Below are 112507 nucleotides of genomic sequence, written 5' to 3'. Positions count from 1 at the left end.
AAGTGATCGGCGTCGGCGTCAAGAATTCGACTTCCGATTTGCTCGTCGCCAACTGCGATGAATTTATTTTCTACGATGATCTCGTGCGCGAAGCGCAGCGTGCGAGTGCCAAGCGCGAGGCGCGCACAGCGAACGTTGCACCGAATGCGGCGGCAAAGCGCGCGTCTGATGACGACAGGCAACATAAGCACGAGTTGGAAGCACGCAAGAGCGAGGCGATTGGCTTCGCTGTCGAGACCTTCGAGGCGCTGGCATCGGAGCGCGGCGAGAGCGGCAAGATTTGGGCATCGGTGCTCAAGAGTGCGATGAAGCGACGCAAGCCTGATTTCAGCGAGTCGTATTACGGCTTTCGCGCTTTCGGCAACTTGATCGAAGAAGCGCAGGCACGCGGCCTGCTTGAAGTCGGCCGCGATGAGAAATCTGGCGCGTTTGTCTACCGGGCGGCGCAACCTGTTGCGCAAGAATCGGTCGCACAGGCGGAGGCGCCCGTGCCTACCGCAGCGGCACCCGCCAAAGCACCTAGGGAAAAGCGTGCGGCCGCGCAGCGCAGCCGCAAAACGGCGAAGAAGCCGGCCAAAACGGCTGTCGACGAGGCTCAACTGGAGTTGCCCGTCGCATCGCACGAGGTTCCTGTCGAGCCGAACCCAACCCCGATTACAGCCGAAGCCGTCAAGCCGCCGCGCAAGTCGGCCGCGCGCAGCCGCCGGCCTGCCAAAGCTGCGAGCGAAAGTTGATCTCATTCGATGCCACACCACTATGGACTCCAACCCCGATGCGTCTCGCCGATCTATGATACGAGCCCTCACTCCGCTCGAAGCGCGGGTGCTCGGTGTGCTGGTCGAGAAGCAGCACACTGTGCCCGACACCTACCCGTTGAGCCTGAACGCGTTGACCGCGGGTTGCAATCAGAAATCAGCGCGGTCCCCCGTCATGAACGTGACGGAGCCCGAAATATTGACGGCGATCGATGCGCTCAAACACCTGAGCCTCGTCATCGAAAGCAGCGCTCGCGTCCCGCGCTTCGAACAGAACATCAACCGTGTGCTCGGTATTCCAAGCCAGGCGAGCGCCCTGCTTGCCACATTGTTCCTGCGTGGTCCGCAGACCGCTGCCGAGTTGCGGTTAAACAGCGCACGGTTGCATAGCTTCGCCGACATTTCATCGGTGGAAGCCTTTCTTGAAGAGCTCGCTGCAGCCGAGCCCCCGTTCGTGACGAAGTTGCGGCGCGCACCCGGCGCGCGCGAAAACCGCTGGATGCATTTGCTATGCGGTGAGGTCAGTGATGAGCCAAGTACGAATGAAATCTCAGGGCAAGACGCTATCGAACCGCGGGTGTCGCCGAGCGAGTTGGATGATCTGAGAGTCAAGCAGATGCAGTTGGAGGCGGAGGTAAGTCGTCTTCGAAAGCAGGTGGAGTATATGGCCACCCAACTCGGTATTGCCTTCGAAGACGACAGCCGTTATTCGTGAATGCTCATGCGCAGGCCGTCATGCCGCGCGAAACGGTGTGCTTTCGAGTCCTTCTATCAGTGCTTCGATAAGTACGTCTGCTTGTTCCCGTTCGATGGTAAGCGGCGGCGAGATGACGATGTGGCTGCCCACCGGCCGCACCAATGCGCCAGCTCGGCGCGCGACGGTCGCGACATCGCGCGCATATGAACTCGACGCATCGATTGGCTCGCGCGTGCGCTTATCTTTCACGAGATCGATTGCCATCATCAGCCCTTTTCCGCGAACGTCACCAACCGCTGCGCAGCGCTCCGTTAGCGGTAGCAATCGATCGAGCATATAGGCGCCCATCGTTGCGGCGCGGGCCGGCAAATCTTCATCGAGCACGATGCGAAGTGTCGCGAGAGCGGCAGCACAGGCGAGGGGATGGCCGGCGTAGGTATAGCCGTGCATCAGCGCGCCGCGAGCATCTTCATTCTGATGAAAGGCGCGTTCGATGCGGCCATTGACGAGCGTGGCGCCGAGCGGAACATACCCAGCTGAGATGCCTTTCGCCAAACACATGATGTCGGGCGCGACGCCCCAGCCGCGGCTTCCGAACATGCAGCCCGTACGGCCGAACCCGGTCACGACCTCGTCGGCGATCAACAGCACGTCATAGCGGTCACAGATATCGCGCACTTTCGGCCAGTAGCTTGCGGGAGGCACGATGACGCCGCCGGCGCCTTGAACCGGCTCGGCGATAAATGCCGCTACCGTGTCCGGCCCTTGAAAGACGATTTCGCGTTCGAGCAGCGTGGCGCAAATCGCGGCGAGTTCATCGGGGCTGTCCGTGAAGGGGTTGCGATACAGCCACGGCGTTTCGATATGGAAGCATCCTGGCATCAGCGGCTCATAGTTGCGCCGAAATACGGTATTGCCGTTTATGGATGCACAGCCGAAATGCGTGCCGTGATAGCCCTGCTTCAACGAAATGAATTTGGTGCGCGACGGCTCGCCAGCCAATTGCCAATACTGCCGCGCGAGCTTGAGCGCCGTCTCGCATGCGTCCGAGCCGCCCGAGCTGTACACCACGCGGCGCATGTCTTCCTTTTCGGCGATGTCGGTGAGCACAACCGAAAGCGCTTCGGCACGCGGATGCGAGATGCCATCGAAGAGTTGGTAATAGGCGAGTTCGTCGAGTTGATCGGTGATGGCCGCTTTTACTTCGGGGCGATTGTGGCCGACGTTGACATTCCACAGACCGGCTACGCCGTCTATCAGTTTGTGGTCGTTATCGTCATAGACATAGCAGCCGTCGCCTCTGATGATGCGAATGGGCTTTTGCGTATGCATGCCATTGGGATGGCCCATGGGGTGCCAAAAACGCGCGTCGCGATAGGTCACGGTGACTCCTTGAGCGATTGATATTCGAGTGAACGGCGGTGCGAGACCGCCGAAAACAATCGTCGCTCAGGAAATGCCCGGAAATTGCGCGCGACGCCAGAATGGGCCGTAATGAACGCTTATGCGCTTATTCGAGGCCGCCCTGGCACAGGTATTTGATCGACAGGTAATCGTCGAGGCCATATTTCGAACCTTCACGGCCATAGCCCGATTCCTTCACGCCGCCGAACGGCGCGGCCTCGCTCGCAAGCGCACCTTCGTTGATGCCGACGATGCCCGCTTCCAGCTGGCGGGAGACACGATCGATGCGGCGCAAGTCCTGGCTATAGAAGTACGATGCGAGGCCGAACAACGTGTCGTTGGCGGCGCGGATGGCTTCGGCTTCGTCATCGAAACGAAACAGCGGCACAACGGGGCCAAACGTTTCATCGCAGCATAGTTGCATGCCGGCCTTTGCGTCCGCCAAGACGGTTGGCGCATAGTAATTCGGCCCGAGCTCCGTCAAACGCTTGCCACCCGTCAGCACGCGCGCGCCGTGGCTGATGGCGTCGTCGACGTGACGCGCGATCTTGTCGATCGCGCGCGCATTGATCATCGGGCCAATCTGAGCAGCGGGATCGGTTGCAGGCGCAACTTTTAACGCGGCAACACGTGTTGTCAACAGATCGGCAAAACGCTCGTACACGCCAGATTGCACATATACGCGGTTCGGGCTCACGCAGGTTTGCCCGCCGTTGCGAAATTTCGCGGCGAGCAGGCCTGTCACGGCCGCGTCGAGATCGGCGTCATCGAACACGATGAAGGGTGCGTTGCCGCCCAATTCGAGCGACAGCTTCTTCAACGTGCCCGCCGATTCTCGGGCCAGATACTTGCCGACCAACGTCGACCCGGTGAATGTGATCTTGCGCACGCGGCTGTCAGCGAGCCAGTCGGCAACGGCGGGTGCAGCGTTCTCGCGCGATGCCGAAAGCAGATTCAGCACACCGGGCGGCACGCCGGCCTCATGTGCGAGCATGACGAGCGCGAGCGCGGTAAGCGGCGTGTCTTCGGCGGGCTTGCCAACCACCGTGCAGCCCGCCGCCAGTGCGGGCGCAATCTTGCGTGCGATCATCGCAAGCGGAAAATTCCAGGGCGTGATCGCGGCGACCACACCGATCGGCTCCTTGATCGCGCTCATGCGCTTGCCGCGCTGCTGCTGCGGGATGATGTCACCGTAGATGCGCGTCGCTTCATCCGCGAACCATGCGACGTACGACGCGCCGTACATCACCTCGCCGCGTCCTTCTGCAAACGGCTTGCCCTGTTCGAGCGAGATCAGGCGTCCAAGCGCGTCGGCGTTCTCGACCATCAGCGCATGCCAGCGAGTCAGCACGGCCGCGCGCTCTTTCGGCAATGTGTCGCGCCACGCCGGGAATGCACGGGCGGCGGCGTCGGTGGCTGCGCGTGCATCGGCGGCATCGCTGTCTGCGACTCGCGTGATGACTTCGGCCGTCGCTGGATTCGTGACGTCGAAGCGCTTGCCCGCGGCCGCGGCGACCCATCGGCCGTCGATGAAGTTGTCACTGCGGATCAAATCGCTCAGTTCGTATCGCTTCGTCATGACAACGCTCCTGTGATATCCATTAACCCAGCCGGTGCGCGATTGCCGCCCCGACTGCTGCTGTAGTCGCATTGCCGCCCAGGTCGCCCGTATGCGGACCCTCCTTGAGTACGGCTTCGATGGCAGCGAGCATCGCGTCGTGCGCTTCGTGTTCTTTGCCCTGACTTGTGCCGAGAAAATCGAGCATCATCGCTGCCGACCAGATCATCGCAATCGGATTGGCGATGCCCTTGCCGGCGATGTCGGGTGCGGAGCCATGCACGGGTTCGAACAGCGACGGGAATGTACGGTCCGGGTTCAGGTTGCCCGACGGCGCGATGCCGATCGTTCCAGTGCAGGCAGGGCCAAGGTCGGAGAGGATATCGCCGAACAGGTTGGTGGCAACGACCACATCGAAGCGGTCGGGGTGCAGCACGAAGCGCGCGCAAAGAATGTCGATGTGCTGCTTGTCCCACGTCACATCCGGATAACGTGCGGCCATTTCTGCTGCGCGCGCGTCCCACCACGGCATGCTGATTGCAATGCCGTTGCTCTTGGTCGCGACGGTGATCTTCTTCTGCCGGCGCTGCGCGAGATCGAACGCGAATTTGAGCACGCGCTCGGAACCATGACGCGTGAAGATCGACTGCTGCATCACGCATTCGCGTTCGGTGCCTTCGAACATTATTCCGCCCACTGACGAATATTCGCCTTCGGTGTTCTCGCGCACGATCATGAAGTCGATATCACCCGCCTTGCGGCCTGCGAGCGGCGAGGGCACGCCGTCGAACAGACGCGCGGGACGCAGGTTGATGTACTGGTCGAACTCGCGGCGGAATTTGAGCAGCGAACCCCATAGCGAAATGTGATCGGGCACGGTATCGGGCCAGCCGACTGCGCCGAACAAGATCGCGTCGACGTCGCCGAGTTGCGCCTTCCAGTCGTCGGGCATCATCTGACCGTGCCGCGCGTAGTAATCGCAGCTTGCCCACTCGATATGCTGATAGTCGAAACCAATGCCATAGCGCTTGCTGACCGCATCGAGCACGCGCACCGCTTCGGGCATGACCTCTTTGCCGATGCCGTCGCCGGGAATCACTGCGATGCGATAGTTGCGGGTCATGGGTGTCTCCTGGTCCGAAAGGTTCGGGAATGAATGAGTTTGCGTAACGGCAAGGCTGTCACGCAGTTGCTGTGCGTTTGAATTCGACCGAACCCTTAAGTGCTGCGCGGACGTCGGCTTGAGCGAGCACGTCATCAAGCGTTTTTTCCAGACGTTCGAACAACAGATCGAATTCGCTTTCCGTATAGCACAGCGCCGGGGCGAAGCCGAGAATGTTGTCGCCGAACGCGCGAAAAACAAGACCGTTGTCGTAGGCTGCAGTCGCGATCCGATCGGGCAGTTGCAGCGATGCATCGAAGCCTTGCTTCGTTTCTTTGTCGGACACCAACTCCAGCGCACCGAGCAGACCGCGGTGCCGCGAATCGCCCACGAGCGGGTGCGCGAGGAGCGCATCGAGACCACGCGCGAAGCGCGGCGCACGAGCCATGCCGTTTGCAAGCAGCGCGCCTTCGCCATAGAGACGAAGCACTTCGAGACCAATCGCCGCGCTGACCGGATGGGCCGAGTACGTATGCCCGTGGCCGATCACTGCCGCCATGTCACCATCGGCGATACCCTGATAGAGGGCGTCCGACATCAGCACTGCGCCCATCGGCGCATAACCGGCGGTCAGGCCTTTTGCGATCGTCATCAGATCCGGCTCGACCCCTTCGGCTTCGCACGCGAAGAGCGGGCCGGTGCGGCCGAAGCCTGTGATGACTTCGTCGGCGACGAACAAGATGTCTAGCGCGCGGCACGCATCGCGCATCGCCTTCAGCCAGCCGAAAGGCGGCACGATCACGCCGCCCGAGCCCTGGATCGGCTCGCAGAAGAACGCGGCGACGTTCTCCGCGCCGAGTGCGGCGACCTTTTCCTGCAACGCGGCGACGGAGGCGGCGATCAGCGCGGCGTCGTCGGCAAAACCGCTGCGATACGCGTAGGGCGAGGGAATGTGATGCTGCGTCGGCAGCGGCAGGTCGAAGTTGCGATGAAACGCCGGCAACGCTGTGAGGCCTGCGCCGATCGACGAGGAGCCGTGATAGCCGCGCTGCAATGCGATGATGTGCTTCTTCGACGGCCGGCCCGTCGCGTTGTAGTAATGCGTGATGAAGCGCAGTGCGGAATCGACGGCGTCCGACCCGCCCAGCGTGAAGTACACGTGCTCCAGCGACGCGGGCGACAGTTCGACCAGTTTCGCGGCGAGCTCGATTGCGGGCTCCGAGCCGAAATGGAAGTAGGCGGTTGCGTAGGGCAGACGCTCCATCTGCTTCGTCGCGGCTTCGACGATGCTTTGATGACCGTAGCCGGTGTTGACGCACCAGAGGCCGGAGAAGGCATCGAGCAGTTCCTTGCCGTGGATGTCGCGCAGGAACACGCCCTGGGCCGAGTCAAGCACTGTGACGCCGCGCGCTTCATGCGCGCGATAGCTGACGACGGGGTGAATCAGATGCCTACGGTCGGCCTCGATGAGCGATGGAATAGACATATGCGGTTCTCTTCTCGGAATGGGCTTTGGACCATTCCCATACTACGAGAGAGACACTTTGGCCGACTCGCAAAATGCGCACCGGAAAAACGCAAGTGCGGTTTTTTGCGGGGTGCGCGCAGCATATTGTGCTTGCGCGGTGGATGAGCAGGCGCGATTGCACGCTGGTCCTAGTGTAGGCCACCGCACGTAGGGTGTAGGCAGCGGAGAGAACTTTATCAAGGCCACGCCAGATGACCTTTGCGCCCGGCTCGCCGTCGCCCTTTCAGCCGAGGAATCTACCGATCTGCGCGATGAGCCGCACGACTTCGTTCATGTTCGGCGTGGTCGTTGGTATCTTCTTTTTGCTAACAGATGAGCGCCACGAATTTCATCCGAACCGAAGAAGAGGGCCAGCGCACGCTCAATCCGATCAACCGCGGCCAATTGCGGGGTTTCGACTTCGCGGCCGCTCCTGAGCACATGGAAATAGATCTCGATTTCCGATCTCGTCCGATTCAATTGATCAGATCGACAGCGTGCTCTGATGCCCCGACGGCACGATTGCTCCGCCATTCGATCGACTTGACCCCAGCGAGTGCTCCAACTTCACGAGCAATCACGGAGTGAATTTTGAGCTTGCCCTGTCGGCCGTCCGCGATCTAGACCTCGCGCGCCCACAATTGCTGGCACACCGTACAGATCTTCTGACTCTCACTGGCGCCGGTCACGAAGGTGATAATGTCTTCCCAAATGACGTCCGTATTGCACAAAAAAAGTAGGTGTGCACGAGTCTAGCCCAGCTCACAAGTCATTGGATGTAAGCGGCTTGCCGGCGCGCGCAGCGCGGACAACGGAATGCGTATAACGCTAAGGGGAAAACCACGTCGAGACGGCGAAAAGCCCTCTGGTATAGCGTTGCCTACCGATTACCCCGTGATTTCGTTTGAGTAAAAACTGCTTACGGTCGACGCTATCTCAAAAAGAGAAATGTTTTCTCCGGCACAAATGCCCGGCTTATTCATAGTGAATTTTGAGATAGTCTGAAAATTAGCGCGTCGTTGTAATTGCGCCATTTTTTAATTTATGATGCCGCTCTTTTAATTCGCCGATGCGATTGAAAAAGGGGTAATCGATATGGGTAGGCTCGCTGATACGCTCGCAATCGCTGCGGGCATCGAGCAGGTAAACACAGCGCTGATACTGGAGTCTCCTTTGGGAGCGCGGGTGCGCTTGCCGCGGCGAGTTGTCGGCGGGTCTCGTATAGATCCCACATGATTCACTACGTTATCGTCGAGCCCCTCAATGGCAAGCTTGAGCTTTCCAATGTGCCGCCAGTCTATGAGGTCGGTGAGCTCGTTCCCGAAGCGCGGCCCGAATTGGCAGGGGCGGCGCCGGTGCTCTATTGCGCCGAACATCCCGGCGAGCAATTGCCGGCCCTACGCGAGCGCGCCAAGCAAGACCGAATGTCCGGCGCCCCGCCTGTTCTATGCGCGATCCTCGAATGCGACAAAGCCAGCCATCGGCTGCAGCGGCATCTTGCTGAGCGCTTGGTATTGCCGAAGCCAACGGAAGGGACTGCAATCTTCCGCTTCTACGACCCACGCGTGTTTGCGCATCTGCAATGGATACTCAAACCCGAACAACTGGGTGCGCTGATGGGGCCTGTTGCTCGGTGGACTTATCTCGACCGGGACGCGGGATGGGTGGCCATGCAAGGCGCCCAAAGCCCGAACGACGCGTTTTTACCCACGAACAAACAGTACAAGCAACTCACCCGCATTGAGGTCATCGAGCGCTCGCTCGATACGCTGCGCGGTAACGGAATCGCAATCACGGCTGACATGCCGTCGCTGCTCGACGCCCAGTTGATGAAGGGCGAGACCTATGGCCTTTCAGGCTCGGATCTACTTGCTTTTGTGCTTCACGGCACCGTTGTCTCTCCCTATTTCGACCGGCACCCGCGCGTGCGGACCGTGTTGCAGGCGCCCGAGCACTCTTACGCCGAGACGGTCGCTCATTGGACCCAACGCGACTGGGATGCCATTGCGCGCGCGAGCATCCAATACCAATGATTTGAACGAGACAAGAATATGGCATACGACTTCGACTTCTCGACTATCAGGCAACTGACGATAGCGGCAATGCAGGCGTCCACGCGCGAGTCCGGCAGTTGCTCTATGTGCCAGAAAAAAGGGCTGCCGATTCTTCCTGTCCGGTACTCAGCCTTCGCTGATACGAAGGCGCACGGTTCGACCGGTGCGATGAGGCTGATGGGCAGTACGTTCGGCGAAGGCGTAACGAGTATTGCGCTCAAGAAGGCCAAGTACACGTTGCGTACGCTGCGCTACGGTTACGTGTATGTGTTCTACCCGAAGACCGGGCGATGGCAGGCCTATGCCGTGACCGCCGAGGGATACCTGTACGAGTTTCCGGTTGACCTGAACATTGACCGTGGCTTCGAGCGGCCGTTTAGTTGTCATCAGCCCGAACACGCGCAGTTGGCGCAGTGCATCACCATCGAGGATGCGCAAAGGGCAGGCGTGGTCTACTTGGCTTTCAGCGAGGAACGCTGGACCAAGCAGGTGCGCGACCGATACGCGACCAATTTCATGGGCTGTCGCGACAAGCGAATGCAAACATTCGACGCGGCCGGGTGGTTCAACGGCAGCACGCAGCAGCCCCACACGGAGACCGTGACACACGTCGCAGACCTGCTCAGCGAATACAAAGGCAGCCCGCCCGAGGCATTGTCAAGCGCTTGCTTCACATACCACCATCGCACCGGACAAGGGCCCGCGCTGAAGCAGGCGATGGATTCCATTACGCCCGACAAGGGGCTCATCTTCGCGCTGTGGGATCCGGTCGGCATCACGCAAGAGCTGAACTTCGAGCAGCGGCTCGCGTTCGGCGCCACGCTTGAACCGTACGAACACGGTATCTGGGCCACGAGCGCCATTGATGCGCTGCACGACGCGGTGATTGCGTCGGCGAAGGAGGATGTGGAAAGTGGCGTCCGGTTGATGCAGGCCAATACGTATCAGGGGCTGGCAGCCAGTGCGATATTCGATGGCGGCAAGCTGCTCGACAAGCAGCTCAATCGCATCGAGGCGATGAAGCAAGCGGACCTCGTCAGCGCGGGCCCCGAAGCGTGGAAGCCGTACACGATGCATTATCGGCAGCAGGCCATCGTCGACTTCAAAGAGCGCATGGCCGAGGCGCTCAAGCACGAGCAGGCGAGCACACTTGTACCGTTATCGCAGGACCATCAAGCCTGGTTGACGAGTCCCGCGTTGCTGAATGTCTTTCAATTCGATTACGAACAAGGCAACTGTCGCAGCGGCGTCAACTACACGAACACGTTCATCGGGTGCATCGAAGGCGCGGCGGACCGCAAGGAAACGGTCGATGTGCTCGTCAAATGGGCGAATGGCGATGTGACGGATACGCGCAACCCGCTGCTGCGCGCGCTCGTGCTGAACCATCCCGTTCTGGCCGAGAAGGTCAAGCAAGCGTCGAGCTATCCGTACATCGAACTTCGAGAGTTTATCGCCAAGCTCATTGAGTCCTACAGCCAGATCGAGGAAGTTGCGAAACAGGCGGACCCTCGCCTCCCAGGCGCCCTCGCCGGCTCGGTCGCTCGTCTTCTGCAACAGGCGGGCGGCCCGATTGTCGAAGCGGTGAGCGCCGGCGTGGATACAACGGTCGCCAAAATAATCTACGCGGCGATGTGCATGCGCACGAAAAAGCTGTTTGAGTTCAAAGCGCTATGGGGCTCACCCGATCAGTGGGTGAACTACATCGCGCGACAGATGCAAGAGATGATGCCGGGGCGGCAACAAATCGATGTGCGGGATTTGCAAACGAAGCTGCGCGAGAAGGCTGCGCCTGGTGACAAGGATTGGGAAGTGAAGGTCAAACAGTTCATACCCGTTCAAAGCGCTGAGCAGGAAGCCGCGAACCTGTCCAGCGTCAAGGGCACGCCTAGCGTGTCCAAGCAAATGGCCGCATCGATGCTGACGCCGGATGTCGTTGAAAATATCTACCTGCCGAAGTTTCGGCTGATGGCCAGAGGTGAGCCGGCATTTGCGGGCATCGGGGCGATTTTTAACGCGATCAATCTGCGGTTGGCGCGGGAAGAGCTAAAGAAGTCAAACCGGTTTAACGCGACCGAGAATGCCATCAAGTTCGACAATGCGGTGGCTGGGCTTACCGCAAGCGTCGCGCAGTATGGCGGCTCTGCGCTTGAGCAGTTGGAGAAAGGAGGTGTCAAGCTGTCGGAACGACTAGCAGGGTTCGGGCGATTCCTGAGAGTTGCTGGAAAGTTCGGTGGAGCCGTGGTTGGGTTCGTATCAGCGGCTATCGATTTTTATCATGCGTACGATGAAGATGCGCACGGGAATACGATATTAACTGTGCTCTATGTTGCCTCGGGTGTGGCGGGCGTTGCTTTGATAATTTCTGCATTCCTCTCACCAATTCTCACGCTGCCACTGCTTTTACTTGCCGCCCTTATAGGTGTTTTGATGAATTATCTCAAGGGGCGCGAATTGCATGAATGGTTGGAACGGTCTTATTTCGGCATAAAGGTGAGTAGCGAAAGATTTGAACGCCTGGAAGAAGACCAGAAGGCATTCGCCGCAATTTTCTCTTGACTGGAGCCAGCATGGCTTTTGATGGACTGTCTTGGTACAAGCTCAATCGACCGGTGACGGATGTGGAGGCATCGGCACAACTGCATGTGGACAAGGCATACGCGGATGGAGCCAAGAGCGTGGGCACCGTATTCGCGGCGACTGATACTTGCCTTGAGGTATGCGACGGCCTCTATCGAGAAAAGGGTTGGGGGTTGCTAGCGTTTTCGACCGCTGGCCTCATGGCGCTTGGCGCGGCAGGTATGTGTTTATGGATGATGATATCCGTCCCACCAGCTGTGCAAGCGAAGCGGGAAGCCTGGATTCTTTATTGGGGACTAACACCTCTTGTTTTGATATTGATTGGTTTTTTTTCTATAACGGTGAGCGGACTTCTGGTCGATTTCTTCAACTACACCTGCAAGCCGATACGGTTCAATAGGGCTGATCGCACGATATACGCATTCCGCCACAATGGTCCGGGGGGCGTCCTCTCAGTTCCGTGGGACAGTGCCTTCTTGTATGTTGAGCGCAAACCCAAAGCCGGCCTCGGAGGAACTGCACCGCGTGTCGTCCGCTGCCTCGTACTGAACGACAAGGGCCTGGTTATAGACACATTCTCAATCGGAAAGTATGTAGACCTAGCTTTCGACGAGAACAGCCCCGCCGGACAGAAGGTGATGGAAGCGCTATATCAAGACTTCGAATACTATCGGCGGTTTATGGAAGAAGGCCCCTCGTCGGTGCCACCCGTAACAGAGTTTTTGAGCAGCGAAGTCTCCTTCCGCAATTCTCTAAAGTTGCAGTTCGACGGGGCGTCGGAGCTAATGAATTCGGGGAACCCAGTGATGGGGCTGCTGATGATCGTCGCCGCAATGCCCACGTTCATTCTGGCAGTCGCGTATCACCTCTCGCAGTTGACCTGTCGCGAACCCGTGTGGCCCGAAGCGGTCGAGCGCGCATGCACGACGGCAGCAACGCAAACGGAAGGAACTGCATCATGAATCGACGATTCATTCGCAAAGGAGACAAGACCAACCACAACGGGGTCGTGATTGACGGCATCGCGGGGACGTCGTTTCAAGGCCAACCTTTTGCTTATCTGGGAGGCTCCGTGCAGTGTCCCGCCTGTGGCACGAAGGGCGTCATCGTAAGCGATGGCTCGCCGCGCGCGATGACGGTGATGAGCAAGCAAGTTGCCCTGGAGAATGACCTCTGTCAATGCAAATGTGACCCGCTGCCGAAGCTGGTGGCGTCACAAGCGCTCGGCTCCATCAAAACTTAGGAGGCTCAGGCGACGAGCTGCATCGAAGGCGCGGCGGACCGCAAGGAAACGGTCGATGTGTTCGTCAAATGGGCGAAGGGCGATGTGACGGATACCCGTAATCCGCCGCTGCACGCGCTCGTGCTGAACCATCCCGTTCTGGCCGAGAAGGGCAAGGAAGCTCAAGCTATCCGTACATCGATCTTTGAGAGTTTATCCCCAAGCTCATTGAGTCCTACAGCCATATGGCCGCGATACTTGGTGCGGTGATTAACTATCTAGCACACCGCCTGATTAACGATGCCGAATTGCCGAACGGATGCATCGGTGGGAAGCGTACCGTTGCGTGCCATCTTCACGACCGCGCCGACGCGCGCAAGTCCGAGTGCTTCGAGCCATTCAGAGAGCTGGCATTCGCGCGGTATGTCGATACGGACGAACGCGCCGGCCTGCAGCGCGAGCCAGTAACTGATCAATGCCTTGGCACGGCAGGCATCTTCCGAATCCGGTGCGACGACCGGGCCGATCGAGAAACCGTGTCCAAAGCGTCGAATCAGCGAAAAGCCGATCATCTCTCCATCGCGAGCGAGTGCGATGCCTTCGGAGATGTCGAGCAGCATCGGCAGCAGCGCCTCGCGATCGAGGCCGCTCGCACGCGACGCCAGATCAATCAGGCTCGCTGTATCGTTCGAGCCGAGCGGGCGCAGGCGCTCGCCTGAGGGCAGAGAAACAACGGGCGGCTGGCACGCGATTCCCTGATGCTGATCGATCGTACCAATCGCGCCGAAGCCGAGCTTCTCATACAGCGGCCGCCCTTCCTGGGTAGCGTGAAGGATGATGGTCCGCTCGCCCAGTTCGTCCAACAAAAGCTCCATGAGCTTGCGGCCAATGCCGTAGCCTTGTCGATGCGCAGCCACGATGACCATGCCAAGCGAGGCGCGCTCAGGTCCATGCTTCCAGCACAGCCCTGTCCCGATCAGTGCCCCGTTCGGATCTTCGGCGACGAACCCCGTACCCGCCTGAGCGACAAACTGCCAATCCTCCAGGCGATGAGGCCATCTCAGCGCATTCGACAGTGCGCGCGCCGCAGCGGCGTCCGAAAGCGAAAAAGAGCGATAGATGATTTCGCGACTTGCGACCTGGGCTTCATTTCCGGCGGACATGCCGTTCTCCTTGGCTGGATGCCTACGCCGCAACTCTCGCATTGCGTGGCTGCGTTGTCCATAACGTTGGCCGAGCCAACAGCAATTCAACGCAAACTGCGATGTCGAAGCGAATAAAACGCGCTGTGTCTGCTAAATCGGCCCTTCACTCAACGAGTTGTGCCGGTCGGTCGGCGGTACGATTTCAGCTAACTCAAAGCGGAAGTTCAACATCGGTCGCATGCGTCAAAAGGAGAGGAAATGAACAGCTTCGATCCCGGCAAGGTTGCCGTGCGTTCCGGGCATTTCATCGGCGGCAAATACGTCGACAATGGTGCGCAGAAGCTGGAAGTGGTTCGTCCCTCCGATGGCGTTGCGTATGCGTGTGTTCCGGTCGCCGATGCTGAAATGACGGATCAAATCGTCGAAGAAACATGGGCCGCGTGGCGTTCGAGTGGCTGGGGGCAAATTGCCCCGCGCGAACGCGCGAGGGTGCTGCGCCGTTTCGCTGACCTTGTCGCAGCCGATGTCGAGACGCTCGCTCCGCTCGAGGCGCTCGGGTCCACCCGCCCGATCGCCGAGGCGGCAGCTTGGGATATTCCCTTTACCGCGGAGGGAATCCGCTTTTACGCGGAGTTTGCCGACAAGATCGGCGGCGACGTTGCCGCGACCGATCACGACCACCTTGGCATGACGATTGCGGAACCCTACGGCGTGATCGGGGCGATTGCACCGTGGAATTTTCCGCTCGTGATGGCGTCATGGAAGCTTGCCCCCGCACTGGCGGCGGGTAATGCGGTCGTGTTGAAGCCGTCTGAGATGACGCCGTTTTCAGTGCTGCGCCTCGCAGAGCTGGCCGTCGAAGCGGGCGTGCCGCCCGGCGTCTTCAATGTGATCCAGGGCGACGGTCACACGACAGGCGATGCGCTCGTGCGTCATCCGCGTATCGCAAAGGTGACCTTCACCGGCTCCACGCGCACGGGGGCCGCGATCATGGCAGCGTGTGCTCAGTCCGGCACCAAGCCGGTCACGTTGGAGTTGGGCGGCAAGAGTCCGCAGATCGTCTTTGCGGATGCGCCGCGGCTCGACGATGTCGCCCGCCGCATCGCTGCGGCAGTCGCCGGCAATGCCGGGCAAGTCTGCGTCGCCGGGTCCCGTCTTCTGGTCGAGCGGTCGATTGCACTGGACCTCGCTAACCGGATCGAGCGAGTCTTCGCGGAACGCAAGGCGGGCGCAACATGGTGGAGTGACTCGACGCTGTCCCCCATCATCTCTAATGCGCAGGCCGCACGTATCGAAACGATTGTGCAGCGCACGGTGGCCGGCGGCGCAACGTTGCGCTGCGGCGGGCATCGTGTGGACGGGAAAGCGGGTGGAGCATTCTATTCGCCCACCCTTCTTTGCGATGTCGATGAGCACTCGGACGCTGTCCGCCAGGAGGTCTTTGGCCCGGTGCTGACGTTGCAGGCATTCGATACGGAAGCCGAGGCACTGGCGTTAGCGCAGCATCCTGACTATGGCCTGGCTGCGGGCGTGCATACCGCCGATCTGGGCCGCGCATTGCGCTTCGTACGCGGCATCGAAGCAGGCACGGTTTGGGTGAATCGCTACGGAAGAACGAGCGATTTCATGATTCCCACAGGTGGATACAAGCGCTCCGGCATCGGCAAAGATCTCGGACGGCAGGCCTATGAGGCGAACCTGCGCTTCAAAAGCGTCTTGATCGACATACGCTCTTGAACGGTTGCCGCGAACGCTGACATCAGCAAAAACGCAATGCGATGGGCGCGGCAGACTGTGCTGTTTGAACCTTTTATTAAAGCGTTGAACCGATGTTTTTTCCGCGATAACCAACGACATCTTCTTTTTTGCGATGCTTAAATTCTGTTCAACAAAGCACTGATTGTTTTCGCCACTGAACGCAGCGCGGGTTCATAACACGATAGGACTGACACCATGATTGATTTCGAACCAAAGTACATTACGTTCGACTGCTACGGCACGCTGACGAAATTCCGGATGGGCGAGATGGCCCGCGAGATCTATGGGAACCGCCTTCGTGGCGATGAACTGGAGCGATTCGTCACATTCTTCTCCGGCTATCGGCGCGACGAGGTGCTCGGCGCATGGAAACCGTATCGCGACGTGGTCGTCAATGCCGTGCGCCGCACGTGCAAGCGGATGAACGTTGAATTCAACGAAACTGAAGCGGAACAGTTTTACCTCGCCGTGCCGACGTGGGGCCCGCACCCCGACGTGCCAGAGGGCCTGTCGCGGCTGGCGAAAAAGTACAAGCTCGTGATTCTGTCGAATGCATCGGACGATCAGATTCAAAGCAATGTGGATAAGCTGGGTGCGCCGTTTCATCGCGTGTTCACCGCGCAGCAGGCTCAGTCGTACAAGCCGCGCATGCAGGGCTTCGAATACATGTTCGATCAACTTGGCTGCAATCCCGAGGACGTATTGCACGTGTCGTCGAGCCCTCGGTATGACTTGATGACGGCACATGACCTGGGCATCAAGCACAAGGCGTTCGTCAAACGCGGCCATGAGCCCGAGGCGCCGTACTACGAGTACTATGCAGTCGACACCATCGTCGATCTCGCAATACAACTCGGTTTGTGATCCGCTGCCGCCGCTCATGCAAGGACACGCGATGAAACTCGACTCCTACTGGCTCGATACAGCGCCGGCCGGGCTCCCGGTTTGCGAGGGCCCGGTCGACGGGAATGTCGACGTCGCGGTGATCGGCGGTGGTTTCACCGGGTTGTCCGCTGCGCTTGCACTGGGCCGGCGCGGCGCGTCGGTTGCCGTGCTCGATGCGGGCCGCATCGGCGCAGGCGCATCGGGACGCAATGGCGGCCAATGCAACACGGGTGTCGCGCACGACTATGCGGCGCTTCGTGAGCAACTGGGCGCCGAGCGCGCGCAAGGCTGCTATCGCGCGTATGCCGAGGCGGTGGCTACGGTCGAGCGATTGATTCGCGACGAGCGGATCGATTGCGACTATCTCGCGTCAGGCAAGCTGAAGCTCGCTGCGAAGCCGCATCATCTGGCTCATCTCGAACACACGGCCGAACTGATCCGCCGCGAAGTGGATCCCGACGTCGAGATCATTTCGCGCGAGCGCATTCGCAGCGAAGTCGAATCGGACGCTTTCTTCGGTGGGCTTTTGCAAAAGCGCGGCGGGCAGATGCATATGGGCAAGTTCGCGGTCGGGCTGGCGAATGCGGCGGCGCGCAACGGCGCGCGGCTCTTCGAGCACGCGGCCGTCACGTCGATTACGAAGGACCGCGGCGCCTATCAGATCGAGTCGGCACGCGGCACGCTGCGCGCGCCACAGGTTTTGATTGCGACAGGCCCATCGCGGCATGGACCGTTTGGCTGGTACCGGCGGCGTATGGCGCCGATCGGTTCGTTCATTATCGTGACCGAGCCGTTGCCTGCGGAGCACCTCGCCAGCCTGTTGCCAAACCGCCGCTCGTACACGACGAGCCGGCTCATGCATAACTACTTTCGCGCCACGACCGATTCGCGCATCGTCTTTGGCGGCCGCGCGCGCTTTACGGCGTCGGAGCAACCCTCTGACGAAAGAAGCGGCCGCATTCTGCAGGCGAATCTCGTGCAGTTGTTTCCGAGCCTTTCGAACGCACGCATTGACTATTGCTGGGGCGGTCTCGTCGATATCACGGCTGATCGGCTGCCGCGCGCCGGCCAACACGACGGTCTCTATTTTTCGATGGGCTACAGCGGACACGGCACGCAGATGTCCACGCACATGGGCCAGGTGATGGCGGATGTAATCGCCGGAAACGCGCAAGCGAACCCGTGGCGTGACTTCGACTGGCCCGCGATTCCGGGGCATACGGGCAAGCCGTGGTTCTTGCCGCTTGTCGGCGCGTATTTTCGGATTAAAGACGTCTTCTATTGAAGAACACTTTCCGGCGTGCCATTCCTATAAGGAGGCGTTTTTCGGATGAAAGCAAACGCGCAACGACTCATTGCCGCTCGCTTCGGTTTCGCCTTGGTCACGCTGTTACTGGTGTCGGCCATCGTATTCGCGATCACGGGACTCTTGCCCGGCGACGCGGCGCAGCAGGCGCTCGGCCAGGCGGCCACACCGGAACAGGTGGCCGCCTTGCGTCACCAGTTCGGCCTCGATCAGCCCGCGTTGCAGCGCTACGTCGAGTGGCTTTTGCACATCGTTAGCGGCAGCTTCGGCACGTCGCTGTCGAACAACATGCCGGTGCGCGAGTTGATTGCGACGCGCCTGCCGAATACGCTGATGCTTGCAGGGTTGACGGCCGCGGTATCGGTGCCCGTCGCGCTGGCGATCGGCATTCTGTCGGCGATGTATCGCGGCTCGCTGCTCGACCGCGTACTGAACGTGCTGACTTTATCGACTGTCGCGGTGCCCGAGTTTCTGATTGCGACGATCGCCGTGCTGATCTTCGCGGTAAAGCTGCGTTGGCTTCCCGCGCTGTCATATCTGTCGGAGGTCACATCGTTCAGTGCGCTGGCACGTATCTATGCGATGCCGGTGATGACGCTGTGCTGCGTGATCGTCGCGCAGATGGCGCGCATGACGCGCGCCGCTGTGCTCGATCAGCTGAACGCGTCGTATGTCGAGATGGCCTTACTCAAGGGTGCATCGCCGATGCGCATTGTGTTGCGCCATGTACTGCCCAACACGATCGGGCCGATCGCCAATGCGGTTGCGCTCAGTCTGTCGTACTTGTTCGGTGGGGTCGTGATCGTCGAATCGATCTTCAACTATCCGGGGCTTGCGAGCCTGATGGTCGATGCCGTGACGAACCGGGACATGCCGCTCGTGCAAGGCTGCGTGATGGTGTTTTGTGCTGCGTATCTGGGGCTGGTGCTGATCGCCGACCTATGTCAGATCCTCTCCAATCCGAGGCTGCGTCAACGATGAATCGACCCGACACATCCCATGCGAGCACCGTTTTGTACACGGTAGCCGATGACAAAGCGCGGCCCTGCGCCGATGGGTTCAAAGACGCGCCCACCACAGTGTCCGACGGCAAACGCGGCCCGCTGCGCCGTTTTGCGAGCCGCCTTTCGGTGCTGGGTCTGATCGGCCTCGTCATCGTATTGTTCTGGCTCTGCGTCGCGTTTATCGGGCCGCTGGTAGCGCCTTACAAGGGCGGCGCGGTGACGTCGACGGAGGTATTCGCGTCGTATAGCGCGGCGCATCTGCTCGGCACCGACTATCTGGGCCGCGACTTGTTGAGCCGCGTGCTGTATGGCACGCAATACACAGTCGGGCTCGCGCTTGCGTCGACGATACTCGCCAGTTGCATCGGCACGTTTTTCGGGCTGATTGCGGCCGTGTCCGGGCGTTGGGTCGACGAAATCATGAGCCGGTTGTTCGACGCATTGATCTCGATTCCGAGCAAGATTCTTGCGCTCGTTGTGATCGCCGCATTCGGCTCGTCGGTGCCGATGCTGATCATGGTCGCCGCGCTCGCCTACATTCCCGGCGCGTTTCGCATCTCGCGCTCGCTTGCGGTCAACCTGATGACGCTCGAATATGTGCAGGTGGCCAAGGCGCGTGGTGAAGGTCTTTTGTACATCGCGCGCGTCGAGGTGCTTCCCAACATGATTCACCCGATGCTTGCGGACTTCGGACTGCGCTTCGTGTTCATCGTGCTGCTGCTCAGCGGCCTGAGCTTTCTCGGTCTCGGTGTGCAGCCACCGAATGCTGATTGGGGCTCGCTCGTGCGCGAGAACATCGGCGGGTTGGCAGAAGGCTCGCCTGCCGTACTGATGCCCGCTATCGCCATTGCAACGCTGACTGTCGGCGTGAATCTGCTGATCGACAGCCTGCGTCGACATGGCGAGCGCGGACACGGAGGCAAAAAATGAACATGATCGAAGTCAAAGGCCTGCGCGTGGTTGCGGGCACGGCACCCGACGCGATCGTCGAGATCGTCAAAGGCGTTGATTTCACCGTGAAGCAGGGCGAGGTGCTCGCGCTGATCGGTGAATCGGGCTCGGGTAAAACGACCATTGCGCTGTCGTTGCTCGGGCATGCACGTGGCGGCTGCTCAATCGCAGGCGGCTCGGTGAAGGTCGGCGGCGTTGAAGTGCTGTCGCTCGATGCTGCGGGGCGCCGTCGATTGCGCGCGCGCACGGTCGCTTACGTTGCGCAGAGCGCGTCGGCGGGTTTCAATCCGGCCCGCACGATCATGGACCAGGTGACAGAGCCCGCGCTGTTGCACAAGCTGATGGCGCCCACCGCCGCGCGTGCGAAAGCCGTCGAATTATTCCGCGCGCTCGCGCTGCCCGCGCCGGAGACTATCGGGGCACGTTATCCGCACCAGGTGTCGGGCGGCCAATTGCAGCGGTTGATGGCCGCGATGGCGCTGATCACTGATCCCGCGGTCGTCGTGTTCGATGAACCGACGACCGCGCTCGACGTCACCACGCAGATCGAAGTGCTTGCCGCGTTCAAGAAAGTCATCCGCGAACTGGGCACCACCGCTGTCTATGTGTCGCACGATCTGGCTGTCGTCGCGCAGATGGCGGACCGCATCGTTGTGCTGAACGGCGGCACGGTGCGAGAGAATGGGGCGACGGTGCAAGTGCTCGATGCGCCGGCAGACGACTACACGCGGCAACTGCTCGCGGCGGCGCGCCGTGCGGAGCCGCAGCTCGCGATTCCGGCTGTGGATGCGGCGGCGCCGTTGCTCGAAGTCCGAAATCTGAACGCCGGGTATGGACGTATCGACGCGCGAGGTGTGCCCGCTGTCTGCGTGCTCGACGACGTCAGCTTGAAGATCATGCGCGGCCGCTCGCTCGGCGTGATCGGCGAATCGGGTTCTGGCAAGACGACGCTTGCGCGCGTGGTGGCGGGGCTCGTCGACCGCGCCCGAGGCGAGGTACTGCTCGACGGCAAGCCGTTGCCGGCGAAGCTGTCCCAACGCACGCTCGATCAATACCGGCGTGTGCAGATCGTGTTCCAGAATGCGGACACGGCGCTGAACCCGAGCCGCACGGTCGCCGACATTCTGGCGCGGCCGATGAACTTCTATCACGGCCTGCGCGGGGCGGCGGCTCACCAGCGCATGCTCAAGCTGCTCGATCTGGTGAAGCTGCCGGCGTCGATTGCCAAGCGTCAGCCGGGTGGCCTGTCGGGAGGCCAGAAGCAGCGCGTGAACCTGGCACGCGCGCTTGCGGCCGACCCCGCACTGATTCTCTGCGACGAGGTGACCTCCGCATTGGACACCGTGGTTGGCGCGGCTATTCTCGATCTGCTGGTGGAACTGCGGCGCGAACTGGGCGTGTCATATATGTTTATCAGCCACGATATTTCGACAGTGCGCGCGATCTGCGACGACGTGATGGTGCTTTATGCCGGTCAGTGCGTCGAAGCCGGCCAGCGCGCGGTACTCGCCGCGCCGCCGCATCATCCGTACACGGGGCTGCTGGTCGATTCGGTGCCGGCACTACGTCCGGGCTGGCTCGACTCGCGGCGCGCGCTGACGGACGCCGCGTTGCCGCCGATGGGTGCCGCAAGCGATTCGGTTGATTTGTGCAGTTTCCGTGCGCGTTGTCCGGTGCGCATCGACGGCCAGTGCAACGTTACGCCGCCCGCTGCGAGGAAGCTGCCCTCCGGCGCGATCATCCTTTGCCACCGCTCCGCTGCGGAACTCGAGCTCGCGCAGCACTCCAATGCAGCGGAGCCCGCATAGGATCAGGGACGCGCGGCCACCTCGTCGAGGTGAACAAGCAAATCGGCCGGGTCCTCGTAGACGCGTAGAGCACCGGCTTTCTCCAGCTCGTCAGTGCCGTAGCCGCCCGAGAGCAATCCCACACCGAGCGCACGGCACCGACGCGACGCAAGCATGTCCCAGACGCTGTCGCCCACCACTACTGCATTTTCGATCGGCACGCCAAGGCGCGCGGCTGCCGCGAGAAACAAGTCGGGGTCGGGCTTCGCGTGCTTGACTTCGTCGCGTGTGACGACCACGCTCGCACTCGGGTCCACGCCGAGCGATTGAAGATTCAGCTTGGCGGTCTCCATTCTTCCGCTGGTGGCGATGGCCCACCGGATATTGGCGCGCGTCAATGCGTCGAGCAGCGCCACAGCGCCGGGCAGCGGCCGCACTTGACCGTGCAGGCGCTGGTAAGCGGCCGTGTGCGCTACACGTAGCCGCTCGACGCGGTCTTCGTTGAATTCGTCATGGGTCTCGCGCAGCAACTGATTCACGAAAAGCCCGCCGCTCATGCCGATTTTTCGGTGAATACGCCAGACAGATAAATCGATTCCCTCCGAATCGAGTGCCTCTTTCCATGCAAGCACGTGTTGATAGACGCTATCGACGAGCGTCCCGTCGAGGTCGAACAGAAAAGACGTTTCGATCCGCATGCAAGAAGCCCTCTTCAATTCAACATATAAGCCAGATCGGATGCGCCGGTCGGATACGCGAAGATCGTGCTTGTCAACGCGTGCGCCGTGAGCCCTTGCCGGATCGCCAATGCGAACACGTTGATGACTTCTTCGGCGGCGGGGCCAACCAGATGCGCGCCCAGTATTTTATCCGTGGCCTCATCGACGAGCACCTTGAATCCGTACACAGGCTCGGCGACGTGACGCGCGGTGTACCACTCGTGTGCGTCGCGGTGCTGCATGCGAAATTTGAGTTGCCTCTCGCGTGCAGCCGCCTCGGTCAAGCCCACCGACGCAAGCGGCGGAATCGTAAACACGACGCTCGGTATGCCTTCATAGTTCGGTATGTGCTGGTTTCCGCCGATGATATTGTCGGCAACGATCTTTGCATCTTGACTGGCGACCGGTGTCAGCGGGGGCCCTTTCCCGGCGAAATCGCCTGCGGCGTACACCGCTGCATTCGATGTGCTTTGCAGATAGTCATTGAGCTTGATTCGCCCGTGCTCGGTTGCAACGCCGCCTGCGTCGAGGTTCAGGCGCCCGAGATCGGGTACCCGTCCGGCCGCGTGAACGACGAGATCGGCGGCGATGCGCTCGTCTTTGCCTGCGCTGCCCTGGCCGGTCGAGACGGTGATCGACAGTTCATCGCCTGCACGCTCGATGCGCGTCGCCGTTGCGTTGAGCCGCACGTCGATGCCGGCTTGCTCGAACGCTTTCATCAGCCATCCGACCACTTCGGCGTCGAAGCGTGGCAGCAACCTGTCGTGGCGCTGAACGATGGTCGTCTTTGCGCCCGCGCGTGCGGCGAGATGCGCAAATTCCGCGGCAATGTATCCGCCGCCGAGAAATACGATGCGTTTGGGTAGGCGATCGAGTTCGAGAAAGCGGGTGCTGTCGATCACATGCTCTGCACCGGGCAGCGTCAGCGGCTGCGGTATGGCACCTGCGGCGAGCACAATGAAGCGTGCCTCAACGATCTCGCCGCTAATTGATAAGGACTGCGAACCAATGAATTCGGCACTGCCGCGATATAAGTCGATGCCTGTTTCGGCGAGGCCATGTTCTTTGGCAGCGGGGACGGGATCAGTGAAAGAGCGCTTGAATGCCATCAATTCGCCCCAATCGATCGATGCAGCGGGCACGGCAATGCCTTTGTGTTGCATACGCCTGACGTGATCTAACGCGCCGGCCGCGCTGACGAGGACTTTCTTTGGATCGCAGCCGCGCAAGGCGCAGGTGCCGCCGAACGGCAAATAATCCGCCATTGCGACACGAAAGCGGGCGGCGTGACAACGGTTCGCGACGACCGATGCTGCGGTGCCGCTACCGACAACGACGAGATCATATTGCTTGGCCATGACGCATTCCCTTACGGCAACGAGTAAGCGACAACCGCATCCCCGGTTCGCGTGCCGAGCGAACCATGGCCGCCGGCCACGACGAGCACGTATTGCTTGCCGCTCGAATCAGCATAGGTCATCGGCGTGGCTTGTCCACCGGCCGGCAGCCGTGCCTGCCAAAGCTGCTTTCCTGTTGCGATGTCATAGGCACGCAAATAATAGTCGAGTGTGCCCGACAGAAACCCGACTCCACCGGCCGTGATGATCGTGCCGCCCAAGCTCGGCACGCCGAGCTTGAACGGAAGCGGTACCGGTGCGCTGTCGCGGATCGTACCGTTTTTGTGCTTCCAGATGGTTTTTCCGCTCGTCAGATCGACGCCTGCCACATAGCCCCAGGGCGGCGCCTGACAGGGTATGCCAAGCGGCGAAAGGAACGGCTTCAGAGCGATAGCGAATGGTATGCCTTTCGCAAACTTGATGCCGCTTGTCTCGCTGCCGTGCTCGTGTTCGAGCGACGGTACCTTATCGCGCGGAATGAGCTGGGAGATAAAGGCCATATAGTTAGGATTCCCAAACAATATCTGTCTGACCGGGTCGACGGAGATTCCTCCCCAGTCGAACGCACCGAAGTTACCCGGGAAAACCAGAGAGCCTTGCTCCGAGGGGGGCGTGAATGCGCCGTCGTAGCGCAGCGATCGAAAATCGATGCGACACCAAAGCTGATCGTAGGGCGTCGCGCCCCACATGTCGCTTTCGCGCACGCGCGGCGGATTGAAGTTCAGCGCGGACACGGGCTGCGTCGGCGCTGCGTGATCGCCCGATACGGTGCCTTGCGGCACCGGGGTTTCGGTAATAGGCATCAGCGGGGCGCCGGTACGGCGATCGAGCACGTAAATGCTCCCTTGCTTCGTTGATGCAATCAGCGTCGGCTTGACGCCGTTCGACGTTTGCAAGTCCATCAATGTGGGCTGCCCGCCAACGTCCATGTCCCACAGGTCGTGATGCGTGAATTGATACGCCCATTTCACGTGCCCAGTCGCAAGATCGAGCGCCACGACGCCTGCGCCGAAGCGCTCTGCTTGCGCGGTGCGATTACCGCCCCACTGGTCAGGCGTTTGATTGCCCATCGGCAAATAGATCATGCCAAGGCGCTCGTCGACGCTGGCTACGCTCCACATGTTCGGGGAATTGCGGGTATAGCGCTTGTCGGGAGCGATCGGTGCCGTATCGTCGGGGTGGCCTGCGTCCCAATTCCATACGAGGTGGCCATCGTGTACATCGTAGGCGCGCATCACGCCGCTGGGCTCGTTCGTCGATTCGTTGTCGGTCACATGTCCGCCGATGATTACCAGGTTGCGTGTGACCATCGGTGGAGACGTTGAATAGTAGCCGCCCGGCGTGAACGTGCCGATGTTCTCGCGCAGATCGACAGTGCCGTGGCTACCGAAGTCGTCACATGGTTTACCGGTATCGGCATCGAGTGCAATGAGCCGCGCATCGGCGGTCGGTAGGAAGATCCGATGAGTGCAGGCGTTGGCCGATGGCGGCTGGCCTGTATACGCGGCTTCATCGTAGTACGACACACCGCGGCACGTCATATGTTCGAAGTGCGAAAAACCCACGGGGCTCGTGATTTTCGGATCGAACTGCCAGCGCAGGGCGCCGGTCGCGGCATCCACTGCGAGCACTTTGCTGTGCGGGGTGCAGATGAACAGCGTGTTGCCGACTTTGACCGGCGTGTTCTCGTTGGTGGTTTCGATCGGATCGCCCGCTCCTTTTTTGTCGCCGGTGTGAATGACCCACGCCTGCTTTAGCTGCCCTGCGTTCGCCGGGGTGATTTGAGTGAGCGGTGAATAGCGGTCTCCAAGTTGATCGCGGCCGTAACTCGGCCAGTCTCCCGGTGCAACGGCCGGAATGGCGGGCGTCTGCGCGACGTTTTTCGTGAGCGAAAGCGTGCCCCGCATGTTGTATCGATCGCAAAAAAGCGATGCGATCCCGGCCATGGCGGTCAGCGCCACGACGACCGACAGCGCGATGCAAGGAAAACGACCGCGACGCTCGGACTGCTCGCTCGGCACCGTGCTTGGGGTACTCGTGCTGCTTGTGGGCTGCGCGGTGCGACCACTCCATGGCGTGAGCATCCACAACCCGAGCACCCACCAGATCGCTAGCCGTGGCACGAGTGGCCACCAGTCGAAGCCGACTTCGGCGAGTGCCCAGAGCGTCGAGCCGAGCAGGAAGAGGGCATAGAGCCCGGTCGCGAGGAACCCTCGGCGTGCGAGCAGCAGCAGCGCGATGATGACGAGCGCGATGCCGCCAATCAGGTAGTACCACGAGCCGCCCAGCGACAGCAGTCGTATGCCGCCGCCTGCCAGCGCAATGCCGAGCACGAGCAGCACAATTGCGGTGGTCCAGCGGCCGATTCGGCACTCACGCGTTGTCTGGCGAACCTCGTTTTGCATAAGACACCCCTCGCGAAACGAACTCTGGTGCTTCGCAAGTCATGTGCCCGGCGTCGTTCCAAACTTCGATACGTCAGGATAGTATTGCGGCGCTTCACGTCGATCGAACATGCCATAGTCGCGCACGATGCGAACGAGACGGTGGCGCTGCGACGCAAGCGGCAACTTCGTGTGCGGCTGCCAGTGCGACGCGCCGTCGCGCGTGCGCCACGAAGCGAGCAACGCAAGCTTTCCCTTCGTGTTGATACTCGAAAAGACGTCGTATTCGACGAGGTCTTTGTTGTCCGTATCGAGGCCAACCTGTGCGAGCAGCAGCTCGACTTGCTCGGGCAGCGATGTTCCCGGTGCGGGTAAGAACTCGGTCAGCGTGGCCCAATGCGCAGTGCCCGTTTCGGTTTCATCGTAGCGTTGCTCGCGAATAGGCGCGTTGTCGGGGGGATGGGTGTCGGCCACGACATCGCCGACGCGCAGATGGTAGTCCGCGAAGACCTCGAATCGTCCGCGTTCTTGCACCGAATGATGTTCGCTCTGCGTGCGCCAGCGCACGACCGATTTTTCGTCGCGCCATGTTGAATGCGAAAGTAGCCATCCATTGCGGCGTTTGCTCTCGAAACGTTCGTTGTCGACGAAGCCATCGATGTGTTCGAGCACGGGTTTAAGGTGCTTGGCCAGATCGAGGTAATCGTTGAAACGCTCTTCTTTGGGCAGCACTTCGAAAATGACGGAAAACATTGGCACCTCCTGGAAGAACTTGGCTGCAATCTGCGCGAATTGCAGCAATGGCTTGGCGCGCGGACTGCGGCTGTGGTTAACTCTGCCGGCGTGTTCCGCGCCTGCCTGCGTACGCGTACAGTCACGATAACCACAACGTCGAGCAAACAATGCACCGATTTTTTACGAGCCGCCCGCGTATTTTTATTGCGCTGCTACTTGGCATTGCAGCATATTTGTTGGCGCCGTGGCATTTGCGCCCCATTCAGCGCGCGTTATTCGGCTGGGATTGCGGCGTATGGTTTTATCTGATCCTGATGTGGACCAGGATGGTCAACGCGAGTTCGAAAGACGTGCAGCGCATCGCCGAGCGTGAAGACGAAGGCGCGACAGCCGTGCTCATCACCATTACAGCGGCGGCGGTTGCGAGCCTCGTTGCGATCGTCGTCGAACTGAGCGCTACCAAAGGGCTCGGCGCCCGGGCGGCCGGCCTTAACTATGCGTTGACCGCTGCCACGATGTTCGGCGCATGGCTTTTGATTCCCACTGTGTTCACGCTGCAATATGCGCGCTATTACCATCGATCGCGCGGCCGGACCTCGCTCGCATTTCCCGCGAGCGACGAGGAACTCGACTATTGGGATTTCCTTTATTTCTCGTTCACGATCGCAGTCGCGTCGCAGACCTCGGACGTGACGGTCTGTTCGCGCGAAGCGAGGCGCACGGCTCTGGCGCAATCGATCCTTTCATTTTTCTTTAACGCCGCCGTGTTGGGCCTTTCCGTGAATATTGCTGCAGGTCTGCTCGGCTCGTGAGACGATGGCGCAGCTCGAGCAAAACTCGGTGGAGGTGATCCATGTTGATCGGCGTTCCAAAAGAAATCAAGAATCAGGAATCGCGTGTCGGACTCACGCCAGCCAGCACGCGTGAATTGGCGATTCACGGCCATGAGGTATGGATCGAAAGCGGTGCGGGTGCGGCAATTGGGTTGCCCGATGACGCCTACGCTGCGGCGGGGGCAACGATATGCCGCACTGCGGAAGAAATCTTCCTGCACGCCGAAATGATCGTGAAGGTGAAAGAGCCGCAACCTGTCGAACTGGCCATGCTGCGGCCGCAGCAAATTCTCTACACGTACCTGCATCTCGCGCCCGACCCGCAACAGGCGGCGGGGCTTGTCAAATCAGGCGCCGTTTGCATTGCCTACGAAACGATCACGCGCGCCGGCGGAGGCTTGCCTTTGCTTGCGCCGATGAGCGAAGTGGCTGGACGTATGTCGATACAGGTTGCCGCTGCGCATCTTGAGATTCCGCGCGGCGGCATGGGGTTGCTGATGGGGGGCGTGCCGGGTGTTGCATCGGCGCACGTCGTGATTCTCGGTGCCGGTGTGGTGGGCACCAATGCGCTTCAAATGGCGGTTGGCCTGGGTGCACGTGTGACCGTCATCGATCGGGACGTGGACCGTCTACGCCAACTCGATCTGGTGTACGGCAATCGCATCATGACGTTGCATTCGAGTGCGCAGGCGATTGAGGAGTCGGTGCGAGAGGCGGATGTCGTGATCGGCGGCGTGCTGATTCCGGGTGCGGCTGCGCCGCGCCTTGTCACGCGGGAGATGATTTCGAGTATGCGTAAAGGCGCGGTCGTGGTCGATGTCGCCATCGATCAAGGCGGCTGCTTCGAGACATCGCACGCGACAACGCATGCTGAGCCCACTTATGTCGTTGATGGTGTCGTTCATTATTGCGTGGCGAACATGCCTGGCGCGGTGGCGAGAACATCGACGTTTGCGCTGAACAACGCGACGATTGCCTATGCGGTTGCGCTGGCCGACAAAGGATGGAAGCGGGCGTTGGCTGAGAATGCACATCTCAGGGCAGGGCTTAACGTGTGCCAGGGGCACATTACGCATAAAGCCGTGGCGAAAGCGCTTGGATTGCCTTATCGGCCGGCGGAAGAGTTTGCGGCTTGAAGCGGATCGATAGAGGCGGGGCGCTCGTGCGGTGCGATCAAAGATCGATGACAGTCGCGACACGGGCGGCCAAGCCGTGTTTGCGGCCTTCATCGTCGATCAGTTGCCATAGTGTGGCGTTTTCTATCCAGAACTGTTGGCCCGATTTCGCGATGCGTAGCCCACGATAATTCGTAGCGAAGCCGTTCTGGGTTACGCCTTCGATAAATGCATGGCGTTCGTCACGCTCGGGCGTTGCTGCCGATAGACGCGACGGCAGGCCGATCAGTTCATCCCACTCGTATTCGAACTGGCGTTGAGCGGCTTTGTTGCCATAAATGAAAACGGGATCGGGCGAAGTGTCGTGCGCAAGCACGATGAACGGTGCGGATTCATAGAGCCAACGTGCGCCGTCTTGCTCGTTCATCGACGGCGGTACGAGCGGCTCGCTGATCAGCTGCTGGTAGCTTTGCGTAAGCAGGCGGAAGAACGGGATATCGGTTTGCTTGTCCATTGAGGATTCGTTCGTGTGCGAGGCCTTCGTTAAAGCAGCGAAGGGTGTAGCGCTTTCGCCGTAGGGCGTTGCTCAAGCTCTGGCATCAGCACCGACTTGATTCCCTCGAAAACGCTTATTCGGTGCGGTGGTCGTGCTTTCGCATTCGCGCATGACTCGATGCGAACAATCCCTACAGTCTAAACATTCGTCTGAATGAATACGTAATGTCTTTTGCGAACTGGTCTGTTATTGCGCGTGCGATGAGCCGTCAGCGCGGTACAGCCACAGAGCAGACTGTCCATAAAGGAAACGGAAGATGGCTAAGTTAAAACTTGATCTTCACGATATTTTCAATCGAGGCGACAGGATCGACGAGGAACTCAACCGCCTGATCGAACAGGCCGTTGCAAAGCGGATCGCGCTCGTTGAAATCATTCCGGGCAAGGGCAGTGGGCAGCTGAAAAAACGGGTTCTACGTTTTCTGGACCAGCCCAATATCCGCTCGATTTACCATCGCGTCGAAAAGGATGATAAGAACTTCGGACGCATATTTGTTCACTTTCGACACTAGCCGTAGAGGGATGCTACGACCGTCGGCGAGCTGATCATGTATGAAGTCCATTGACCGGCATTCGTTCAGCGCCGGGGGCACGGCTAGCGGTTCCGGTTGCTCACGTACTAGCCGTTTGCGCGGCTTGATGCGCAGATTAAGAAGCTGTTGCGAAATTAAGTTTCGGGGCTGTTAACTTTTCCGACTTGGTGTTAACTTTCTGTCTTGTTTTGCCTGACAGGAAGCGATGCCTAAAGAACTGATAGACGACGAATTGTGGTCACTCATCGAACCACTGCTGCCTGCGCGAACACCACGCAATCGCCAGTTTGCCGGCCGCAAGCCGACACCCGACCGAGCGGTGCTGACGGGCATCGTGTTCGTGTTGCGCTCGGGCATTGCGTGGAACCTTCTGCCGCAAGAAATGGGATGTGGTTCAGGCACGGCTTGCTGGCGACGGCTCGTCGCGTGGCAAGAAGCAGGTGTCTGGCAACGCATCCACGAAACGCTGCTGGCCGAGCTTCGTCGCCGTGGCGAAATCGATTTCTCGCGTGCGCTCGTCGACAGCTCATCGATTCGTGCCGTGCTGGCGGGAAAAAAACCGGCCCGAATCCCACGGACCGGCGCAAGCTCGGCAGCAAACACCACCTCATCGTCGACGCGCAAGGCATCCCGCTCGCGGTCATCCTGAGCGCGGCGAACCGGCACGACATTACCCAGCTTGATGCACTGGTCGATGCCATTCCACACATCCGGGGCAAGCGGGGCCGTCCCCTGCACAAGCCGCAAATCGTTCAGGGCGACCGGGGCTACAGTTCCGAATCCCATCGGCAGCGCCTGCGCGAGCGAGGCATCACGCCAGTGCTCGCAAAAATCGGCTCGCCGCATGGCAGTGGGCTCGGCAAAACGCGTTGGCCAGTCGAGCGTTCCATTGCGTGGCTTCACTCGTTTCGACGGCTCAAGATTCGTTACGAACGCTATGCTCATGTTCACGAAGCATTCCTGTCTTTGGCTTGTGCCTTGATTTGTTGGACGCGCCTCAAGCCTCTGTTTAACTAATTTCGCAACAGCTTCTAAGTTCCAGCTCGCGTTAGATACGGTAAACACGCTTCTTCGACAGTTACTTGGGCGGCGGCGAAGGATAGAGCTTGGCTGAATCCCTGACGAGCTGATCCGTCATCGCGGCCGCGACCGGGTTCGAGCCGGTGCCTGGCTTCGAGCTACGTTGGTCCATGGCGGCGCGAGCGGCGGACATATCCGGCGGGGGCAACGATGGATCGAGCTTTGCCGATTCCCTGACCAGTTCGTCCGTTTCCGGTGTCGCGCCGTGAGTCGTTATCGCGCGGCGGTCCAGACCGTTTCGTCCACGCTGGGCGCGCCGCGCCGGAACCACCTTCGGCGCACCCGAGCTCTGCACGTTCACCGACGCGACTGCCGTCGATGGCGCCTGCTTCGATTGTGCCTCCGGTTTCGGTTGCCCGGTGACTTGTGCGGCGGCCGGACTGGATGCGGGCGCGGCCGTCGTGGGCGCAGGTGCTACTGCCAGAGCGGGAGCCGGAGCGGGAACCACCGGATGCTGCGCGATGGCAGTGCTTTTCGTGATTGCGCCGGATGGATTCGACTCGCCGATGCTGCCTTCCGTCGCGTGATCGCTGACGCGCGAATCGACGACGGGCGTGCGTGCGGATTTATCCATGGCGGCCGTGACTTGTGCCATTGCGCGGCGGTTCTCCTGAAGGAGCATCAGGTACGTGGTCCCTGCTGTAACGAGCAGGAGTCCTCCAAGAATCATCAAAATCTTTCGGGTATTCATCATACTTAATGACGGATCGTGCAAACGATGTGAGCCAGCCATGATAAACGACTGATCACGGATTTTGTTAGGCAATGACCGACGCCGAAGTCCAGATTGCCGCGGCAAGGACGGTCAAGTTCACGCCCGGCAAGGCCTTCAAGGATGCTGTCAACGGGTCATGACGAAGCCGGCGAGCGCGCCTGGTGACTGCCCCGGGGTGCACAAGAAAGCGGGCCGTGTCGTCGAGTCGGCCCGCCGCACTGCGCCACGCAATGTCAATGCCGCGATGACGGTCTGACCTGCTCCGTTTCTTAGGACCACGCCACGCTGGAAACAACGGCTGTTGTTAAACCATTGTCAATGGGCCGACGAAATTCGCCCAGCGTCTTGTAGTTCAAACTCGAATGCGGGCGCGTCTCAACGGGCAGGGGCCTGTCTTCCACGAGACAGACGCTGTAGGCACTCTAAAAACTCTTGTTCGCTGAAGCGTATTCGACGTAGATCGATTTCAGCACTATGCTCTTGCTGCCCTCGTACGAACGTTTCAGGGGGCGCGACGTCAAGCGCGAACACCTTATTCGAATAGTTAAATTTAATTGACTCAAATTCGGCCCCGTTAGCTTGGTCGAAGAATTCACAGTATATTTTCTCGCCATCACTTTCGCGTGTAAGGTCGACGTATTGACCTGCTGGCCCCCATTTGATGAAGACAGAAGAGAGGCCCTCGTCATCGTCGAGGCTCGTGTCGATAGACTGCGCTACTACCTTAATCATTTTCCCTCCCATCGAACAGGTTCACTCTAGCAACCCCTCTTCCAACCCCGCCCGCCGTTTTTCATCGTATGTAGCTCCTCTCGATTGAACGTCAGCTTGTTTCCGTTATTGTTGACAACAAGCTCATTCAAGTCGAGCGCCCGAGCCATCGTCTTAATGTCGCCCTTGCAACGATGACATGCTTCCAGCCCTTCGATGGTCAGCTCCGCTGAGCCCCCTCTCAGACCGGCATCGTGTGCCCTCATCATTGCTTCGATTTCGGCGTGCATATCAGCACGTGATGTGTTGGGGCCACGCAGTCCCGACAAGGTTGGCCCATCGCTCCGGACCGATCGATCAAGCGGGTTTGTTCCGGAAAAGACTTGTCCTGCCATCCGGAAGGTAGCATCCACAGTCGCCAGCCCCCAAGGGTCTACCCACGACAGCGGATTGGCCGCGTATTGATATAGGTTCTCTCCACCGACGAGCCCAATCGGATCATGCGTAATAAACCGCCCGATGTCCGGATCATAAAACCGGAAGGTATTGTAGTGCAGCCCCGTCTCACGATCGAGGTACTGCCCTTGGAATCGCAGATTCTGCGGCAGTGGCGTGCGCCGTTGCGGCGCCGGCACAACGCGCACCGTGCCGGGTGAGGTCCATACCACCGTCGCCTGCTCCTCCGCAACGGTCCATTCCTCGCGCACCGTACTGCCCCACACGCGATACTGCGCCTGCCAAACGACTTGGCCTTCGATGTCGGTCAGTTCCTCCGGCAAGCCCGATACGTCGTTATGGAAGTAATAGACGTTCTCGGATCGGGTGACATCGATTGACTCGTCATTCGCCGCCTGCACCGCTTGGCTATCGATCCGCGCAAGCGGCACATAACTCTCCGGCTCGTACAGATACGTCACCTCATCATCCCCCCGACTCTCCTGCAACAACCGCATCCCATCCCACAGGAAATCTGTACCCACATACCCGTTCGTCTTGCGAATGCGTCGCCCCAGCGCGTCGTATTCGAACCGAATCGTCGCGATCGTGTTGCGCTCCAGCGTCGTCACCTTCGTCAGCCGATGCGCCGCGTCATACTCGAATTTCTGCTCCTTGTACGGCCCGCGCCCGGTCAGCTTGCGCGTCAGGCGCCCATAAACGTCGTACTCGAAGCGCTTGTCCTCGAACATCTTGAGCCGGTTGTGCTCCACATACCCGCCCGGATGCGAACCCGACACCAGATTCGCCGCCTCATCCCAGCGGAACATCTGCGCCGGCAACCCCGCGCCGAACGCGTGCTCGATGCGGCCCGTCGGGTCGTAGCCGTAGCGCGTCTCGCCATACCGGTGATGGGTTTTGTTCACCACCTCGCCCACCGGATCGTATTGCCAGCGCTTATGCAGTGCCTGCGGCTCGATCTCGATGCTCGCTTGCATGCGGCCCGCTTCATGCGACACGCGCCGGCCCAGCGCGTCATAACCATAGCGGCTCACGAGCCGACCTTGCGTGCGCAGCACTTCACGGTGTAAATCGTCACGCTCGATGTCGGTCACCACCGTGCCATCGAGATTGATCTGATGCAGATGCCCCGAGCCGTAATACAGCCAATTGATCGTGCGTTCGTCGGGCAGGGTGGTAGCAATCCGGTTACCCAGTTCATCGTAGCGATGCGCCAGCCCGCCCATCGGCCCGCGTTCGACCAGCAGTTCACCGCGCGGCCCATACGTCAGCTCGATGCGGCTTTGCAGGCTCAACGACTCGCCATAGCGGGTGTACGTTTCCGCTCTCGCCAATTGGCCGGCTTTGCTGTACGCGTACTTCCAGCGCTGACCCTCGACGTCTTTCGTGACGATCCGGCCGAGCGCATCGCGTTCATAGGACGCCACCAACGCCGAGTCGGTATTGGCCGCATCGGTCACGCGCACGGCGAGTCCGCGCGCGTCATAGCCGTACGTGCGTGTGACCCCATCCAGCCCTTGCTCTTCGACGAGCCGGTCCGTCGCGCTGTACGCGAAGCGATACGTCTCACGGTTTTCATTGGTCAACGCAGCCAGCCGATGCGCCTCGTCATAGCCGTAACGCACCACACGCCCGGCCGCATCGGTGCGCGCGAGCAGCAACCCGCGTGGGTTCAACTCGTAATGCGTGCGCCGTCCGTTCGCATCGGTGAGTTCGATCAATCGTCCCGCCGCGTCATAGCGAAACGACTGACGCGCCCCATCAGCCGTAATGATCGCGCTGACTCGGCCAAGCACATCCACTTCGTACGCGGTCTCGTGTTGCGCCGCATCGACCACGCGAATCAACGCACCGCGCGCGTCATACGCAAACCGTGTCGTCTTGCCCGAGCAATCGGTATAGGCCGTGAGCTGAGCGCGTCGATTCCACTCCAGATGCTTATAGCCGCCGCGCGCATCCTTGATCGTATGCAGCAGGCCTTGCTCATCGTAGTAGTAATGCGTTTGAAAGCCATCTGGATCAATTAGGACGACTAAGTTTCCGCGTTTGTCGTATCGGTAGCCGTATCGATGATTCGCCGCATTCGTTTCCGCTACCGGCAAATCGAAGTAACCGTTCCATTCGGTTTTTTCGATGGCGCCTAACGCATCGGTTCGTTCGGTCAGCCGGCCGAGACGGTCGTAACTGAATCGGGTGACCCCGCCCGTCGGATCGGTGCAGCTGAGCAATTGCCGGAGCGCATTCCACTCGAGCCGCCACACGTGCCCCTCGGCATTGGTGAACGCGGTGGGCTGGCCGTCCTCGTTCCACTCGCAGCGTGTCACGCGTCCGAGCTGGTCGGTGACCGCGACGGTGCGTCGGTCGACATCGGCATCGAATACATACGCTTCCCCGTCATCGGTCCAGTGACGGATGACGCGCGCATCCTTGCCGGTTCCCTGCCAGGCATAGCCACACTGCAAGCCGCCGGGCAGGGTATGGGCGGTCATCAAGCCCTGTTCATAGGCGAAACGCCGCGTCGTGTGTCCTGCCCGATCCGTCACGCTTTGCAATTCACCGGCATCGGTATAGCCGTAGCTGACCAAGGTTTCCTCGGGCTCGCCTTCGACGCCGCGCACGAGCGTGATGCTCGCGATGCGCGCAGGCAGCGCTTCGGTATAGCCAAAGCGCAGCACCCGGCCACTGCCGTCGAGCAAGCGCGTCGGTCGAACCACGTCGTCGCCCGCCGCTTGCCACTGCACGTCGATCCAATTGCCGTTGCGATCTTCGAGGCGGCGCAGCTTCAATGTCTCACGGGCTGCGTCGCCATTGCGTGCGGGGCCGAAATCGCGATAGACGCCATCGACTGTTTCAACGAGATAATGTCCGCCCACCGTGCAAATCAAATACACGCCCTCGGCCACGCTCAAATGGCTTTGGCCAGCCGGCACGGGCGGAAACACGATCTCGCGGCCTTGCTCGTCCCAGTACGCAATCGATTCGATCGCACCAGCCGCGTCGCGCACCAACTTCAATTCAACGCTGATCGGCACACTCCAGCCCGGGCCGAACACACTATCGGCGCGATCATCGTGACTGCTATAAAAACGCCGCCAGACGATCGGCAACAGGCCCGGCAGCACGAAATCGGTATCGTGCTCGCCGTCGAGAATCTTGCCGCCGGTGATCAGATTGACCGGATGTCCCACTAAGGAGCATCTGATCTATTCGAGCCGTTAAGATTGATCCGTTGCCACTTGCCTCCGAGCCATGAAACAAACGACGTTCGCCTCGCTGGCGTTTGATGGAAAGAAGAAGCAGACGCGCCGGGAGCGTTTCCTGACGGAAATGGAAGCGGTGGTGCCGTGGACGGCGTTGCTGGCGGTGATCGAGCCGCACTATCCGAAGTCGGGCCGGCGTGGCCGACCGCCGATGCCGTTGGCCACGATGCTGCGGATTTACTTCATGCAGCAGTGGTACGCGTTGTCGGACCCGGCGATGGAAGACGCGCTCTACGAGATCGAATCGATGCGCCGGTTCGCGCAGCTTGAACTGTCGGACGATGCGCTGCCCGATGAGACGACGATCCTCAAGTTCCGACATCTGCTGGAGCAGCACGGGTTGACCTCGAAGATGATGAACGTCATCAACGAGACGCTGGAAGCACGGGGCATGCTGCTCAAGGGCGGCACGATGGTAGACGCGACGATCATCCATGCGCCGCCGTCGACGAAGAACGAGGGCAAGCAGCGCGACCCGGAGATGCATCAGACGAAGAAGGGGAACCAGTGGTTCTTTGGCATGAAGATCCACGTTGGGGCGGACGTCGATAGCGGCCTGGTGCATACGGTATCGGTGACGCCGGCCAACACGGCGGACGTGAGCGAGTTGCCGGTGCTGCTGCGAGAGAGCGATCGGGCGGTGTTCGGCGACAAGGGCTACGTGAACAACGCGTTCAAGCGTCTGGCGCGTGAAGCCGGTGTGTTCTGGGGTGTTGCGCTCAAGGGCAGCAAGCCGTATCCGCTGACGAGCGCAAACAAGCGCTTCAATCACCGGATGTCCTCGATCCGGGCCCGGGTCGAGCACGTGTTTCGGGTGATCAAGCGGCAATTTGGCTACGCGAAGGTGCGCTACAAAGGGCTGGCGAAGAACGCGGCGCAGGTGTTCTCGCTGATCGGCCTGACGAATCTTTATCTAGCGAGGCGAAAGCTGATGGCTTGATGGGAAAAATCCGTCCGCTGCCTCGGAAAATCGGCGCTCGGGGCCGATATGGCCTCGATTGGTAGCGTGATGGCCGGAAAAATCGATCATCGAAGCTCGCAGAAAATTGCTGGCATGAACGTCAACGTTCAAAACGTCAATAGATCAGATGTTCCCTAAGGTCCTGATCTCATGCCCGATCCACCCACCGAGCAGTCCCGCGCCGAGGTTCATTGCCAGACACGGCAGTGCGCCCTTCAATGCGCTCCAATTCATCTTGCCGCGCCCGCATAGCGCCAACGCGATGCCAATCGCCATACCGAGCATGCTGACCCATTTACGCGCGGGCTCGATCTCGCGCACGGTCAGCGTGCCGCCGCCGATAAATACGTTATTGGAGCCTTTTGCAATCGCTGCCTGACAGGTGGTCTGGTCCTTCACGCGTGCTGCGGGCTGACCATTGATGAACACGCTATCCGAGCCTTGCGCAATCATCTGCGGGCCGGAGTGGTTGTCGCAGTGGGCGGTGTCGAGGTCGGCCGGGGCCGCGGCGCGGGCTGCATGCTGGCCGTTCACAAACACATTCGGTGAGCCGTTGCTGATAAACCCTTTGACCTCGGGCGGCGCAATCGCGTTACCAAGCGCGTGCGCACCGCGATCGATCTCTTCGTTGATCCCAGAGCCTTCCATCAGCGCGGCCACGCCAATGCCAATGCCGATCACCAATGGTGTGGCCAAACCCGCAGTGCCGATCTCCAACAGCGCCAAGCCCGCGGTCACGGCCGCGGTCAACGCCCAGCCCACGGCAATGCCCCCAAGCAGGGAGCCGCCCATGCCAATCAAGTCCCCCGCCAACGAAGTGTGCTCGATCGGATCGTGCTCGCGCGCAGCGGGCTGGCTCATGAGTGGCCTGCAAAACGCATCAGCATCATTAACCCCGGCTTAACGGTATTGGCATTGGTATTGGCCTGTATGCGCCAATCAGCATTGCATGATTAAGGTCACCGCAGGAAGGCCGTCACTATATCAAAGCGCCAGTGACGAAAGAAAGGCGTGGCCGCTCTAAATTAACGATTGTTGAAAATGTAATGCCGAGGTTAATCGCGCGCTTGCCGATTTTTACTGAAATTTTTCTGGCAGATGCGCTGCTCGGGAAATTTTTCGTGTTCTTGCGGCCGTTTGCAAGCCGCGTGTATGCGAAATCAAAACTAGATATGCGCCGGCGAGCTTGTTCGACTACTTTCTCGTCGGCGCACGTATTTCATGCGACTTGCTACGGCGCGATCTTCGCGGTCCCGAGCAACCACGCCAAAGACGCGGTATACCAAGCGGGAGCGGTCACTTCCAGGTTGATGTCGTGCCCTGAATACGGCATAACGAGCGCAGTCATGCTCGGACTTGCCGGATAGTACGGACGCTCGTTGTTTTGCAGTGCGAGCGAGGACGAGCAATCGGCTGCATCGCTCGCGCAAAAGATAATGTCTTTGTCTCCGTTCACGAGCAGGATCGGCACATTGATAAGGCTGGAGTAGTACGCCGGCGTTCCGGGGCCGGTTACGAAGATTCCGCCGAGTTCTGCCTGCGTCACTGTTTGCTTTAGCGTTTCGTCAAGCTGAACCACCGCAGGGTCGGTCGTCAGCGGATAGTAGAACGCCGTAGAGCGAGTACCCGGCACTGTCGTCAAATATCCCGGGTCCGAGGCGGCCCAACTGGTGTTCTTGAACTTCGGGTCTTGCTGCGCAGGGTAGATGTCTTGCGAAAGCAGGGTGCCAACGGCCGCACTCGTCTTATGCGCAATACCGGTTACGATCACCGCGTCGACGTCATGGTACTTGCCGGCTTCCACCCACGAGGTGTACGAGCCCAGCGAATGACCAGCAAGCACCACATGCTTGAAGGCATAGCCGTTCAATTGGCCTTGACGGAGCCCTTGCACCAATTGGTGAGCCACATATCCGTCCGAGTCGATCGTGGCGTCGGCGCTAGCAGGATGGGAGCTGAGGCCAGCGCCAATTCTGTCATAAACAAAGACGGCGTAGCCTGCGGCGGTCATAAAGTTGCGATACGAATAAATTATCGACTGGTAGGGCCAATCCCAATAGTTATGATCATATGTGGCGCCGTGAACCGCCAAGATAACCGTATTGGCCTGCCCGGACGCCGGCAAGCACAACTTTCCGGAAACGGAATAGGCTTTGGACCCGCCCTCAGCTAGCGCGACGGGAACAGTGACCGGTTGACATTGGGGTGGCGACGCAAGGGTGGCTGACCTTGGAGCGACTTGCGCAAACGCATTTCCGCAAATAGCAGTTGATAGGCCGAATAAAGAAATGCACCCGAGCAGCTTCGCTGCTCGCAAAAGACCAGCTCTTGCGTTGAAGCTCGGCAACTTCATCAATCTTTTACTCATATTCCACCTCTGTATAAAAAAGATAATCGACAAGCGGCGAAATTCGGTGTTACATCGGCCCCATCCTATTTGAATGGATCGGTTTCGACTTTTCAATTGCGATTCTTTTTTATTGAATTGTATTGATCGCTGACTTACGCACTTGCGCCTTGGCAGCTTATCGAAGCACATAGTAAGCACTGGCGATTTTTCCTGATGTGTTGATTCTCGTAGACGCGATGATCGCGGCATCAGGTAACCACGGCTATCGAACAGCCCTCAACTGAGCCGTCTCAGCGGCGTTGTACCGCAACCTGTAAAGCATTGGAATCTGACGTTCTCCTTACCGTTAAAGGTCGGACGAGTCCGGCCGTTAACCCGGTGAGGGTCAAACATTCGATAAGCCATCTCCAATCCCATAAAGTGCCCGCCCAAGCCGCTCGATAGAAAAATGCTGATGCTTCGCGCAATACTCAATACGTTTTTGGCTATCGCTTGTCTGTGGACATGCGCTGCAATAGCAGCAGCACCCACTACGAACCAGGCTTCCCTCGCCGGCGCATTGCTTTCGCCCGAACAATCCGCACGCTTCGTTTCGAATCGACAACTCGACGCTTATCGCTCGGTTGTCGATGCTTACGACACCGCGCTCAAGAACAACCCGCAGAATGCCGCGCTTGCCATTGCGCGGTGTGGATTTATTCAGCGTTTTGCGTGGTCGGAGGACATGGAATGGGGCGAGGCTGCTTCGAAGGATTTCTCGGCTTGTCAGGCGATGCTCGAAAAGCAGTTCGCGGCGGATCCGGAAGCGTCACTCTTCCTTTTGGAGCACCGCTACGCTCTGCGTGGGACAGGAGTAAGTGCTAAAGCACTAACTCCTGTCGACAGGTAAGGCAGCGTTGACTTATGGCGAGCCACTCCTTGCGCCTTCGGCGCGTTGGACGCCCGCGCAACGCATTCGGCTGCATTCGGCGCTTTCCCGTGCTTACTCGGCCGTTAAAGATGAAGCGCATGCTGGCGAGCAGGCACTGTATGCAATCAAGCTTGATCCTGGCAACGAGCGCCTTGTTCAGGCGCTGCGCTATCTCGTGCAGTCAAGGCGCGCGGATCAAGCCAGGAAATTGCTGGCCGATGCGCCGGTCTCTAAAAATGCGTGGCAAGAGGCGTCGAGGATCAACGCGGCTGCGGAGCTTTTCGCAGGCAACGAGGCGCGCGACGAATTGCTGCGCGCGCGCCGCGCCGGCGTGAACGTCGACGCGTTTGCCACGGCGCGCGCACTTCAGCGCGCAGGTGACGCTGCCGGTGCTGAAGCCGCATTCGCAGCGCAGCCGCAACCGCTCAAGTTCATGACGCCGCAAAACCGGCAGTTGCGGCTCGACGTGGCTTTCGCAGCAGGTAATGCCGCTGCCGCCGCGGACATGCTGCACGACGAATACCAGAGGACGAAGCGAGCCGCGCCGCTTGTCGGGGCTTATGCGCATTTGCTCAACCTGTCCCCGCGAATGCTGATGCACGGCGAATTGCTGCCCCTTGTCGCCGCGCTGCTGCTGTATGCGGCGATGCTTGCGGCGGCGCCTGGCATGCTGCTTTTGCCCGTGCATTATCGCGGCCTCGTGCGCTTGCGCGACGGCAAGATTTCGGTGCCGCTTTTCGAGCGTATCGGCTTGCGCCACGCCTGGTGGGCGCTAGCGGCGTACTTTTGTGTGCTCTTTCTTTTTACCGCTTTTTGCGTGGGGTCCGCATCTTTCTCGCCGGCAACGAATGCGGGGCAAACGGCGGGATGGCAGCGCGCAGTTGCTACGGCCTACTTGTGGACTTTACTGGTCAGCGCGCTGTGCTTGGCGTGGATCGCGTCACGTTTGTCTTGACGCGATTGGCTCGGCACAGGCAAATGGAAAGCGGTCTGGTTCTTGTGGCCGGCGGCTTATCTCGCGTTCGCACTGTGGCAATTCTTCGTAAGCCGACACGCAACACCGACGGGCGGCCCCGGTGTTTCATGGCAACTGGCGTTGATCTCCGGCGCTCGCGCGATGGGCGGCGTGCCGCTCGCATTATTTATCTTTTGCGCGGCCGTGCCGGTGACGGAGGAGCTGATCTTTCGCGGCTGCGTGCTCGGCGGTCTGTCGCGCCATATCCGCTTTGGCTGGGCGAATGGTTTGCAAGCCGCACTCTTCGCGCTGCTGCATCAAGATATGGCGCATTTCGGCCAGCGCTTCATGATCGGCATGATTGCTGGATGGCTGACGAAAAAAACCAAAGGCCTCGCCATATCGATTGTGATGCACGCACTCATCAACCTATTGTTCGTGCTCGCCGTGGTCGGATAGCGTGCCGGTGACTATCCCTGCGGCGTCATAGTAAAAACAAATCATAACAATACCGACAATCAAATTTACCAATCGATGACCGGCCTGCATACTGCGTTCACTCCCCAACCCACCATGAGGATTCACGCAACATGTCGATCATCAACAGCCAAGTCAAACCGTTCAAGGCCACCGCTTATCACAATGGCGACTTCGTAACCGTCACGGACGAGACATTCAAGGGCAAGTGGTCCGTCGTTTTCTTCTATCCGGCCGATTTCACGTTCGTGTGCCCCACCGAGCTTGGCGATCTGGCCGACCGCTACGCGGAATTTCAGAAGCTGGGCGTCGAAATCTATAGCGTGTCGACTGATACGCATTTCACGCATAAGGCCTGGCACGACACCTCCGACACAATTGGCAAGATCAAGTACCCGATGATTGCCGACCCGACGCGTGTAATCACGCAAAACTTCGGTGTCCTAATCGAAGAAGAGGGTTTGGCGTTGCGAGGCACTTTCGTGATCAACCCGGAAGGCCAGATCAAGTTGTGCGAGATTCACGACAATGGCATCGGCCGCGATGCGGGCGAGTTGCTGCGCAAGGTGCAAGCGGCGCAATACATCGCGGCGCACCCGGGCGAGGTTTGCCCGGCCAAATGGACGCCGGGTGCGGAAACGCTCACGCCGTCGCTCGACCTCGTCGGCAAAATCTAAGTCGCTTCCCGCTTTCGCTGTATGCAGCGCCATCGTGACGGTGGCGCTGCACGTGCCCTCGTCGGCCGCGCGAAGCCTAAATGCGAAACAACGAAACATCGAATACGGAATAGCCATGCTCGACGCGAATCTCAAGACCCAGCTGAAAACCTACTTGGAAAAAGTCACGCGACCGATTGAGATCGTCGCGTTCATCGACGACTCTGCCAAATCGCAAGAACTGCTCGCGTTGTTGAACGACATCGCATTGCTGTCCGAACGGGTTGCTGTAATCGAGCGCCGCGACGATGACGCACGTAAGCCATCGTTTTCGATCGGAGAGCCCGGCAAAGTAGCCGGCATTCGGTTCGCGGGCCTCCCGATGGGACATGAGTTCACTTCGCTCGTGCTGGCATTGCTGCAGGTCGGCGGGCATCCCGTGAAGCTCGATCAGGCTGTGATCGACCAGATACGAGAGTTGGATGGCGAGTACGAGTTCGAAACATATTTCTCGCTGAGTTGCCAGAATTGCCCCGAGATCGTGCAGGCGCTGAACGTGATGGCGTTGATCAACCCGCGCATTCGTCATATTGCGATCGACGGTGCGCTCTTTCAGAACGAAGTCGAATCGCGCCAGGTCATGGCCGTGCCGACGATGTTTCTGAATGGCGCCGTCTTCGGCCAGGGCCGCAGCGGCGTGAAGGAAATTCTCGCGAAGCTCGATAGTAATGCAGGCGCCAAAGCGTCCAAGGCGCTCGAAAACAAGCCGGTATTCGACATGTTGATCGTCGGCGGCGGGCCCGCGGGCGCGGCTGCCGCGATCTATGCGGCGCGTAAGGGTATCACCACGGGCGTGGCTGCGGAGCGATTCGGTGGGCAGGTACTCGATACGCTCGCAATCGAGAATTTTGTTTCGGTGCAGGAAACCGAGGGGCCAAGGTTTGCCACCGCCCTCGAGGAGCACGTGAAGCAATATGAAGTGGATATCATGGACGCGCAGCGCGCGCAGGCGCTGATCCCTGGGGCCATCAACGCAGTGCGCCTCGCGAACGGCGCCGTGCTGCGGGCAAAAACTATCGTGCTTGCGACGGGTGCGCGCTGGCGAGAGATCGGCGTGCCCGGCGAGCGCGAGTATCGCAATCGCGGCGTAGCGTACTGCCCGCATTGCGATGGCCCGCTTTTCAAGGGCAAGCGCGTGGCGGTCATTGGCGGCGGAAATTCCGGCGTCGAAGCCGCGATCGATTTGGCGGGCATCGTCCACGAGGTGACACTGCTCGAATACGGCGAAAGCTTGCGCGCCGACGAAGTGCTGCAACGTAAATTGCGCAGCCTGCCCAACGTGACGGTGCTTACGCGGGCCGAGACGACCGAAATCGAGGGCGACGGCAAGCGGGTGATAGCAATTGCTTATCGGGATTTGCGCTCGGGCGTCGCGAAGCGTGTCGAGCTCGAAGGCGTGTTCGTGCAAATCGGCCTTGTGCCCAACACCGAATGGTTGAAAGACACAGTGGCACTTTCGGCGCACGGCGAAATCGTGGTCGACGCAAAGGGTGCGACGTCAGTGCCCGGCGTGTTTGCCGCCGGTGACGTCACGACCACACCTTTCAAACAAATCGTGATTGCGGTAGGGGACGGCGCGAAAGCATCGCTCGGTGCCTTCGATTACCTGATCCGTAGTACTCCTGAACAATCGGCGAGCGAGCAAACAGTGGCGGAGGCCGAACTCGCTCAGGCCTGAGCATTGACCGCACATGGGCGACGGAAACTCAACTCCAGTCGTCCATGTCGTGCTTGATGGTGTGGCGATTGGCGATCAGCGTCTCGACGTTGGGCTCATTGTTCATGGCTCGTTCGATTGCAAGCTTGGTCGCTTCGTAGTTGGTCCGGTACATGTCTTTCTTGTCGAGGTTCGTATCCGTGGCGCAGCGCGGATCGATCCACACGAGACTGATCATGCAAAGTTCGTTGGCCAGCGCCTTCGGCAAGATGCCGTCGGTCAGGCAATCAACGATCGCATCGGCCGTTGCCGACTGCACGACGCCACCGAATAGCTCGATCGTGGTCATGTCTTTGAGCGTAACCTTCGGCACCATGATCGTGGCCGGCCGCACCAGTTGGTTGCAAGCTCGAATGACGAACATTGCCGTGTGGCCCTTGCTCTGCGCCATCATGTTGGCGAACGCGTGCCCGACGGGCCCGTCGACGCGTCCAATCAGAATTTCCGGCATGGCATCGGTTGCCTGCCCCGGTGCGGCGAAAACCGTTGCTTCGCCGGCGCGAAACGTCAGATCGGTGGCCATATGAGTGCTCCTTCGAGATAGCGTGGCAGTGATTGTCATGAACGAAGGAGCCAGCGAATGCAAGCTTGATGCCGGCTCGGCGCGAGCCGCTGGCCGTATCGCCTGGAACGGGCAAGACGCATAGTGTTCGCGTTTCGTTACACATTGACCCATGCGCGGTGGTGTGGGTTACCGCTCGCCGCTACGTTCCGATCACGTGAAGCACGATATCGCGCGTGTGCGGATGCCTCCGATGCTCGAACACATAGATGCCCTGCCAGGTACCCAGCACGGGTTGCCCACGTTCCACCGGCACGCACAGATGCGTTTGCGTCAACGCGGTGCGTAAATGCGCGGGCATGTCATCAGGGCCTTCGGTGTCGTGCTCGTAGCGCTGCGCGTCTTCGGGGGCGAGCGTCGAGAAATAACGCTCGATGTCGCGACGCACAGATGGGTCGGCATTTTCCTGCATGAGTAACGAGGCCGACGTATGACGGCAAAAAAGCGTGAGCAGGCCCATGTCGATCGACTGCCGCTCGACAAAACGGCGAACCTGCGCGGTGATCTCGACGAGCCCGAGGCCCCGCGTATCGACGCTTAAATGTTCAAGTGCTTGACGGGTCATGGAGCCTCCCTCGAATTCGAATCGAGTATGCATTTGAAGCGTGCAGGGATACAGGATAAGACAAAGGCATAAGGCGAAGTCACACGACAAAAATCGAAAACGATCTTGCAATCGGTTCGATGCGGCGGCTTTCGTGCGGCAAGCCGCAGGTTCGCAAGGATGGCTACGAGGCAGCGACAGCGATGCGATAAAGCGCACCTTCCTTTCACGTTTGCGGGAGCGTCATGAAGCTGCCAGCTGTCAACAGAATTTTTCACCGGGACGCGCTGGAAAACGCGAGTGGTGCCGACGAGCAAGACCGTGCGCCCCGCGTCGACGGCGCAGCGCAGCCGATCAAGCGCACTCTCGCGAGTCGGCTGGAAGGTCTCAAGGCTGCTACATTGACTGCGCCGTCCGCGCATCGCTTTCGTACGGCGGACCGGGCGCCGTCGATGGAAGTACGTGTCGACGAAATATGCCGATTCGCCGCGTTGCTTCCGCTGCGCCCCGCGAACAAGCAGCGCTCCGATGTCACGATGATCCTGCGCCGTTTCGTTGTATCGCCCAAGCCCGTGACGTTAGGCCCGATCGACTTTGAGTTGCAAGCCAAGCCGCTCGCGGTCCTCGCACGTCAACTGGGCAAGTTGGCGCCTGAAATCCGCTTCGACACTTTCTCGCAGGTAGAGTATCGGTTCGTCAAGCTCGTCGAGTTTTACCTGGAGCGGGTGGAAGAACCGACTCTCAAGGCCGTTATGGGCCTATGCCATGTCCGCGACGCATTGGCGGAGCAAATACCTCAACTCCCGGAGGACACGCGAAACCTCGCCGCTCACGGCCTGATGACATCGGCGATCGCCGGCGTGATCAAAAGAATGCCCGAGTCGCCTATTAGCGAGAAAGTGGGGGCGTCTTTGCTGCTGAGAGCGGGCAACGTGCAAATCAGCCAATACGGAGGTGATGGCCAGTCGGCGGCCCGATCATTTCGAACAAGCAACGACGACCTGCAGTAGCGCGTCCTGGCCAGACGGGTTCTGAAAGAACGCCTCCATGCTCGCATGCTCGTCGTTCGTCATCTGCTGTACGCATGCGTTGTCATATGCATGCCGTTTGACAGAGGCCGCACGTGCGAGCAACACAAGCGCCAGCGCGAACGCTGCCAGCGCAACGAATAGGGCGAGCGCCCAATGTTTGGCGGCCGCCGACGACATGGATGGCGGCTTTGTCGGGCAGGCAATGCCCGATCTGTCTTGCGAGGAACGATTCATGGCAGCTCGGTCGGATGGGGGTCTTCATTCGCGCCGATACTGCGCTAACGACTACAATACGAAAAGTTGAATTTCATAACGCTGTGATTCAGTTTTTCTGAATCGGGGGAATCGCCGTGCGGGAGATCAGCCTTGACCGCTTGCGCACGCTCGTCGCTATTGCCGATTGCGGGTCTTTTGCGCAAGCGGCGCGCGATCTGCATCTCGCGCCGCCTACGGTCAGTCTGCATATTGCTGACCTCGAAGACCGGGTGGGGGCGCCGCTGTTACTACGTAAGCGCGGCGAAGTTCGTCCGTCGGCCATCGGCGAGACGCTTGTGATTCACGCGCGGCGCTTGCTCGCCGAGGCAGATCACGCACTAGACGACGTTCAGCGGCAGGCGCAGGGGCTTGGCGGACGCGTGCGCCTGGGTGCGTCGACAGGAGCGATTGCCCATTTGTTGCCGCGAGCATTGGAACGCTTGAGCCGCGATCACGCTCACATCGACGTGCAGATCGCTGTCATGACATCGCAGGCGACGCTGAATGGGCTCGCGCGCGGCACACTCGATGTCGGGCTCGTCACGTTGCCGCAGGCGTGCGCGGCACGAGGGCTGTCGATCAAGCCGTGGCGCCGCGATCCGGTGATGGCCTTCGTGCCAGCCTCATGGCCATGCCCCGCATCCGTTACCCCGAAGTGGCTTGCGGCACGGCCGCTGATTCTCAACGATGCGACGACGCGCTTGTCGCGCTTGACGGCCGAGTGGTTCGCTGCCGCGGGCGAAGCGCCTTCTGCGCGCATCAAGCTCAATTTCACCGATGCGATCAAGAACCTCGTCGCCGCCGGTTACGGGGCGGCGCTGCTGCCGCACGAGCCGAGCGCGCCTGCGCCCGATTCGCGCGTCCTGATGCGCGCGCTGCGTCCGCCGCTGTGGCGGGAACTGGGTATTGCGCACCGGTCCGGCACTATCGAGCCGGCCACGCAGATCGTGCTCGATGTGCTGTGGGGGCTTCGCATCAGCCGAAACAGTCAAAAGCCTTGAGTGGCCGATATTTCACCCCACCGGCGTTTCGCCTTCGCCGGGGTTTCGTCCTGGCTTGTCTGCTGGAGATTGCTTGCGCTGAGCGTCGCCGCGATCGGGCATGCGGCTTTTTTCGTTGTCATTGTGCTGCGCGGGCTTCGGGTGCTTGAAATCGGCTGGCTGCGAGTTATCCGTTGCTTTGTTCATGGTGGGGCTCCATTGCTCCGTTAAAGGCGGGTACTAAAAACACCCAGCAATCGCCGCGCCCGGATGTCATTCGTCCGCGAGCAGGCGCGTGTTCGTCTCCGGCATCAATGTTGCGCGTCGTGCCCTATGAAACGGGTGATATGGCGCGACGATGCTCCGTGAACGACACGGGACGGCTTTCGGGGGAAGCACATGTTGGAACCTATTGGTCAAAGCGGGGCGACGGATAGCAGCGAAACGCGGGATCGAAGCGCGCCGCTTGACCGAAAAACGGCACCTTCACCGACCCGGCAATCCTCACCGCTGCTCGAGTGGTCGCTCGACCCGGCTCGGCATATTCGCCCGCCTGCGCAGGCATTGTCGGTCGCGCTGCGTCGTCCCGCGAAGTTGACGCTCGCCGACGTGACCGACGCGCAGCACGCGGCGATTAGTGCATACGGGTCGTGTATTGCGCGAGAGAGAATACCTGCCGCGGATTGTTGGATGATTCTGCCTGGCCGCGATTTCGAGGCGCTTGCACGCGAGATGTATCGAAGATATGACGGTCCGAGCCAGCCGGAGCAGGATGTGAGCGAAATGGATGGGGCGTCGTTCCTCAGCGGTTCGCCTCTCACGGGAAGCCGGCCGCTGATTCTATTGCGCGAGACGCCGTTTAATCGTGTCACGTCGGTGCCGTTGCACGAACTGCTTCATTGCTTGGGCACGCTGGCTTTCTGGCAAGCAATTCAAGCGCTTCAGCGCTGGCTGCCCGTCGATTTGATGGAGGGCATCACTGAATATTTGAATTGGCGCGTGAGCGGCGTCGGCAAGCCGATCGGTGTCGAATTTCCGTTTCAGGAACATGCGAAGCGCAGTGGCGGATTGAACACTTATACAAAGGCTGGAATCGTTGCGGAACGCATTGCGCACGAAATTGGCGCGCCGATGCTCGCCAGTGCGTACCTCGCCGACGGTGCCGACGATGCGATCGATCGGCTACGGCAGACGGTGAATATTCTCGTGGAAGATGGAGATCTGTTCGATCTGATCGATTAGCGCTTGCAACCCGGCTCTTCTTTTTATATAGATGTCTTCGCCTCAAGGCCTTGAAGAAAATGAACGAAATACGCCGACCGAATCCAGGCTCGCCGGGGCCCGATGCCAGCGATCGCGGGTCCGAATCAACACCGCCTTCGACATCGCCTCGCGCAATGCTACCTCCGACTGCCGCGGGCGCGCTTGAGGATTTGCAACGGGCGCGCCCCGCTCACTCTGCAAAGGGTGCGCCGCCACAGGTTCGTGCTGTGGGCGCGAATTCGGGCGCCGATGGTTCGGCATTGCCCGCCGATGTCATGCGAGAGATCGACGATATCGTGCATTACTTGGCGGTCGAGTCCGTAGTGGCTGCTGAACTCGGGAAGCCGCAATCGCCGGTAAGCGATGTGTGGGAAAAGCTCGAGACGATCGACTCGATGCGCAGGAAGCTAGGCGATTCGCAGCTCGGTGCACTGAGGAAACGTCTTTCGGACGCTATCGATGGATCGTCCCATTCGCGCGAGGATGCGGAGCTGCTGCGCAAGGTCGTGTCGGCGATAACCCAACAAACCGGGGGGGCATCACTGCGCCGAGTGATGGCGGAGATCACGTTCGAACGTTTGCAGTTGCCAGATCTTGATCTGGACCCCACTGGGCGCACGGTTCCCGATTCGCGGTATTTCAATAGTGCGCTCGTTCCGCTTGCCGAAGTCGCCTACGATCACGATCCGGTGGGGCGTACGCTGCTTTGGAACGGAGCCTGCAGATTATTTCCAGGAGCCGGCCGCCCAGAGAGGCTTCGATCGGCCATGTTTTCTTTGCCGAAAGACTCGGGGCTTACCTCTGCCATGGATTTTTATTTGGCTGTGGACGCGTTGAAACTCGACGAACCGGTCACCGACGAGATGGTCGAGGACATGCGCCGAAAAGCAGACGGCTCTTGACGATGGCCGGGGTGGCAATCTGGACCGAATCAATCTGCGTATTTTGTCTCGCCGAGCGGCTGGAAGTTCGTCGGCGCCGCAGGCAGGAAAGACGTCAAAGCCTTGACGACCAAGGCCAATTAATCGATTAGCAGTACTAAGTATGCGCCGCGCACAAACCGCGCGCGCCGCCTTTCATCCCGAGATGTCATTCGACATCTCGCACGTGCGCTGCCAACCCAAAGTGCGGTCCGCCGATTCAAGGTTGCGGATCGGCGTGGTAGCCCATACGCTCCGAGATAGCGGAGCCCGCGTGCTTGAGTAGTGCAACGTAGTGCGCTTTCGTGTCGGCGCCGCAGCGCATGGTCGGAAACGAAATCGACAGCCCAGCGATGACGTGTCCAAAGCGATCGAAAACCGGCACGGCGATGCAAAACAGCCCTTCTTCCTGCTCTTCATTGTCTTCGGCATAGCCGCGCTCGCGCACGTGCGGCAAAATGCTCATCACAGCGTCGGCGGATGACAGCGTCTTCGGCGTGGACTTTTTGAACTCGACATGCGCAAGCGCTTGGCGTGCCTCCTCGCGCGGCATCCACGCCAGCAGTACCTTGCCAATGGCCGTGCTGTAAAGCGGATTACGCCGGCCGATGCGAGACTGCATCCGCAGCCCGTAGTCCGCGTCGATCTTATGGATGTAGATGATATGGTCTTCGTCGAATGCGCCGAGGTGTACCGCTTCGCGCGTCAATTGCCCGATGCGCCGCATTTCGATATCGGCCTCGCGCACGAGGTCAACGTTTTCGAGCGCCTGGGCGCCGAGTTCAAACAGGCGGATCGTCAGCCTGTAGCGGTCCGTCTCGCCTTCTTGCGAAACATAGCCAAGCGCTTTGAGGGTTTGCAGAAAGCGATGAACGGTGGTCTTCGACATACCGAGCCGCTGTGACAGCTCGCTTATCCCGATCTGCCCGCACTCGCCGAGCGCTGCGAGGATGACGAACACTTTGCCGACCGCCGAAACCGATTCCGCCTTTTCGCCCGCTGTCACTTCGTGCTCCGCATGTGTTTCTCGCCGGTCCTCGACGTTACGGTTGTTCCGAGTGGGCCTTGCTTTCATCGATGAAACGTCCATAAAGCGTTGAGTTTGCCGAGAGCATAACGCGTTCGCTTGCTGAGCAAGCTCATCGCGCCAGCCAGCCGCCATCCACCGCCAGCGTGTGACCGTGCACATAATCGGACGCCGCGGAAGCGAGAAACACGACCGGGCCTGCGAGATCCTCGGGCAATCCCCAGCGTCCGGCGGGAAGGCGCCCCAGAATTTCGTCGTTGCGTTGGGCGTCGCTGCGCAGCGGTGCTGTATTGTTCGTCGCCATATACCCTGGCGCAATGGCGTTGACGTTGACGCCGTGCGCTGCCCATTCGTTGGCGAGCAAGCGCGTGAGCCCTTGCACGCCGCTTTTCGAGGCCGTATAGGACGCCACCCGCACGCCGCCTTGAAACGAGAGCATCGACGCGATGTTGATGATCTTGCCGCGTCCGCCCTGTTTGACGAATTGGCGAGCCACCGCTTGCGACAGAAAAAATACGCTCTTGAGATTGAGATCGACGACGGCATCCCAGTCTGCCTCGGTGAACTCCAGTGCATCGCCACGACGGATGATGCCGGCGTTGTTGACGAGGACATCAATACGCCCGAACGCTTCGACGGCTGAATGCACGATATCGGCGATCGGTTCGATCGATGAAAGATCGGCTCGAATGTCGACGAAGCGCCGGCCGGCCGCTTCCACCCGACGCAGTGTGTCGGCGGGCGCCGCACGATTGACACCGACGATGTTGCAGCCCGACTCTGCCAGTGCGATTGCCATTGCCGCACCGAGGCCCGTGTTGCAACCCGTGACGATAGCGACCTTGCCGGTCAGATCGAATATCGCGCTCATCGCAGGTCGGCCACTGCGACGTGGTCCATATCTTTGAAAACCTGGTTTTCGCCGACCATGCCCCAAATGAAGGCATAAGCGCGCGTGCCGACGCCCGAGTGAATCGACCAACTGGGCGAAATCACGGCCTGTTCGTTGTGAACGAGGACGTGACGTGTCTCTTGCGGTTCGCCCAGCATATGGAAAACGGCTGCGTCGTCGGATAACCCAAAGTAGAAATACACTTCCATGCGCCGTTCATGCGTATGGCAGGGCATGGTGTTCCACAGATTGCCGGGTTCGAGCTTCGTCATGCCCATCGACAGCTGGCAAGTGGGCAGGACCTCCGGCACGATGAATTTGTAAATCGTGCGCCGGTTGCTCGTGGCAGGGTCCCCCAAAGTCTCGGGCGATGCCTGCGTCAGCGTGATCGTACGCGTCGGGTAGCGCGTATGAGCCGGTGCGCAGTTGAGATAGAACTTCGCAGGCTGCGCAACATCGACGCTACCGAACGTGACGGCCTGCGTACCTTGGCCGATGTAGATGGCCTCTTCGGTGCCGACCGGGTAGCGCTCGCCGTCCGCTTCGACCCAGCCATCGCCGCCGATATTGATCGCACCGAGTTCGCGACGCTCGAGCAGGTGGCTCACGCCCATCGCTTGGCCAATGGAGCCGGGTACCTCGACTGGCCGCGCAACGGGCCAAGCACCGCCGATGATGATGCGATCGATATGACTGTAGGTGAGCGCGAGCGCGTCGGGCATGAACACCCGATCGACGAGAAAATGCCGGCGCAGCCCCGCGGTATCGAGTGTCTTTGCGTGCTCGCTGTGAATGCCCTGCCTGACTTCCATACGATCTCTCCATTGAACGATGAAGGCGCCGTCGCGCCGCGCTGTGCCGTGCGACCTTCCGACTCTGGCCGCATTGAAACACAAATTTCGTAAATTCGGAACGGTGATCCGATAAGTGAAAGTGGCATACGCTGGCATGTTGATGCAGAAAGCTAGTCGCAAAACAGAGGTACGGGTTAACGACGACATGCATCAAATCAGAAAACGGAATATCGTTCCGATTCGAAATGTTTTCGCACGAAGACGAACACACATAACTGGACTCGCGAGTCCACGGAGGAGACGTGAAGCTTAAAAGGGCGATTGATCGTATTCCTGGCGGACTGATGTTGGTCCCGATGTTGCTGGGCGCTTGCCTTCATACTTTTGCGCCGAATTCGGGCAAATATTTTGGCTCGTTCACCAACGGCCTGATTGCGGGCACGGTGCCCATTCTTGCTGTCTGGTTCTTTTGCATGGGGGCGACGATCGACCTGCGCGCAACCGGCGTGGTGCTGCGCAAGTCGGGCACGCTCGTGCTGACGAAGATCGCCGTTGCATGGCTTGTCACCGGTATCGCGGCGCAATTCATTCCCGATGACGGCATCAAGACGGGCGTGCTCGCCGGATTGTCGCTGTTGGCCATTACCGCATCGATGGACATGACCAACGGTGGCCTCTATGCAGCCGTCATGCAGCAATACGGTACGAAGGAAGAGGCGAGTGCGTTCGTGCTGATGTCGATCGAATCGGGGCCGCTCGTCAGCATGTTCATTTTGGGCGCCACCGGGGTTGCGGTCTTCGAGCCGCGCCTTTTCGTCGGAGCGGTTCTACCGTTTCTGATCGGTTTTGTGCTGGGAAATCTCGATAGCGAACTGCGCGAATTGTTCGGTCGCTGCGTGCACCCGTTGATTCCGTTCTTCGGCTTCGCGCTTGGCAACGGCATCGATTTGCATGTCATTGCGAAGAGCGGCGTACCTGGTTTGTTGCTCGGCTTGACCGTGATTGTCGTGACCGGCATTCCGCTGATGTTGGCCGATAAGTTCATCGGTGGCGGCAATGGCGGAGCTGGTCTCGCCGCCTCGTCCACTGCGGGAGCGGCGGTGGCCAACCCCTCGATCATCGGAGAAATGGTGCCGAGCCTAAAGCCGCTCGTGCCGGCTGCGACCGCCCTCGTGGCAACGGCGTGCCTGGTCACCGCTATTCTCGTTCCGATTCTCGCGGCCATGTGGATGCGCCGTGCGGGCGGAGGTCAAGCCGCGACCAGCGGCGCAGCGGTGCCACAGCCGCAATCGCAACCGCATGCGGTGGGGCAAGACGGGCATTTCTGAACCGAATCAAAAGGAGAACGATACATGTTGGCAACGAAATTCTTTCGACACGGAATGGGCGCCTTGGCGGCAACGGCCTTCATGACGGCTTCTCTCGTCGCCCATGCTGCGTCGGAGACCGAGGAGACTGCCGCGGTGGCGAAGGCGGTCGAAACGATGCGTACGGCCATGCTCGCCAGCGACGGCGCGGCACTCGGGAAATTGGTCGAGAACGATTTGACGTACGGTCATTCGTCTGGGCGTATCCAGGATAAGGCGGCATTCCTGAAAGAGCTCGACGGTACGCATTCGTTCAAGTCGCTATCGTTATCTAATCAGACGATTAACGTGGTTGGCGATGATGCGGTCGTGCGCCATATTTTCGATTCGGAAAATAATCAACCCGATGGCAAGATAACCAACGCGCACATAGGCGTTGTGCAAGTTTGGAAAAAGCACCAGGACGGCTGGCGTTTATTGGCGCGGCAAGCCTATTCGTTGCCCAAGCAATGACGGGAAGGCGAAATATTCCGTAACCGCTTTTTGAGCCTGATCGACTATCCTTTAACCGTCCTTTCGAATGCCGCTACGCTCCATTTGGTGGGCGGCTCAAATGCGGAGGTGGTCGATCATGAATGCTTTACTTCGAACTGTCGCTATTTCATCTGCGCTTGTTGTGCCGGCTATCGTTTTGGCGCAGCCATCCAACCAGCCTGTTAGCCGCGACCAAGTTCGCACGGAACTGCGCCAACTCGAGGAAGCCGGCTATCGCCCGGGTGTCGCCGACGACGCCCAGTATCCGAACGACCTGCAGGCCGCAGAGGCGCGTGCAGCCGGCAAGAACGAAATGGGAGAGAGCACAACCGGTGTCGGCGGAACGCGCGGCGGTGCATCGCAATCGGGGCGCCCTATGCCGTCTGTTTCCGAGCCTGAGCCTGAGTCCGCACCGCAAATGATGCGCGGGCACAGCGCGCATTGAGCCCCTCTTGAGCGCACCGCGCGCGGTTTGATTGCGCGCGGTGCCAACTGCACGTAGTCACGCTACGTGATCAATACAAATACATAACAATAATCTTTCTATTTTATTTCCGATGTCGGAATGGAATACCAACGGTCAACGCGCAATCGGTTTTATTTACATCCCACTCGCTTAAGCCAAACAAGTCGTAATCCCAATCCATTGAACATTGTTTACCATTTGTTACCTTGACAAAATGAAACGCGAAATCTAGTTTCATTAACGTCTCAACTCGATAATTAGGCCTACTAACAATAGTAGTGGTAAAGAACTGAGATCAAGCGTTTTTGAATAAAACGCATGGTGGCGTGCGTGCTTTCGTTGCTGGAAACAACGGGCCCGGTATCGGCTTGTCCGTTATCGGTGCTTTTCGACCAGGAAGGATAGACATGAAACCGGACCGTAACTCGGCAGTCGGCTGCGATGGCCTTTGGGGCCGCGCAGTGTGGGTAGGCGTGTTAGTCATTGGAGCGATGACGCTCTCCGCTTGCGGGGGCGGCGATGGGGCTTCTTCGGCAACGGGCGTAGCACGGCAAGCGACACCAAACGCAAGCCAATTGGCGAATCAATCTCAAACCGTCAATCGGCCTTATACCGATCCAATTGCTTATTCGCTACGTGCAAAGGATGGTTTGGACCCATCACAAGTCGCGGAAAAAGCGGCCGTCATGCATTATCAATGGGCATCCGGCCAAACCACGCTTAATTACACGACGACGACCGGCCATTTGACGGCGTCCGATGCGAACGGCCAGCCCGAGGCAACGATGTCTTACGTTGCCTATACCGTGCCGAGCTCAACGGGCACGCCTCGCCCCGTCACGTTCTTTTACAACGGTGGTCCTGGTTCGTCCTCGATTTGGCTGCGCCTTGGGTCCTTCGCGCCGACGCGTGTCGCGACGCCCGACCCGCTGCTGACCAACTGGCCGAATTTCCCGCTCGTGAACAACGAGCAAAGCCTGCTCGATACGACGGATATGGTCTTTATCGATCCGCCCGGAACAGGCCTCTCCGAGGCCGTCCTGCCGAATACGAATCAAACGTTCTGGGGTTGCGATTCGGACGTCAGCGTCATGCGCGATTTCATCCGGCGATACCTTGCAGCGAATAACCGCAGCGATTCGCCCATCTATTTGTACGGCGAATCGTACGGCACCCCGCGGACCGACATGCTTGCGCTCGCGCTCGAATCCGCTGGTGTGCATCTGACCGGCATTGTGCTGCAGTCGTCGATTCTCAACTACTTCGCCGATTCGGTGGAAGCCGTCGCCATTACGAATTCGACCAGTGCACTTGCGCTCGATACGGACACGTTGAGCGGCTACTTGCCGGGCTATGCGCTGGTGGCGGCGTATTACAACCAGGTGCAGCCGGCACCGGTGGATCAGTCGTTGTACGCGATGCAGGTTGAAATGTTCGTGACTGCCGAATACCGACGTTTCCGAAAATACGCGCAGACGTGGGTACTCAGCCAGTTGGGCATCCCCGATGCGTTGGGTAAGCCTGTGTTGCCGAGTCAGCAAACGCTCGCGTCCTGGACCTGGGGCTCGGGCATGACGATGCAGGCGCTTAGCGGTTACTTCAACATCAATCCGTTCTTCATGACGCTCGTGCCCGGCACGACGATCGGCCGGTACGACGGACGCGTGTCGCTGCCGAACTCCGACCCGAGGCTGCAAGCGGATTCCGACCCTTCGGACATCCTGATCGCCCAGCCCTTCACGACGACGTTGCAAACACAGTTGCCGAATTACCTCGGTTATTCGGCGCCTAATGCGACGTACATGCCGCTCAACGACGAGATCATCCAGGTGTGGGATTTCTCGCACGACGGCCAACCGTTGCCCGACACAGTGCCGGACTTGCTGGCTGCGCTGACCCTCAACCCGCAACTGAAGGTGCTGGCCGAAAACGGCTTCCACGATTTGGCCACACCGTTCTTCAGTACCGAGAAGGAACTGGCGCGATTGCAGACAGTGCCCGGGCTTCATCCGAACCTGCAAGTCAATTTCTTCCAGGGTGGCCACATGACGTATCTCGACGATACCGCGCGTCCACAGATGAAGACGCAACTCGTCGACTTCTACCAAGGCCAATGGATTCCGGGCGCGCTCGGATTATGGATGTTGCCGCCTCCGTGGCGTGACGAAAGCCCGGTGGAAACGCCGAGCGCTACGGCACTTAATGCGGCACTGTAGCCCGCCACCGCGGTTACTTCGGACTCCTATTTATCGCGAGCTCAATCATGTCCTTATTCGATACATTGCGGCGTGTCTTCGCGTTGATCGTGTTTTCCACCGTGGCTGCCGAGGCTAGTGCTGCGGGCCTGCAAGCCGTGGCGCCGGTTAGGTTGCCGAACCACGGTGTGGGCGTCGACGGTCCGTTTTTCCCGCGTACGCGGGTAGCGCCTGTTGCACCGACCACGGGCACCGCGCTCCAGCAGCAGGCGCAGCTGCGTTTGGAGGTGCGCCTCGGCGCTAACACTGTGCTGAGCAACGGCGCAGCGGTTACCAAGGCGCAGGCGCAAAGCAACAATCTTGGTTTCATCGCCAAGCATTTCGACGAGATCGACAGCGCACATACGGGCCGTATCTCGATGAACGATGTCAGGCAGTATCTGCAACGCAAACAGCGCCAATAAACGACGGTGCGTCAGTCGGACGACGGACCGGGTATGCCCGGTCCGTTGCTTTCGTGTCCCAGTCGTAATCCGATCAATTGACCAAGCCGCTGTCGTTGCTGGCCGTTCGTATCGAAATTCTTGGGTGCGAGCCATGCTTGGAGGGCTGATTTGATCGCCGGCCATTCGGAGTCGATGATCGAATACCAGGCCGTGTCACGCGAGCGCTCTTTGTAGACGACGGCCTGGCGGAAAGTACCTTCATAACTGAAGCCGTACCGTTGCGCCGCTGCGCGCGACGGTGCATTGAGGCTGTCGCATTTCCATTCGAGACGCCGGTAACCGAGTTCATCGAACACGCGGCACATCAGCAAATACATGGCTTCGGTGGCGATGGTGGTGCGCTGCAGTCTGGGCGAATACGTCACGAAACCGACTTCAATCACGCCATTCGCGCAGTCGGCGCGCATCAGCGCGAAGGTGCCGACCGCCTCATTCGTGGCGCGCTCGACAATTGCATAGTGCTGCCGCTCTCCGCTTGCTGCCTCACGCACCAAATGAGCGCGCAGCGCATCTTCGTCGGCGAAAGGTCCGACGTTCAAATAAGTCCAATTGCGTCCATCGGGCGCAGCACTGAACGCAGCCCACAGCGCACCTGTATGGCGATTCGGGTCGAGCGGCTCGAGCCTGCAGGTATTCCCGCTCGTTGGCGTATGGGATGGGTAGGCACGGGCCGTCCAATCGGGCACGGCCGGACCGATCGGTTGGAAAAACTCGTTGATACGCGTGCCGCTCGGATCAGGGTTGAGGGTGTTCATTTTGTGCGCCCCGCTGCAGTTTTCCACTGACGCACATACTCGGGCGTCGCTATATGCGGCGTGCTCGCGATGGGCGGCTGTGGCGCCAATGCCATCGGCAACACGCCGGCCCATACCGGCAACGTCATGTCCGCTTCGTCATCATTCGGGCCTCCCGTGCGGACCTTGCACGATGCTTCGTCAAGCGAAATACGCAGCACCGTGGTTGCCGCCAGTTCTTTCGCATTACCGGGGCGAGCCTCGCGCGAACGTCCGGGCGCGATTGCCTCCATGAACGTATCGAGCGCGGTGATCTTGTGCGGTTCGGGCACACATTCGAAAGCGCCGTAGATGACGGCGGATCGATAGTTCATCGAATGATTGAACGCGGAGCGGGCAAGCACGAGTCCGTCCAAATGCGTGACGCTTACACATACCTGCTCACCTCGTGCGGCAAGCTTGATCAGCCGGCTGCCATTGGAGCCGTGCACGTAAAGATGATCGCCTTCGCGCCAGCAGGCCGTTGGGATACAGTGCACGCCCTCCGAGTCGGCGAAAGCGACGTGGCCGAGATAAGCGTCGTCGAGGATCGCATGCAACGTGGCGCGGTCGTACTGTCCGCGTTGCGGCACGCGGCGTACTCGGGTGCGGGTGGACGGAGGGATGGCTGCTTCATCGGTCGACATAAATGCGTCTCGGCAAGATCGAAAGTGCAAAGCATAGAAAAATCGTGGCACCATAGCTAGACCCACGATAACCCAATATGTTGGAGCCACGATGGATTACGGCTTGTTGCTCTCGGCGTTCGCGCGCGATTGGCAAAGCGCCAGCGATGCGCGCGTGTCGCAGCAGCATCGGCTTTACGCTTGTTTGCGCGCGGCGATTTTGCGCGCCGCGATTGCGCCTGGGGCACGCCTGCCTGCGTCTCGGGCGCTTGCTCAGGAACTGGGTATTGCGCGTAATTCGGTGCTCTATGCGTATGAACAACTCGCTGCCGAGGGCTTTGTGGCCAGTTCGCGGCAAGGCACCGTCGTTGCCCGTATCGGACTCTCGCAGCGCGAAGCGGCTGTTATTCCGACGAGTCAAGCGGTGCGGCTGTCGTCCCGCGCTTTCGGAATTCGGCGCTCCGCCGCCGAGGTGACGGCGGATGCCGCACCGGCCACGGCGTTTGCTCCCGGGCTGCCGGCCTTGAATGCGTTTCCGCTCGTCCAATGGCGGCGCTGCCTCGAGCGTGCGTGGCGAAAGCTCGACGCGACGCAACTCGGCTATTTGCCGAGCGACGGTAACGAGGCATTGCGGCATGCGATTGCCGAATACGTGCGTGTATCGCGTGGGGTGCGTTGCGACGCGACCCAAGTACTCATCACAGAGGGCACGCAAAGCAGCCTCGACTTGTGCGCTCGTACGTTAGCCGATGCGGGCGATACGGTGTGGATCGAAAACCCGGGGTATGGTGGCGCGCAAGCCGCGTTCCGCTGCGCGGACTTGCGTTGCGTGCCGATCGGTGTTGATGCCGATGGCCTCGCCCCGCAGCCCGCTCAATGGCGCGATGCGCCGCCGCGGTTGATCTACATCACGCCGTCGCATCAATATCCGCTCGGTGCGGTCATGAGCTTGGAGCGACGGCTCGCGCTATTGCAGCGCGCGCATGCATGTGGCGCGTGGATCATCGAAGACGACTACGACAGCGAGTTCAGACATCACGGCACGCCGCTCTCGGCATTGCAAGGGCTGACGCCCGATGCGCCGGTGGTCTATCTCGGCACCTTCAGCAAAGTCATGTTTCCGGCGCTGAGATTGGGCTTTATGGTGATGCCGGGCTCGCTTGCGCGGCAATTGTCTGACGTTGCCGACAGACTGATGCCAATGGGGCGGGCCGCCGAGCAACTCGCGCTCGCGGAATTCATCGACTCGGGACATTTCACGCGACATCTTCGAAGCATGCGCAAGCTTTACAAGGAGCGTCGTAATGCATTGCAGGCCGCATTGCAAAAGCACGTCGGCAACTTCCTGACGATATCCGAGGGGGCGGGCGGCATGCATTTATCGGCGCGGCTGGACGTGCCGGTGCAGGACACCGTTGTGAGCGAGGCGGCATCCGCTTGCGGCATCGTCATGCGGCCGTTGTCGCCGTTTTGCCTGCCTGGAACGGACCGCACGCCATACAACGGCTTCGTACTTGGGTACGGCGCTGTTCCGTGCGACGCAATGGACGAGTTGGCGCGGCGCATGCGCCGCGTCATCGACGGCGTCGTGAAGGCACAAGGTGGTCATCAACAAATGTTTGCCGCACGCGCCTGTGCACAAGACGACGGGCTACTCGCGTACGCGGACCCATGAAGGACGCCGGAAGAACATTGCAACGTTGCGCGCGCGCCGGAGCAGTGCGGCGAGGCGGGCAAGCGTGTCGGGTGCCGGTGCCAACGCTGCGGTCACCGTTTGCTCGCCCTCGGTCAGCATGTTGACGAACGTGGTGAACGGCAATATGTGTTGCTCGCCGTCGCGCAGCGTGATATCGATGCAAGGCGCCGCATCGAGCAGCCAGGTGAGCGATTCGTCACGGTAGCGCAGTCGTAAGGGGCCATCGAGCGCAATGATGGCACTTGCTCGATCAAGCCTCAACGTGTGCATCTGCCCGGGGAAACATTGCGCTTCGCTTGCTTGCATGGGTTGGGTCCTTTGTTGAAAACCATACGCGAAGATTACGTTTGCCCAAAGTAGGGCGACAGACTCAGCGCACGGGAATCTGTAGCGCAACAGCGCGTTGCTTTGTGAATCTGTATCTGTCGTTAAATCGCTCTGCTGTATCTGGTCTGCGGCGAACATTTTCTGCACGATCAACCCAATGCTCTCATCCGACGATTCACCCCTCGATCTGCCGATGCCGGGCGAGCCGCTCTACGAGCGTCTTGCGGAGCACTATCGCCGTATCATCTCGGCCGGCACGCTTGCGCCGGGCGATCGTATGCCGTCGGTGCGCGGCTTCATGAGCCGACACGGCGTGAGCCTGTCGACGGCCATTCAGACCTTTCGGCGCCTCGAAGATGCCGGCTTGCTGCTGGTGCGGCCACGTGCCGGCTATTTCGTGCGGCGGCCCGTGGCCGCGCGCCTTGCCACAGCACGGGAGCCGGATATCCCGTCGCTGCCCGACGAGGCGCAGTACGTCGGCTTGCACGAGCGCATCTCGCGCGTGATCGAGCGTGCGAGCTTATACCCCGACGCGCTGAATTTAGGCGGCGCCACGGCTAGTGCCGGGCTTTATCCGACCGCGCATTTGCAGTCGCTGACGACGCGCCTGTTGCGGCACCGGCCGACATTGCTGACCGAGGCCGGCGCCGATGGCGGTGCGCCCGAGTTCAAACAAGCCGTGGCACGACGCGCGTTGTCGGCGGGGCTGAGTATGTCGCCCGACGAAGTGATCGTGACGACGGGCGGCGTGGAGGCGGTGAACCTCGCGTTGCGCGCGGTGGCCCAGCCGGGCGACACGATCGCGATCGAATCGCCGGCATTCTTCGGACTTCTGCAGATCCTCGAAAGCCTGGGCTTGCGAGCGCTCGAGATTCCTACGAGCCCAACGACAGGGCTGTCGCCCGAAGCACTCGAAATCGCGCTGTCGGCGTACAAGAATGTCAAAGCGCTGGTCGTCGTGCCGCATTTGCAGAACCCGCTTGGCGCAGTGATCCCGGACGAGCGCAAGGCGCAGTTGTTAAAGCTATGCGTTGCGCACGGTGTTGCGATCATCGAAGACGATCCGTATCGCGAGTTGGTCGAGCGCGTCGAAACCGCACGTCCAATCAAAGCGTGGGATCGCGATGGCAGCGTGATTCATTGTGCCTCGCTCAATAAGGTGCTGGCGCCCGGGTTCAGGCTCGGATGGATGTCGGCCGGCAAATGGGGCGGCCGCATCAAGATGTTGAAATACGCGCAAAGCCGCCATAACGAAATCTTGCCGCAGCTGGTTGCCGCGGAATTTATTGCGTCGGGCGCATTCGATCGACATCTCGTTCGTCTGCGCGAGCGGCTGCGCGCGCAGCGCGAAGCCACGGCCGATGCAATTGCCCGTTATTTTCCGGACGGTACGCGCTTGAGCCCACCCGCTGGCGGCCTCTTGCTCTGGGTTGCGTTACCCGATGGCCTTTCGTCGGAGCGGCTTTTCGAAACTGCGCTGACGGAACGCATTCGCATTGCGCCCGGCGCCATCTTCTCCAACGCGCAGCGCTTCGATTCGTGTATTCGTCTCAGTTGCCCGCGGCCGTTCGACCATGGCCTCGACGACGCTTTGCGCCGGCTAGGGCAACTCGTGCATGATCTGCGCTAGCGGCAGCTACGGCTTGGACAGCTCGCAAAAGCGAAGGCGATTGCCGAACGGGTCGTTGATCTGCACTTGCCGGCCCCAATCGAGTGCTTCGATACCCGGCCTTGCGTAGCTGTACTGTTTGGCGTGCAACTCCCGGTGGAATGAATCGATATCGTCGACGGGCACAAAGGCAACAGAACCCGGTGTGCCGTCGCCGTAATGTTCGCTCAAATGAAAGATCGCACTCGAGCGATGGACCTGCGCATAAAGCGGGGATGCCGCCTCGAACCGATGCTCCCAGTCGAGCGTGAAGCCAAGGTAGTCCAGATAGAACTCATAGGCCTTCTCTATGGAGAAGATGCGCAGAATCGGGATTGGCGAGAGAAAATTCATGTCTCTTCTTTAACGACCCAAGCGTGCTTAAGAATTAGGGGAAAACCCTTATTACTTTGATACAATGCCGATACTTCGGTCACCTAACTATTATTTGTCAGATGAAAACCTTTGAGAAGGTCGCGTTTTCGCTGGTCACTCTGTTTGGCTTGATGTGTTTTGCGGTGGTGGTGTATGGGCGAAGCCCGGTTGCCCGCGATGCAATTCATCACGTGGTGCGGGCAGGCGCGGTATGGCCGATGAACGTCTGTTCGATGGCCCCCGGGGACCCGTGCACCGTTGCTTGGTTGAACTAACTAATCGAGCATTGCGTACATGCGCGTGCGTCATCGCACGCGCATGCTGGATTTCAAAGCGGCTGCTTTATCTGCTTACTTGCTGTCGCTATCGCTTTTCAACTGGGGCAGTGCCGACCCTTCGCTCGGCGTCAGCAATCCCACTTGCGCATAAATGCGCAGTTTCTCGCGCGTATCGGTGATATCGAGGTTACGCATCGTCAATTGGCCGATCCGGTCGCGAGGCGAAAACGTCGATTGCACTTTTTCCATCGACAGCCGTTCCGGTTGATAGGTGAGGTTCGGCGACGTCGTACTCAAAATCGAATAGTCGTTGCCGCGACGCAGTTCGACCTTGACCTCGCCCGTAATTGCACGCGCCACCCAATGTTGCGCCGTCTCGCGCAGCATGATGGCTTGCGGATCGAACCAGCGGCCCTGATAGAGCAGACGCCCGAGGCGGCGCCCATTTTCGCGGTACTGCTCGATCGTATCTTCGTTATGGATGCCGGTGACGAGGCGCTCATACGCGATATAAAGCAGTGCGAGACCGGGGGCTTCGTAAATGCCGCGGCTCTTCGCTTCGATGATCCGGTTTTCGATTTGGTCGCTCATGCCGAGACCGTGTCGGCCGCCGATGCGGTTTGCTTCCAGCAGCAACTCGACGGCATCGGTATATTCGACGCCGTTCAGTGCGACGGGCCGGCCTTGCTCGAAGCGGATCGTCACTTCTTCGCGGGCAACTTGCACGTCATCGCGCCAGAACGCTACACCCATGATGGGATTGACGATCTTGATCCCGCTTTCGAGGCTTTCGAGATCCTTCGCTTCATGCGTTGCGCCGAGCAGGTTCGAGTCGGTCGAATAAGCCTTTTCCGCTGACATCTTGTATGCGAAACCGGCTTGTCGCATGAATTCGGACATCTCGGCCCGCCCGCCCAGCTCGTCGATGAACGTCTGATCGAGCCACGGCTTGTAGATCTTCAGTTCGGGATTGACGAGCAGGCCGTAGCGGTAAAAACGCTCGATATCGTTGCCCTTGTAGGTGCTGCCGTCGCCCCAGATATTCACGCCGTCTTCTTTCATGGCGGCGACGAGCATGGTGCCCGTCACGGCGCGTCCGATTGGCGTGGTATTGAAATAGGTCACGCCCGCGGTCGAAATATGGAACGCGCCGCTTTGCAAGGCGGCCAGACCTTCTGCGACGAGTTGAGCGCGGCAGTCGATCAAACGCGCGCCTTCGGCACCATACTCGACGGCGCGACGCGGGATCTGCTCGTAGTCATCCTCGTCGGGTTGACCCAGATTTGCGGTATATGCGTAGGGAATGGCCCCTTTGATGCGCATCCAGTGCAGCGCCGCGCTCGTGTCGAGGCCGCCGGAGAAGGCGATGCCGACCTTCTGGCCGGTCGGGAGATTCTCAAGAATTGTGCTCATGAGGAAAACCGTTAAATCGAGGTATGGAGGAGGTATCGCGAGATTTTAAGGCCAGGCTGGCGCAATTATGACGCAAGTCAGGCTTGGGCCGGTCGCACTTTTGGATGCGACGCGTGATTTGATGTGTGATACGACGTCTACTCGACGTCGATTCGATGCGTACCTGACGCGCATGCGGTGGAGCAGCAAGATGCTCTACACTTGCCGCGCTGCGGCCAAAAAACAGCGGTTATCGACGACAAAACTGCATCAGAGCGGCCCGGCAACACCACCTGTGACAATGACAACACCCAAGCCTGTGGAATTTTCAGAATCAGACCGCACCGCAATTCGATACGCTGCTTTTCAGCGATTTTGGGGCATGCGAGTGCTCTCGTCGCTTTCCTTTCAAATGCTTGCCGTGGCGATGGGATGGCAGATGTATGCCCTCACGCATAGCGCATTCGCCCTTGGCCTTGTCGGGCTCGCGCAGTTTCTGCCGATGTTTTGCCTGACGCTCGTGGTCGGCCACGTAGCTGACCGTTATGACCGCCGTCGGATCGTGGCCATCTGCCAAGTGATCGAAGCGCTCGCGGCCGGCACGTTCTTGCTCGGCACGCTGGGCGGGTGGTTATCGGCGCCTGCCATCTACACGCTCGCTGCTTGCATGGGGGCGGCGCGCGCTTTCGAATCGCCCTCGTCGTCGTCGCTGCTGCCGGCTGTCGTGCCGCGAGGTGAGCTTTCTCGCGCAACGGCACTTTCGACGTCCGCGAACCAAGCCGCTCAGATTCTCGGCCCGGCATGCGGTGGCGTGCTATACGGACTTGGCCCGAGCGCGGTCTACCTCGCATGCTTCGTCTGTTTTTGTGCGGCGGCTGCACTTGTCAGCTCGATTCCGTTGCGCGCGAAGCCTGCATTTCGCGCGCCCGTCACGCTCGAATCGGTGTTTTCCGGCATTGCGTTTATTCGTCGCGAGCCCGTCATCCTGGGGGCGCTCTCGCTCGATTTGTTCGCCGTGCTGTTCGGCGGCGCGACGGCGCTGTTGCCGATATACGCGCGCGACATTCTTCAAACGGGGCCGTGGGGGCTCGGCGCGCTGCGTTCGGCGCCGGCCATCGGTGCGCTGGCGGGCACGCTGTGGTTCGCGCATTTTCCGCTGCGCAAGCGCCCGGGCATCGCTATGTTCGGCGGCGTGATTGTGTTCGGCATCGCTACGATCGTATTTGGTCTGTCGACGAATTTCTTTTTGTCGCTGATCGCGCTTGCGTTGCTGGGGGCATCGGATGTCATCAGCGTGGTGGTTCGCTTATCGCTCGTGCAATTGCGCACGCCTGACGAGATGTTGGGGCGTGTCAGTGCCGTCAATGCGCTTTTCATTGGTACTTCCAATCAATTGGGCGAGTTCGAATCGGGCGTGACGGCGGGGTGGTGGGGGGCGCGCGCATCGGTTCTGGTCGGCGGCATTGGCACGATTGCGATTACGTTGCTCTGGATGCGGCTTTTTCCGGCACTCGTTCGCATGCGTTCGTTGGAGCGGGAGGCTTAGCGCTTTTGCACGCCCGTTGCGTGGCACGTGGGTTGCATGTCTCCCATTCATAGTTGGGGAGAACGGCTATGAGAACACGATTGTGGTTTGGGGCAATGCGCGTTGCTGTTACCGATGATCAGGCCAGTGGGCCGCATCCTGAAGCGTTGCGTTTTGCGCCGAATGACTGGATTCCGAACAACCCGCATTTGCCGGTGCTTGTTTACCGTGGTGCAGTGCCGATCAGCGGCTCGGATCCGGCTGGGCATTTCGAGCAGCGCTTGGCGAGCAACGGTTGGCCGCCGCAATGGCGCGACGGCGTGTATCCGTTTCATCATTTCCATCCGGCCACGCATGAGGTGCTCGGATTCGCGCGCGGACATGCCCGCGTGATACTCGGCGGCGCGCCGCCGATCGGACGCGAAATCGAAGTGAATGCGGGCGATGTCGTCGTACTGCCGGCAGGCACAGGTCATTGCAAAATCGAAGCCAGCGATGATTTCCTCGTGGTGGGCGCCTATCCGCCCAATCAGGACACCAGCATCAGTCGGGAAGCACTGAGCAATGAGGAGCACGAGGCGATGTTGCGCGTGGCATTTCCGGCGAGCGACCCACTAGCGGGCCAGAGCGGCCCACTAGTCAGGCTTTGGAAGCGGTAACTGCCTTGGGCTCGTTTGCCGGCTAGATGCTTTCCGCGCGCTCGACGACGAGCACTCGCGCTACGCCACGCGGATGCGCAACGTGTTCGCAGCCGGCCTCCGCAAAAAAAATATCGCCGGCTTCGAGTATCGCCACATGCTCGATGCCGCCTTCGCGATAATGCATCTCGACTGTCCCGTCGAGTACCGAGAAGACCTCTTCACCGTCGTTAACATGCCAACGGTAGGGCTGATCTGTCCAATGTACGCGCACGGTTGTGCCGTTCATGTTGGCGATGTCGATTGCATCCCAAGCGCGTGTCCCCTGGAATGCTTTGCTCCGCATGACTTTCACGATCGCGCCCAGTCCGCTGCGATCTGCGTGACGACATTTCGGCGTCTGGCGAACCCCTGCGCCGACCTTTGTTTGACGAGCTCGACTATCGCTGCCGGCGCGGTGTCGGGACTTCCTGCGTCGAACGGCGGCGCGGGCGCATATTCGAGTTCGAGTTGAATGGCCTGCGCCTCTTGCTCCCCGCTCAATTCGGCTGCGATCGACAGTGCAAAGTCGATGCCGGCGGTTACCCCTCCACCTGTGAAGAGATTGCCGTCACGCACGACGCGACCATGCGTTGCAATGGCGCCGAGTGGCGTGAGCAACGAATGAAAGGCCCAGTGCGTCGTGGCACGCCGCCCGTGTAGAAGACCCGCGGCGCCTAGCAACAAGGCGCCGGTGCAAACAGAGGTCACATAGCGGGCCGACGCACCTTGCGCTCGAACGAACGCGAGCGTTTCGGCATCCTGCAACAAAGCCGTCACGCCGCTTCCTCCGGGAATGCAGATGACATCGAGCTGTGGGCAAGCGTTATACGTCGTTGTCGGGGTCAGGATGAGTCCGTTGCTCGATATCACGGGTTCGCGATTTTTCCAGATCAGATGAGTGCTCGCATTCGGTAGCGAGGCGAGCACATCGTGAGGACCTGTCAGGTCCAGTTGCTGTACGTCGGGAAACACGAGAAAGCCGATTTGCAGCGACATGTAGCGCTCCGATGGAAGAACAAGGGCTGTGGACAAATGCATTGTATGCGGGTAGCGTGTGGCGGAAATGCCATTCTGCCCTCGTTTACTGCCAACCCCACCGCTACCGCCACCGCCGCTGCCATGTCCAACACCAACACGAGACGCTCGATCTTGATCCTTGCTTTCCCCGACGTCCAGTTGCTCGACGTGTCGGGGCCGCTGCAAGTGTTTGCTTCGGCTAATGAGCTTGCGGCGGAGCGCGGCGCGCCGCTGCCCTATGCGCCGCGTGTGATTGCTGCGCAGGCTGGGCCAGTGATGACGTCGTCGGGCCTCGCGCTCGTGGCCGACTCGCTGCGCTCGGCCACGAAGGGCACCGATACATTGATCGTGGCTGGCGGTAGGGGGGTTTATCACGCATGCTGCGATGCCGGCCTGACGCGCTGGGTTCGAAAACAGGCTGGCGTGTCGCGGCGGATCGCGTCGGTATGCAGCGGCGCGTTCGTTCTGGCTGAAGCCGGCTTGCTCAACGGGCGCCGCGTGGCGACGCATTGGAGCCGTTGCGACGAGCTTGCGGCGCGCTATCCAAGCTTGCATGTCGAGCCCGATCCCATCTTCATCCGCGACGATCCTGTGTGGACGTCAGCGGGAGTCACGGCCGGAATCGATCTTGCGCTTGCGCTCGTCGAAGCGGATCTCGGGCGCGCCGTTGCGCTCGATGTCGCGCGCGAGCTTGTCGTGTTTTTGAAGCGCCCGGGCGGGCAAGCACAGTTCAGTGCGTTCCTGTCGATGCAAAAAGCAGGCGAACAGTTCAGCGAATTACATGCATGGATGGCGGAACATCTCGCTGCGGACCTTTCCGTTTGCGCATTGGCGAGGCGCTCACGCATGAGCGAACGCAGCTTCATGCGTCACTACCGTGCCGAGACGGGCCGCACGCCGGCCCGGATGGTCGAGCAGTTTCGCATCGAGGCTGCGCAACGGCTGCTTGGCGAAACCTCGTGGTCGGTCAAGCGCATTGCGGCGCGCTGCGGCTTCGGCAGCGAGGAAACGATGCGCCGCAGTTTCTTGCGCGTGCTGTGTGCTACGCCGCAGGCGTATCGCGAGCGGTTCGCCGCGCAATGACGCCTGCATTCCAGCAGCGAGTCAGGCAGATGATCAGATAATCAATCGCGAAATCTTCGTGCCTTCCAGCGACACGCCGGCCATCAAGCCGGCGTTCGTCATGACGAACGCCTGAACCGGGCTCGTTGCCGTCGAGGTATCCACGTTGCCATTTGCGCCGACATGCAGCACGGCGACGGTCGCGTCTATACCTGCGGCCCAACCTTGACTGCCTGTGAACTTGTCGAGGACTTCTTGCGTCATGAAGAGCATGACGAGCGCTTTCGACTGTGCTCCGATTTGCAGGCCGAACGAGGCGGCGGCGATGCTGTAATAGCCGCTGGTTTGCTCGCCGATACGCAAAGCGCCTTGGCCATACTGCCCGCCGAACCAGAAGCCGGCGGAGATCACCGATGGAAAGACCAGCACGCCGCGCGCCTTGCCGACGAGTTCACGAGAGCCGTTCACCGTCGTGAAAAGGCGCGTCAACGTGGCGTTCACATTCGCGTCGATTGACTGACGTCGTGCGGTATTGGCTTCCGGCGTGGCGCTCGACGATGGCGGCGTGGTCGTGCAGCCGGCGAGCGACAAGCCGCTCGATGCGAGCGTGGCCCCGGTGATCGCGATGAATTGACGGCGTTGCATGCATTCTCCTGGCAATGTGAAAACGCGTGCCGTGCACGCGAACCTCTACCCGTTGCTTGCGATGCGCGACGGGTCTTGACGTCAGTGACACGGTAATCGGGGTCAAGTTCCCGGTGAGTAGGGAATCGAGCGTGAATAAGGCGAAAAGCGGGTGATAAAAGCGCCGCGCCGTTTTCAATTGTTTGCATTTTTTCGCTGGCGGTATAAATAGCATCCTGTACCATGCCTGCGGCACAAAAACGCTAACCACCTTATAGACGGCAGCATGCAAGATCAAACCTATCGAGCCGCTGGGCGCGGCGGCTTAATCACCGTCTCGCGCGCCTGCTGCGCCGCCGCTGTATTCGCGGTCCTCGCATTGTCGGGATGTAATTCGCTTTATTCGGAAGGTGCGACGACCGGCGCCGGTATTGCCGGGGCGGCGGTTGCCTCCAAAGTGACCAATAATGCCGCGACCGCAACCGGGATTGGTCTTGGTGCAGTGGCCGCTGCGCGAGCCGGCGTTCAATACTCGCAGCGCATGGTGCATCGCGATACCCAAGATGGCATCGCAAAGGCGGCCGGGCCGCTCGATGTCGGCGCGGTGGCGAACTGGACCGTGACGCATTCGCTGCCGATCGAGGAAGACGAGCATGGCCGCGTGACGGTCAGTCGAACCATCAGCCAGGGCGCGCTCGACTGCAAGGAAATCGTTTTTTCCGTCGATCGAAGCGCGAAAAAAGATGCGCCGGCAAGCAGCGCGTTTTACGTGACTTCGATTTGCCGCGATGGCAATGCGTGGAAGTGGGCGTCGGCAGAGCCGGCTACCGAGCGCTGGGGCTCACTCCAATGAGTGGCTTCTCGAACGCCGGGATACTTGCGCGCTGGCTGGCCACCAGCGCGCTTGGCGCTTTCACTGTGCTCTCGCTTAATGGTTGCGCGTCGGTGGGTGCCGCGACCGGTGCGGTCGCTGGCGCGGCGACGGGGCTTGTCACGGCAAACCCGGCGATTGGCATCGGCGTCGGTATTGCGGTGCAAGGGGCAACTGATGATGCGGTGAAGCGCTACATGCGCTCCATGCATACGGACCAGCAAGACCAGATGGCCGCGCTTGCAGGCGCGATGGATCTCGGCGAAACACGGCCGTGGCGCGTCAAACATAGGCTGCCGCTCGAGAACGGCCATGGCGAGGTGCGGGTGACGCGGGCGTTCGCCACGCCGCTTGCGCGCTGCAAGGAGTTTGTGTTTTCGGTGGTCGATGGGAATCAGCCCGGGGCTGCGGCGCGTTGGTATACGGCGAGCGCGTGTCAGCAGGATCAAGGATGGAAATGGGCTGCGGCCGATCCGGCGGTTGAGCGGTGGGGGAGTTTGCAATAAGCATCGCGCATATTTGTGCCAAGCTCGAAGTATTTAGTATTGCTAATCATTGAATATCGATTATCGCTGCGTGGACGGCGCAGCGTGATCAGTGCCGAACTAAAGGTATGGAAAGCGTCCTAATTCCAGCCGGCGCTATAACGACAATTTGAGATCCTGCTACGGTCCCGCGTTCCTCCAATCAATCGGATTCGATCGCAATGTTTCGAGACCATGCAGACCACCGCTGAAGCCGTCCATCCCTTCTACCGCCTGCACGTGCCCCAGGCACGCAGCTCGGCGCTCACCGATATTTTCTCGTTCGAGGGCACGCGCGCAACTCTGGACGAGTATCTAAAATCTGCTCAACAATCTGATGTTGCGATGACCAGTTGAATCCGCCCTATAGTCAACGCTGCGAAATAAATCGAACGCAGTTTTGCGCAACGGATTTTCTGCACGCGATGTGGACCGACGCACGGGCCTCGACCACAGGCAGGCTGCCAGGACTGTCGCGTGCGGTAAAAGGATCGTTTTGATGAACCGCAGGTCCGAGGCGGTCCGCTGTATTCAGAAACAAGGAGGCGAATTCATCGTAACAACCATCGCGCTTTCCCTCCTATACAGCGAGAACTCATCGCGAACGTCCGGCGCGACTTCTGCCAGCTGGCGATTCGTGGGAACCGAAGATGTTTCGGATCGGCTAGGCCCGGTCGCGAGGAAATGGCGAAGCTGACAGGCTGCGCCCGTCGACACGCCGCGTGCAAATTGCGTCAAAACATTCCTGACTTCGCGCGCTCGGACAATTGATGCAGGTATCTGATTATGCTCGCCACCAGAGCGCGTTCGTACTGTGATTGAGAGGGCAAGATGGCAAGGATTTCCGACAACGGTTTCACGAATTCCCCTGACCCGTCGCGCCGCAGCGATTCGATAGCAGGTCAAGGCAATGATTTATCGGCGCCATCGATGCAGCCCGATGTGCCTGGATTGTCCGGCCTACGGAATATTCAATCTTCCAAGGGCGGCGACCGGAGCGAAAGACGTGCTAACGAGGGGAATCCGTGGGCGGTCTGGGCCGCGGCTGCAAGAGATCCCAACGATGATCGCGCAGGCATTGTGGAAAGGATGCGCATTTGGGAAGAGCGCGGCAACCCACAAGTACCATTGGATCTGAACGATATTCATCTCTCCCCTGAAACAAGGCTGCCGAAGACCATGCTGGCGCGTGTCATGGCTGTGGATATGTCTCGTAATGACCTGATGCTTCGGCATTTACCAAAGGATCCGCCTCTAACGCTCCAAACCGTGCTCATATCTTCCTCTTTGGTCACGACGCCCCAGCAACTCCCGCAGTCATATAAGCCCCTGTTAGTCGCTGCTACAGAGATTTTCACTCTCCAGATAAAAGGCGCACAACAGCTGGAGGCAACGCAAAAAGCTGCTGAACTGAAGGAGTGGGGAACCGGGTCCGAGGTGCATCAACAGATATACGAAAGAATAGAAACGTGGTTGGCAAAAGGCGATCCAAAAGCGCGACTGGACCTTAACGGCATTCGCAACTTTGTGGACATGGTACAAATCGAGCTCCCGCTGCATTTGATGCCCCCTGTGGCGGAAATTGACTTTTCTCAAGATCCCGATCCCTGTCTGAGCATTTTGCCGCGGGCCTTGCCGTCATCACTTAACGCCATCCATGTTTCTCCACGGTTCACCGACGAGGCGTGGCCGCCGCTGTCATCGATATACGTTGCCGACCCCACGGGTCTTCAACCCCTGAACGCTCAAGACAAATGGATAGAGGGCGAAGGCGCGGCTGATTCAAATCGGCGAGCGCGAGTCATTGCTCGAATCAAAGAATGGGAAAATCAAGGCAACGTGAATGCTCCGCTCAATCTGAACGGTATTAGCTTGAATTTAGATACAAGGCTGCCAAAGCATTTGATGCCGTCCGTTAGGTGCATCGATATCAGCCAGAATAATTTTTCTTGGGGAAATCTCAGCCAATTTTTGCCAGACACCCCACCGGCATCACTCGAAGTCGTGTACGTCTCCCCTGAACTCGAGAGCTACCGGGTTCCAGAACCATATCGACATCTAGCGATCGCAAAACCACTAGAGTCGTGGGATAACTGGGTAGCAGGCGCATTCGATGCCGATGCGCGAAGAGTGGTTGTTGATCGAATCAACGAATGGTTAAAACTAGGCGACTCTGATGCGCCGCTAGACCTGAATGGCATTGAGCTCGATCACGACACAAAGCTACCGGCAAGTCTGCTGCCCCTCATTAAGGCGATTGATGTTTCGCAACGAGATGATGTGGCTGGATTTTTGCCGGACGAGCCCCCGCGTTCGCTCAGACACATCCACATTTCTCCCAAGGTCGCAGCGTCGATGTTCTATCCTCAGCGCTATCGTTATATGGTCAAAGCCACTCCGGCGAGCCCCTCGGAAGATTGAGGCGCGGCGAGGATTAAGGGCTCGCGCCGCGCTTAGCATCTAGACGCGTCTTTGGCATCGAATGAAAAAGCGGTCGGCGAATAGATTCACGCTGATCGTGGTATAGAAGGCCGGCACAGGCTATCCGCGAGGGATAGCCATTACACCTCGATGTTGCTTTGCGCGGTGTGCAAGCAGGCAATACGCATAAATGTCCCGAATGAAATGCGCAGCCATTAAAGCAGCCATCAAAGCGCTTCGATCAAATCTTTGGCAATCGATCTGCAATATGCCGAACACGCGTCATGCGCCGCGTTGGCCGCGGCGTTGACCATCATGCTCGCATCGACCGGCCGGCATAGCGATACAACGATCGGTGGAGGCACCGGCGCGAGCGGCAATTCGACGAACTCGCTGTTGCGAAGCGCATCGACGACGAATAGACGCGGTATCGCTGCCACGCCGTAACCATCCCGGATCAATTGCACGATGGCCGCGACCGAAGGAGAGCAAGTAATGCGTGTTTGCTCGGCCCGGATGCCGTGCTCGCGTGCCAGCGCATGAACGATACTTTCCAGCGCCACCTGCGGTGCGGTGCCGCGTCCGAACGTCAACAGCGGGCGGCTGAGCACACGCAATGCAAGCCCCGGCTTGCGCGCCGACAAGAGGCCGCGCCGCGCAATCCAGCGTACAGGGTAGCTGGCAACGGCGCTCGATACGATCTTCCTGCTGTCGATGCCTTCCACGCGTATCGCCAGATCAAGCTCGCCGCCCAATAAACGCCGTTGCAATACGGCGCTCGAATCGACAGTCAAATCGACATCGAGCTTCGGAAAATTCGAATTCAGGTACGTGATGTAGTGCGCGAGCCAACTGTGCACGACCGTCTCGATCACGCCGAGCCGCAAGGTGCCGCCCACGACGACCTGCTCGCCGGCCGCTTCGCGCAGCGTTCGCACAGAATCGACAACGTTCTTGGCGAGCCCGATCAGACTCTGGCCTGCGGGTGTCAGCCGGAACTTCGGTGTGCTGCGATCGATGAGCTCGCATTTGAGTTCGTCCTCGAGCGAGCGGATGCGTAGCGAAATCGCAGCAGGCGTAGCGTGAAGCGCGCGCGCCGTCGCGCGAAAGCTTTCCAATTGCGCAAGCGTAACGAAGGTCTCTAGAAAGCGAGTGTTCATAGTTCAATGATGAATCGCCAAAAACCACGCGTCGCCAAGACTACCGCATTCCGCTCGATCATCGGTCAGTGCTAGGGAAGACCCTAATTATTCGTTAAGTTTTCCTTAACGCGGAGGAACACAATTACTCGCTAGCGTCATCATTTTGGCGGACCTAATCTGCGTCTCATCGTTTATCACTCCACACGAAAGCGCCCACTCATGTCATCGCCCTACGAATTTCGCCAGCGAGTCCGCACGCGCCGTTTCCGGGGGCCGACCGCCGGTCAATGCGGAGAATTTGCGCAAGCCAATCTAGCTATCTTGCCGCAGACGCATGCCGAGGACTTCTTGCGATTTTGTCTGCGTAACCCGAAGGCCTGCCCGTTGCTAGCGGTGGGCGAGCCGGGTCAGTGGAACGTTCCCGCGCTGGGGCGTGACCTCGATATCCGCACCGATGTGCCGGCCTATAACGTCTATCGCGACGGCATGCTATGCGAGCAGCCCGAGGACATCCTCGAGCTTTGGCGGGGCGACCTGGTCGTGTTTGCAATCGGCTGCTCGTTTTCGTTCGAACACATGCTAGCGCTTGAACACATTCCGCTGCGCCATATCGAAACGAACGCCAACGTGCCCATGTATCGCACGGCAATCGATAACCAGCCTGCGGGCGTGTTCGGCGGGAAGCTCGTCGTATCGATGCGGCCAATGAGTGGTGCGCATGCGGTGCGCGCGGTGCAAATCACAAGCCGCTTTCCCTCGGTGCATGGTGCGCCCGTACATCTTGGAAGCCCCGCAGCGATAGGAATCGACAATCTATCGAGGCCCGATTTTGGCGATGCCGTTGCCGTTCGCGAGCATGAAGTGCCGGTTTTCTGGGCGTGCGGCGTGACGCCCCAGAGCGCAATCGAAAGCGCTCGCTTGCCATTCGCCATCGCACATCGGCCGGGCCATATGCTCATGACCGATATTCCTAATATCTCGCTTGCAGTGCTCTAAAGGCTAAAAGTGAGGAGTACTAATCGTTTGGAGAGTGTTATGAGAACCGAGGCGACGACCGAAGCGCACTACCGCGGCGACACGTACGAGGTGATTTCCTCCGCAGCCGCTGAACCGGCAAGTGGCTTTTTTGGATGGTATCGGGATACAAGCTCCAGCGAGCGGCGTGCGTTCTGGAGTTGCAAGATCGGCTACGCGCTCGATGCCATGGATACGCAGTTCCTGAGCTTCGTCATTCCGACACTGATCGCAACCTGGGCGCTGACCAAGGGCGAGGCAGGCCTGATCGGCACCGTCACACTGTTGACATCGGCACTGGGCGGATGGGCCGCGGGCATCTTGTCCGATCGTATCGGACGCGTGCGAACACTGCAAATCACGATCCTATGGTTCGCTTTTTTTACGTTGCTTTGCTCGGTGACGCAGAACTACACGCAATTGTTGATTGCGCGTGGATTGATGGGCTTCGGCTTTGGCGGCGAGTGGACGGCCGGTGCGGTGCTGATCGGCGAGGTCATTCGTCCGCGCGACCGCGGCAAAGCGGTGGGCATGGTGCAGGCCGGTTGGGCAATCGGCTGGGCTGTGTCGGCCGGGCTCTATACGCTGGTTTATTCGTTGATGCCGCCCGACACCGCGTGGCGCATGCTCTTTGCGCTCGGTGTGCTGCCCGCGCCATTCGTGATTCTGATCCGCCGGCTCGTAGACGAACCACAGGTACACCGGCAACAGCAAGCGCGCGAGGCCGGGGCGGGCGTACGAACCTCGTTCATGGAGATATTCGGGCGTGACGTTTGGTTCACCACGCTGCGCACGGCACTGCTCGCCACGGGCGCGCAAGGGGGCTACTACGCCATCACGACGTGGCTGCCGACCTGGCTCAAGACCGAGCAGCATTTGAGCGTGGTCGGCACGGGCGGGTATCTTGCGGTCATCATCGCCGGCTCGTACGCCGGTTATCTGAGCGGTGCGATTCTCAGCGACCGCCTCGGCAGACGGCTCACGTTCATCACGTTCTCGGTAGCATCGATGCTGATTGCGCTCGTCTATACGCGTGTGTCGATGAACAATCAACTGCTGCTCGTGCTCGGCTTTCCGCTAGGGTTTTTTGCATCGGGATTGTTCTCGGGGATGGGCGCATTCATGACGGAGCTTTTTCCGACGCGCATCCGCGGCTCGGGACAAGGTTTTTGCTACAACTTCGGGCGGGCAGTGGGCGCGACGTTCCCGTTTTTGATCGGCTTCGTTGCGCAGACCATGCCGCTTGGCAACGCCATCGGCGTATTCGCGGCCGCGGCTTACGGGGTGGTCGTGCTGGCGGCGCTGACATTGCCGGAAACGCGCGGTGCGGCGCTCGACGCCTGACGCCAGTCCGCAATCCGCCACGGCGTATCGAGCGACACCTCATCACAGTTCGCGCCTTCGCCGCCGCGATCGATGACAATGAAATCGCGCGAGCGCCCAAGCGCAAGCAGCGGGTGGTGCCACACGCCCTTGCCGTAATTCACGCCTTGCCATCCATATGTCACGAACGCACGGATTTCATTCGCGTCGAGCGAGCCGCTCGGCGCGACGACGACAAGGTACGGCGCTTCGCCCAGTGGGACGAAAGCTTGCGAACCCAGCGGATGGCGCTCCATCATGCGAATTTCGATGGGAAAGGCGTGCGGCTCGGCCCGGAAGACGTTGACGATGGCGCGGCCGTTGCCGTCCGCAACGTCGATGCGAGCCAGATCATGAAAGCGCTCGGTCGTCCCGCCGTTGATCGGAAAATGGCGGGCGCCCTCGAGTTCGATCACATCGCCGAACGGTGCGAACGCCTGTCGCGTCAGCGGCTCGACGCTAAGCATTCTCATTGCTTAGGACTCCCAAATAATCGCAGCCGGGAGACCCCGCCGTCCGGCACGACATTGAACCGTACGTGCGTGACGGTGCCGAGTGCGTGCAATTCGTCGCCAAACGAATGGTTGTGATCCATCTGCAACGGCTGCTCGGGTAACAGGGTCGGCCAGAACATCGATTGTGTGATGAGTGAATCGTCGGTTCCGCCGGTGACGAACGCCGCTTGCAGCGAGCAGCGGTCGGGGTAATTGCCCTTGAAGTGAGCGGTATCGACTTCCACGCTGTGGATTTCGCCAGGATGAGCGAGTGCGACGATGCACCAGTCGTTGCCGGGCTCGCGCCGCCGTCGCGTTTCCCAACCGTCGCCCATATTGACGCCGCGTTCAGGCAGCAGCAAATTCGAGGCAAGCCCGAAATGCTGATTGTTCGCGGCGACCACGTAGGCGCCGTTCACCATCGCAGCAAGATCGATTGTGGTGCTGCTCTCGATGCGGCTCCACTCCACTTGCGGTTGGCCGTAGACGCGCAAACGCGCGAGGCCGCCGTCAGGATAAAGATTGACGCGAATATGCGTGAAGACGCGGGCATTATCAATCGCATGATAGTGATGCGCGTTGCCTTTCAATGCGACTGGCGGCAACAGCGCGCTCCACTGCGCCGAAGCGACGGCATCGCCCTCGATATACGTCGCCTCGATGTCGGCCGCAGGCGGAAAGTTGCCGGTGAAGTGACTCGTATCGAGATCGACGCCGTGCAGCACGCCGGGGCGCGCAAGCTTCACGATGCACCAGTCGTGGCCGGTTACGCGCTTGCGGCGTGTTTCCCACCCGTCCATCCATTTGCCATGGTCGTCGTACTTGCCGGGAATGAACACGGCAGGCTCCGGGTTCAGCATGCGTTCTTTCGGTGCGAAAAATTCGTCGCTTGCTTCGATCGCACACGCCCCGAGGCGCGGGTCTGCGAGGTTAGTGAAGCGCTGCGTGAAAGCGGGTGCGTTTGGGTCTAACGTAGGAATAGACATATGTCGGTGTGCGGATCAGTATCGGTCCCGATAAAGTTCGGAGTCCTGCATAAATCGGATTGTGGCGCTCAGCCGGCACGTGCGATTGCCACGGCGTCTCGATCGAACTCCTGCATGGTTTGCGGCACGAACGCCATGTCGGCCTCGCCGTTCAAGACCCGCGCTGCTCTCGCCTTGTCGATGTCGTTTTCCCAGGTGGCCACGACAATCGCGGCGACGCAGTTGCCAATCAGATTGGTGACGGCGCGTGCGATGCCGACGAACCAATCAACGGGCAGGATCAACACGAGCCCAAGCACGGGAATAGCGGGAATGGCAGAGAGTGTCGCGGCCAGAATTACGATGGCCGAGCCGGGAATGCCGTGCGCCCCTTTCGACGTAATGAGCGATACGAGCACGACGACGATCAAGTCATGCATTGAAAGCGGCGTATTGGTTGCCTGCGCGATAAAGAGCACGGCAAGGGTGAGATAAATCGAAAAGCCGTCAAGGTTGAACGAATAGCCGGTCGGGATCACAAGGCCGACCGTCGAATCTTTGATGCCGAGCCATTCGAGCTTGCGCATGACCTGCGGCAGAACCGCATCCGACGAGGCGGTGCCGAATACGATCGACAGTTCGTCCTTGAAATAGCGGATCAACTTGAAAATATTGAAACCCGCAATACGCATGGCGATGCCCAACACGACGCAAACGAACACGGCGCAGCTTGCGTAGAACACCGCAACGAGCAGCCCCAATTGCTTGAGCGAGGCGATGCCGTACTTGCCCGTCGTGAACGCGATGGCGCCGAGCACACCGAGCGGCGCGAGCTTGATCACGAAGCCCATCACGCAAAAAAGGGCCTTTGCGAGATCGTCGATGAAACCCGATACGCGCGCGGCCTTGTTGCCGAGCAACGACAGCGCCGAGCCGAACAGCACGGAAAAGACCAGGATTTGCAGAATGTCGCCTTTTGCGAACGAATCGGCAATCGTATCGGGGATGATCTTGAGCAAGAAGCCGCCGACGTCTTTCAAGCTCTTTGCATGCTCGGTATAAGTGGCGAGCGAAGCAGCATCGACGGTGCGCAGATCGATGTTCATGCCCGCGCCAGGGCTGATAAACCATGCGAGCAGCGCGCCGATCACGAGCGCGATGGTGGTCATGACCTCGAAATAGAGGATCGCCTTGCCACCGACGCGGCCGACCTTGCGCAGATCGCCGGCGCTAGCCATGCCGCTTACCACAACGCAAAACACGATCGGGCCCACCACCATCTTGATGAGCTTCAGAAAGCCGTCTCCGAGGGGACGAAGCGATTCGCCGGCATGAGGGAAAAACGCGCCGATGGCGACGCCGGCTACCAGCGCCAGCATCACGCGGCCAAACAGGGAATTAAATAATCGCGACACAGTCTGCCTCCTTTCATCATTAATCAATCGCGCCGGGCGGTAGGACTGGTCGAACTGGTCGGACCACATCGGTTAAGGGGGATATTAGGAACTCAATATATGGGCGTCAAGGCGGATCGGCAGGGGGTTAACCCGTGCGTGATCGTGTGAGCGCTGCAAGCTCGTACTACACTACCGGTCTGACCGCCAAGGGCCACGCATGAACAGCACGCCACAAACTGTTACCGAAGCCGCTATCGCCACGATTCGCGAGCGTATTCAGCAGGACATTTACCCGGTGGGTAGCCTGCTGCCCGCACAACGGCAGCTTTCTGAAGAGCTCGAGATCAGCCGGGCTTCGTTGCGAGAAGCGCTGTCGACACTCGAGGCACTGGGGCTCGTGACGATCCGCGCGGGCAAGGGTGTGTATGTCAACCGTGCGCGGCCTACGCGCACACAACGCTGGCGCTTCGCCGATCAAGTCTCGCTGCCCGATACTTATCAGATGCGCTACGCGCTGGAGGGGTTCGTCGCGCGGCTTGCCGCGCTGGCCGTGGGCGACGATGATTTGGCGCAGCTCGACTCAAACGTCGAGGCCCTGCGCGTGGCGCTTGTCGACGGAGATTTCGAAACGGCTGCCAAGCTCGATTTCGAATTCCATATGCGCATCGTGGCGCTGGCGGGCAATTCGGCCATCGAGGCAATCTTGAGCAATAGCGCCGAGATCATGCAGGAAAGCCAACGGTTGCCGTTTTATCGACGCGAGCTTGCGCTATCGACGCATCGGGAACATGCCGCGATTGTTGCAGCACTTCGGCAACGCGATGCGGATTCGACGGGGCACGCAATCGAAGCCCATATCGTCGCAGCGGCGCAGCGTGCAGGTGTGCATTTTCCAGTGCCTCCGCGGCAATCCGGGGCCCCCAGCGCCGCTCGTGCCGCCCATGCCGCCATCGACGAGACGGCGCCTGTGCTGCCGAGGCGCGGCAAGGGCAAGGCCGCCACTTCCGCGTGAGGGTGCCGTTACGCAACGATAAGAGAAAAAGGCACGAAACGCAGACGATTGGGTATCGAGCACTTGCGGCATCGGGTTCATACTTTGCGCGCCGCCGTTTTGGCTGGGAAGAGGAATCGGAAACGGCACACACGCGCAATGGAGGGAGTCGAGTCATGCGTTACGCAAAGTTTGGTTCCACTGGTCTTTTCGTTTCAGAACTCTGTTTGGGCACCATGACGTTCGGTGGCCAAGAAGGTGCGATCTGGGGGCAAATTGGCCGCTTGCAGCAAGCCGATGCCGACAAGCTGATCGGACGTGCCATCGATGCCGGTATCAATTTCATCGATACGGCAAATGTCTACTCGGATGGCGTGTCCGAATCGATGACGGGCACGGCGCTGCGCAATCTCGACGTTCCGCGTGAAAACGTCGTCGTGGCCACCAAGGTATTTGGCGAGACGGGTACGAAGAGCGTCAACTCGCGTGGCCTGTCGCGTCATCACGTCATGGACGCGGTCAAAGCGAGCCTGCGCCGCTTGCAGCTCGATTACGTCGATCTTTATCAAGTGCATGGGTTCGACCCTGCCACATCGATCGAGGAAACCGTGCGCGCGCTCGATCAACTCGTTCGAGATGGTCATGTGCGCTATGTCGGCGTGTCGAATTGGGCGGCTTGGCAGATCATGAAGGCGCTCGGGGTTGCCGACCGCTTGGGGATGGCCCGTTTCGAATCGCTGCAGGCATACTACACAGTCGCTGGACGTGATCTCGAACGTGAGATCGTGCCGATGCTGGCGAGCGAAGGGCTTGCGCTGATGGTGTGGAGTCCGCTGGCCGGTGGCCTGCTCAGCGGCAAGTACAGTCGCACCGCTCATGCAGAGCAGGGCAGCCGTCGCACGATGTTTGATTTTCCGCCGGTCAATCTCGAACGCGGCTATGACTGCATCGATGTGATGCAAGGTATTGCGGAGTCGAAGGGTGTCTCGGTTGCACAGATTGCACTGGCATGGCTGCTGCATCAGAAGACGGTAACAAGCGTCATCATCGGTGCGAAGCGCGTCGATCAACTCGACGACAACATTGCAGCGACATCGGTGCGCTTGACCGACGAGGAGCTTGCCGCGCTTGACAAGGTCAGTGCGTTGCCGCCCGAGTATCCGGGTTGGATGCTCGGCCGTCAGGGCGACGTGCGCCGTCGTCAACTGAGTGAATCGCGCTGAAGGCCGGTGATGTCGCGTTCGCTCGCGGCGCCCGTCAGACGATCGTTGGATCGGGGCCTGCGGGTGTGTCCATATCGGTGACGGGCGCGGGCTTAACCGGTAACGGTGCCAGCGGTGCGAGCGGGCCGCCTCGCTCGCGCCACGCATCGAGCCCGCCGCGCAACGGCAGCACATCGAGGAAACCGGCTTCGGCAAGACGTTTGGCCATCCACGCCGCCGACACTTCATTCGGGCACGAGCAGTAGATTACGAGCTTTTGCTCGGGGCGATACGTCGCAATGATCGTGTCGAGTTCGCGCTCATCAGCAAATCGGGCGCCGGGGATGATGTACGGATCGAGCTCGCGTGTTTCGTCGGAGCGGATATCGAAAACGATCGGCGCGTCGCCCTTTGCGATCAGCGCGTGCAGCGTATCGGCATCGATGCGTGCGGCGCTGATCTGCCCTAGCAGCGCGCGGCGCCGCATCCATCGCCAGCCGGCGTAGGCGAACACAAACAGTGCAACGGCCAGTGCGCTTGCGCTGCCGAGACGGCTCGCGGCCCCCAGCAAAAAGTCGATTTGCGGTGCGAGTACCACCCCAAGCGCAAGTCCGAGCCCGGCCCAGATCGTGGCGCCTATTGCGTCATGCGCGATGAACGTGCGATAGCGCGTGCCCATTGCACCGGCGAGCGGGATCGAAATAAGCGATAGCCCCGGTATCAACTTCGCGACGGTCAATACGCGCACGCCCCAGCGCCCGAAGAACCGCTCTGTTTTTCGCACGCACGTGTCGCGCGACAGCGAGAGTTTGCAAAGTGTCTTCAGGGTGGCGCCGCCGTAGATTCGGCCGGCAAAGAACCAGATGCTGTCGCCGATCAGCGTCGCACCAATCGCAAGCATCAGCACCGGCGCGAGCACCGTACCGAGTGAAAGCGGATGAAGCGCGGCAAGTGCGCCGAACAGGACGAGCGTCGGCATGGCCGGCACCGGTAGTCCGAGCGAAGCGGCCAGTGCGTTGGCGAATACGAGCGCAGGCCCGTAGCGCGCGACGAGATCGTGGAGCATCAGTGCTTTCCGGTAAGGGCGGCGGACAACGCGCCGATATCCGCGAATTATGCCGCGACTGATGCACACGTGCAGCCTGGGTCTAAATATCTTTGTATCTTTGCCCGCCGCGCGACGAAAAAATCGCCTAGCCGAAACGAAGCTAGGCGAAAACCGCCGGGAGTCCGGCGGCGGAGGTACCGAGCGCGAAGCACGGCCGATCGCCGCTTGATACGACGATCGGCCGCTTCCGTTTCAGGTATTGCCGAATTTATCGTGATGCCGCATGCGTGATGCTTTCACGTTTATTGGCAGCAGTCGGGCTAATGCGTTGGAATGCGTTTATATCAGTGACCGAAATACACCGAGTCGATGGGCGATGTGGCCTCACGATTGCCCGATGCCGAAGCGCCGCTCACCGTGCCGCCGTAAGCCGCGGTGTTCTCGCTCGTCTGAGCGGCGACACGCGTTTGCGCGGCTTGCGTATCAGCGGGGTAAGACGGGTCGCGACCGAACACCGAACGCGGGCTGGCCTGCTCGAATTGAACGAGTTCCGCCTTGACTTGTGCGCGTGTGACGGGCGCGTTCGACTGAGCGAATGAAACAGCCGGTACCGAAAGAACGGCGGCCACAACTGCGGCTTGAATGAGCGATTTCATGATGCTTACCTCCGAGAGTTCGTTTGTTGTATCGGTTGGGTCCGATGCATTTCGTATCACCGATGACCAGAGTCTATCGGCGCCGGCATTAAGGGTTAACTCCCATTACGAGAAATCACCGTTACAAATTTGGCGATAATCGCGTCGGTGCACGGCTGCCATAACGTGTAGGTATCGAAGCGGTGTGCAATCGTCTATTCTTTGTGCTCATGCCAACGGGGCGCTTGCTGCCATCCCTCGGCAGATAAAACGAATATAAGTCGAGAGAGGGGGCACAAATGAACGCAAGGGCGTTATGGGCGACGATGATCGTCTTGACAGGTGCATACGGGCAGGCACAAGCGCAAAGCTCGGTACAGCTATATGGCATCGTCGATGGCGGCATCGCATATGTCACCAATGTAGCGGGCGGGCATACCTGGATGCAGACCAGCGGCGTCGGGCAAGCGGATCGCTGGGGGCTGCGCGGGCAGGAGGATTTGGGCGGCGGCTATCGCGCAGTATTCCGCCTCGAAAACGGTTTCACGCTGAACGATGGTCGTTTCTCTCAAGGCGGGCTCGAATTCGGCCGTCAAGCGTGGGTAGGGGTGGCCAGCGATCGCTTTGGCACGCTTACCTTCGGGCGCCAGTACGATTTCATGGTCACAAACCTCACTGCGTTTACAGCAGGCTCGCTCACGCCGTCGGTTCTCGCGTTTCATCTCGGTGACCTTGATCGGCTCGGCGCGGAGCGTATCGATAATGCGGTGCGCTACGTTACGCCCGAATTCGCAGGCTTTCAGTTCGGCGCTCTTTATGCATTCGGCGGGAGGCCCGGCAGCTTCGTATCGAATAGCGCAGCGAGCTTCGGCGTCACGTACGGAAATGGGCCGTTTAAAGCCGGTGCCGCCTATGTCGAGCTCCATGACTACACCACGTTGTTCGGTATCGGCACCAGCGTGCTCGGCAAGCCCCTAATCGGTACGTTGTCACAAGGTTTGCTGCCGCGCTTTCAGACCTTCGACAAGTTGACTGTTTCGGGTATAGGCGCCGGCTATCAGTGGGGTCCGGCGAATTTGCATGCCGTCTATACGGCCGTCATATTTCATCAACACGGCCAAAGCGCGTCATTGAGGACGGCGGAAGGTGGGATCAAATACACGGTCAGCTACGCATTTTCATTAGCGGCGAGTTATGCGCGTTCCACACTCAGCGAGAACGGTTGGAACCAATTCGCCGCAGGCGGAGACTACGCGCTTTCGAAACGCACCGACATCTATTTGCATGCCGTTTATCTGCATGCAAGTGCAGGCGTGCGCGCGCAGATTTTCTCGTTGCCGGCTTCGAGTTCAACTAAGCAAACGGTCATCTCCCTCGGAATGCGTCATTTGTTTTAAGTGCGTTTCGTGTTGCCATCGACGTCAGTCGAGAATCCTACCCAGCCTGAGGTTAGATGCGCTTGAGCGAGGTAATAATTTCCTGTTTTCATGCGATTTTTCGCAACTTATCTCCATTGTTTGATCCAGATTAAATCCTCCGGCCTTCAATACGATATTTTCGGGTTTGTTGCGATAGGGTTTGCATGCCTTGAAACCGCGGCGCAAACCGTTATCCTTCGTACCAAATGATAGCGAAAGAAGAGGGCAAAGTCAGTCTTTTGATGGATCGGTAGAAATTACCATTTAAAAGATGACTTAATTAACATTCTGAGAGGCTCGATTGCGAGCAGCCTCGCGCGACGACTGTTTCTGCTTGTCGGATGCGTGGTGCGAGTGCGTATTGTGTCGCCCGGGGGATTGTAATGGGCAAGTTTATTGAATATTTACGGCGATTTAGCCGCCGACACTATGCCGGCGGACTTGCGCTCGGGGCTCTGACATTGAGTCTGACGACGACGATCGTTGTTTATTCGCTGCTTGCTTCGTTCGTCGAACGGGATGCTCAACTGCGTTTTGACAATGATTCACGCGGCGTCGAGCAGCAAATTGCCACGCGCGTTCGACTTTACTCCGATGTGCTCGTCACCATGCGCGCTTTGTTTACGAGCGATTCTGAGGTTACGCGCAGCGAATTCCGCGATTTCGTGAAAGGGCTCGATTTGCCAGGGCGCTATCCAGGTTTTCAAACGCTTAATTACGCGTTTTATGTGCGGGACGATGATCTTGCGGCATTCCAGGCAAGCCAACGCGCAGACGGCTTGTTGCGTCGCGCGGGCATTACCTTTTCGGTCCGCACGTCGGGATCGCACCCTGTGCACGAAATCCTGACTTACGTCGAGCCGCTCGAATCGAATCGCGAGGTGGTCGGCATCGATATCGAGAGCGGCGTCGGCCGTAGTGCTGTATTGCAGGCATCGAGGGATTCCGGCGAAGCGGTGAGCAGCGGCAGGCGCATTTTTGCCGCGAAGCAAGTCGGCCTCGCGATACGCTTGCCCGTATATCGCCGCGGCATGCCGGTTGAGACGGTGACGCAGCGCCGACTTGCGTACGTCGGCTCGGTCGGGGCCGGCATATGGATCAGCGGTATGATGGCCGGCTTGCTCAGCGCAGAGACGCTTCGTTTGCAGCACTATCGGATATACGATGCCGGCTCGCTGCGTGAACCCGAGGTGCCGCCGTCGGGCGCGACCCTGCTATACGACAGCACGACGGGTGTATGGCTGCCGGCACAGCACGCAGCGGGTGCCGCGCTCGAGGGCACGAGCGTGGCCAAGGTTGGGCGGTTGAAAGGGCAAGCATCGGCGAGCGCCGAGTGGTCCCGGCAGGCATTCCAGTCTTTCGGTGGCAGGCGTTGGCGCATCGTGTTCAATGCGGACCCCTCGGTGCTAATGGGCCCACAACGTTATCTGCCCGACATGGCAATGGTTTGCGGGCTGGTCATCAGCATCTTGCTGTCCGGGCTCGCCTACGCGCTGTCGAGTGCCCGCTCTCGCGCGCTGCGACTGGCCGAGATGATTACGTCCGATTTGCGCGAAAGCGAAACGGCACGAGCCGAGGCGCAGCGCATCGCCCATCTTGGCGACTGGCGTGTCAATTTCGAAGATCGCGCCGCGCATTTTTCGAATGAAATGATGCGGCTCATCGGCCGGCCCCTTGCGCCCACCTTGCGTTCCCTTATTCGCGCGATCGAGCCCGGTGATCGGCCGACGGTCCTGACGCATGTCCGAAATACGCTCGTGACGCGCGAGCCGTTCGAACTCGAATGCCGCTACCGCTCGACGCGGGGCCGGCGTGGCTGGCTGCGTATCATCGGCCGAGCCTGCGGGCCAGCGGGGACGATGCGCTTGCGTGGCACCGCACTCGAGATTACGAAGCAAAAATCGATCGACCGCGTGCGCGAATTGGAACACGCGTTCACGTTGCAACTAGCGACGGCGACCAACGAGCACGACGTGGTGCAGCAACTGGTCGACCTGGTGGCCGCGGGCATGGACTGGGACGCCGGCGCGTTCTGGCCCACCGAGTCGGGCCACAAGCAGTTATTGTCGGCCGTTCACGTGGCGCGCAGTGTCGAACTCGAAGCCTGGCTGCGTGGGCGCGCCGAGCAGATCGCAGACGAAGAAGTGCCTGCCGCGCCGCATTGGTCGGTCACGACGAAAGATCGAGCCAACGATATGCCGGCGTGGCTTGCCGCCGGCGGCATCGTCACCACTTTCTCGTTTCCGGTGCTGACTGGAAAGGACGTGCTCGGCGTTGCGCAGTTTTATGCGCGCGAGCGCCGACACGCGGAGCCTCAGGCGCTGGCGATGGCGCGCTCCATAGTGAGCCAGACGAGCCACTTCATGCAACGGCGCCGCGCGGAGAGCAATCTGCATTTCCTGGCCAACCACGATCCGCTGACCGGGTTGCCGAACCGGCTCATGTTCAAGGAGCATCTCGACGATTCACTGCTGCGCGCCGATCCGAGCACAACCGCGCTGCACGTGCTCTTCATCGATCTCGACCGCTTCAAAGATATCAACGACTCGCTGGGTCACAACATCGGCGATCAACTCTTGCGGTCGGTGGCGGAGCGGCTCAACGAACACGTGCGCGAAGCGGACATGATTGCGCGGCTGGGCGGCGACGAATTTATCGTACTGCTAAAGGAATACGGCAACGGCAACGGCAAAGACAATCTCTTGTTGTCGATCGAACGCATTCAAGCTGCGCTCGCGCGGCCCTTCATGACCGGCGGGATGCAGTTGCAGGTGAGTGCGAGCATCGGTGTGAGTTCGTACCCTTCTGACGGCACCGATGCGCAGACGCTTCTCAAGAACGCGGACATCGCAATGTATGGCGCGAAGCAGCACGGCAAAAATACTTACCAACGGTACCAGCAGCAAATGGGCATGTCGCTGCAACGCCGTGTGGAAATGGAATCGTGCTTGCGTCGTGCGATCGATAACAACGAGTTTATGTTGTTCTATCAGCCTCGCGTCGATTTGAGCACCAATCATTGCATGGGCGTCGAGGCGTTGATTCGCTGGAATAGCCCGACGCTCGGTCTGGTGATGCCAGGCGACTTCATTCCCCTCGCCGAAGAAACGGGGGCGATCGTGCCGATCGGCGAGTGGGTGTTGCACGAAGCATGTCGTCAGGCCGCGGAGTGGCGGGCCAGCGGTCTCGGGGATATCCACGTTGCGGTCAACTTGTCGGCGCGCCAATTCGCGGACGGGCGATTGCAGGAAAGTATTCTTGGTGCGCTCGAAAACGCGAAATTGCCCGGCGGCTTGCTTGAGCTCGAGTTGACTGAAAGTACGGTGATGCGCAACCCGGAGCAGGCCGTGCGCTGGCTCTCGAGCATCAAGAAAACCGGTGTGCGTCTTTCGATCGACGACTTCGGCACGGGTTATTCGTCGCTTGCCTATCTGAACCGATTCCCGATCGATACGGTCAAGATTGATCGCTCGTTCATCTGCCACCTGCCTGAGAGCCACAGCGATGGGCAGATCACGAGCGCCGTGATCGCGCTTGGTCATAGCCTCGGGCTCACGGTCATCGCGGAAGGCGCGGAAACCCAGGCGCAAATCGATTTCCTTCGCGGCGAAGGCTGCGATGAAGTTCAAGGCTACTTTTTCAGTCGACCACTTTCCGCCGGCGATATGAGGACTTTCCTCGATCGGCCGACGCAATCCAGCCCCGGCAACGTGTCGAGGTTTTTATCAGGGGGCGTGCCGAGTTCCGGCTCGAAGCGTTCTTACCATAGCTGACGAGGAAGACCATGCAACAACAACATAAAGACGTTGCCACCATGTGGCAGGCCATCGATGAACTCGATTTCGAGCGGATCAAGGCCAAACTGGTGCATCGCAATCACGGGGTGCTCACGATCGACGACGCCGCGCGCGCAGAAACGGGGTATCGGCAGTTTTTGAAGCTGGCGGCAAAGTATCCTGACCTGCCGGTGGTGCCGACTGAAGCCGTCGACGAATTCTGGCACATGCATATTCTGGACACGCAACGCTATGCTTCGGACTGCGAACGAATTTTCGGATATATGATTCACCACGATCCGTATCTGGGCATCGACGGTGGCGAGGACGAAGTGCGCCAGCTCGAGTTGAGCGCAGCAAGCCACGCGCTCGCGGCACGCGAGTTCGGTGACGCGTCCGCAGCCGCGCCATCTGCGGCGTTTTGCGTGACGTCGACGGCAAAGCAAGCAGACGTCGCGTTTTGCGTGAGGCCGATGGCAAAGCAAGCGGATGTCGCGTTTTGCGTGAGGCCGATGGCAAAGCAAGCGGATGGTGCGTTTTGCGTGAGGCCGATGGCAAAGCAAGCGGATGGTGCGTTTTGCGTGAGGCCGATGGCAAAGCAAGCGGATGTCGCGTTTTGCGTGAGGCCGATGGCAAAGCAAACGGATGTCGCGTTTTGCGTGAGGCCGATGGCAAGGCAAGCGGATGCCGCGTTTTGCGTGAAGCCGATGGCAAAGCAAGCGGATGCCGCGTTTTGCGTGAAGCCGATGGCAAAGCAATTGGACGTCACGTATTCCGTACGGCCGTTTGCCCCGGCGCGCGACGAATCCCATACGCAGCACTAAAGCAGCATCTGCGCAACGCGGGCCGATTCGTGTGACGAATTCGGCGGCCCGCACCGCTCTCCCGTTGCGTTGACCCATATCAACGCGCTCGTGCAGCATTAAGCGATCATTAATCATCCCTCCGCAACGCACCGCGGACGGCTTAAAGCTTGTGCAACGTAGCGAAACGGTTTGGGGGCGGCAAATGGGAATCGGCATGCAGATCGTGTACCTAGGGTTTCCCGGGTTCGCACGAATAGAGGCCGACGCCGCCGTCCAACTGATGCGTCTCGAGCGGTTTGCGCAAGCGCTCAGCGGCTGTCATCTCGCGATAGCGAAGACGGATGCGGCAAGCAACCCGATTTACGATGTGCGACTCGATCTCGTGACGCGCAACGGCGAACTCATTTCCATGCCGCCTTGCGCAGATGCGCACGCGGACGCGGCGATACGCGCAGCATTCGGCCACGCCGAGCGCGCGCTTGTCGATAGGCTTTTATAGGTTAATCGATCAGGCGGGCGCTTGCGCCAAACCGGGGCCGCTACCGTTGCCCGGCAAAGCCCTCGCTCTTTTCGCGCGCGAGTCGTTCGATGGTGTCCATCGCAAGATCGAACTCGGTCGTCTTATCGAAGAAGTAATCGGCTCCGGCGATAAAGCTCGCTTCTCGAAACACATGCGTCGAATAATTCGTGAGCACGATCGTGACAATCGAATCGGTGCGGCTGCGCAGCGCGTGCAGCAAGTCGATGCCGTGACTGTCGGTCAGCCGCAAGTCGATGATCACTACCTCTGGATCGCTCGCGGCAATACCGCGCAGCGCCGTTTCGACATCTTCCGCTTCGCCGACTACGCGAGCGCGGCCCACGGGTGGTTCGATACGCGCGGCAAGACGCTCACGCACGAGTAGCGAGTCCTCGACGACGAACACTTTCAGCGGGACGATATCAGTGGTGAGCTCGCTCATACAGCGCAGTATCGGCGCCCGCTCCCACAATGGAAATCGGCGAAATAGGAAGATGTCGTAGGCGTTCGAGAAACCGCCTGTAGGCGGTTTCCTACCACTACGGTGGGACCGTTTCCAGCGTCAGAGTTGCTCGCTATCGTCGAACAGCTTGTGCTGGATTGCGTAGCGCACCAGAGCAGCCTCGTGCGGCATTTGCATCTTTTCGAGGATGCGCGTTTTGTAGGTGCTGACGGTTTTCGCGCTCACGCAAAGCTCGTGCGCGATTTCGGTGATGGTCTGCCCCGCGGAGATGCGCCTGAACACGTCGAATTCGCGGTCGGAAAGACGCTGATGCGGCGCCATGTCAGTGGGTTCGTTGAGGCTTTGCGCCAAACGTTCGGCCATCGACAGGCTCACGTAGACACCGCCCGACGCCACCTTGGTCACTGCGGTGACGAGCTCGGTGCTGGCGCTTTCCTTCGTCAGATAACCGGATGCCCCTGCTTTGAAGGCTCGCACCGCGTATTGCTGTTCCGCGTGCATCGTCAGCACCAGCACTCGCAGCGTGGGAATTTCCTCTTTGATCTGTTTGACGAGTTCGGCGCCGGTGCGAGGGCCCGGCATCGACAGATCCAGCACGAGCACATCGGCAGGCGTGTTGCGCACCAGTGCGATGGTGGTCGGCCCGTCGAACGCTTCCCCGGCGACTTCGAAGCCGCTTGTGCCTTGCAGAATGTGGCGCAGACCGTCGCGCACGAGCGTGTGGTCGTCGGCCAATAGCACTTTGGTCATGGCAGAGCCTCTTCCTGTTGTATTCCTACCATCGGTAGTACGACGGTGATGGTGAACCCATGCTTGGCGGCGGTCTCGATAGAGACCGAGCCGCCTAGTATATGCGCACGCTCGCGAATGCCTAGGAGTCCGAACGTTTTCTCCCCGCGTGCTTCGGCGACCTCGGGTGTTGCGCCGCGGCCGTCGTCGGTGATGCGCAGCCGGCACGTGTCGCCGACTACTACCAACTCGATGCTGACATGTGACGCTTGCGCATGCCGTACCACATTGGTCAGCGCTTCTTGTACGATGCGAAAGATCGTTGTGGCCCCGTTGCGCGAAAAAAGCACATCGGAAAGCTCGATCTGGCGCTCCACTTCGATGCCGTAGCGTGTTGTGAAATCGTGGAGCAGCCATTCGATGGCAGGCAGCAGCCCGAGGTCATCGAGCATGACCGGGCGTAAGTCGGCCGCGATGCGGCGCACGGAGCCAACGGTGACGTCGATGAGTCGACGCATGCTCTGCAATTGCATGGTGACGCCAGCGGGCACTGTATCGGTGCTTTGCAGCACTTGTTGCACCGACGATAAATCCATCTTGAGCGCGGTCAATTGCTGGCCGAGATCGTCGTGCAGTTCGCGCGCAATGCGCGTCTTTTCTTCCTCGCGAACGTTCTGCAAGTTTGCCGACAATTCGCGCAGCTCTTCGCGCGAGGCCTTGAGTTCGTTTTCCGCCTTCACCCGCTCGGTGACGTCGCGCATCATCACCGTATAAAACTTGCGTCGGCCGTCGCCGTCGGCGATCTGCGAAATCGACGCTTCCATTGGAAATTCTTCGCCGTTCGCTCGCAGACCCGTCAGCACGCGCTGCTGACCCATCTGACGTTCGGTGACGCCGGTCGCGCCGAATTGATCGACGTGTTTTTGATGTGTCTTGCGGTAGCGCTCGGGAATAAAGCGTTCGAGCGGACCGCCGATGGCATCCATTGCCGAACAGCCAAAGACCTGCTCCGCCATTGGGTTGAAGATGACGATGCGCTGCGCTTCGTCAATGGTGATGATGGCTTCCGACGACGCGCGAATGATCGCCATCATGCGTGCCTCGTTGAGCGACGACAGCGAGCGTGCCATGCCCGCCTCGGCAAGCGTCTCGTCGCGCCGGCGCGCAAAGCCGAAGGCGGCGGCGCCGGCGACCAGCGCAGCCAGGAAGCCCGCCGCGAGGAATACGCCGTTGCTGAGATTGGCCGATTCGGTCAGCAGCGGGTCGTTCGTCCCGTAGCCGAGCCGGAATAGCTGCCCGCCGAAGCGCAGCATATCGGTGCGCCGAAACCGTGCGGGCGGGGACACAAAGGAGTCGGGGAGGTCGGCAAGCGTAGCGGCCGGCGGGTAAAGCGCCACGGCCGGGGTGCCCGCCATGACACGCATATCCAGGCGCGGCGAGCGCGCAGCCACGCTCGCGAACAGATATTCGACATCGAGTTGAGCGAAGACAAAACCGGCTAACGCAGCGCGTTTTTCCGCAGGCGCGATCGGCACGGGCGCGTTGCGATAGACCGGAACGTACATGTCGACTCGGGTACGCCGCAGCGAATCAGTGGCATCCGACTCTTCAGGCCGCGCCGGCGAATGGACGACCAGCGCAATTTGCCCCGTATCGGCGGCGTGCCGCAATGTGTTGCGGGTTTCGGGCTGCATACCGATGCGCAGTTCGGCGGCACCGTCTGCCCGCCTGGGCCATATAGCGGCGATTTCCGCAGGCGCGATGTCCGCGGTATCGGACGTGGCCCCGCGTGTCGTCACTTGCGCATAACCGAGCGTGCGCACGCACGGCGGCGTGTCCTCCAGGGCCAGATGCGCGACGTAGCGGTCCCACCCGTCGGCCGTGAGCGGCACGTGCGGCGTTGCCTGCTGGGCTGCGACGAAGCCGCTCGCGCCACGCATGACCTCGGTGCATAGCTGCAGCTCGCGGCGCAAATCGGTTGTGACGTGTGAAGCCCGCGCATCGAAGCTGTCCCGCGCGCTATCGATCAGACGCCCGCGCACGAAGACGACCGCTGCCGCGGTGATGGCGAACACGATGATTGCGGTGACGGCTGCGGCGATGAATGGTTCGCGCAATGGGGCCGGCGCACGTTCCTTGCGGCGGGGCGGTGTATCGGGCGCAGGCGAATGGGCGGCAGCGGGCATGCGGTTTCGCTAACGGTGAAAAAGACCGCCGCAACGGCGCGCGCGGCGATGTATTCGGCAAAACGACCAAAAGCGGCTGCTGCTCAAATAGTTGGGGGCTACTGATAGCGAAATTGTGCGCGAATAACGCCGCCGTGCCAATGGCGGCGAAGCAATGACCCATTAATGGATGCGGAAAATTGGGGCCAGTATAACAATGCTCGAATAACTTAGGTGTCCTGAATATGCGCGAGTTTGACTCAAATCAGAACCTTGCTTGCGCGACGCGGCAGTATTGGCAAACGGAACAGGAAAGGCCAAGACCGCAAGGAGAAGGCGATGAAGACGGACCGTCAGTTGAAGCAGGAAGTCGAGGAGGAGCTGGACTACGATCCCGCCGTCGACGTGGCAGATATCGGGGTTGAAGTGAACGGCCGCGTCGTGACGCTTTCGGGGCATCCATCGAGCTACGCTGAGAAGCTCGCGGCTGAAAGGGCTGCACAGCGTATATCGGGCGTCAAGGCAGTGGCGGTCGAAATGGAAGTTCGCCTTCCGGATGCGCACAAGCACACCGACGAAGGCATCGCCAACGCGGTACGCGCGATGTTGCACTGGACCGCGGGCCTTACCGAAGACGCGATCAAGGTGCAAGTCGAAAAGGGTTGGGTGACACTGCGCGGCGAAGTGCCTAACGGTCATCTCGCCCATTTGGCCGTTGACACCGTCAGCCATATGCGCAGCGTCACCGGTGTGTCGAACCTCATTGATGTGAAAGGCGGCGCAGCGGCCGCAGATATCGGCGATAAGATCGGTCGCGCGTTGCAGCGCCATGCGGAGCGGGAAGCGAAGCACATCCGCGTTCAAGTGCATGACGGGGCCGTTACGCTAAACGGCAAAGTCGGATCGCTTGCCGAGCGCGCAGCAGCGCGGGGTGCTGCTTGGGCGGCGCGCGGCGTGCGAACCGTTGTGGACAACCTCGAGGTTGAATGACCTCTCGATGCTGGATAGGAGGGCGGATGGCGTTGTCCGGTTCCGTGAGCGCTCGTCATTGGACGGTAACAGTCGACACCTTGCCGGTGGCCGATGGCTTCGCTTGCGCGATTCGTGTCGCGCATGACAGTACCGGCGCCCCATTCGAGCACACGTTCAAGCACTTCAAGACATTCGGTTCCGAGCGCGAAGCGATCCTCGACGGCTTGCGCGAAGGGATGCTCTGGGTCGAACATAACGCATCGAGAACCTTTCGCTTAAAGCCGTCGCGCTAGCATGCGCTAACGCGCTTGCGCGAGTTCGCAAACGCCGCGCAGGACATTGTCGGCGCTCCGCGATCAGGACACCAAGGCGTACGAGATCGCGCGGGATCTCTGGGCACAGGTGGTAAGGGGAGAACTCGACCAAACCAAATTGGCTAAGGCGATAAAGCAAGTCATTGATACAGACGGGGAAAGCATCGGTTGATAGCGACAGCTGCAACCCGAAGGAACGGCGGAAGAACAACCGGAGCCAGACAGCGACCGTAACAGCCAGAAAGTAGGCGCAACACCGTTTGACCCAGGTCGAGAGTAATACCAAAATTTGGTATATGATGGGCTCATTGGAGAGGAGATGACCCATGCAACGCAACACATCCGTTTCCCTCGGTGACCACTTTGCGGACTTCATCGACGCGCAGGTGGAATCGGGCCGCTATGGTTCGGCCAGCGACGTCGTGCGCGCCGGTCTGCGTCTGCTTGAATCGCACGAAACGCAAGTGCGCGCCCTGCAGGAAGCGCTGAAAGCTGGAGAGGCGTCGGGTGCGCCCACGCCGTTCGACAGCGAGGCGTTCTTGGAGCGAATGCGGGTGATGCATGGCCGCTAGAGGGCTGCAGCTCCGGCTGACGCCGCTAGCCGAATCCGACCTCGAGGACATCTGGCGCTACACATTCGAGCACTGGTCGTTTGAGCAGGCGAATCGATATCACCGTGATCTCGTCGCGACGATGGGGGCACTCGCCCGCGGCGACAAGACCGGCCGCGTCTGTACCGTGCGTGACGGGTATTTGCAGTACACCGTGGGGTCGCACATCGTGTTCTATCGAGAGACGGAAACGACGCTCGACGTCAGTCGGGTGCTACATCAACGCATGGAAGTCGGCCGTCATCTATAGGCGTTGGTGTTGGGGTTCGTAAATTCTGCTAGCCAGGATCACAAAATATGCTAGCGAGAAATCTCCGCAAATTATTGATCTACACGTGATTTCCATTGCTCACGTGCATCCCTCGCGCCGTGGCGATTCGGCAACATTCGCTAGATCAAGATCGCGCGCGTGCTTCACCCGCTAGTGGCCTAGCCGATGACGCGTCTGCGCGCTGGCGATGGTCCCATGTCTGCCGTTCGCGTCACATCATCGGCGCCATCGCCGACGCCAGCGAATTTCGTGCGCACGCTAGCGGGTTTCGTGATCGTGGCTAGCATTTGCGAACCTCAATACCGGCACTTACGCGGCATGTCGCGGCGCACACGCGTCTGCACGCCGCACTTCGCGAGCGCCTCATTGACCTGTCTCAGCGAGCAGTTCAGCGCCAGATATCCCACCGTCAGATAGTCTGCCAGCCGTGGCCGGACGGCTGCTCTTTCGCTGCCTCATTGCGGTGTTCGCAACCACCAGCCAATCGAAATGTATGGCCGATATAGTGGACTCCATTGACCGTTCGGAGCTGGAACATGGAAATCAGGCCTAATCGTCCCCAAAATAGTGATGTGTCTCGGGACGAGACTGACGAGACACATGCAGGTGAACAGGCCGATGATGCAGGTACGGCTTCGCGTAGGAACGCTGCCCCGCGCATTGACGATTTATCGGATGTCACCGCCCAGTCGAGCGGTGCCGCTTTCAGGGCCGCTGCGGGCAGTGGGGGCGGCGCCGACGTGCACATCGATTCCGACGGCACCGTAACCATTAAGGGAGGAGCAGGCAACGGCGCCTACGTTGTTGGCGACAGTGTAACTGTCGTTAACACCTTTTCTGCCGATGGCCGCGGTATGACTTCTTCGGTCACAGGAGGCGACGATATGGTGGTCGTTACAGGCGAGAGCCGGCATTTTCGCGAGGCGCGGACGAGTCGCTCCTCCGATGCGCGGCGAGACGCCGCCGCTCCCGCACCGACCGTCGATCAGCGAATTGCATCGATGCGCACTCTGACCGACTTCAAGCGGGAGTTTGGTTCCTTTTCGCGCCTCGTCGATCAGCGAATTGCGTCGATGCGCACTCTGGTCGATGTCAAGCTGACGTTTCATTCCATTTCGCTCATGGACGACGAAAACGAGCAGCCCGTCAAGCTGAAAAAGGCCGCAGAGCATCTCGCCAATCTGCTCGGTTCGCCAGACTTCTTGCCTATGGACGAGGATCGGCGCGCGGCTTATCGCGAGCTCGTCAAGTTTACGCACCACGCGTTGCATTGGTCGAAAGCGGGCAATGCTGACGCTTATGCAGAAACGTTCGCCGTAATCGCCAAGTTATCGAAACAAATACCAACCGACGATGAACTCCCGCAGGGCGGCTACCTGGGGTACTTGGTCGAGGACGAGGAAATGTCTTTGGCGCATTTGGAAGTCACGGCGAAGGCGGTGCTCGATGCGCTGCACGATGCGCCCGAGGCAGCCAGGGCCCAAGCCTTTCTCCTCCTCCTAAGCAGGACGACGAACATCGCTCCCGGCCAACGAGCCTCTCTTTTGGAAGCGATGGCGTCGAATCTCGACAGATACCCAACTGATGGCGGAACCAGCGGTGTTCCGCGCACTTCAATTGCGCGGAAGTTAATCGGGCTAAGCACGCAAGAGCGCACGTCGTGCGAGGCGCGAGTGCGCACAAGCATCGCGAGGCACTCCAAGGCAAGCGGGGGCGGGTTTTGGCGAGGGCTGTTGGGTTCTTGACGAGAGCCACGCCCAACTCGGAAACACGCAAGATCTCTTCGGTATAACGCTCGCGAAACGTCGCGCCCGTCGTCCGCGAGATTTTGCACGCTCTCGCAGACGCGTAGGTACGTGTCTCCACGCTTCGATATGCCGTGCAGATCGATCTTGCCGCCGGAACCTGTCTGCTTCGGCACCTGTTGGATCACGCGGCCGAGCTAGATGGGTGTGCTTCCTGAATTCGGCATAGGCCCTCCTTATTGCGGAAGGTGCGCAAACAGCTTGCCCACTTGCGAGCCCATCAGCGATGCATGTTTATCGCGATTATCTAGCGCCGTCCTCCAGCACAACCGATTCGAGGTAGGTTGGAACTTCGCATTGCCAGCCGAGCGTTTCGGTGACACGTCGGCGCAATGCGTCAGCCGCCGCCGGCTCGCCGTGAGTGACAAACGTGCGCGCCGGCGCAGTCGAAAAATTGCGCAGCCAGTCGAGAATCTCGTTGTAGTCGGCGTGCGCGGACAGCGAAGGAATAGCCTCTATCGAGGCGCGCACCGGAACGTATTCGCCGTGGATCTTGATCGTTGGCGCGTGCGCTTGTAACGCAGCGCCGCGTGTGCCCGCCGCTTGATAGCCAACCAAGGCGATTGCATTGCGCGCGTCGGGCGCGAACGCTTTCAGATGATGAAGGACGCGGCCGCCCGTTGCCATGCCGCTGCCCGCGATGACAACCATTGGCCCCCGGTGGCCGGCGATCTCCTTCGACTGATCGACGCTGCGCACCATTACGGCGGCCTTTGCAATCGCGTCAAGTTGCGAACGCGTCAGTCTGTGCTCCTGCATGTAGTGCCGATACAACTCGGTTACGCTCACGGCCATCGGGCTGTCAAGATAGACGGGGACGTTCGCCATGCGCCCGGTGTCCTTCAGAATCGCAATGTCGTGCAGGATCGTTTGCGCGCGGCCGACAGCGAAGCTCGGGATGATCACGACTCCGCCGCGCCGGAACGTTCGTGTGAATAGCGCTTCGAGTTCAGCGAGCGGATCGGTGGGTTCATGCAGGCGATCACCGTAGGTCGATTCGACGACGAGATAATCCGCATGCTCGATATGGGCCGGTGCGCACATGATCGCGTCGCCGGGCCTCCCGAGGTCGCCGGAAAATACGATGGCCTTGCCTGCCACATGCAACTCGACACTCGCGGCACCCAAAATATGGCCGGCGCGTCGCAGCCGAAAAGCCGCATGATCGTTGAGGATCGATGGCGCGTCGAACGCGCGCGGCACGAGCAGTTTCAGCGCCTGTTCGGCATCGTCGATCGTATAAAGCGGTAGAGCCGGATGATGCTTCGAAAAGCCGTGCCGATTGGCGAAATCAGCTTCCTCTTCTTGCAATTTCGCGCTGTCTTTCAGCAGGATTTCCGCGAGCGCGCAGGTGCCGGGGGTCGCATAGATCGGTCCGCGATACCCGCTGCGAGCGAGCAGGGGAAGGTAGCCGCTATGATCGATGTGCGCGTGCGTCAGAATGACGGCATCGATGCTGCCGATGTCGACCGGCAACGGGGCCCAATTGCGCAGCCGAAGGTTCTTGGTCCCTTGAAAAAGTCCGCAATCGATCAATATTCGCAGCCCTGCGCCTTCGAGCAGGTATTTGGAGCCCGTTACGGTTTCAGTCGCACCCAGAAAGGTCAACCTCATAAGGACTCCTCATCATTGAATATCAGACCGTCTCGTTTTCGAGGAGACTCGCGCGCAGCGCGTCGGCGAACCGTAAAAACGAAGTAAGCGAACCGGCTACGCTCTGATATGTTTCGCGGCCGATTCGTCCGTCGAGTGTCACAAGCAGGCCGGCACTCTGCGCGAGCGCAACGATTTCGTCGGTCGCGTTCGTGCGCGCTTTATTGGTGGTTTGGTCCGACATTGCGGCTCTCCCGGTGCATAGTCGTTGACGGGCGGGTGCGCCGCGCCTATGGCTTGCTCACCCGCTTCACGGTTCCGATATCCGTTGTTTGAAGTATCGGCGGCATGAAGCGCCTTGCAAATCAGAGGGCGCTGAACCGTGCGTAAGACATCGGGAGTTTCTGTCGGCATTCGCCTACACGCCGCTGGCATCGTTTTCATCCGGGACGATCGCAGCGCATATGTCCGTCGCTGTTTCGGCGAACGAAAAGAGCTCGATGTCGTGCATCGAAATCATGCCCTCATCGATCAGAAAATCGAAATTCAATGCATGCCGCCAAAAGCGCTCGCTGACCAGCACGACAGGAAGTGGTTTGATCTTGCCAGTCTGCAAAAGCGTTAGGACTTCGAACAATTCGTCGCAGGTGCCGAAACCGCCGGGAAAGAAGACGGCTGCTCTGGCACGCTCGAGTAAATGCAGCTTGCGGATAGCGAAGTAGTGAAACTGAAAGCAAAGTTCAGGGCTTAGATAGGGATTCGGGAGTTGTTTGTGCGGCAGTGCGATATTGAGGCCAATGCTGGGCGCGTCGGTTTCGAAGGCTCCCCGATTGGCTGCTTCCATGATGCCCGGGCCACCGCCTGTGATGATCGCGGTGCGTGCGAGGGTGCCGCCAGCCGCCAGCCGGCCGATATGCTGGCCGAACTCGCGCGCGACAGCGTAAAAGCCGCTCGATGCCGCGAGCCGCTCGGCGACGCGCAGCGCCTTGAGCCGCCCCGCGTCGTGTGGCGTCGCCGCCAGTGCTTCTTTTGCCGCGCTCACGCGGCGCTCGGCCGCCGCAGGCTCGATTAACCGCGTGCTTCCATAAACCACGATCGTATGTGCGATGCGGCGCGCTTGCAGAATCGACTCCGTCTTCCAGTAATCGAGCTGCAGACGCACCCCGCACATCTCGGGCTGCTGCAGGAACGACTGATCCTCGTCAGCCGGACGATAGCTCGGGCTTTCAATCAGATGCCGCACGCGTTCAATAGCTGCGAGGTCTTCTCCGCTCTCGGCGACCAGCCGCGCGAGTCGTTGATCGGTCGAGCGCTTCGACGTGGCAGTCATTTTCATTGTTGACGAGGGTATATGTTCTTACGATCGTGACGTGTTTTCTCCGGGGCGGATTGATCGGTGTCAACACGCTGGCGTAATCGAGTGCCTTTGATGCGCATCAACGCACGTCGTGGTGCCGCGTCCTACAGTCAATATTGAAGGGACGCATCGCGTTCGGCCGAGGGGAAACGAAGAACGATTCTCCGGACTGGATCGACAGAATGTTCGCCACAACCGCCGGCGCGCGCTCGCTGTCCCGCGCAATCGGCATATTTGGAAAGGAGACGCTCATGCGTGCTTCAGACGTTATGACGCCATACGTCATTACCGTTACGCCGGATACGACGATTCATATGGCAGCCAGACTGCTGGCGGACAACCATATCAGCGGCTTGCCTGTGGTCGATGAAGACGATGTCGTGATCGGGGTTGTCACCGAAGGGGATCTGCTGCACCGCGCCGAGATCGGCACTGGCTCGCCGCGGCGTGCCTGGTGGCTGGAATTGCTTTCGTCCACTCGCGATCTTGCACACGAATATGCGAAAGAACACGCCCGTACGGTCAAGGATGTGATGAGTTCGAACGTGATCGCGGTGAGCGACGATGCACCGCTTGGTCAAATTGCTGATCTCCTCGGACGCCACGGCATCAAGCGTGTACCGGTGCTGAAAGCTGGCAAGCTGGTCGGCATCGTCAGCCGGGCCAATCTGATCCGCGCATTGGCCAGCATCACGCCGCCGCAAAAATCGCATGGCGTGCCCGATGACCGCGCTATCCGCGATGCGGTGCTGACCGAACTGCACGGACGCAGATGGGCGTTGCCGCGACAGAATGTCATCGTGAGCGAGGGCACTGTCCATCTGTGGGGCGTGATCGAATCCGAGGAGGAAAGCTGCGCGATCCGAGCAGCAGCCGAATCGGTGCAGGGAGTCAAGCGGGTCGAGAGCCACCTCGAATATCCGCCGATCATTCCCACGATGTAATGTGGCCCGCACTTTGCTGGCTTGGCAATAAGAAACGCGTCTGAGACGCGAGGAGATCGACCGTGTATAAGCACATCATGTTGGCCGTGGACGACAGTCCGTCTTCCTGGCGTGCCATCGAAGAGGCCGTGCGCATGGCGGCGCTGGCGAAGGCGACGGTGCATGCCGTCTATGTCGTCGATAAATCCGCGCTTTTCAACTACGGCGGCTACTACGACCCCCAAGCGCTGCTTGACGCATTGCGCGATGAAGGCAAGGCGGCGCTGGCGAAGGCACACGACGCGCTGAGTCAGGCCGGCGTTGTCGGCGAAGAAGAAATCGTCGAAACGGAAAACATTGGCGATCGCGTGGAAAATGCGTTGCAGCGCCACGCATTACGCTGTGGCGCTGACCTCGTAGTCATGGGTACGCATGGACGACGTGGCGTGCAACGTCTGGTGCTGGGCAGCGTGGCGGAGCGGTTCCTGCGCTTTTCCGCTTGTCCTGTGCTGCTCGTGCGGGCCGAGCCCGACGAGACGCCGGCGCAGTGACCATACGGCGCTGCGCGCCCGTTTATCAAGCCTGCTTTCGGCTCGCCGCTAATTCGATTACGGCGTCGCGCACGCGCAACGCTTCCATTGATTTATCGAGCACCAGGCGCGCGCCGAGCTTGAAACACAAGGCGTTCATTTGCGGGTAGATCGTGTTGGTGAGCACAAGCGCGGCTGCATCGGGTGCATGCTGGCGCAGCCACTTGAGCACGGTCAGCCCGCTCGCGCCCGACTTGAGCTGCAAATCGACGATGACTACATGAGGTTGGCTCGCACGGATGCCGGCAAAGGCTGCGTCCGGTTCGTCCGCCACGCCGACGATCTTGACGCCTTCGACCGAGCCGATCAAGGCGGCAAGTCGATCCCGAATGGGCGCGTAGTCTTCGACGAGGAAAACGTTGATGGCAGGCAATGGCAGGTTCGGTTCCATGAGGCTAGTGTCGCGCAATGCGCGGCCAACGGAAATCAGCGCAAGCCGGGATCGCTGTGGGGATTGATGCGAGCGTGTCAGATGCCGCCTACACGTTAATCGTGGCAAACGTTTGGCGCGGATGCGACCCTACACTGAGTGTTAGACCGACCACCATTCTGACGCTGGAGATATTCGCTAATATCCATTCCAACGCAATCGTCGGCCTTGAAATTAACTAACGCATCAATTAATGTACGATGCATGACCAAGAACTCGTCGGCCATGGCGAAAACTCGTGGGCGTCGTCGCGCTATGCCCGATCACGATGGCCGTGAACGCCTGCTCGATTGCGCGATACAACTGTTTGCGGAACAGGGCATCGCCACGACCACGATGGCGCAAATCGCGGCTGCGGCTGGCGTGACTTCGGCTATGGTCCATTACTACTTCAAGAATCGCGAGACGTTACTTGATGTCGTGGTCGAGGAACGGATCATGCGGGCGATACGGTTCGTCTGGCAACGCGAAGCGGAGGATGCGGATCTCGAGGCAGACGCTATTACGCACGCCCATGCGCTCATCGACAGATTGTTCGAGATGACGAGCGGCATGCCGTCGCTGCCGGCCCTCTGGCTGCGCGAAATCGTCAGTGAAGGCGGACTGTTGCGCACGCGTATGCTCGCGCACATTCCGATGAGCGACGTGATGCGTTTTGCGCGTCGCGTTGGGGCTGCGCAGAAGGAGGGGAGCGTCAATCCCGGACTCGAGCCAGCGTTGTTGTTTCTATCGATACTGGGACTTGTCATGCTGCCGCTTGCGACGTCGAATGTCTGGCAGCCATTACGCGGCATGCCGAAGATCAGCCGCGACGCACTGCATCGACACGTCACAGCGTTGTTGACGAACGGCCTCGAGCCGCCGCGCAAGCTCGCTGTCCGGCCGAGGCACGCAACCAAACGGAGCCGCGCATGAGCTCGCGCAAAGTACCTTTCGCCATGCTCGTGGTGCTGGCCTTTGCGGTTGCCATAACCGGATGCACCCGCGCGCAAGATGAGGGATGGCAAGGCTACGCGGAAGGCGAGTTTGTCTATTTGGCGTCATCGCAATCGGGCACGCTCGTGCAGCTTGCGGTACGACGAGGACAGACGCTGAGCGCGGGCACCATCGCCTTTGCGCTCGAAGCAGTGAATGAAACGGCTGCGCTGGAGCAAGCGAAACATCAGCTTGACGCAACGCGCGCGCAACTGGCGGACCTGATGAGCGGCAAGCGCGCGCCCGAGGTCAACGTCACGAGGGCACAGCTTGCGCAGGCCACTGCGAACGCGCGCAAAGCTGCACTGCAATTGGCCCGTGACGAGGCGCAGTATCGCGCAGGCGGCATCGCCAAAGCGCAACTCGACGATTCACGCGCACAAGCCGATGCAAGCGCGGCCCAGGTGCGCGAGTTGACGAACCAAGTGACGGTTGCCGAACTGCCGGGGCGTGCGCAGCAAGTGGCAGCGCAACAAGCGCAAGTCGATGCCGCGCGGGCGGCTGTCGTTCAAGCTCAGTGGCGGCTAGACCAAAAGCGCGTAGCCACTCGCCAGGCGGGCGTGGTTTACGACACGCTCTATCGCAGCGGCGAATGGGTGCAAGCCGGCAACCCGGTGGTTCAAATGTTGCCGCCGCAGAACATTCTGGTGCGGTTTTTTGTACCCGAGACCACGGTGGGCAGTTTGACGACGGGCCGATCGGTCGTGATTCGTTGCGACGGTTGCGCAGCTGAGATACCCGCAACGATCACGTATATTTCGAACGAAGCCGAGTACACGCCGCCCGTCATCTACAGCAACGAGCGCCGTTCGAAGCTCGTTTTCATGGTTCAAGCGCATCCGTCGGTGGGCGATGCGCCGAAGCTTCATCCGGGGCAGCCGGTAGAGGTGCGCCTGCGATGACGGAAATGAATGAAGCGGCCGAAAATCAGCGTGGCAGCGAATACGCGATTGACGTACACGGTCTCAACAAGCACTTTGGCCAGAAGCACGTCGTCAAAGACATGTCGCTGCAAGTGCGGCGCGGGGAAATATTCGGTTTTCTTGGGCCGAACGGCAGTGGCAAGACCACCTCGATACGCATGATGTGCGGGCTCCTTACGCCGGATTCCGGCAGCGGCACGTGCCTGGGCTACGACATCGTGCGCGAGAGCGGCGAGATCAAGCGACGCGTGGGCTACATGACGCAGCGCTTTTCGTATTGGGAGGATCTCTCGATTCGAGAAAACCTGGATTTCGTCGCGCATGTCTATCAGATGCCGAACCGCAAGGCTGTGGTGGCACGGTCGATCGAATCGCTTGGTCTTGCCGATCGCGCGGATCAGCTTGCGGGTTCACTATCGGGAGGATGGAAGCAGCGGCTCGCGTTGGCCGCTTGTATGTTGCACGAGCCGAAGCTGTTATTGCTCGACGAGCCGACTGCTGGTGTCGATCCAAACGCACGTCGCGAGTTCTGGGAAGAATTGCATCGCCTGGCGGCGCTTGGCATCTCCGTGCTCGTCAGCACCCACTACATGGACGAGGCCGAGCGCTGCCACAAGCTCGCGTACATCGCGAGCGGCACACTGCTTGCACAAGGCACGGCCGCCGAAGTGGTGCAGTCGCAGCATCTATCGACGTGGTCGGTAGAAGGCGCTGGCCTGTCGGATTTGGCGGAGCGCTTGAAGACGATGCCCGGGATCGATCAGACGGTGGTGTTCGGCGCCGCGTTGCATGTGAGCGGCAGCGATCGTGACACGGTTGCCGCAACGCTTGAGAAAGTGGCACATGAGGACGGTGCATCACTGCGCATCGCACCCATCCCGACGGGCCTGGAAGATGTATTCATCTACATGATGAAGCGCGCGTCTGCGCGCGGCGAAACATCATGAGCCGCGTGACGTTTTCCGTCGAGCGCTGGTGGGCCATCGTGCGCAAGGAGTTTTTGCAACTGCGGCGCGATCGCGTGACGTTCGCGATGATCGTCGGTATTCCTATCATTCAACTCGCATTGTTCGGCTTCGCAATCAATACCGATCCGAAGCACTTGCCCACCGCCGTAGTCGTTTCCGATCAAAGCCCGTTCTCGCGCAGTTTCGTGGCGGCATTGAAGAATTCGGCTTATTTCGATGTTATTCAAAATCTGCCTGACGAGGCGGCCGGGCGCCGCGCACTGGACCGCGGCGACGTCCAGTTCGTGCTCAGCGTGCCCATCGATTTTTCGCGGCGCTTACTGCGTGGCGAGCGGCCGTCGCTGCTGCTGGAGGCCGATGCGACGGACCCGGTGGCGACCAGCTCCGCGCTACAGGCATTGACGGGGCTCGTGCAGCCGGCCCTAAACAAGGATTTGAAAGGCCCGCTGGCTCACTTGAACGGCAAGCCTGCTGCGTTCGATGTCGTGGTGCATCGGCTCTACAACCCGGAAGGCATCACGCAATACAACGTCGTGCCGGGGCTGATCGGCGTCATTCTGACGATGACGATGGTCATGATGACAGGGCTTGCCGTCACGCGCGAGCGCGAGCGGGGCACGATGGAAAATTTGCTCGCAACGCCCGTGCAACCGCTCGAGGTCATGACCGGAAAAATCGTGCCGTACATCTTCATCGGCGTGTTGCAGGTAACGATCATTCTCGTTGCGGCGAGCCTCGTCTTTCATGTGCCGTTCGCCGGAAGCCTTTTGGCCGTGTATGTTGCCTCATTGTTTTTTATCGCTGCCAATTTGACAGTCGGCATCACGTTGTCGTCGGTTGCGCAAAATCAACTGCAGGGCATGCAACTGAGCTTCTTCTATTTTCTGCCGAATATTTTGCTGTCGGGTTTTCTGTTCCCGTTCGCGGGCATGCCGGTGTGGGCGCAATACATCGGTAATGTGCTGCCCCTCACGTATTTCACGCGGCTTACACGCGGCATTTTGCTCAAAGGCATTGGCTGGACTGAAATGTGGCCTTCGATTTGGCCGCTCGTTGTTTTTACGCTCGTCGTCATGGGCATTGCGGTGCGCTTTTATCGACGCACGCTCGATTAGTCATCAGGAATAACGCGATGAAACGGCTCGGGCTTTCACGCATGATTGTTTTTGCAGTTGTTTTCGGGTTTGCTCTTGCATTGAGCGGTTGTGCCGTTGGCCCCGATTTTCACTCACCCGCCGGACCGTCGGCGCAGGGCTATACGCGTGGCATATTGCCGCCGACGACTGCGGTGACGGCGTCGTCCAGCGGCTCTGCCGGTTCAGCACAGCATTTTGTCGCGGCCGAGACGATGCCGGGGGCATGGTGGACGCGCTTTCAATCGGACGAGTTGAACCGGCTCGTCGACGAGGCGCTGCGCCATAGTCCCACGCTCGATGCTGCGCGAGCTCGCCTGCTGGAAGCTAAGGAGTCCTATCGATCTCAAGCGGGGCAGACGTGGTTGCCGAGCGTCGACGCGAGCGTATCGGCCACGCGCAAGCAGGTCGATCTTGCTTCGTTCGGCATTGCGAATGCGCAAAACCCCGGACCTTTCACGCTTTACGATGCGTCGGTGAGCGTCTCCTACGCGCTCGATATCTTCGGCGGCAATCGACGTTCGCTCGAAGCCACGCGCGCCGAGGTCGACTATGCGGCTTTCGAACTCGATGCGGCGCGGCTAACGCTGGCGGCGAATGTGGTGTCGGCTGCGATCAGACGCGCCTCGTTGCAGCAACAGCTTGCGTTGACGCAGGACCTCGAGGCAGCGCAAGCGCAACAACTCGCAATGATGGAGCGGCGTTTGGCAGCAGGTGGCATCGCCGAGCTGGACGTGCACGCGCAACGCACGCTGCTTGCACAAACTCATGCGACGTTGTCGCCGCTCACGGTGCAGCTTGCGCAGACCGAGCATCGGCTGGCCGTGCTGCTTGGCAGTTCGCCGGCCGAGGCGCAGCTTGGCGAGCTCCCACTCGATTCGCTCACGCTGCCCCAGACGTTGCCGCTCACATTGCCGTCGACACTTGCGCGCGAGCGGCCGGATATACGTGCGTCCGAAGCGGTGCTGCATCAGGCGAGTGCGAAGATCGGCGTGGCGACCGCAAACCTTTACCCTAAGTTCGTAATCTCGGCATCAGCAGGTTCCGAACGAACGCACGTCGAAGATATCGTGAAGAGCCTCAATATATGGAACGTGGGGCTGGGCCTTACTCAACCGATATTCCATGGCGGTGCGCTGCGGGCTCAGCGGCGTGCGGCGCTGGCCGCTTACGACGCAGCGTTCGCCGATTATCGCCAGACTGTGCTGCAGGCGTTGCAGCAAGTGGCGGATGCGTTGCGCGCCGTGCAAAGTGACGCCGATGCGCTGCGTGCGCAAGACGCGGCATTCGTCGAGGCCCAGACGAATTTGCGCATCGACACGGCACGCTATACCGCGGGCGGCATCAGTCAATTCGCTGTTGTCGATGCCAACCGCCAAGTGCTGCAAACGAAGCTTGCGCGCGCGAAGGCTCAGGCCGACCGGTTGTCCGATACGGCTGCGTTGTTTCAATCGCTGGGCGGTGCGCCGTTGCAATGAGCGCCACGTCGATGTACCTATAAAAAGACCCTAGAACTCGTAATTGACGCTCAGGTCGAACGCGCCGGAGCCGCGTCGTTGCGTGATCGGGCTATCCGCCGCCGAGCCTACCAACTGCTGATACGCGACATTGCCGGTGATAAGCCAATGCTTGCGCGGCATCCACGTGGCCGCGACGCCGAATCCCGCCGACTTGACACCGGCCGACGCGTGATATTGGCGCAAGCCCGAACGTGCCGATTCGGCAGCGTTCACGCCGAACCAACTGTTCATATAACGCGAGTCGGCAAAGGTCACCGTCGGCCCGGCAAACCAGTTGAATACTTCCGAACTGCCCGGCATCGGCATGTACGCGCCGAGGTCCCCAACCCAGCCGTTATCGCCGCCGAGGCTACGCCGAACGTCCGCGCGCATCACGAGTGGGAACGACTTCGACACGATGTATTCGCCGAACAGATGGACGGAAGGCGCCGGATTGATGTTGTTCATACCGCGTAGGTGGTCAGGATCGTCGGCGGCGCGCCTGCCGAGGTCGTACGAGATCGCGACGCCCGTGCGCCAGTTCGGCCCCGTCAACAGGTTCACGCCGAGGCCTTCTCCTGTCGATAGAAAGAAGCGGTCGCGATACCGGACGTCGAGCGTCGGTCCGGCGAGCACGTGATAGCGGCTCGCACCGTCGTAGCGAGGCTGAAAGCTGACCGAGGGGCCGACGCGGATGCGCCAAGTGGGTAGCGTCGGCGAAAACATCTGCTCGAGTGTGATGCCGGCCGAATACTGCCACTGCGCGAGCGGCGAAGGCGTTTGGGCGGCTGCCGGCTCGGGCATCAGCGCCGCGCTTACGAGGCCAGCAACGACAAGACGCGGTGCCGCGATGGTAATCGACATAGCTCGTTCCTTATTGTGTGCTTATCAAGTGCCGCGCTACGACATGAATCGTGCCAGAACCGGCAGCAATCTGCATGCCGAAATTCACCTACGTGTGCAGGTTCGTATCTTGCAGCGGCAAGTGCTTGCGCCGAGACGCCTGCTCAAACGCCGGCTGACTTGATTTGCCACATCGGAGGAGTCCGTGATCCACCGCCCCGAGCCCGATGCCAGCGAAGACGTAGTGTTGTGGCGTACCTTCCGGCCCGCCATGGCCGATCACCGCCGTGTGCTTGTCGTGGACGACTACCACGATGCCGCCGAGGCATTGCAACTTTTGCTTGATGCCGATGGCTTCGAATGCCGCGCGACGAGCGATTCGCTCGAAGCCTGCGCCATCGCGCGCGAGTGGCAGCCGTTTGCCGCGATGCTCGATATCGCAATGCCCGGTATCGACGGCCTCGAGCTCGCGCGCCGCTTGCGCGCCGACCCGGCGACCGCGCATATCGTGTTGATCGCGTGCAGCGGATACGCATCGTCATATGACCGACAGCGCGCGAGACAGGCCGGGTTCGACGCGCATTGCGCCAAGCCACTTACGCCGCAATTGATTTTGCGTGTGCTCGAATTCGCGAGCGACGGCGGTATCGCGAACGGCGTGCACCCGGACGGCCGGCCGACTGACATGTTCGAATAGCGGAATCGAAAGGCGCATGTCCTGCACGCGGCGGCATATTGTCAAGCATAGGCGCTCATGTTCAAATCGCGCGACATATATGTATATCGGAGCGCAATTCGATGAAGCATTTGCGAATGGTGGCCGCTTGCATAGCGTTAATTATCTTTGCGTTCTCGTTCGCATTGGTATTGACGAGCCGGCTCGCCATTGCTGGCGACGCTAAGCGCTTGAATCGCGGTAACGATCCTTTCTTCGCGATTTCACATGCGGTACAAGCCTGCCCCATTCCGCTAGGGCCACTCGAGACGGAGCAGGAGTGGCTCGGCGAAAGCCACTATCGCATCGAGCGCGGCAATAGCTGTTGGTTGGAGGGACGATGCCGCTTGCCCAATGGCTACCTGTACGACAAGGAGATCGAGGAGGCGCTCAAGCGACGGCTCGCGAATATCGAACCTTCAACAAATTGGAAGGAGCGTTCGACGCTGTGGATTATGCTGCAACGACGTTTTGTCTACGTGCAAGGCTGTGTTGCCGCCGGTTTCGATAGAAAGACACTCCTGTCTGAACTGGCGAAAACGGCCGACGTCGAGCGGGTAATCGATGAGACGACAGACGATGTCGCCGCGCCGCCACGCTATCGGACGCTCGCGCATCCCGAAACGATCCCCGTCGATCCGGCAGATTAGCCGTTGCCCTCGTGCGAATGCGCCACGCGCCGGGCGCGGCGGCGCTGATACTGCTTCATCAGCGGCGTTGCCGAAACGCCGTGTACGAATACGGAAGCCGTGAGAACGGCCAATGCCAGTGGCGCGAGCGCCTTGATTTCGGGCGTGGGACGATGCTCGATCGCATAAGCGAGGTAGTAAAGTGTGCCGATGCCGCGGATGCCAAACCAGCTCATCATGCGTCGCTCCGACGCGAACGCACATGATCCGAGCAGGGAAAGCTCGACGGCAATCGGGCGCACGATGCAAAAGAGCCCAATGACGAGCACCGCACTGCGCCACGTAACCATTGGCATCTGTTGCGTGGCGAGCAGGTTGCCGACGATTATCATCATCGCCATTTCAGCGATGCGTTCGAGTTCGATCGTAAAGCGGAGCACCGATTCGGCCATGTAGGCATGTGCCTTGTCGGGATGCGCAGCGGTGGCCGCCACGTCGGCCGAATCGATGGCACCAATCGCATCTTGCGGTGTGCGCTCGCCCGTCGCACGATGCTCGACGCTACGCATTGCCACGCCAGCCGCGAACACGGCGAGAAAGCCGAACGTATGGAGCAGTTGCGCCACACCGTACGAAAGCTCGATTAGCCCAAGCGCGAAAAAGCCTTCCAACCCGAGCGCCTGCGCATAGCGCGTGCGTAGCCAAGCAACCGCATGCGTGGTCGCAAAGCCGAGCAGCGCACCGACCGCAACCGCGCCCAAAACGCCCCAAAGCGTCGAGCCGATCAACTCGGCGACGTGCCGCGGGCTGCCGAAATCAGGTGCGGCGACGCTCCAGGCAAGCGCGATGAGGGTGAACGGTTGTGCTATCCCATCGTTGAGCCCGCCTTCGCCAGAGAGCGCAAACCGCACGCGGTCGAGATCGTTCGCATCCTTGACTTGCACGTCGTGCGCGAGCACCGGGTCGGTCGGTGCCAACATCGCGCCGAGCAGCCATGCCGAACTCCACGCAAGACCCAGCCCCCAAGCGCCGAGTGCCGCGATCATCGGCACCGTCAAAATCATCGCCACGACGCCGAGCCGCAGGGGCAGCATCCACAGTGAATCGGAAAGCGGCACACGCAGGCGCAGCCCGATAGCAAACAGTGACGCCAGCAGCGCGACTTCGCTGCACAAGCGGATCACATGCGCGTGGGCCTCGAGATCGAGCGCAATGAGGCCCGCGCCTGGTGGACCCAGCGCATAGCCTGCGATCAGATACAACATGGCGCCGGTTAAAGGCAGCCGTTTAAAAAGCGAACTGGCGATGCCCATCCCGACGAACATGCCGCCAACGACAAGGGCCCAGATCGTCTCGTACATGTCGTGGGTGGCGGTTATCGCGAACGGCCGAATGCTTCGCGCAGTTTGCCTTTCGCGCTTTCCAATGTGCGGCGGCGTGTCTTGGGCAAGTTCTTGCCTGCGCGATTCAAATAGAAGTTGAGCATCGACATCGCCGACTGAAACGGCGTGCCGCGACGCCGTTTGCTGGCAAGCGACGAACGCTTCAGCGATTTGGCGATTTCCTCTGCACTACCCGATTTGAAGATGCCGGATTCGAGATCGAGCGCATCGCTCTTTTGCATGACCTCATGCGACCACCGGTGCGGTGCTTGGTGTGAATGCTGCTTGCTGTTTGCGGCGTGTGCAGCGGCGTGCGTATGACGTTGGCGGGCAGGACGGCCGGCGCGGCGGCGCGTCGACGAATGAGGGGTGGAGGATTGAGCCATTTGGCGTGCCTTTCTGACAAATAGGGTGTTCACTTCGCGTGGAAAACTTTTCTTCGCTTGCGGCGCAAAGCCTATGCCCGCAGCCGTTGCCAGGTTTTCAACGGAATCTGGCGCGCTTAATGCTCGGTAAAGCCAAACTGCATGTTGATGGAGCCGTTCTGTTTGCGCGCTGAGCGCCTGCGGTGACGCGGCCACAGTGTTTAGTTAATTCAACCCATTCAATCGATGGAGAGCAAGATGGCGCAACAACCGTTTCTGACCGACGTGAAGGAGATCCGAAGAAGGGCACGCGAACATGTCGCCGAAGGTGCGGTGACCGCCGGATACAAGGCCGATCGCGATACGGTTCTCAAGCTGCTCAATGATGCCTTGGCCACCGAAATCGTCTGCACGCTGCGTTATCGCCGGCATTACTTCATGGCGAAAGGTATTCATTCGAAAAGTGTCGCCGACGAATTCCTGCAGCATGCGCAGGAGGAACTCGGCCATGCCGATCAGCTCGCCGAGCGCATCGTCCAGCTTGGAGGCGAGCCGAACTTCTCGCCGGACGGGCTGCTGACGCGCAGCCATGCCGAGTATGTCGAAGGCGTGTCGCTGGAGGACATGATCAAGGAAGATCTCGTGGCCGAGCGTGTTGCCATCGACAGCTATC

At 60.0% G+C, this 112507-nt stretch carries 108 protein-coding genes and 2 pseudogenes (2 of these 110 running past the window's edge); 64 read left to right on the top strand and 46 right to left on the bottom strand.

The features are described 5' to 3' along the window. Both ACSQ20_RS22660 and ACSQ20_RS22655 read left to right on the top strand, forming a co-directional pair. A protein-coding gene (locus ACSQ20_RS22660) for an NYN domain-containing protein (protein WP_436024429.1) crosses the window boundary here: on the top strand, positions 1-734 show its 3' portion. It extends 385 nt beyond the left edge of the window; 734 of the gene's 1119 nt are visible here — the last part of the coding sequence; the start codon falls outside the window, past its left edge; the stop codon is at positions 732-734. Between the two features lie 22 nt (positions 735-756). After that, positions 757-1470 carry a YceH family protein gene (locus ACSQ20_RS22655; RefSeq protein WP_436024427.1) on the top strand — a complete coding sequence of 238 codons (714 nt, stop codon included), beginning with the start codon at positions 757-759 and terminating at the stop codon, positions 1468-1470. Positions 1471-1488: 18 nt separating this feature from the next. Here ACSQ20_RS22655 and ACSQ20_RS22650 read toward each other — a convergent pair whose 3' ends face one another. The 4 genes from ACSQ20_RS22650 to ACSQ20_RS22635 all read right to left on the bottom strand — a co-directional run bounded on the left by ACSQ20_RS22650 (position 1489) and on the right by ACSQ20_RS22635 (position 7002). Further along, the gene (locus ACSQ20_RS22650; protein WP_436024425.1) at positions 1489-2835 is read right to left on the bottom strand and encodes an aminotransferase class III-fold pyridoxal phosphate-dependent enzyme; all 1347 of its coding nucleotides are present in this window, start codon (positions 2833-2835) and stop codon (positions 1489-1491) included. 127 nt (positions 2836-2962) lie between these two features. Next, positions 2963-4435: an NAD-dependent succinate-semialdehyde dehydrogenase gene (locus tag ACSQ20_RS22645; protein ID WP_436024423.1), complete on the bottom strand. Its 1473-nt coding sequence runs from the start codon at positions 4433-4435 to the stop codon at positions 2963-2965. A gap of 22 nt (positions 4436-4457) precedes the next feature. Beyond that, entirely contained in the window at positions 4458-5537 is a 1080-nt protein-coding gene (locus ACSQ20_RS22640) for a tartrate dehydrogenase (RefSeq protein ID WP_436024421.1), read from the bottom strand. 58 nt (positions 5538-5595) lie between these two features. Then, positions 5596-7002, bottom strand: coding sequence for an aspartate aminotransferase family protein (locus ACSQ20_RS22635; protein WP_436024419.1), 1407 nt, complete (start codon positions 7000-7002; stop codon positions 5596-5598). A gap of 1253 nt (positions 7003-8255) precedes the next feature. Here ACSQ20_RS22635 and ACSQ20_RS22630 point away from each other — a divergent pair. From ACSQ20_RS22630 to ACSQ20_RS22615, 4 genes are read left to right on the top strand one after another with little or no spacing between them, the layout of a single operon-like run. Beyond that, positions 8256-9056, top strand: a complete 801-nt coding sequence (locus tag ACSQ20_RS22630; protein ID WP_436024417.1) for a DUF4123 domain-containing protein — start codon at positions 8256-8258, stop codon at positions 9054-9056. 18 nt (positions 9057-9074) lie between these two features. Beyond that, positions 9075-11636, top strand: a complete 2562-nt coding sequence (locus ACSQ20_RS22625) for a T6SS effector BTH_I2691 family protein (protein WP_436024415.1) — start codon at positions 9075-9077, stop codon at positions 11634-11636. A gap of 11 nt (positions 11637-11647) precedes the next feature. Next, positions 11648-12619, top strand: a complete 972-nt coding sequence (locus ACSQ20_RS22620) for a DUF6708 domain-containing protein (protein ID WP_436024413.1) — start codon at positions 11648-11650, stop codon at positions 12617-12619. Further along, entirely contained in the window at positions 12616-12900 is a 285-nt protein-coding gene (locus ACSQ20_RS22615; RefSeq protein WP_436024411.1) for a PAAR domain-containing protein, read from the top strand. Before ACSQ20_RS22620 ends, ACSQ20_RS22615 begins: the two co-directional genes overlap by 4 nt. Before the next feature lie 257 nt (positions 12901-13157). On the opposite strand, the gene ACSQ20_RS22610 is transcribed toward ACSQ20_RS22615, so the two are convergent. After that, entirely contained in the window at positions 13158-14042 is an 885-nt protein-coding gene (locus ACSQ20_RS22610; RefSeq protein WP_436024409.1) for a GNAT family N-acetyltransferase, read from the bottom strand. 240 nt (positions 14043-14282) lie between these two features. Here ACSQ20_RS22610 and ACSQ20_RS22605 point away from each other — a divergent pair, with 240 nt between their 5' ends. The 6 genes from ACSQ20_RS22605 to ACSQ20_RS22580 all read left to right on the top strand — a co-directional run bounded on the left by ACSQ20_RS22605 (position 14283) and on the right by ACSQ20_RS22580 (position 21736). Beyond that, positions 14283-15761 (top strand): aldehyde dehydrogenase family protein, encoded by a 1479-nt coding sequence (locus ACSQ20_RS22605; protein WP_436024407.1) that lies wholly within the window; start codon positions 14283-14285, stop codon positions 15759-15761. 216 nt (positions 15762-15977) lie between these two features. After that, complete coding sequence (locus ACSQ20_RS22600; protein ID WP_436024405.1) at positions 15978-16646, top strand: haloacid dehalogenase type II; 669 nt, start codon at positions 15978-15980, stop codon at positions 16644-16646. A gap of 31 nt (positions 16647-16677) precedes the next feature. Then, positions 16678-17952, top strand: coding sequence for an NAD(P)/FAD-dependent oxidoreductase (locus ACSQ20_RS22595; protein WP_436024403.1), 1275 nt, complete (start codon positions 16678-16680; stop codon positions 17950-17952). A gap of 45 nt (positions 17953-17997) precedes the next feature. Next, entirely contained in the window at positions 17998-18954 is a 957-nt protein-coding gene (locus ACSQ20_RS22590) for an ABC transporter permease (protein WP_436024401.1), read from the top strand. Beyond that, positions 18951-19907 (top strand): ABC transporter permease, encoded by a 957-nt coding sequence (locus ACSQ20_RS22585; RefSeq protein WP_436024399.1) that lies wholly within the window; start codon positions 18951-18953, stop codon positions 19905-19907. The genes ACSQ20_RS22590 and ACSQ20_RS22585 overlap by 4 nt, the downstream gene beginning before the upstream one ends. After that, complete coding sequence (locus ACSQ20_RS22580; protein WP_436024397.1) at positions 19904-21736, top strand: ABC transporter ATP-binding protein; 1833 nt, start codon at positions 19904-19906, stop codon at positions 21734-21736. The genes ACSQ20_RS22585 and ACSQ20_RS22580 overlap by 4 nt, the downstream gene beginning before the upstream one ends. A 2-nt stretch (positions 21737-21738) precedes the next feature. On the opposite strand, the gene ACSQ20_RS22575 is transcribed toward ACSQ20_RS22580, so the two are convergent. The 4 genes from ACSQ20_RS22575 to ACSQ20_RS22560 are packed head-to-tail and all read right to left on the bottom strand — an operon-like array spanning position 21739 to position 26968. Beyond that, on the bottom strand, positions 21739-22413 hold the full coding sequence (locus ACSQ20_RS22575) for an HAD family hydrolase (RefSeq protein WP_436024395.1): 675 nt from the start codon (positions 22411-22413) through the stop codon (positions 21739-21741). Between the two features lie 14 nt (positions 22414-22427). Next, positions 22428-23792, bottom strand: a complete 1365-nt coding sequence (locus ACSQ20_RS22570) for a dihydrolipoyl dehydrogenase family protein (protein WP_436024393.1) — start codon at positions 23790-23792, stop codon at positions 22428-22430. A gap of 11 nt (positions 23793-23803) precedes the next feature. Then, positions 23804-26236, bottom strand: a complete 2433-nt coding sequence (locus tag ACSQ20_RS22565; protein ID WP_436024391.1) for a glucose/quinate/shikimate family membrane-bound PQQ-dependent dehydrogenase — start codon at positions 26234-26236, stop codon at positions 23804-23806. Positions 26237-26275: 39 nt separating this feature from the next. After that, complete coding sequence (locus ACSQ20_RS22560; protein WP_436024389.1) at positions 26276-26968, bottom strand: antibiotic biosynthesis monooxygenase family protein; 693 nt, start codon at positions 26966-26968, stop codon at positions 26276-26278. 149 nt (positions 26969-27117) lie between these two features. Here ACSQ20_RS22560 and ACSQ20_RS22555 point away from each other — a divergent pair, with 149 nt between their 5' ends. Continuing rightward, positions 27118-27762, top strand: coding sequence for a DUF1345 domain-containing protein (locus tag ACSQ20_RS22555; protein ID WP_436024387.1), 645 nt, complete (start codon positions 27118-27120; stop codon positions 27760-27762). 41 nt (positions 27763-27803) lie between these two features. Beyond that, on the top strand, positions 27804-28919 hold the full coding sequence (gene ald / locus ACSQ20_RS22550) for an alanine dehydrogenase (RefSeq protein WP_436024385.1): 1116 nt from the start codon (positions 27804-27806) through the stop codon (positions 28917-28919). A 37-nt stretch (positions 28920-28956) separates the two neighbouring features. On the opposite strand, the gene ACSQ20_RS22545 is transcribed toward ald, so the two are convergent. Further along, positions 28957-29412 (bottom strand): MEKHLA domain-containing protein, encoded by a 456-nt coding sequence (locus tag ACSQ20_RS22545; protein ID WP_436024383.1) that lies wholly within the window; start codon positions 29410-29412, stop codon positions 28957-28959. A 298-nt stretch (positions 29413-29710) separates the two neighbouring features. Here ACSQ20_RS22545 and ACSQ20_RS22540 point away from each other — a divergent pair, with 298 nt between their 5' ends. Then, the gene (locus tag ACSQ20_RS22540) at positions 29711-29965 is read left to right on the top strand and encodes a Smr/MutS family protein (protein ID WP_436024381.1); all 255 of its coding nucleotides are present in this window, start codon (positions 29711-29713) and stop codon (positions 29963-29965) included. Here ACSQ20_RS22540 and ACSQ20_RS22535 read toward each other — a convergent pair. Beyond that, positions 29912-30106, bottom strand: a pseudogene (locus ACSQ20_RS22535) (IS3 family transposase); the annotation flags it as partial. The gene ACSQ20_RS22540 and the pseudogene ACSQ20_RS22535 overlap by 54 nt on opposite strands. An 85-nt stretch (positions 30107-30191) precedes the next feature. On the opposite strand from ACSQ20_RS22535, the gene ACSQ20_RS22530 reads away from it, so the two are divergent. Further along, a protein-coding gene (locus ACSQ20_RS22530; protein ID WP_436024379.1) for an IS5 family transposase occupies positions 30192-31003 on the top strand; the annotation gives its coding sequence in 2 pieces (ribosomal slippage) (positions 30192-30531 and positions 30531-31003; 813 coding nt in all). 61 nt (positions 31004-31064) lie between these two features. On the opposite strand, the gene ACSQ20_RS22525 is transcribed toward ACSQ20_RS22530, so the two are convergent. Further along, positions 31065-31661, bottom strand: coding sequence for a hypothetical protein (locus tag ACSQ20_RS22525; RefSeq protein ID WP_436024377.1), 597 nt, complete (start codon positions 31659-31661; stop codon positions 31065-31067). Between the two features lie 173 nt (positions 31662-31834). On the opposite strand from ACSQ20_RS22525, the pseudogene ACSQ20_RS22520 reads away from it, so the two are divergent. Then, positions 31835-31921, top strand: a pseudogene (locus tag ACSQ20_RS22520) (HU family DNA-binding protein); the annotation flags it as partial. Between the two features lie 618 nt (positions 31922-32539). On the opposite strand, the gene ACSQ20_RS22515 reads toward ACSQ20_RS22520, so the two are convergent. Beyond that, positions 32540-36136, bottom strand: a complete 3597-nt coding sequence (locus ACSQ20_RS22515) for an RHS repeat-associated core domain-containing protein (RefSeq protein ID WP_436024375.1) — start codon at positions 36134-36136, stop codon at positions 32540-32542. Positions 36137-36197: 61 nt separating this feature from the next. On the opposite strand from ACSQ20_RS22515, the gene ACSQ20_RS22510 reads away from it, so the two are divergent. After that, a complete protein-coding gene (locus ACSQ20_RS22510) occupies positions 36198-37148 on the top strand; it encodes an IS5 family transposase (RefSeq protein ID WP_436018149.1) in 951 nt (316 codons plus the stop codon). A 144-nt stretch (positions 37149-37292) separates the two neighbouring features. On the opposite strand, the gene ACSQ20_RS22505 is transcribed toward ACSQ20_RS22510, so the two are convergent. Both ACSQ20_RS22505 and ACSQ20_RS22500 read right to left on the bottom strand, forming a co-directional pair. Then, positions 37293-38030, bottom strand: coding sequence for a PAAR domain-containing protein (locus ACSQ20_RS22505; RefSeq protein ID WP_436024373.1), 738 nt, complete (start codon positions 38028-38030; stop codon positions 37293-37295). Between the two features lie 370 nt (positions 38031-38400). Next, positions 38401-39522 (bottom strand): alpha/beta hydrolase, encoded by a 1122-nt coding sequence (locus ACSQ20_RS22500; protein WP_436025819.1) that lies wholly within the window; start codon positions 39520-39522, stop codon positions 38401-38403. Between the two features lie 445 nt (positions 39523-39967). Here ACSQ20_RS22500 and ACSQ20_RS22495 point away from each other — a divergent pair, with 445 nt between their 5' ends. From ACSQ20_RS22495 to ahpF, 5 genes are all read left to right on the top strand, one after another. Then, a complete protein-coding gene (locus ACSQ20_RS22495) occupies positions 39968-40408 on the top strand; it encodes a hypothetical protein (RefSeq protein ID WP_436024372.1) in 441 nt (146 codons plus the stop codon). Between the two features lie 7 nt (positions 40409-40415). Further along, on the top strand, positions 40416-41384 hold the full coding sequence (locus ACSQ20_RS22490; protein WP_436024370.1) for a hypothetical protein: 969 nt from the start codon (positions 40416-40418) through the stop codon (positions 41382-41384). A gap of 162 nt (positions 41385-41546) precedes the next feature. Beyond that, the gene (locus ACSQ20_RS22485; RefSeq protein WP_436024368.1) at positions 41547-41843 is read left to right on the top strand and encodes a CPBP family intramembrane glutamic endopeptidase; all 297 of its coding nucleotides are present in this window, start codon (positions 41547-41549) and stop codon (positions 41841-41843) included. Between the two features lie 131 nt (positions 41844-41974). Continuing rightward, positions 41975-42538 carry an alkyl hydroperoxide reductase subunit C gene (gene ahpC / locus ACSQ20_RS22480; protein ID WP_436024366.1) on the top strand — a complete coding sequence of 188 codons (564 nt, stop codon included), beginning with the start codon at positions 41975-41977 and terminating at the stop codon, positions 42536-42538. 115 nt (positions 42539-42653) lie between these two features. Continuing rightward, a complete protein-coding gene (ahpF, locus tag ACSQ20_RS22475; protein WP_436024364.1) occupies positions 42654-44255 on the top strand; it encodes an alkyl hydroperoxide reductase subunit F in 1602 nt (533 codons plus the stop codon). A 28-nt stretch (positions 44256-44283) separates the two neighbouring features. Here the strand turns inward: ahpF and fae are convergent, their stop codons facing one another. Continuing rightward, positions 44284-44817 carry a formaldehyde-activating enzyme gene (fae, locus tag ACSQ20_RS22470; protein WP_436024362.1) on the bottom strand — a complete coding sequence of 178 codons (534 nt, stop codon included), beginning with the start codon at positions 44815-44817 and terminating at the stop codon, positions 44284-44286. Between the two features lie 181 nt (positions 44818-44998). Then, on the bottom strand, positions 44999-45421 hold the full coding sequence (locus ACSQ20_RS22465; RefSeq protein ID WP_436024360.1) for a secondary thiamine-phosphate synthase enzyme YjbQ: 423 nt from the start codon (positions 45419-45421) through the stop codon (positions 44999-45001). 224 nt (positions 45422-45645) lie between these two features. On the opposite strand from ACSQ20_RS22465, the gene ACSQ20_RS22460 reads away from it, so the two are divergent. Next, complete coding sequence (locus tag ACSQ20_RS22460; protein WP_436024358.1) at positions 45646-46410, top strand: hypothetical protein; 765 nt, start codon at positions 45646-45648, stop codon at positions 46408-46410. Here the strand turns inward: ACSQ20_RS22460 and ACSQ20_RS22455 are convergent. Further along, positions 46378-46665 carry a hypothetical protein gene (locus tag ACSQ20_RS22455; protein ID WP_436024356.1) on the bottom strand — a complete coding sequence of 96 codons (288 nt, stop codon included), beginning with the start codon at positions 46663-46665 and terminating at the stop codon, positions 46378-46380. The genes ACSQ20_RS22460 and ACSQ20_RS22455 overlap by 33 nt on opposite strands. A 116-nt stretch (positions 46666-46781) precedes the next feature. On the opposite strand from ACSQ20_RS22455, the gene ACSQ20_RS22450 reads away from it, so the two are divergent. Beyond that, a complete protein-coding gene (locus ACSQ20_RS22450; RefSeq protein ID WP_436024354.1) occupies positions 46782-47687 on the top strand; it encodes a LysR family transcriptional regulator in 906 nt (301 codons plus the stop codon). 12 nt (positions 47688-47699) lie between these two features. Here ACSQ20_RS22450 and ACSQ20_RS22445 read toward each other — a convergent pair whose 3' ends face one another. After that, positions 47700-47873: a hypothetical protein gene (locus tag ACSQ20_RS22445; protein ID WP_436024352.1), complete on the bottom strand. Its 174-nt coding sequence runs from the start codon at positions 47871-47873 to the stop codon at positions 47700-47702. Positions 47874-48065: 192 nt separating this feature from the next. Here ACSQ20_RS22445 and ACSQ20_RS22440 point away from each other — a divergent pair, with 192 nt between their 5' ends. Beyond that, positions 48066-48908, top strand: coding sequence for a hypothetical protein (locus ACSQ20_RS22440; RefSeq protein ID WP_436024350.1), 843 nt, complete (start codon positions 48066-48068; stop codon positions 48906-48908). 296 nt (positions 48909-49204) lie between these two features. Next, positions 49205-49831: a hypothetical protein gene (locus tag ACSQ20_RS22435; protein ID WP_436024348.1), complete on the top strand. Its 627-nt coding sequence runs from the start codon at positions 49205-49207 to the stop codon at positions 49829-49831. A 238-nt stretch (positions 49832-50069) separates the two neighbouring features. On the opposite strand, the gene kdgR is transcribed toward ACSQ20_RS22435, so the two are convergent. The 3 genes from kdgR to kduI all read right to left on the bottom strand — a co-directional run bounded on the left by kdgR (position 50070) and on the right by kduI (position 52580). Further along, the gene (gene kdgR / locus ACSQ20_RS22430) at positions 50070-50924 is read right to left on the bottom strand and encodes a DNA-binding transcriptional regulator KdgR (RefSeq protein WP_436024346.1); all 855 of its coding nucleotides are present in this window, start codon (positions 50922-50924) and stop codon (positions 50070-50072) included. A gap of 64 nt (positions 50925-50988) precedes the next feature. Then, entirely contained in the window at positions 50989-51747 is a 759-nt protein-coding gene (gene kduD / locus ACSQ20_RS22425) for a 2-dehydro-3-deoxy-D-gluconate 5-dehydrogenase KduD (RefSeq protein ID WP_436024344.1), read from the bottom strand. After that, the gene (gene kduI / locus ACSQ20_RS22420; RefSeq protein ID WP_436024342.1) at positions 51744-52580 is read right to left on the bottom strand and encodes a 5-dehydro-4-deoxy-D-glucuronate isomerase; all 837 of its coding nucleotides are present in this window, start codon (positions 52578-52580) and stop codon (positions 51744-51746) included. Before kduI ends, kduD begins: the two co-directional genes overlap by 4 nt. A gap of 284 nt (positions 52581-52864) precedes the next feature. Between kduI and kdgT the strand changes: the two genes are divergently transcribed. The 5 genes from kdgT to ACSQ20_RS22395 all read left to right on the top strand — a co-directional run bounded on the left by kdgT (position 52865) and on the right by ACSQ20_RS22395 (position 57528). After that, a complete protein-coding gene (gene kdgT, locus ACSQ20_RS22415; RefSeq protein ID WP_436024340.1) occupies positions 52865-53890 on the top strand; it encodes a 2-keto-3-deoxygluconate transporter in 1026 nt (341 codons plus the stop codon). Positions 53891-53914: 24 nt separating this feature from the next. After that, positions 53915-54382 carry a nuclear transport factor 2 family protein gene (locus ACSQ20_RS22410; RefSeq protein ID WP_436024338.1) on the top strand — a complete coding sequence of 156 codons (468 nt, stop codon included), beginning with the start codon at positions 53915-53917 and terminating at the stop codon, positions 54380-54382. A gap of 118 nt (positions 54383-54500) precedes the next feature. Then, positions 54501-54848 carry a DUF4148 domain-containing protein gene (locus tag ACSQ20_RS22405; protein WP_436024336.1) on the top strand — a complete coding sequence of 116 codons (348 nt, stop codon included), beginning with the start codon at positions 54501-54503 and terminating at the stop codon, positions 54846-54848. Between the two features lie 428 nt (positions 54849-55276). Beyond that, on the top strand, positions 55277-57085 hold the full coding sequence (locus ACSQ20_RS22400) for a S10 family serine carboxypeptidase-like protein (protein WP_436024334.1): 1809 nt from the start codon (positions 55277-55279) through the stop codon (positions 57083-57085). Positions 57086-57132: 47 nt separating this feature from the next. Then, complete coding sequence (locus ACSQ20_RS22395; protein WP_436024332.1) at positions 57133-57528, top strand: 2-oxoglutarate dehydrogenase; 396 nt, start codon at positions 57133-57135, stop codon at positions 57526-57528. Positions 57529-57539: 11 nt separating this feature from the next. Here the strand turns inward: ACSQ20_RS22395 and ACSQ20_RS22390 are convergent, their stop codons facing one another. Both ACSQ20_RS22390 and ACSQ20_RS22385 read right to left on the bottom strand, forming a co-directional pair. After that, complete coding sequence (locus tag ACSQ20_RS22390; protein ID WP_436024330.1) at positions 57540-58325, bottom strand: GNAT family N-acetyltransferase; 786 nt, start codon at positions 58323-58325, stop codon at positions 57540-57542. After that, the gene (locus tag ACSQ20_RS22385) at positions 58322-58990 is read right to left on the bottom strand and encodes a pyridoxamine 5'-phosphate oxidase family protein (protein ID WP_436024328.1); all 669 of its coding nucleotides are present in this window, start codon (positions 58988-58990) and stop codon (positions 58322-58324) included. Before ACSQ20_RS22385 ends, ACSQ20_RS22390 begins: the two co-directional genes overlap by 4 nt. 91 nt (positions 58991-59081) lie before the next feature. On the opposite strand from ACSQ20_RS22385, the gene ACSQ20_RS22380 reads away from it, so the two are divergent. Further along, positions 59082-60644, top strand: coding sequence for a PLP-dependent aminotransferase family protein (locus ACSQ20_RS22380; protein ID WP_436024326.1), 1563 nt, complete (start codon positions 59082-59084; stop codon positions 60642-60644). On the opposite strand, the gene ACSQ20_RS22375 is transcribed toward ACSQ20_RS22380, so the two are convergent. Beyond that, positions 60621-60971 (bottom strand): hypothetical protein, encoded by a 351-nt coding sequence (locus tag ACSQ20_RS22375; RefSeq protein ID WP_436024324.1) that lies wholly within the window; start codon positions 60969-60971, stop codon positions 60621-60623. The two genes, ACSQ20_RS22380 and ACSQ20_RS22375, sit on opposite strands and share 24 nt — an antisense overlap. Before the next feature lie 178 nt (positions 60972-61149). Here ACSQ20_RS22375 and ACSQ20_RS22370 point away from each other — a divergent pair, with 178 nt between their 5' ends. After that, positions 61150-62622: a PLP-dependent aminotransferase family protein gene (locus ACSQ20_RS22370; RefSeq protein ID WP_436024322.1), complete on the top strand. Its 1473-nt coding sequence runs from the start codon at positions 61150-61152 to the stop codon at positions 62620-62622. Between the two features lie 6 nt (positions 62623-62628). Here ACSQ20_RS22370 and ACSQ20_RS22365 read toward each other — a convergent pair whose 3' ends face one another. Next, on the bottom strand, positions 62629-62994 hold the full coding sequence (locus ACSQ20_RS22365; protein ID WP_436024320.1) for a glyoxalase superfamily protein: 366 nt from the start codon (positions 62992-62994) through the stop codon (positions 62629-62631). Positions 62995-63365: 371 nt separating this feature from the next. Beyond that, positions 63366-64706, bottom strand: coding sequence for an argininosuccinate synthase (gene argG / locus ACSQ20_RS22360; protein WP_436024318.1), 1341 nt, complete (start codon positions 64704-64706; stop codon positions 63366-63368). A 280-nt stretch (positions 64707-64986) separates the two neighbouring features. Here argG and ACSQ20_RS22355 point away from each other — a divergent pair, with 280 nt between their 5' ends. Beyond that, positions 64987-66231, top strand: coding sequence for an MFS transporter (locus tag ACSQ20_RS22355; protein WP_436024316.1), 1245 nt, complete (start codon positions 64987-64989; stop codon positions 66229-66231). 68 nt (positions 66232-66299) lie between these two features. Continuing rightward, positions 66300-66869: a cupin gene (locus tag ACSQ20_RS22350; protein ID WP_436024314.1), complete on the top strand. Its 570-nt coding sequence runs from the start codon at positions 66300-66302 to the stop codon at positions 66867-66869. A gap of 22 nt (positions 66870-66891) precedes the next feature. Here ACSQ20_RS22350 and ACSQ20_RS22345 read toward each other — a convergent pair whose 3' ends face one another. Together ACSQ20_RS22345 and ACSQ20_RS22340 are read right to left on the bottom strand one after the other, a co-directional pair. Beyond that, positions 66892-67194: a cupin domain-containing protein gene (locus ACSQ20_RS22345; protein WP_436024312.1), complete on the bottom strand. Its 303-nt coding sequence runs from the start codon at positions 67192-67194 to the stop codon at positions 66892-66894. Between the two features lie 5 nt (positions 67195-67199). Beyond that, complete coding sequence (locus ACSQ20_RS22340) at positions 67200-67886, bottom strand: DJ-1/PfpI family protein (RefSeq protein ID WP_436024310.1); 687 nt, start codon at positions 67884-67886, stop codon at positions 67200-67202. A 123-nt stretch (positions 67887-68009) separates the two neighbouring features. Here ACSQ20_RS22340 and ACSQ20_RS22335 point away from each other — a divergent pair, with 123 nt between their 5' ends. After that, positions 68010-68990, top strand: coding sequence for a GlxA family transcriptional regulator (locus ACSQ20_RS22335; protein WP_436024308.1), 981 nt, complete (start codon positions 68010-68012; stop codon positions 68988-68990). Positions 68991-69023: 33 nt separating this feature from the next. On the opposite strand, the gene ACSQ20_RS22330 is transcribed toward ACSQ20_RS22335, so the two are convergent. Then, on the bottom strand, positions 69024-69614 hold the full coding sequence (locus tag ACSQ20_RS22330; protein WP_436024306.1) for a BPSL1445 family SYLF domain-containing lipoprotein: 591 nt from the start codon (positions 69612-69614) through the stop codon (positions 69024-69026). Positions 69615-69879: 265 nt separating this feature from the next. Between ACSQ20_RS22330 and ACSQ20_RS22325 the strand changes: the two genes are divergently transcribed. The 4 genes from ACSQ20_RS22325 to ACSQ20_RS22310 all read left to right on the top strand — a co-directional run bounded on the left by ACSQ20_RS22325 (position 69880) and on the right by ACSQ20_RS22310 (position 73409). Continuing rightward, positions 69880-70446 carry a hypothetical protein gene (locus ACSQ20_RS22325; protein ID WP_436024304.1) on the top strand — a complete coding sequence of 189 codons (567 nt, stop codon included), beginning with the start codon at positions 69880-69882 and terminating at the stop codon, positions 70444-70446. Beyond that, positions 70443-70970, top strand: a complete 528-nt coding sequence (locus ACSQ20_RS22320; RefSeq protein ID WP_436024302.1) for a hypothetical protein — start codon at positions 70443-70445, stop codon at positions 70968-70970. Before ACSQ20_RS22325 ends, ACSQ20_RS22320 begins: the two co-directional genes overlap by 4 nt. Positions 70971-71183: 213 nt before the next feature. After that, on the top strand, positions 71184-71345 hold the full coding sequence (locus tag ACSQ20_RS22315) for a hypothetical protein (RefSeq protein WP_436024300.1): 162 nt from the start codon (positions 71184-71186) through the stop codon (positions 71343-71345). 474 nt (positions 71346-71819) lie between these two features. Further along, entirely contained in the window at positions 71820-73409 is a 1590-nt protein-coding gene (locus tag ACSQ20_RS22310; RefSeq protein WP_436024298.1) for a hypothetical protein, read from the top strand. Between the two features lie 227 nt (positions 73410-73636). On the opposite strand, the gene ACSQ20_RS22305 is transcribed toward ACSQ20_RS22310, so the two are convergent. Beyond that, positions 73637-74569, bottom strand: coding sequence for a LysR family transcriptional regulator (locus tag ACSQ20_RS22305; protein ID WP_436024296.1), 933 nt, complete (start codon positions 74567-74569; stop codon positions 73637-73639). Positions 74570-74770: 201 nt separating this feature from the next. On the opposite strand from ACSQ20_RS22305, the gene ACSQ20_RS22300 reads away from it, so the two are divergent. Together ACSQ20_RS22300 and ACSQ20_RS22295 are read left to right on the top strand one after the other, a co-directional pair. After that, on the top strand, positions 74771-75547 hold the full coding sequence (locus ACSQ20_RS22300) for a putative hydro-lyase (RefSeq protein WP_436024294.1): 777 nt from the start codon (positions 74771-74773) through the stop codon (positions 75545-75547). A 39-nt stretch (positions 75548-75586) separates the two neighbouring features. Beyond that, positions 75587-76909: an MFS transporter gene (locus tag ACSQ20_RS22295; RefSeq protein WP_436024292.1), complete on the top strand. Its 1323-nt coding sequence runs from the start codon at positions 75587-75589 to the stop codon at positions 76907-76909. Here the strand turns inward: ACSQ20_RS22295 and ACSQ20_RS22290 are convergent. The 3 genes from ACSQ20_RS22290 to ACSQ20_RS22280 all read right to left on the bottom strand — a co-directional run bounded on the left by ACSQ20_RS22290 (position 76843) and on the right by ACSQ20_RS22280 (position 79801). Beyond that, a complete protein-coding gene (locus ACSQ20_RS22290) occupies positions 76843-77400 on the bottom strand; it encodes an ureidoglycolate lyase (RefSeq protein ID WP_436024290.1) in 558 nt (185 codons plus the stop codon). The genes ACSQ20_RS22295 and ACSQ20_RS22290 overlap by 67 nt on opposite strands. After that, positions 77397-78407 (bottom strand): allantoicase, encoded by a 1011-nt coding sequence (gene alc / locus ACSQ20_RS22285; protein WP_436024288.1) that lies wholly within the window; start codon positions 78405-78407, stop codon positions 77397-77399. The genes ACSQ20_RS22290 and alc overlap by 4 nt, the downstream gene beginning before the upstream one ends. Positions 78408-78475: 68 nt before the next feature. Beyond that, positions 78476-79801 carry a C4-dicarboxylate transporter DctA gene (locus ACSQ20_RS22280; RefSeq protein ID WP_436024286.1) on the bottom strand — a complete coding sequence of 442 codons (1326 nt, stop codon included), beginning with the start codon at positions 79799-79801 and terminating at the stop codon, positions 78476-78478. 199 nt (positions 79802-80000) lie between these two features. Between ACSQ20_RS22280 and ACSQ20_RS22275 the strand changes: the two genes are divergently transcribed. Together ACSQ20_RS22275 and ACSQ20_RS22270 are read left to right on the top strand one after the other, a co-directional pair. Continuing rightward, positions 80001-80795 carry a FadR/GntR family transcriptional regulator gene (locus ACSQ20_RS22275; RefSeq protein ID WP_436024284.1) on the top strand — a complete coding sequence of 265 codons (795 nt, stop codon included), beginning with the start codon at positions 80001-80003 and terminating at the stop codon, positions 80793-80795. A gap of 155 nt (positions 80796-80950) precedes the next feature. Continuing rightward, positions 80951-81997 (top strand): aldo/keto reductase, encoded by a 1047-nt coding sequence (locus ACSQ20_RS22270; protein ID WP_436024282.1) that lies wholly within the window; start codon positions 80951-80953, stop codon positions 81995-81997. Between the two features lie 34 nt (positions 81998-82031). Here ACSQ20_RS22270 and ACSQ20_RS22265 read toward each other — a convergent pair whose 3' ends face one another. Next, on the bottom strand, positions 82032-83042 hold the full coding sequence (locus tag ACSQ20_RS22265) for a DedA family protein/thiosulfate sulfurtransferase GlpE (RefSeq protein WP_436024280.1): 1011 nt from the start codon (positions 83040-83042) through the stop codon (positions 82032-82034). A gap of 326 nt (positions 83043-83368) precedes the next feature. Then, positions 83369-83680 carry a DUF4148 domain-containing protein gene (locus ACSQ20_RS22260; RefSeq protein WP_436024278.1) on the bottom strand — a complete coding sequence of 104 codons (312 nt, stop codon included), beginning with the start codon at positions 83678-83680 and terminating at the stop codon, positions 83369-83371. Positions 83681-83958: 278 nt separating this feature from the next. On the opposite strand from ACSQ20_RS22260, the gene ACSQ20_RS22255 reads away from it, so the two are divergent. The 4 genes from ACSQ20_RS22255 (at position 83959) to ACSQ20_RS22240 (ending at position 90158) form a co-directional block, all read left to right on the top strand. Continuing rightward, the gene (locus ACSQ20_RS22255) at positions 83959-85056 is read left to right on the top strand and encodes a porin (protein WP_436024276.1); all 1098 of its coding nucleotides are present in this window, start codon (positions 83959-83961) and stop codon (positions 85054-85056) included. Positions 85057-85538: 482 nt separating this feature from the next. Then, on the top strand, positions 85539-88850 hold the full coding sequence (locus ACSQ20_RS22250; RefSeq protein WP_436024274.1) for a bifunctional diguanylate cyclase/phosphodiesterase: 3312 nt from the start codon (positions 85539-85541) through the stop codon (positions 88848-88850). A gap of 11 nt (positions 88851-88861) precedes the next feature. Then, positions 88862-89677, top strand: coding sequence for a glycine-rich domain-containing protein (locus tag ACSQ20_RS22245; RefSeq protein WP_436024272.1), 816 nt, complete (start codon positions 88862-88864; stop codon positions 89675-89677). 196 nt (positions 89678-89873) lie between these two features. Next, positions 89874-90158, top strand: coding sequence for a hypothetical protein (locus ACSQ20_RS22240; protein WP_436024270.1), 285 nt, complete (start codon positions 89874-89876; stop codon positions 90156-90158). A 40-nt stretch (positions 90159-90198) separates the two neighbouring features. Here ACSQ20_RS22240 and ACSQ20_RS22235 read toward each other — a convergent pair whose 3' ends face one another. The 3 genes from ACSQ20_RS22235 to ACSQ20_RS22225 form a co-directional block, all read right to left on the bottom strand. Continuing rightward, a complete protein-coding gene (locus ACSQ20_RS22235) occupies positions 90199-90621 on the bottom strand; it encodes a response regulator (RefSeq protein ID WP_436024268.1) in 423 nt (140 codons plus the stop codon). A 120-nt stretch (positions 90622-90741) separates the two neighbouring features. After that, positions 90742-91392, bottom strand: coding sequence for a response regulator (locus ACSQ20_RS22230; RefSeq protein WP_436024266.1), 651 nt, complete (start codon positions 91390-91392; stop codon positions 90742-90744). Continuing rightward, the gene (locus ACSQ20_RS22225; protein WP_436024264.1) at positions 91389-93557 is read right to left on the bottom strand and encodes a sensor histidine kinase; all 2169 of its coding nucleotides are present in this window, start codon (positions 93555-93557) and stop codon (positions 91389-91391) included. The genes ACSQ20_RS22230 and ACSQ20_RS22225 overlap by 4 nt, the downstream gene beginning before the upstream one ends. A gap of 318 nt (positions 93558-93875) precedes the next feature. Here ACSQ20_RS22225 and ACSQ20_RS22220 point away from each other — a divergent pair, with 318 nt between their 5' ends. The 5 genes from ACSQ20_RS22220 to ACSQ20_RS22200 all read left to right on the top strand — a co-directional run bounded on the left by ACSQ20_RS22220 (position 93876) and on the right by ACSQ20_RS22200 (position 97449). Continuing rightward, positions 93876-94526 (top strand): BON domain-containing protein, encoded by a 651-nt coding sequence (locus ACSQ20_RS22220; protein WP_436024262.1) that lies wholly within the window; start codon positions 93876-93878, stop codon positions 94524-94526. A gap of 26 nt (positions 94527-94552) precedes the next feature. Further along, on the top strand, positions 94553-94801 hold the full coding sequence (locus ACSQ20_RS22215; RefSeq protein WP_436024260.1) for a UDP-glucose 4-epimerase: 249 nt from the start codon (positions 94553-94555) through the stop codon (positions 94799-94801). 347 nt (positions 94802-95148) lie between these two features. Further along, positions 95149-95394: a type II toxin-antitoxin system ParD family antitoxin gene (locus tag ACSQ20_RS22210; RefSeq protein ID WP_436024258.1), complete on the top strand. Its 246-nt coding sequence runs from the start codon at positions 95149-95151 to the stop codon at positions 95392-95394. Next, on the top strand, positions 95384-95683 hold the full coding sequence (locus tag ACSQ20_RS22205) for a type II toxin-antitoxin system RelE/ParE family toxin (protein WP_436024256.1): 300 nt from the start codon (positions 95384-95386) through the stop codon (positions 95681-95683). The genes ACSQ20_RS22210 and ACSQ20_RS22205 overlap by 11 nt, the downstream gene beginning before the upstream one ends. A 557-nt stretch (positions 95684-96240) precedes the next feature. Then, positions 96241-97449: a hypothetical protein gene (locus ACSQ20_RS22200; RefSeq protein WP_436025925.1), complete on the top strand. Its 1209-nt coding sequence runs from the start codon at positions 96241-96243 to the stop codon at positions 97447-97449. Between the two features lie 303 nt (positions 97450-97752). Here ACSQ20_RS22200 and ACSQ20_RS22195 read toward each other — a convergent pair whose 3' ends face one another. From ACSQ20_RS22195 to ACSQ20_RS22185, 3 genes are all read right to left on the bottom strand, one after another. After that, the gene (locus ACSQ20_RS22195) at positions 97753-99123 is read right to left on the bottom strand and encodes an MBL fold metallo-hydrolase RNA specificity domain-containing protein (protein WP_436024254.1); all 1371 of its coding nucleotides are present in this window, start codon (positions 99121-99123) and stop codon (positions 97753-97755) included. A 22-nt stretch (positions 99124-99145) separates the two neighbouring features. After that, a complete protein-coding gene (locus ACSQ20_RS22190; RefSeq protein ID WP_436024252.1) occupies positions 99146-99346 on the bottom strand; it encodes a hypothetical protein in 201 nt (66 codons plus the stop codon). A 174-nt stretch (positions 99347-99520) separates the two neighbouring features. Continuing rightward, positions 99521-100432 (bottom strand): TIGR00730 family Rossman fold protein, encoded by a 912-nt coding sequence (locus tag ACSQ20_RS22185; RefSeq protein ID WP_436024250.1) that lies wholly within the window; start codon positions 100430-100432, stop codon positions 99521-99523. Positions 100433-100710: 278 nt separating this feature from the next. Here ACSQ20_RS22185 and ACSQ20_RS22180 point away from each other — a divergent pair, with 278 nt between their 5' ends. Together ACSQ20_RS22180 and ACSQ20_RS22175 are read left to right on the top strand one after the other, a co-directional pair. Next, complete coding sequence (locus ACSQ20_RS22180) at positions 100711-101403, top strand: CBS domain-containing protein (protein WP_436024248.1); 693 nt, start codon at positions 100711-100713, stop codon at positions 101401-101403. Between the two features lie 62 nt (positions 101404-101465). Then, on the top strand, positions 101466-101933 hold the full coding sequence (locus ACSQ20_RS22175) for a universal stress protein (RefSeq protein ID WP_436024246.1): 468 nt from the start codon (positions 101466-101468) through the stop codon (positions 101931-101933). A 25-nt stretch (positions 101934-101958) separates the two neighbouring features. On the opposite strand, the gene ACSQ20_RS22170 is transcribed toward ACSQ20_RS22175, so the two are convergent. Beyond that, positions 101959-102363, bottom strand: a complete 405-nt coding sequence (locus ACSQ20_RS22170; RefSeq protein ID WP_436024244.1) for a response regulator — start codon at positions 102361-102363, stop codon at positions 101959-101961. A gap of 264 nt (positions 102364-102627) precedes the next feature. On the opposite strand from ACSQ20_RS22170, the gene ACSQ20_RS22165 reads away from it, so the two are divergent. From ACSQ20_RS22165 to ACSQ20_RS22145, 5 genes are read left to right on the top strand one after another with little or no spacing between them, the layout of a single operon-like run. Further along, a complete protein-coding gene (locus ACSQ20_RS22165) occupies positions 102628-103317 on the top strand; it encodes a TetR/AcrR family transcriptional regulator (protein ID WP_436024242.1) in 690 nt (229 codons plus the stop codon). Between the two features lie 23 nt (positions 103318-103340). Then, positions 103341-104279 (top strand): HlyD family secretion protein, encoded by a 939-nt coding sequence (locus ACSQ20_RS22160; RefSeq protein WP_436025817.1) that lies wholly within the window; start codon positions 103341-103343, stop codon positions 104277-104279. A 5-nt stretch (positions 104280-104284) separates the two neighbouring features. Beyond that, on the top strand, positions 104285-105247 hold the full coding sequence (locus tag ACSQ20_RS22155) for an ABC transporter ATP-binding protein (RefSeq protein ID WP_436025815.1): 963 nt from the start codon (positions 104285-104287) through the stop codon (positions 105245-105247). After that, positions 105244-106383, top strand: a complete 1140-nt coding sequence (locus tag ACSQ20_RS22150) for an ABC transporter permease (RefSeq protein WP_436024240.1) — start codon at positions 105244-105246, stop codon at positions 106381-106383. The genes ACSQ20_RS22155 and ACSQ20_RS22150 overlap by 4 nt, the downstream gene beginning before the upstream one ends. Positions 106384-106400: 17 nt before the next feature. Then, complete coding sequence (locus tag ACSQ20_RS22145; RefSeq protein ID WP_436024238.1) at positions 106401-107879, top strand: efflux transporter outer membrane subunit; 1479 nt, start codon at positions 106401-106403, stop codon at positions 107877-107879. A gap of 30 nt (positions 107880-107909) precedes the next feature. Here the strand turns inward: ACSQ20_RS22145 and ACSQ20_RS22140 are convergent, their stop codons facing one another. Then, positions 107910-108764, bottom strand: coding sequence for a MipA/OmpV family protein (locus tag ACSQ20_RS22140; RefSeq protein WP_436024236.1), 855 nt, complete (start codon positions 108762-108764; stop codon positions 107910-107912). A gap of 184 nt (positions 108765-108948) precedes the next feature. On the opposite strand from ACSQ20_RS22140, the gene ACSQ20_RS22135 reads away from it, so the two are divergent. Then, positions 108949-109440, top strand: a complete 492-nt coding sequence (locus ACSQ20_RS22135) for a response regulator (RefSeq protein ID WP_436024235.1) — start codon at positions 108949-108951, stop codon at positions 109438-109440. Positions 109441-109541: 101 nt separating this feature from the next. Beyond that, positions 109542-110108 (top strand): hypothetical protein, encoded by a 567-nt coding sequence (locus tag ACSQ20_RS22130; RefSeq protein WP_436024233.1) that lies wholly within the window; start codon positions 109542-109544, stop codon positions 110106-110108. On the opposite strand, the gene ACSQ20_RS22125 is transcribed toward ACSQ20_RS22130, so the two are convergent. Beyond that, on the bottom strand, positions 110105-111448 hold the full coding sequence (locus ACSQ20_RS22125) for a cation:proton antiporter (protein ID WP_436024231.1): 1344 nt from the start codon (positions 111446-111448) through the stop codon (positions 110105-110107). The two genes, ACSQ20_RS22130 and ACSQ20_RS22125, sit on opposite strands and share 4 nt — an antisense overlap. 14 nt (positions 111449-111462) lie before the next feature. Further along, positions 111463-111855, bottom strand: coding sequence for a DUF3175 domain-containing protein (locus ACSQ20_RS22120; protein ID WP_436024228.1), 393 nt, complete (start codon positions 111853-111855; stop codon positions 111463-111465). 237 nt (positions 111856-112092) lie between these two features. Between ACSQ20_RS22120 and ACSQ20_RS22115 the strand changes: the two genes are divergently transcribed. Next, positions 112093-112507, top strand: partial view of a ferritin-like domain-containing protein gene (locus tag ACSQ20_RS22115; RefSeq protein WP_436024224.1) — the 5' portion only. 131 nt of this gene lie beyond the right edge of the window; 415 of the gene's 546 nt are visible here — the first part of the coding sequence; the start codon lies at positions 112093-112095; the stop codon falls past the right edge of the window.

The organism is Trinickia sp. LjRoot230, from assembly GCF_964253315.1.
Taxonomy (GTDB): domain Bacteria; phylum Pseudomonadota; class Gammaproteobacteria; order Burkholderiales; family Burkholderiaceae; genus Trinickia.
The sequence above is the reverse complement of the archived record's forward strand: the minus strand, read 5'-3'. Positions and strand labels throughout refer to the sequence as shown.

Coding starts and splice junctions, on each gene's coding strand:
- ACSQ20_RS22560 (WP_436024389.1), bottom strand. CDS start 26,968: ATGTTTTCCGTCATTTTCGAAGTGCTGCCCAAAGAAGAGCGTTTCAAC.
- alc (WP_436024288.1), bottom strand. CDS start 78,407: ATGTCTATTCCTACGTTAGACCCAAACGCACCCGCTTTCACGCAGCGC.
- ACSQ20_RS22575 (WP_436024395.1), bottom strand. CDS start 22,413: ATGCGGATCGAAACGTCTTTTCTGTTCGACCTCGACGGGACGCTCGTC.
- ACSQ20_RS22150 (WP_436024240.1), top strand. CDS start 105,244: ATGAGCCGCGTGACGTTTTCCGTCGAGCGCTGGTGGGCCATCGTGCGC.
- ACSQ20_RS22345 (WP_436024312.1), bottom strand. CDS start 67,194: ATGCGGAGCAAAGCATTCCAGGGGACACGCGCTTGGGATGCAATCGAC.
- ACSQ20_RS22305 (WP_436024296.1), bottom strand. CDS start 74,569: ATGAACACTCGCTTTCTAGAGACCTTCGTTACGCTTGCGCAATTGGAA.
- ACSQ20_RS22200 (WP_436025925.1), top strand. CDS start 96,241: ATGGAAATCAGGCCTAATCGTCCCCAAAATAGTGATGTGTCTCGGGAC.
- ACSQ20_RS22620 (WP_436024413.1), top strand. CDS start 11,648: ATGGCTTTTGATGGACTGTCTTGGTACAAGCTCAATCGACCGGTGACG.
- ACSQ20_RS22180 (WP_436024248.1), top strand. CDS start 100,711: ATGCGTGCTTCAGACGTTATGACGCCATACGTCATTACCGTTACGCCG.
- ACSQ20_RS22320 (WP_436024302.1), top strand. CDS start 70,443: ATGAGTGGCTTCTCGAACGCCGGGATACTTGCGCGCTGGCTGGCCACC.
- ACSQ20_RS22125 (WP_436024231.1), bottom strand. CDS start 111,448: ATGTACGAGACGATCTGGGCCCTTGTCGTTGGCGGCATGTTCGTCGGG.
- ACSQ20_RS22145 (WP_436024238.1), top strand. CDS start 106,401: ATGAAACGGCTCGGGCTTTCACGCATGATTGTTTTTGCAGTTGTTTTC.
- ACSQ20_RS22635 (WP_436024419.1), bottom strand. CDS start 7,002: ATGTCTATTCCATCGCTCATCGAGGCCGACCGTAGGCATCTGATTCAC.
- ACSQ20_RS22190 (WP_436024252.1), bottom strand. CDS start 99,346: ATGTCGGACCAAACCACCAATAAAGCGCGCACGAACGCGACCGACGAA.
- ACSQ20_RS22205 (WP_436024256.1), top strand. CDS start 95,384: ATGGCCGCTAGAGGGCTGCAGCTCCGGCTGACGCCGCTAGCCGAATCC.
- ACSQ20_RS22555 (WP_436024387.1), top strand. CDS start 27,118: ATGCACCGATTTTTTACGAGCCGCCCGCGTATTTTTATTGCGCTGCTA.
- ahpF (WP_436024364.1), top strand. CDS start 42,654: ATGCTCGACGCGAATCTCAAGACCCAGCTGAAAACCTACTTGGAAAAA.
- ACSQ20_RS22130 (WP_436024233.1), top strand. CDS start 109,542: ATGAAGCATTTGCGAATGGTGGCCGCTTGCATAGCGTTAATTATCTTT.
- ACSQ20_RS22140 (WP_436024236.1), bottom strand. CDS start 108,764: ATGTCGATTACCATCGCGGCACCGCGTCTTGTCGTTGCTGGCCTCGTA.
- ACSQ20_RS22260 (WP_436024278.1), bottom strand. CDS start 83,680: ATGAAATCGCTCATTCAAGCCGCAGTTGTGGCCGCCGTTCTTTCGGTA.
- ACSQ20_RS22495 (WP_436024372.1), top strand. CDS start 39,968: ATGCTGATGCTTCGCGCAATACTCAATACGTTTTTGGCTATCGCTTGT.
- ACSQ20_RS22525 (WP_436024377.1), bottom strand. CDS start 31,661: ATGGCACAAGTCACGGCCGCCATGGATAAATCCGCACGCACGCCCGTC.
- ACSQ20_RS22565 (WP_436024391.1), bottom strand. CDS start 26,236: ATGCAAAACGAGGTTCGCCAGACAACGCGTGAGTGCCGAATCGGCCGC.
- ACSQ20_RS22645 (WP_436024423.1), bottom strand. CDS start 4,435: ATGACGAAGCGATACGAACTGAGCGATTTGATCCGCAGTGACAACTTC.
- kduD (WP_436024344.1), bottom strand. CDS start 51,747: ATGAGCGCGATATTCGATCTGACCGGCAAGGTCGCTATCGTCACGGGT.
- ACSQ20_RS22185 (WP_436024250.1), bottom strand. CDS start 100,432: ATGACTGCCACGTCGAAGCGCTCGACCGATCAACGACTCGCGCGGCTG.
- ACSQ20_RS22230 (WP_436024266.1), bottom strand. CDS start 91,392: ATGACCAAAGTGCTATTGGCCGACGACCACACGCTCGTGCGCGACGGT.
- ACSQ20_RS22120 (WP_436024228.1), bottom strand. CDS start 111,855: ATGGCTCAATCCTCCACCCCTCATTCGTCGACGCGCCGCCGCGCCGGC.
- ACSQ20_RS22410 (WP_436024338.1), top strand. CDS start 53,915: ATGTTGGCAACGAAATTCTTTCGACACGGAATGGGCGCCTTGGCGGCA.
- ACSQ20_RS22330 (WP_436024306.1), bottom strand. CDS start 69,614: ATGCAACGCCGTCAATTCATCGCGATCACCGGGGCCACGCTCGCATCG.
- ACSQ20_RS22385 (WP_436024328.1), bottom strand. CDS start 58,990: ATGTCGACCGATGAAGCAGCCATCCCTCCGTCCACCCGCACCCGAGTA.
- ACSQ20_RS22600 (WP_436024405.1), top strand. CDS start 15,978: ATGATTGATTTCGAACCAAAGTACATTACGTTCGACTGCTACGGCACG.
- ACSQ20_RS22270 (WP_436024282.1), top strand. CDS start 80,951: ATGCGTTACGCAAAGTTTGGTTCCACTGGTCTTTTCGTTTCAGAACTC.
- ACSQ20_RS22220 (WP_436024262.1), top strand. CDS start 93,876: ATGAAGACGGACCGTCAGTTGAAGCAGGAAGTCGAGGAGGAGCTGGAC.
- ACSQ20_RS22295 (WP_436024292.1), top strand. CDS start 75,587: ATGAGAACCGAGGCGACGACCGAAGCGCACTACCGCGGCGACACGTAC.
- ACSQ20_RS22505 (WP_436024373.1), bottom strand. CDS start 38,030: ATGAGCCAGCCCGCTGCGCGCGAGCACGATCCGATCGAGCACACTTCG.
- ACSQ20_RS22540 (WP_436024381.1), top strand. CDS start 29,711: ATGGCTAAGTTAAAACTTGATCTTCACGATATTTTCAATCGAGGCGAC.
- ACSQ20_RS22160 (WP_436025817.1), top strand. CDS start 103,341: ATGCTCGTGGTGCTGGCCTTTGCGGTTGCCATAACCGGATGCACCCGC.
- ACSQ20_RS22610 (WP_436024409.1), bottom strand. CDS start 14,042: ATGTCCGCCGGAAATGAAGCCCAGGTCGCAAGTCGCGAAATCATCTAT.
- ACSQ20_RS22300 (WP_436024294.1), top strand. CDS start 74,771: ATGTCATCGCCCTACGAATTTCGCCAGCGAGTCCGCACGCGCCGTTTC.
- ACSQ20_RS22590 (WP_436024401.1), top strand. CDS start 17,998: ATGAAAGCAAACGCGCAACGACTCATTGCCGCTCGCTTCGGTTTCGCC.
- ACSQ20_RS22290 (WP_436024290.1), bottom strand. CDS start 77,400: ATGAGAATGCTTAGCGTCGAGCCGCTGACGCGACAGGCGTTCGCACCG.
- ACSQ20_RS22400 (WP_436024334.1), top strand. CDS start 55,277: ATGAAACCGGACCGTAACTCGGCAGTCGGCTGCGATGGCCTTTGGGGC.
- ACSQ20_RS22245 (WP_436024272.1), top strand. CDS start 88,862: ATGCAACAACAACATAAAGACGTTGCCACCATGTGGCAGGCCATCGAT.
- ACSQ20_RS22625 (WP_436024415.1), top strand. CDS start 9,075: ATGGCATACGACTTCGACTTCTCGACTATCAGGCAACTGACGATAGCG.
- ACSQ20_RS22350 (WP_436024314.1), top strand. CDS start 66,300: ATGAGAACACGATTGTGGTTTGGGGCAATGCGCGTTGCTGTTACCGAT.
- fae (WP_436024362.1), bottom strand. CDS start 44,817: ATGGCCACCGATCTGACGTTTCGCGCCGGCGAAGCAACGGTTTTCGCC.
- ald (WP_436024385.1), top strand. CDS start 27,804: ATGTTGATCGGCGTTCCAAAAGAAATCAAGAATCAGGAATCGCGTGTC.
- ACSQ20_RS22460 (WP_436024358.1), top strand. CDS start 45,646: ATGAAGCTGCCAGCTGTCAACAGAATTTTTCACCGGGACGCGCTGGAA.
- ACSQ20_RS22405 (WP_436024336.1), top strand. CDS start 54,501: ATGAATGCTTTACTTCGAACTGTCGCTATTTCATCTGCGCTTGTTGTG.
- ACSQ20_RS22455 (WP_436024356.1), bottom strand. CDS start 46,665: ATGAATCGTTCCTCGCAAGACAGATCGGGCATTGCCTGCCCGACAAAG.
- ACSQ20_RS22445 (WP_436024352.1), bottom strand. CDS start 47,873: ATGAACAAAGCAACGGATAACTCGCAGCCAGCCGATTTCAAGCACCCG.
- argG (WP_436024318.1), bottom strand. CDS start 64,706: ATGAGCACAATTCTTGAGAATCTCCCGACCGGCCAGAAGGTCGGCATC.
- ACSQ20_RS22315 (WP_436024300.1), top strand. CDS start 71,184: ATGCAGACCACCGCTGAAGCCGTCCATCCCTTCTACCGCCTGCACGTG.
- ACSQ20_RS22500 (WP_436025819.1), bottom strand. CDS start 39,522: ATGAAGTTGCCGAGCTTCAACGCAAGAGCTGGTCTTTTGCGAGCAGCG.
- ACSQ20_RS22235 (WP_436024268.1), bottom strand. CDS start 90,621: ATGAGCGAGCTCACCACTGATATCGTCCCGCTGAAAGTGTTCGTCGTC.
- ACSQ20_RS22215 (WP_436024260.1), top strand. CDS start 94,553: ATGGCGTTGTCCGGTTCCGTGAGCGCTCGTCATTGGACGGTAACAGTC.
- ACSQ20_RS22545 (WP_436024383.1), bottom strand. CDS start 29,412: ATGGACAAGCAAACCGATATCCCGTTCTTCCGCCTGCTTACGCAAAGC.
- ACSQ20_RS22380 (WP_436024326.1), top strand. CDS start 59,082: ATGGATTACGGCTTGTTGCTCTCGGCGTTCGCGCGCGATTGGCAAAGC.
- ACSQ20_RS22165 (WP_436024242.1), top strand. CDS start 102,628: ATGGCGAAAACTCGTGGGCGTCGTCGCGCTATGCCCGATCACGATGGC.
- ACSQ20_RS22355 (WP_436024316.1), top strand. CDS start 64,987: ATGACAACACCCAAGCCTGTGGAATTTTCAGAATCAGACCGCACCGCA.
- ACSQ20_RS22390 (WP_436024330.1), bottom strand. CDS start 58,325: ATGAACACCCTCAACCCTGATCCGAGCGGCACGCGTATCAACGAGTTT.
- ACSQ20_RS22155 (WP_436025815.1), top strand. CDS start 104,285: ATGAATGAAGCGGCCGAAAATCAGCGTGGCAGCGAATACGCGATTGAC.
- ACSQ20_RS22585 (WP_436024399.1), top strand. CDS start 18,951: ATGAATCGACCCGACACATCCCATGCGAGCACCGTTTTGTACACGGTA.
- ACSQ20_RS22335 (WP_436024308.1), top strand. CDS start 68,010: ATGTCCAACACCAACACGAGACGCTCGATCTTGATCCTTGCTTTCCCC.
- ACSQ20_RS22510 (WP_436018149.1), top strand. CDS start 36,198: ATGAAACAAACGACGTTCGCCTCGCTGGCGTTTGATGGAAAGAAGAAG.
- ACSQ20_RS22615 (WP_436024411.1), top strand. CDS start 12,616: ATGAATCGACGATTCATTCGCAAAGGAGACAAGACCAACCACAACGGG.
- ACSQ20_RS22210 (WP_436024258.1), top strand. CDS start 95,149: ATGCAACGCAACACATCCGTTTCCCTCGGTGACCACTTTGCGGACTTC.
- ACSQ20_RS22580 (WP_436024397.1), top strand. CDS start 19,904: ATGAACATGATCGAAGTCAAAGGCCTGCGCGTGGTTGCGGGCACGGCA.
- ACSQ20_RS22310 (WP_436024298.1), top strand. CDS start 71,820: ATGGCAAGGATTTCCGACAACGGTTTCACGAATTCCCCTGACCCGTCG.
- kduI (WP_436024342.1), bottom strand. CDS start 52,580: ATGGAAGTCAGGCAGGGCATTCACAGCGAGCACGCAAAGACACTCGAT.
- ACSQ20_RS22240 (WP_436024270.1), top strand. CDS start 89,874: ATGCAGATCGTGTACCTAGGGTTTCCCGGGTTCGCACGAATAGAGGCC.
- ACSQ20_RS22265 (WP_436024280.1), bottom strand. CDS start 83,042: ATGCTCCACGATCTCGTCGCGCGCTACGGGCCTGCGCTCGTATTCGCC.
- ACSQ20_RS22605 (WP_436024407.1), top strand. CDS start 14,283: ATGAACAGCTTCGATCCCGGCAAGGTTGCCGTGCGTTCCGGGCATTTC.
- ACSQ20_RS22340 (WP_436024310.1), bottom strand. CDS start 67,886: ATGTCGCTGCAAATCGGCTTTCTCGTGTTTCCCGACGTACAGCAACTG.
- ACSQ20_RS22275 (WP_436024284.1), top strand. CDS start 80,001: ATGAACAGCACGCCACAAACTGTTACCGAAGCCGCTATCGCCACGATT.
- ACSQ20_RS22395 (WP_436024332.1), top strand. CDS start 57,133: ATGTCCTTATTCGATACATTGCGGCGTGTCTTCGCGTTGATCGTGTTT.
- ahpC (WP_436024366.1), top strand. CDS start 41,975: ATGTCGATCATCAACAGCCAAGTCAAACCGTTCAAGGCCACCGCTTAT.
- ACSQ20_RS22375 (WP_436024324.1), bottom strand. CDS start 60,971: ATGCAAGCAAGCGAAGCGCAATGTTTCCCCGGGCAGATGCACACGTTG.
- ACSQ20_RS22570 (WP_436024393.1), bottom strand. CDS start 23,792: ATGGCCAAGCAATATGATCTCGTCGTTGTCGGTAGCGGCACCGCAGCA.
- ACSQ20_RS22325 (WP_436024304.1), top strand. CDS start 69,880: ATGCAAGATCAAACCTATCGAGCCGCTGGGCGCGGCGGCTTAATCACC.
- ACSQ20_RS22365 (WP_436024320.1), bottom strand. CDS start 62,994: ATGAATTTTCTCTCGCCAATCCCGATTCTGCGCATCTTCTCCATAGAG.
- ACSQ20_RS22370 (WP_436024322.1), top strand. CDS start 61,150: ATGCTCTCATCCGACGATTCACCCCTCGATCTGCCGATGCCGGGCGAG.
- ACSQ20_RS22595 (WP_436024403.1), top strand. CDS start 16,678: ATGAAACTCGACTCCTACTGGCTCGATACAGCGCCGGCCGGGCTCCCG.
- ACSQ20_RS22170 (WP_436024244.1), bottom strand. CDS start 102,363: ATGGAACCGAACCTGCCATTGCCTGCCATCAACGTTTTCCTCGTCGAA.
- ACSQ20_RS22225 (WP_436024264.1), bottom strand. CDS start 93,557: ATGCCCGCTGCCGCCCATTCGCCTGCGCCCGATACACCGCCCCGCCGC.
- ACSQ20_RS22435 (WP_436024348.1), top strand. CDS start 49,205: ATGCGAGAGATCGACGATATCGTGCATTACTTGGCGGTCGAGTCCGTA.
- ACSQ20_RS22640 (WP_436024421.1), bottom strand. CDS start 5,537: ATGACCCGCAACTATCGCATCGCAGTGATTCCCGGCGACGGCATCGGC.
- ACSQ20_RS22195 (WP_436024254.1), bottom strand. CDS start 99,123: ATGAGGTTGACCTTTCTGGGTGCGACTGAAACCGTAACGGGCTCCAAA.
- ACSQ20_RS22655 (WP_436024427.1), top strand. CDS start 757: ATGGACTCCAACCCCGATGCGTCTCGCCGATCTATGATACGAGCCCTC.
- ACSQ20_RS22255 (WP_436024276.1), top strand. CDS start 83,959: ATGAACGCAAGGGCGTTATGGGCGACGATGATCGTCTTGACAGGTGCA.
- ACSQ20_RS22440 (WP_436024350.1), top strand. CDS start 48,066: ATGTTGGAACCTATTGGTCAAAGCGGGGCGACGGATAGCAGCGAAACG.
- kdgR (WP_436024346.1), bottom strand. CDS start 50,924: ATGAAAGCAAGGCCCACTCGGAACAACCGTAACGTCGAGGACCGGCGA.
- ACSQ20_RS22485 (WP_436024368.1), top strand. CDS start 41,547: ATGGGCGGCGTGCCGCTCGCATTATTTATCTTTTGCGCGGCCGTGCCG.
- ACSQ20_RS22465 (WP_436024360.1), bottom strand. CDS start 45,421: ATGACCCGTCAAGCACTTGAACATTTAAGCGTCGATACGCGGGGCCTC.
- ACSQ20_RS22630 (WP_436024417.1), top strand. CDS start 8,256: ATGATTCACTACGTTATCGTCGAGCCCCTCAATGGCAAGCTTGAGCTT.